This is a genomic window from Leptonema illini DSM 21528 (assembly GCF_000243335.1).
Lineage (GTDB): Bacteria > Spirochaetota > Leptospiria > Leptospirales > Leptonemataceae > Leptonema > Leptonema illini.
In genome coordinates, this window is the sequence record NZ_JH597773.1 from 1,509,527 (window position 1) to 1,624,869 (window position 115,343).

The 115,343-nt window shown below is 54.3% G+C and carries 104 protein-coding genes and 1 pseudogene (2 of these 105 running past the window's edge); 39 read left to right on the forward strand and 66 right to left on the reverse strand.

What is annotated here, in order from left to right:
* Positions 1-305 carry the 3' portion of a polyprenyl synthetase family protein gene (locus LEPIL_RS23765; RefSeq protein WP_002771255.1) on the forward strand. It extends 763 nt beyond the left edge of the window, so the window shows 305 of its 1,068 coding nt (coding positions 764-1,068); its start codon lies beyond the left edge, outside the window; its stop codon occupies positions 303-305.
* A gap of 3 nt (positions 306-308) precedes the next feature.
* The gene (locus LEPIL_RS06905; protein ID WP_002771257.1) at positions 309-1,088 is read left to right on the forward strand and encodes an SAM-dependent methyltransferase; all 780 of its coding nucleotides are present in this window, start codon (positions 309-311) and stop codon (positions 1,086-1,088) included.
* Here LEPIL_RS06905 and LEPIL_RS21770 read toward each other — a convergent pair.
* Positions 1,075-5,448 (reverse strand): NAD-glutamate dehydrogenase domain-containing protein, encoded by a 4,374-nt coding sequence (locus LEPIL_RS21770; RefSeq protein WP_002771259.1) that lies wholly within the window; start codon positions 5,446-5,448, stop codon positions 1,075-1,077. The genes LEPIL_RS06905 and LEPIL_RS21770 overlap by 14 nt on opposite strands.
* Positions 5,449-5,561: 113 nt before the next feature.
* Between LEPIL_RS21770 and LEPIL_RS06915 the strand changes: the two genes are divergently transcribed.
* Positions 5,562-5,888: an STAS domain-containing protein gene (locus LEPIL_RS06915; protein ID WP_002771261.1), complete on the forward strand. Its 327-nt coding sequence runs from the start codon at positions 5,562-5,564 to the stop codon at positions 5,886-5,888.
* Between the two features lie 117 nt (positions 5,889-6,005).
* Positions 6,006-6,923, forward strand: a complete 918-nt coding sequence (locus LEPIL_RS06920) for a hypothetical protein (RefSeq protein ID WP_002771263.1) — start codon at positions 6,006-6,008, stop codon at positions 6,921-6,923.
* On the opposite strand, the gene LEPIL_RS06925 is transcribed toward LEPIL_RS06920, so the two are convergent.
* From LEPIL_RS06925 to LEPIL_RS06945, 5 genes are read right to left on the reverse strand one after another with little or no spacing between them, the layout of a single operon-like run.
* Positions 6,920-7,576, reverse strand: a complete 657-nt coding sequence (locus LEPIL_RS06925) for a hypothetical protein (protein ID WP_002771265.1) — start codon at positions 7,574-7,576, stop codon at positions 6,920-6,922. The two genes, LEPIL_RS06920 and LEPIL_RS06925, sit on opposite strands and share 4 nt — an antisense overlap.
* Positions 7,573-8,568 (reverse strand): prolipoprotein diacylglyceryl transferase, encoded by a 996-nt coding sequence (locus LEPIL_RS06930; protein WP_002771267.1) that lies wholly within the window; start codon positions 8,566-8,568, stop codon positions 7,573-7,575. Before LEPIL_RS06930 ends, LEPIL_RS06925 begins: the two co-directional genes overlap by 4 nt.
* A complete protein-coding gene (locus tag LEPIL_RS06935) occupies positions 8,565-9,998 on the reverse strand; it encodes an aminopeptidase P N-terminal domain-containing protein (RefSeq protein ID WP_002771268.1) in 1,434 nt (477 codons plus the stop codon). The genes LEPIL_RS06930 and LEPIL_RS06935 overlap by 4 nt, the downstream gene beginning before the upstream one ends.
* Positions 9,995-11,344, reverse strand: coding sequence for a folylpolyglutamate synthase/dihydrofolate synthase family protein (locus tag LEPIL_RS21775; RefSeq protein ID WP_002771270.1), 1,350 nt, complete (start codon positions 11,342-11,344; stop codon positions 9,995-9,997). The genes LEPIL_RS06935 and LEPIL_RS21775 overlap by 4 nt, the downstream gene beginning before the upstream one ends.
* 4 nt (positions 11,345-11,348) lie before the next feature.
* Entirely contained in the window at positions 11,349-12,227 is an 879-nt protein-coding gene (locus LEPIL_RS06945; protein ID WP_002771272.1) for a shikimate dehydrogenase family protein, read from the reverse strand.
* Between the two features lie 156 nt (positions 12,228-12,383).
* Between LEPIL_RS06945 and LEPIL_RS06950 the strand changes: the two genes are divergently transcribed.
* The 4 genes from LEPIL_RS06950 (at position 12,384) to LEPIL_RS06965 (ending at position 13,974) form a co-directional block, all read left to right on the forward strand.
* On the forward strand, positions 12,384-12,716 hold the full coding sequence (locus tag LEPIL_RS06950; protein ID WP_002771274.1) for a hypothetical protein: 333 nt from the start codon (positions 12,384-12,386) through the stop codon (positions 12,714-12,716).
* A gap of 130 nt (positions 12,717-12,846) precedes the next feature.
* The gene (locus tag LEPIL_RS06955) at positions 12,847-13,095 is read left to right on the forward strand and encodes an addiction module protein (protein WP_002771276.1); all 249 of its coding nucleotides are present in this window, start codon (positions 12,847-12,849) and stop codon (positions 13,093-13,095) included.
* Complete coding sequence (locus LEPIL_RS06960; RefSeq protein WP_002771278.1) at positions 13,082-13,378, forward strand: type II toxin-antitoxin system RelE/ParE family toxin; 297 nt, start codon at positions 13,082-13,084, stop codon at positions 13,376-13,378. Before LEPIL_RS06955 ends, LEPIL_RS06960 begins: the two co-directional genes overlap by 14 nt.
* Positions 13,379-13,392: 14 nt before the next feature.
* The gene (locus tag LEPIL_RS06965; protein WP_040918405.1) at positions 13,393-13,974 is read left to right on the forward strand and encodes a hypothetical protein; all 582 of its coding nucleotides are present in this window, start codon (positions 13,393-13,395) and stop codon (positions 13,972-13,974) included.
* A gap of 4 nt (positions 13,975-13,978) precedes the next feature.
* Here the strand turns inward: LEPIL_RS06965 and LEPIL_RS22870 are convergent, their stop codons facing one another.
* Together LEPIL_RS22870 and LEPIL_RS06970 are read right to left on the reverse strand one after the other, a co-directional pair.
* The gene (locus LEPIL_RS22870) at positions 13,979-14,143 is read right to left on the reverse strand and encodes a type II toxin-antitoxin system HicB family antitoxin (RefSeq protein ID WP_002771282.1); all 165 of its coding nucleotides are present in this window, start codon (positions 14,141-14,143) and stop codon (positions 13,979-13,981) included.
* Positions 14,144-14,306: 163 nt separating this feature from the next.
* Positions 14,307-14,720, reverse strand: coding sequence for a hypothetical protein (locus tag LEPIL_RS06970; protein WP_143464842.1), 414 nt, complete (start codon positions 14,718-14,720; stop codon positions 14,307-14,309).
* Positions 14,721-14,786: 66 nt separating this feature from the next.
* Between LEPIL_RS06970 and LEPIL_RS06975 the strand changes: the two genes are divergently transcribed.
* Entirely contained in the window at positions 14,787-15,113 is a 327-nt protein-coding gene (locus tag LEPIL_RS06975) for a hypothetical protein (RefSeq protein ID WP_002771286.1), read from the forward strand.
* A 557-nt stretch (positions 15,114-15,670) separates the two neighbouring features.
* Here LEPIL_RS06975 and leuC read toward each other — a convergent pair.
* Complete coding sequence (gene leuC, locus LEPIL_RS06980) at positions 15,671-17,107, reverse strand: 3-isopropylmalate dehydratase large subunit (RefSeq protein WP_040918407.1); 1,437 nt, start codon at positions 17,105-17,107, stop codon at positions 15,671-15,673.
* Between the two features lie 76 nt (positions 17,108-17,183).
* Here leuC and LEPIL_RS06985 point away from each other — a divergent pair, with 76 nt between their 5' ends.
* Entirely contained in the window at positions 17,184-19,025 is a 1,842-nt protein-coding gene (locus LEPIL_RS06985; protein WP_002771289.1) for a hypothetical protein, read from the forward strand.
* A 64-nt stretch (positions 19,026-19,089) separates the two neighbouring features.
* Here the strand turns inward: LEPIL_RS06985 and LEPIL_RS06990 are convergent, their stop codons facing one another.
* Positions 19,090-19,506, reverse strand: coding sequence for a CBS domain-containing protein (locus LEPIL_RS06990; protein ID WP_002771290.1), 417 nt, complete (start codon positions 19,504-19,506; stop codon positions 19,090-19,092).
* A gap of 72 nt (positions 19,507-19,578) precedes the next feature.
* Here LEPIL_RS06990 and LEPIL_RS21780 point away from each other — a divergent pair, with 72 nt between their 5' ends.
* Positions 19,579-20,679 (forward strand): NUDIX domain-containing protein, encoded by a 1,101-nt coding sequence (locus LEPIL_RS21780; RefSeq protein WP_002771292.1) that lies wholly within the window; start codon positions 19,579-19,581, stop codon positions 20,677-20,679.
* On the opposite strand, the gene LEPIL_RS07000 is transcribed toward LEPIL_RS21780, so the two are convergent.
* Positions 20,640-21,689 (reverse strand): WG repeat-containing protein, encoded by a 1,050-nt coding sequence (locus LEPIL_RS07000; protein WP_040918410.1) that lies wholly within the window; start codon positions 21,687-21,689, stop codon positions 20,640-20,642. The two genes, LEPIL_RS21780 and LEPIL_RS07000, sit on opposite strands and share 40 nt — an antisense overlap.
* Between LEPIL_RS07000 and LEPIL_RS07005 the strand changes: the two genes are divergently transcribed.
* Complete coding sequence (locus LEPIL_RS07005; protein WP_002771295.1) at positions 21,688-22,089, forward strand: hypothetical protein; 402 nt, start codon at positions 21,688-21,690, stop codon at positions 22,087-22,089. The two genes, LEPIL_RS07000 and LEPIL_RS07005, sit on opposite strands and share 2 nt — an antisense overlap.
* Before the next feature lie 3 nt (positions 22,090-22,092).
* Here LEPIL_RS07005 and LEPIL_RS07010 read toward each other — a convergent pair whose 3' ends face one another.
* The 12 genes and pseudogenes from LEPIL_RS07010 to LEPIL_RS07065 all read right to left on the reverse strand — a co-directional run bounded on the left by LEPIL_RS07010 (position 22,093) and on the right by LEPIL_RS07065 (position 37,482).
* Entirely contained in the window at positions 22,093-23,574 is a 1,482-nt protein-coding gene (locus LEPIL_RS07010) for an ATP-binding response regulator (RefSeq protein WP_002771296.1), read from the reverse strand.
* The gene (locus LEPIL_RS07015) at positions 23,571-23,966 is read right to left on the reverse strand and encodes a DUF1987 domain-containing protein (RefSeq protein WP_211208627.1); all 396 of its coding nucleotides are present in this window, start codon (positions 23,964-23,966) and stop codon (positions 23,571-23,573) included. Before LEPIL_RS07015 ends, LEPIL_RS07010 begins: the two co-directional genes overlap by 4 nt.
* A 20-nt stretch (positions 23,967-23,986) precedes the next feature.
* A pseudogene (locus LEPIL_RS23770) lies at positions 23,987-24,268 on the reverse strand (SiaB family protein kinase); the annotation flags it as partial.
* An 80-nt stretch (positions 24,269-24,348) separates the two neighbouring features.
* Positions 24,349-25,584 (reverse strand): IS256-like element ISLil1 family transposase, encoded by a 1,236-nt coding sequence (locus LEPIL_RS07025; protein WP_002771298.1) that lies wholly within the window; start codon positions 25,582-25,584, stop codon positions 24,349-24,351.
* Positions 25,585-25,651: 67 nt separating this feature from the next.
* Positions 25,652-25,891: a hypothetical protein gene (locus tag LEPIL_RS07030; protein ID WP_052608228.1), complete on the reverse strand. Its 240-nt coding sequence runs from the start codon at positions 25,889-25,891 to the stop codon at positions 25,652-25,654.
* 64 nt (positions 25,892-25,955) lie between these two features.
* Positions 25,956-27,974, reverse strand: a complete 2,019-nt coding sequence (locus LEPIL_RS07035; RefSeq protein WP_002771299.1) for a SpoIIE family protein phosphatase — start codon at positions 27,972-27,974, stop codon at positions 25,956-25,958.
* 57 nt (positions 27,975-28,031) lie between these two features.
* Entirely contained in the window at positions 28,032-31,301 is a 3,270-nt protein-coding gene (locus LEPIL_RS07040; protein WP_002771300.1) for a type I restriction endonuclease subunit R, read from the reverse strand.
* A 56-nt stretch (positions 31,302-31,357) separates the two neighbouring features.
* Entirely contained in the window at positions 31,358-32,560 is a 1,203-nt protein-coding gene (locus LEPIL_RS22875; protein WP_002771302.1) for a restriction endonuclease subunit S, read from the reverse strand.
* Positions 32,561-32,674: 114 nt separating this feature from the next.
* A complete protein-coding gene (locus tag LEPIL_RS07050) occupies positions 32,675-33,145 on the reverse strand; it encodes a PIN domain-containing protein (RefSeq protein ID WP_002771304.1) in 471 nt (156 codons plus the stop codon).
* Positions 33,142-34,317 carry an ImmA/IrrE family metallo-endopeptidase gene (locus LEPIL_RS07055; RefSeq protein WP_002771306.1) on the reverse strand — a complete coding sequence of 392 codons (1,176 nt, stop codon included), beginning with the start codon at positions 34,315-34,317 and terminating at the stop codon, positions 33,142-33,144. The genes LEPIL_RS07050 and LEPIL_RS07055 overlap by 4 nt, the downstream gene beginning before the upstream one ends.
* A 107-nt stretch (positions 34,318-34,424) precedes the next feature.
* Entirely contained in the window at positions 34,425-36,449 is a 2,025-nt protein-coding gene (locus LEPIL_RS07060; RefSeq protein WP_002771308.1) for a type I restriction-modification system subunit M, read from the reverse strand.
* Between the two features lie 172 nt (positions 36,450-36,621).
* On the reverse strand, positions 36,622-37,482 hold the full coding sequence (locus LEPIL_RS07065) for a flagellar hook-basal body protein (protein WP_002771310.1): 861 nt from the start codon (positions 37,480-37,482) through the stop codon (positions 36,622-36,624).
* 73 nt (positions 37,483-37,555) lie between these two features.
* Between LEPIL_RS07065 and LEPIL_RS07070 the strand changes: the two genes are divergently transcribed.
* The 4 genes from LEPIL_RS07070 (at position 37,556) to LEPIL_RS07090 (ending at position 42,555) form a co-directional block, all read left to right on the forward strand.
* Positions 37,556-38,710 (forward strand): ATP-grasp domain-containing protein, encoded by a 1,155-nt coding sequence (locus tag LEPIL_RS07070; protein WP_002771312.1) that lies wholly within the window; start codon positions 37,556-37,558, stop codon positions 38,708-38,710.
* Positions 38,707-39,357: a class I SAM-dependent methyltransferase gene (locus LEPIL_RS07075; RefSeq protein WP_002771314.1), complete on the forward strand. Its 651-nt coding sequence runs from the start codon at positions 38,707-38,709 to the stop codon at positions 39,355-39,357. Before LEPIL_RS07070 ends, LEPIL_RS07075 begins: the two co-directional genes overlap by 4 nt.
* Positions 39,358-39,581: 224 nt before the next feature.
* Positions 39,582-41,651: an oxygen-binding di-iron domain-containing protein gene (locus tag LEPIL_RS23360; protein ID WP_002771316.1), complete on the forward strand. Its 2,070-nt coding sequence runs from the start codon at positions 39,582-39,584 to the stop codon at positions 41,649-41,651.
* A gap of 40 nt (positions 41,652-41,691) precedes the next feature.
* Complete coding sequence (locus tag LEPIL_RS07090) at positions 41,692-42,555, forward strand: class I SAM-dependent methyltransferase (RefSeq protein WP_002771317.1); 864 nt, start codon at positions 41,692-41,694, stop codon at positions 42,553-42,555.
* 95 nt (positions 42,556-42,650) lie between these two features.
* On the opposite strand, the gene LEPIL_RS07095 is transcribed toward LEPIL_RS07090, so the two are convergent.
* The 28 genes from LEPIL_RS07095 to LEPIL_RS07230 all read right to left on the reverse strand — a co-directional run bounded on the left by LEPIL_RS07095 (position 42,651) and on the right by LEPIL_RS07230 (position 70,879).
* Positions 42,651-43,553 (reverse strand): GerMN domain-containing protein, encoded by a 903-nt coding sequence (locus tag LEPIL_RS07095; RefSeq protein ID WP_002771319.1) that lies wholly within the window; start codon positions 43,551-43,553, stop codon positions 42,651-42,653.
* A gap of 233 nt (positions 43,554-43,786) precedes the next feature.
* Positions 43,787-45,028, reverse strand: a complete 1,242-nt coding sequence (locus LEPIL_RS07100) for a mannose-1-phosphate guanylyltransferase (RefSeq protein WP_002771320.1) — start codon at positions 45,026-45,028, stop codon at positions 43,787-43,789.
* Between the two features lie 53 nt (positions 45,029-45,081).
* Positions 45,082-46,026: an SPFH domain-containing protein gene (locus LEPIL_RS07105; RefSeq protein WP_002771321.1), complete on the reverse strand. Its 945-nt coding sequence runs from the start codon at positions 46,024-46,026 to the stop codon at positions 45,082-45,084.
* A gap of 5 nt (positions 46,027-46,031) precedes the next feature.
* Positions 46,032-46,271 (reverse strand): RNA chaperone Hfq, encoded by a 240-nt coding sequence (gene hfq, locus LEPIL_RS07110; protein ID WP_002771322.1) that lies wholly within the window; start codon positions 46,269-46,271, stop codon positions 46,032-46,034.
* A gap of 54 nt (positions 46,272-46,325) precedes the next feature.
* The gene (gene miaA, locus LEPIL_RS07115) at positions 46,326-47,258 is read right to left on the reverse strand and encodes a tRNA (adenosine(37)-N6)-dimethylallyltransferase MiaA (protein ID WP_002771323.1); all 933 of its coding nucleotides are present in this window, start codon (positions 47,256-47,258) and stop codon (positions 46,326-46,328) included.
* Entirely contained in the window at positions 47,255-47,827 is a 573-nt protein-coding gene (gmk, locus tag LEPIL_RS07120; protein WP_002771324.1) for a guanylate kinase, read from the reverse strand. Before gmk ends, miaA begins: the two co-directional genes overlap by 4 nt.
* Before the next feature lie 16 nt (positions 47,828-47,843).
* Positions 47,844-48,680 (reverse strand): CheR family methyltransferase, encoded by an 837-nt coding sequence (locus LEPIL_RS07125; RefSeq protein ID WP_002771325.1) that lies wholly within the window; start codon positions 48,678-48,680, stop codon positions 47,844-47,846.
* A 1-nt stretch (position 48,681) separates the two neighbouring features.
* A complete protein-coding gene (locus LEPIL_RS07130) occupies positions 48,682-49,761 on the reverse strand; it encodes a hypothetical protein (protein ID WP_002771326.1) in 1,080 nt (359 codons plus the stop codon).
* Between the two features lie 12 nt (positions 49,762-49,773).
* Positions 49,774-50,112, reverse strand: a complete 339-nt coding sequence (locus tag LEPIL_RS07135; protein ID WP_002771327.1) for a hypothetical protein — start codon at positions 50,110-50,112, stop codon at positions 49,774-49,776.
* The gene (locus tag LEPIL_RS07140) at positions 50,109-52,058 is read right to left on the reverse strand and encodes a flagellar assembly protein A (RefSeq protein ID WP_002771328.1); all 1,950 of its coding nucleotides are present in this window, start codon (positions 52,056-52,058) and stop codon (positions 50,109-50,111) included. Before LEPIL_RS07140 ends, LEPIL_RS07135 begins: the two co-directional genes overlap by 4 nt.
* Positions 52,059-52,125: 67 nt before the next feature.
* Positions 52,126-52,869, reverse strand: a complete 744-nt coding sequence (locus LEPIL_RS07145) for a hypothetical protein (RefSeq protein WP_002771329.1) — start codon at positions 52,867-52,869, stop codon at positions 52,126-52,128.
* A 15-nt stretch (positions 52,870-52,884) separates the two neighbouring features.
* A complete protein-coding gene (gene thrC, locus LEPIL_RS07150; RefSeq protein ID WP_040918414.1) occupies positions 52,885-54,231 on the reverse strand; it encodes a threonine synthase in 1,347 nt (448 codons plus the stop codon).
* 6 nt (positions 54,232-54,237) lie between these two features.
* Complete coding sequence (locus LEPIL_RS07155) at positions 54,238-54,888, reverse strand: hypothetical protein (protein ID WP_002771331.1); 651 nt, start codon at positions 54,886-54,888, stop codon at positions 54,238-54,240.
* Between the two features lie 9 nt (positions 54,889-54,897).
* Positions 54,898-55,527, reverse strand: coding sequence for a hypothetical protein (locus LEPIL_RS07160; RefSeq protein WP_002771332.1), 630 nt, complete (start codon positions 55,525-55,527; stop codon positions 54,898-54,900).
* Positions 55,528-55,568: 41 nt separating this feature from the next.
* The gene (locus LEPIL_RS07165) at positions 55,569-57,809 is read right to left on the reverse strand and encodes a GAF domain-containing protein (protein WP_002771334.1); all 2,241 of its coding nucleotides are present in this window, start codon (positions 57,807-57,809) and stop codon (positions 55,569-55,571) included.
* A 13-nt stretch (positions 57,810-57,822) separates the two neighbouring features.
* A complete protein-coding gene (locus LEPIL_RS07170; RefSeq protein ID WP_002771336.1) occupies positions 57,823-59,370 on the reverse strand; it encodes a hypothetical protein in 1,548 nt (515 codons plus the stop codon).
* Between the two features lie 183 nt (positions 59,371-59,553).
* Positions 59,554-59,946, reverse strand: coding sequence for an ATP synthase F1 subunit epsilon (gene atpC, locus LEPIL_RS07175; RefSeq protein WP_002771338.1), 393 nt, complete (start codon positions 59,944-59,946; stop codon positions 59,554-59,556).
* Positions 59,947-59,956: 10 nt separating this feature from the next.
* A complete protein-coding gene (gene atpD, locus LEPIL_RS07180) occupies positions 59,957-61,384 on the reverse strand; it encodes a F0F1 ATP synthase subunit beta (protein ID WP_002771341.1) in 1,428 nt (475 codons plus the stop codon).
* A 24-nt stretch (positions 61,385-61,408) separates the two neighbouring features.
* Positions 61,409-62,281 carry an ATP synthase F1 subunit gamma gene (gene atpG, locus LEPIL_RS07185; protein ID WP_002771343.1) on the reverse strand — a complete coding sequence of 291 codons (873 nt, stop codon included), beginning with the start codon at positions 62,279-62,281 and terminating at the stop codon, positions 61,409-61,411.
* A gap of 13 nt (positions 62,282-62,294) precedes the next feature.
* Positions 62,295-63,836 (reverse strand): F0F1 ATP synthase subunit alpha, encoded by a 1,542-nt coding sequence (gene atpA, locus LEPIL_RS07190; RefSeq protein ID WP_002771345.1) that lies wholly within the window; start codon positions 63,834-63,836, stop codon positions 62,295-62,297.
* The gene (gene atpH / locus LEPIL_RS07195; RefSeq protein WP_002771350.1) at positions 63,826-64,389 is read right to left on the reverse strand and encodes an ATP synthase F1 subunit delta; all 564 of its coding nucleotides are present in this window, start codon (positions 64,387-64,389) and stop codon (positions 63,826-63,828) included. The genes atpA and atpH overlap by 11 nt, the downstream gene beginning before the upstream one ends.
* A gap of 5 nt (positions 64,390-64,394) precedes the next feature.
* Positions 64,395-64,919: a F0F1 ATP synthase subunit B gene (gene atpF, locus LEPIL_RS07200; protein WP_002771351.1), complete on the reverse strand. Its 525-nt coding sequence runs from the start codon at positions 64,917-64,919 to the stop codon at positions 64,395-64,397.
* Positions 64,920-64,947: 28 nt separating this feature from the next.
* Positions 64,948-65,229 carry an ATP synthase F0 subunit C gene (locus LEPIL_RS07205; RefSeq protein WP_002771353.1) on the reverse strand — a complete coding sequence of 94 codons (282 nt, stop codon included), beginning with the start codon at positions 65,227-65,229 and terminating at the stop codon, positions 64,948-64,950.
* A gap of 63 nt (positions 65,230-65,292) precedes the next feature.
* Positions 65,293-66,336, reverse strand: a complete 1,044-nt coding sequence (gene atpB / locus LEPIL_RS07210) for a F0F1 ATP synthase subunit A (protein ID WP_002771355.1) — start codon at positions 66,334-66,336, stop codon at positions 65,293-65,295.
* Positions 66,333-66,752 (reverse strand): hypothetical protein, encoded by a 420-nt coding sequence (locus LEPIL_RS07215; protein WP_002771357.1) that lies wholly within the window; start codon positions 66,750-66,752, stop codon positions 66,333-66,335. Before LEPIL_RS07215 ends, atpB begins: the two co-directional genes overlap by 4 nt.
* Positions 66,749-67,096, reverse strand: coding sequence for an AtpZ/AtpI family protein (locus LEPIL_RS07220; protein WP_002771358.1), 348 nt, complete (start codon positions 67,094-67,096; stop codon positions 66,749-66,751). The genes LEPIL_RS07215 and LEPIL_RS07220 overlap by 4 nt, the downstream gene beginning before the upstream one ends.
* A 214-nt stretch (positions 67,097-67,310) precedes the next feature.
* The gene (gene lepB, locus LEPIL_RS07225; protein WP_002771359.1) at positions 67,311-68,471 is read right to left on the reverse strand and encodes a signal peptidase I; all 1,161 of its coding nucleotides are present in this window, start codon (positions 68,469-68,471) and stop codon (positions 67,311-67,313) included.
* Positions 68,472-68,551: 80 nt separating this feature from the next.
* The gene (locus tag LEPIL_RS07230; RefSeq protein ID WP_002771360.1) at positions 68,552-70,879 is read right to left on the reverse strand and encodes a hypothetical protein; all 2,328 of its coding nucleotides are present in this window, start codon (positions 70,877-70,879) and stop codon (positions 68,552-68,554) included.
* Between the two features lie 290 nt (positions 70,880-71,169).
* On the opposite strand from LEPIL_RS07230, the gene LEPIL_RS07235 reads away from it, so the two are divergent.
* From LEPIL_RS07235 to LEPIL_RS07245, 3 genes are all read left to right on the forward strand, one after another.
* Complete coding sequence (locus tag LEPIL_RS07235; protein ID WP_143464844.1) at positions 71,170-71,859, forward strand: hypothetical protein; 690 nt, start codon at positions 71,170-71,172, stop codon at positions 71,857-71,859.
* Between the two features lie 52 nt (positions 71,860-71,911).
* Positions 71,912-73,846 (forward strand): ankyrin repeat domain-containing protein, encoded by a 1,935-nt coding sequence (locus LEPIL_RS07240; RefSeq protein WP_002771362.1) that lies wholly within the window; start codon positions 71,912-71,914, stop codon positions 73,844-73,846.
* A gap of 105 nt (positions 73,847-73,951) precedes the next feature.
* Entirely contained in the window at positions 73,952-74,428 is a 477-nt protein-coding gene (locus LEPIL_RS07245) for a nuclear transport factor 2 family protein (protein WP_002771363.1), read from the forward strand.
* Positions 74,429-74,445: 17 nt separating this feature from the next.
* Here LEPIL_RS07245 and LEPIL_RS07250 read toward each other — a convergent pair whose 3' ends face one another.
* From LEPIL_RS07250 to LEPIL_RS07275, 6 genes are all read right to left on the reverse strand, one after another.
* On the reverse strand, positions 74,446-74,766 hold the full coding sequence (locus LEPIL_RS07250) for a type II toxin-antitoxin system RelE/ParE family toxin (RefSeq protein WP_002771364.1): 321 nt from the start codon (positions 74,764-74,766) through the stop codon (positions 74,446-74,448).
* Positions 74,747-74,980, reverse strand: coding sequence for a hypothetical protein (locus LEPIL_RS07255; protein WP_002771365.1), 234 nt, complete (start codon positions 74,978-74,980; stop codon positions 74,747-74,749). Before LEPIL_RS07255 ends, LEPIL_RS07250 begins: the two co-directional genes overlap by 20 nt.
* Before the next feature lie 174 nt (positions 74,981-75,154).
* Positions 75,155-75,862 carry a hypothetical protein gene (locus tag LEPIL_RS07260; protein ID WP_002771366.1) on the reverse strand — a complete coding sequence of 236 codons (708 nt, stop codon included), beginning with the start codon at positions 75,860-75,862 and terminating at the stop codon, positions 75,155-75,157.
* Positions 75,863-75,928: 66 nt separating this feature from the next.
* Positions 75,929-76,537 carry an MORN repeat-containing protein gene (locus LEPIL_RS21790; RefSeq protein ID WP_002771367.1) on the reverse strand — a complete coding sequence of 203 codons (609 nt, stop codon included), beginning with the start codon at positions 76,535-76,537 and terminating at the stop codon, positions 75,929-75,931.
* Between the two features lie 26 nt (positions 76,538-76,563).
* Positions 76,564-77,550, reverse strand: coding sequence for a signal peptide peptidase SppA (sppA, locus tag LEPIL_RS21795; protein WP_002771373.1), 987 nt, complete (start codon positions 77,548-77,550; stop codon positions 76,564-76,566).
* Positions 77,551-77,607: 57 nt separating this feature from the next.
* The gene (locus LEPIL_RS07275) at positions 77,608-78,555 is read right to left on the reverse strand and encodes a DUF1963 domain-containing protein (protein WP_002771375.1); all 948 of its coding nucleotides are present in this window, start codon (positions 78,553-78,555) and stop codon (positions 77,608-77,610) included.
* A 143-nt stretch (positions 78,556-78,698) separates the two neighbouring features.
* On the opposite strand from LEPIL_RS07275, the gene LEPIL_RS07280 reads away from it, so the two are divergent.
* From LEPIL_RS07280 to LEPIL_RS07300, 5 genes are all read left to right on the forward strand, one after another.
* Entirely contained in the window at positions 78,699-79,490 is a 792-nt protein-coding gene (locus LEPIL_RS07280; RefSeq protein WP_002771377.1) for an SCO family protein, read from the forward strand.
* Between the two features lie 300 nt (positions 79,491-79,790).
* The gene (locus tag LEPIL_RS07285) at positions 79,791-80,858 is read left to right on the forward strand and encodes a c-type cytochrome (protein ID WP_002771378.1); all 1,068 of its coding nucleotides are present in this window, start codon (positions 79,791-79,793) and stop codon (positions 80,856-80,858) included.
* 18 nt (positions 80,859-80,876) lie between these two features.
* Complete coding sequence (locus LEPIL_RS07290) at positions 80,877-82,517, forward strand: cytochrome c oxidase subunit I (RefSeq protein WP_002771380.1); 1,641 nt, start codon at positions 80,877-80,879, stop codon at positions 82,515-82,517.
* Positions 82,518-82,602: 85 nt separating this feature from the next.
* Positions 82,603-83,307, forward strand: a complete 705-nt coding sequence (locus LEPIL_RS07295; RefSeq protein ID WP_002771381.1) for a cytochrome c oxidase subunit 3 family protein — start codon at positions 82,603-82,605, stop codon at positions 83,305-83,307.
* Positions 83,308-83,321: 14 nt separating this feature from the next.
* The gene (locus LEPIL_RS07300) at positions 83,322-83,642 is read left to right on the forward strand and encodes a cytochrome C oxidase subunit IV family protein (protein ID WP_002771383.1); all 321 of its coding nucleotides are present in this window, start codon (positions 83,322-83,324) and stop codon (positions 83,640-83,642) included.
* On the opposite strand, the gene LEPIL_RS07305 is transcribed toward LEPIL_RS07300, so the two are convergent.
* Both LEPIL_RS07305 and LEPIL_RS07310 read right to left on the reverse strand, forming a co-directional pair.
* The gene (locus LEPIL_RS07305) at positions 83,617-84,063 is read right to left on the reverse strand and encodes a hypothetical protein (protein ID WP_143464621.1); all 447 of its coding nucleotides are present in this window, start codon (positions 84,061-84,063) and stop codon (positions 83,617-83,619) included. The two genes, LEPIL_RS07300 and LEPIL_RS07305, sit on opposite strands and share 26 nt — an antisense overlap.
* 140 nt (positions 84,064-84,203) lie before the next feature.
* Positions 84,204-85,874 (reverse strand): transglutaminase-like domain-containing protein, encoded by a 1,671-nt coding sequence (locus tag LEPIL_RS07310; RefSeq protein WP_157135035.1) that lies wholly within the window; start codon positions 85,872-85,874, stop codon positions 84,204-84,206.
* 182 nt (positions 85,875-86,056) lie between these two features.
* Between LEPIL_RS07310 and LEPIL_RS07315 the strand changes: the two genes are divergently transcribed.
* From LEPIL_RS07315 to LEPIL_RS23895, 9 genes are all read left to right on the forward strand, one after another.
* A complete protein-coding gene (locus tag LEPIL_RS07315) occupies positions 86,057-87,004 on the forward strand; it encodes an alpha/beta fold hydrolase (RefSeq protein WP_002771389.1) in 948 nt (315 codons plus the stop codon).
* Positions 87,005-87,070: 66 nt separating this feature from the next.
* Positions 87,071-89,128, forward strand: coding sequence for a thioredoxin domain-containing protein (locus LEPIL_RS07320; protein ID WP_002771391.1), 2,058 nt, complete (start codon positions 87,071-87,073; stop codon positions 89,126-89,128).
* A gap of 328 nt (positions 89,129-89,456) precedes the next feature.
* Positions 89,457-91,913 carry a nitrite reductase large subunit NirB gene (gene nirB, locus LEPIL_RS07325; protein ID WP_002771394.1) on the forward strand — a complete coding sequence of 819 codons (2,457 nt, stop codon included), beginning with the start codon at positions 89,457-89,459 and terminating at the stop codon, positions 91,911-91,913.
* A gap of 43 nt (positions 91,914-91,956) precedes the next feature.
* Positions 91,957-92,301 carry a nitrite reductase small subunit NirD gene (gene nirD, locus LEPIL_RS07330; protein ID WP_002771396.1) on the forward strand — a complete coding sequence of 115 codons (345 nt, stop codon included), beginning with the start codon at positions 91,957-91,959 and terminating at the stop codon, positions 92,299-92,301.
* A gap of 59 nt (positions 92,302-92,360) precedes the next feature.
* Entirely contained in the window at positions 92,361-93,173 is an 813-nt protein-coding gene (gene cobA, locus LEPIL_RS07335; RefSeq protein WP_002771398.1) for a uroporphyrinogen-III C-methyltransferase, read from the forward strand.
* Positions 93,166-93,792, forward strand: coding sequence for a DUF4202 domain-containing protein (locus tag LEPIL_RS07340; RefSeq protein WP_002771400.1), 627 nt, complete (start codon positions 93,166-93,168; stop codon positions 93,790-93,792). Before cobA ends, LEPIL_RS07340 begins: the two co-directional genes overlap by 8 nt.
* Before the next feature lie 36 nt (positions 93,793-93,828).
* Positions 93,829-95,160, forward strand: a complete 1,332-nt coding sequence (locus LEPIL_RS07345) for a NarK family nitrate/nitrite MFS transporter (RefSeq protein ID WP_002771401.1) — start codon at positions 93,829-93,831, stop codon at positions 95,158-95,160.
* 14 nt (positions 95,161-95,174) lie between these two features.
* Positions 95,175-98,726, forward strand: a complete 3,552-nt coding sequence (locus tag LEPIL_RS07350) for a nitrate reductase (protein WP_002771402.1) — start codon at positions 95,175-95,177, stop codon at positions 98,724-98,726.
* Positions 98,723-100,219: a rubredoxin gene (locus LEPIL_RS23895; protein ID WP_002771404.1), complete on the forward strand. Its 1,497-nt coding sequence runs from the start codon at positions 98,723-98,725 to the stop codon at positions 100,217-100,219. The genes LEPIL_RS07350 and LEPIL_RS23895 overlap by 4 nt, the downstream gene beginning before the upstream one ends.
* Here the strand turns inward: LEPIL_RS23895 and LEPIL_RS07360 are convergent.
* The 4 genes from LEPIL_RS07360 to LEPIL_RS07375 are packed head-to-tail and all read right to left on the reverse strand — an operon-like array spanning position 100,200 to position 104,633.
* A complete protein-coding gene (locus tag LEPIL_RS07360) occupies positions 100,200-101,285 on the reverse strand; it encodes a trypsin-like peptidase domain-containing protein (protein WP_002771414.1) in 1,086 nt (361 codons plus the stop codon). The two genes, LEPIL_RS23895 and LEPIL_RS07360, sit on opposite strands and share 20 nt — an antisense overlap.
* Positions 101,282-102,499 carry a type III secretion system chaperone family protein gene (locus tag LEPIL_RS07365; protein ID WP_002771416.1) on the reverse strand — a complete coding sequence of 406 codons (1,218 nt, stop codon included), beginning with the start codon at positions 102,497-102,499 and terminating at the stop codon, positions 101,282-101,284. The genes LEPIL_RS07360 and LEPIL_RS07365 overlap by 4 nt, the downstream gene beginning before the upstream one ends.
* Positions 102,496-103,626, reverse strand: coding sequence for a glycosyltransferase (locus tag LEPIL_RS07370; RefSeq protein WP_002771418.1), 1,131 nt, complete (start codon positions 103,624-103,626; stop codon positions 102,496-102,498). Before LEPIL_RS07370 ends, LEPIL_RS07365 begins: the two co-directional genes overlap by 4 nt.
* Before the next feature lie 2 nt (positions 103,627-103,628).
* Entirely contained in the window at positions 103,629-104,633 is a 1,005-nt protein-coding gene (locus tag LEPIL_RS07375) for an adenosine kinase (RefSeq protein ID WP_002771420.1), read from the reverse strand.
* A 79-nt stretch (positions 104,634-104,712) separates the two neighbouring features.
* Here LEPIL_RS07375 and LEPIL_RS07380 point away from each other — a divergent pair, with 79 nt between their 5' ends.
* From LEPIL_RS07380 to LEPIL_RS07400, 5 genes are all read left to right on the forward strand, one after another.
* Positions 104,713-106,806, forward strand: a complete 2,094-nt coding sequence (locus LEPIL_RS07380) for an LTA synthase family protein (RefSeq protein ID WP_002771422.1) — start codon at positions 104,713-104,715, stop codon at positions 106,804-106,806.
* 118 nt (positions 106,807-106,924) lie between these two features.
* Complete coding sequence (locus LEPIL_RS07385; RefSeq protein ID WP_143464620.1) at positions 106,925-108,145, forward strand: hypothetical protein; 1,221 nt, start codon at positions 106,925-106,927, stop codon at positions 108,143-108,145.
* Positions 108,145-108,582 (forward strand): NUDIX domain-containing protein, encoded by a 438-nt coding sequence (locus tag LEPIL_RS07390; protein ID WP_002771425.1) that lies wholly within the window; start codon positions 108,145-108,147, stop codon positions 108,580-108,582. The genes LEPIL_RS07385 and LEPIL_RS07390 overlap by 1 nt, the downstream gene beginning before the upstream one ends.
* A 4-nt stretch (positions 108,583-108,586) precedes the next feature.
* Positions 108,587-109,576: an alpha/beta hydrolase-fold protein gene (locus LEPIL_RS07395; RefSeq protein WP_002771426.1), complete on the forward strand. Its 990-nt coding sequence runs from the start codon at positions 108,587-108,589 to the stop codon at positions 109,574-109,576.
* Positions 109,577-109,603: 27 nt separating this feature from the next.
* Positions 109,604-110,251 carry a class I SAM-dependent methyltransferase gene (locus LEPIL_RS07400; protein WP_002771427.1) on the forward strand — a complete coding sequence of 216 codons (648 nt, stop codon included), beginning with the start codon at positions 109,604-109,606 and terminating at the stop codon, positions 110,249-110,251.
* Between the two features lie 4 nt (positions 110,252-110,255).
* Here LEPIL_RS07400 and LEPIL_RS07405 read toward each other — a convergent pair whose 3' ends face one another.
* Positions 110,256-111,593, reverse strand: a complete 1,338-nt coding sequence (locus LEPIL_RS07405) for an Lcl C-terminal domain-containing protein (protein WP_002771428.1) — start codon at positions 111,591-111,593, stop codon at positions 110,256-110,258.
* 199 nt (positions 111,594-111,792) lie between these two features.
* Between LEPIL_RS07405 and LEPIL_RS07410 the strand changes: the two genes are divergently transcribed.
* Complete coding sequence (locus LEPIL_RS07410) at positions 111,793-112,830, forward strand: helix-turn-helix domain-containing protein (protein ID WP_002771429.1); 1,038 nt, start codon at positions 111,793-111,795, stop codon at positions 112,828-112,830.
* Positions 112,831-112,845: 15 nt separating this feature from the next.
* Here the strand turns inward: LEPIL_RS07410 and LEPIL_RS07415 are convergent, their stop codons facing one another.
* Together LEPIL_RS07415 and LEPIL_RS24035 are read right to left on the reverse strand one after the other, a co-directional pair.
* The gene (locus tag LEPIL_RS07415; protein ID WP_002771430.1) at positions 112,846-114,201 is read right to left on the reverse strand and encodes a hypothetical protein; all 1,356 of its coding nucleotides are present in this window, start codon (positions 114,199-114,201) and stop codon (positions 112,846-112,848) included.
* Between the two features lie 4 nt (positions 114,202-114,205).
* A protein-coding gene (locus LEPIL_RS24035) for a cyclic nucleotide-binding domain-containing protein (RefSeq protein WP_002771432.1) crosses the window boundary here: on the reverse strand, positions 114,206-115,343 show its 3' portion. It continues 1,112 nt past the right edge of the window; only the last 1,138 of its 2,250 coding nucleotides appear in the window; its start codon lies beyond the right edge, outside the window; it ends in the stop codon at positions 114,206-114,208.

Here is a 115,343-nt window from a genome sequence, read left to right on the forward strand (position 1 = left end):
TATGCAACCAGAAAGAGTCCCATGCCTTCTCGGCATTCGGAGTCGGCATCGGCCTTCTCTTTCAGATTACCGACGACATCCTCGACGTTACCGGCGATACGGACCGACTCGGCAAGACGGCGGGCAAAGACGAGCGTACGGGAAAGTTAACCTTCCCGTCGCTCATCGGATTGGATCGCAGTCAGGCACTCGCCCATTCGCTCGCAGCACAGACCTCCGGCGAAGCCGCGAGCCTTCCCGTATCGCAAGCAGCGCGCGACGCTCTCGTTAACCTGGTAAGCTATATTCTTAACCGCGATCATTGACCGATGAAGTTCCGTCTTGACGAATACCTGTCGGAACGCGAACAGATCGATCTTCCGGCCGTCGTTACGCTTATCATGACGGGCAAGGTTCTCGTCGACGGTCGCCCAGAAACGAAGCCCGGCCGACAGATCAGCGACCGCAACGAAATCATCCTGAAAGAAAGGCCGCGAGAATTCCCCGCCCGATCGGCGGCGAAGCTACTCGGAGCAATTGAATCGTTTAAAGCGTTCGCCCTCGAAAAGCGCATCGCGGGCCACATTTGCGTCGATCTTGGCGCCGCACATGGCGGATTCACGCGCGTGCTTCTCGACCACGGAGCAAGGCGCGTCTATGCCGTCGATGTTGCGCGAGGGCTTCTTGATCATACGATACAGAGAGACGAACGGGTAACGGTGCTTGATCGACATAACGTGAAGTCCATCGACGCCTCGTGGTTTGATCCGGCCGATCTTGCCGAGCAGCCCTGGTTCTTCTCCTGCGACATCTCGTTTTTATCGCTGGGTAGCGTATTTGAGGCCGTCGCCCGATTCGCTGATCAGAGCGATATCTCTTTCAGCGGCATCTTTCTTTTGAAGCCGCAGTTTGAGGCCTCGGCGCAAACTGAGAAAGGGATTCTACGAGACGAAGCGCTACGCCTCCAGATTCGCGAGCAGATGATCGCTCGCGCCACGGAGCTCGGTTATACAGTCCGTGCCGCGGCCGATTCCACGCTTGCAGGACGCAAAGGCAACGTCGAGATCTGCCTGCTGCTTGAATACGGGCCTCTTTTCAAGAGTTCGTAAAGGCCTGCTGTTCCTCGAGGATTTCGCGAAAGAGCTCGTGCAGGGCAATGGGCGCCGGTCGTTCTTTAACGATACGGCGCGCCTCTTTCAGGCTTTTCATCAGCTTACGCAGCCGTCGGGCATCGACGCGCTCATGCACGGCGACGGATCGAATCTGCTCCAGCTGTAACAGTAGCCTTCCTTGAAAGCGCATCTCGGCGCGATCTAAAGCCGGAAGCAGGCGTATAGAATTCTCCAGTTCATCAAGATGCAGTTCCTGTAGCCGATGCAGCCCCTCTGGCGCCCAGTAAAGAAACAGACGGATGCGATCCAGCATCCTCTCGTAGTCTGCTGATTGTAGAATGTCGGCCGGCAGTGGCGATTGGTCGAAGGGAAGCTGTGAGGGCACAACGAAAAAGGCGCGCTCCATCATCGTCTCCAGTTCAAGCAGGCGATCGAATCCACGTTTTTGCGCATCGATGCGCAGGCGGTCGGCTTCGATCCAGCGTTCCAGACGAAGGCGGTGGGCGACGGCCGCTTCGTAAGAAAGGCCCAGTTGATGATGAAGACGAAAGAGAAAGGTCGGCCCCGCATGGTGCACGATATGATTGATGACCTCGGTTTTTGCTATGGCATCGCGCAGCGGATGACGCTGCACACAGTCACGCAAGGTCTCATCGCCGAGCGGCATGCCTTTAAAGCGACGCTCGACAAACTCCGGATAATCCTCGAAACGCAGGTCGATACGGGCACGGTAATAAAGCTTGCTCCATCCGACAAGATTGCCGACCAGAGGCGACGTGAGCCTCTGCATATCGGGCGGCAGCTCGTCGCTTTCACAGGCGTCATTCTCAAGCAGTTCCTGTATCAGAAGAGGAAGCATGGCGCCATTCTCTGAAAGCCGGCGCTCTTCCATGCGAATACACCGATTAATCGCTCTGTTATTTGCAATCACCTGATCGATCATAAGCGGCTCAAGCTCGCGAATCATCTCATTACGTCTTTCACGCGACGCTATGAGTTTGCGCGAAAGCATGTCTTCCAGCAGAATTTTCAGGTTAACTTCGTGATCTGACATGTCTACGCCGCCGGAATTATCGACCGCATCTGTGTTTAACAGAACTCCGGCAGCGGCGGCCTCATACCGGCCCTGCATGCTGAAACCGAGATTGCCGCCTTCACCGACGACGCGGGCACGTAAACTACTACCGTCGACGCGCACGGCATCGTTAGCCGGATCGCCGATCTCTTCGTTCCTTTCACTTCTTGCCTTCACATAGGTGCCGATTCCGCCGTTCCAGAGCAGATCGACGTCGGCACAGAGGATGGCCCGCACCAGTTCGTCTCCACTAACGGAATCGGGAACGTCTCGGGGTCCGCTCTTGCTGCCGTTGCTGATCGCGTTTCGGTTTTGCATTCCGAGCGCTTTGCGCGCCTCTGGCGAAAGCGTCAGATCGGCGCGGTCTCGTTCGTAGACCGCTCCGCCCGCAGAGATCAGCTCTTTTGCATACGCATCCCAGTCGAGGCCGGCCTCAAAGAGCCGCTTGCGTTCTTCAAAAGATCGGGCTGGATCGGGGTCGGGATCGATAAAGATAAACCGGTGATTGAAGGCGGCGATCAGCTTGATCGTGCGCGAAAGCAGCATGCCATTACCGAATACATCTCCACTCATGTCGCCGATGCCGACGCAGCGGATAACGTCCGATTCGGGATCGATATTCATCGAAGCGAAATGAGATTTCACGGACTGCCAGGCGCCTTTTGCGGTGATGCCCTGCTTTTTATGATCGTAGCCGTTACTGCCGCCCGAGGCGAAGGCGTCGCCGATCCAGAACCGGTGCTCCGCCGAAACCTCGTTTGCCGTATCGCTGAACCGTGCCGTGCCCCGGTCGGCGGCGACGACAAGATAGGGATCAAAGCCGTCGAGGCATACAAGCCCCTCCGGCCTGATCTGGCGACCGGGTTCCTCTTCGTTGTTGGATAGGTTATCCGTCATACGCAGCAGAGCGCCCATAAAACGGCGATAGGCCGCCTTACCCGCCGCCGGATTCATTCCCGTCTGCTTGAGTACAAACCCTCCTTTGCTGCCCTCGGGCACGATCATCGTATTCTTGACGCGCTGCGTATGCACAAGACCGAGAATCTCGACGCGAAAATCGTCGATCCGGTCCGACCAGCGGATTCCTCCCCTTGATACGGGTCCGAAGCGAAGATGCACGCCTTCGAAATCGACGGCATAGACGAATATCTCGAACAGTGGCTTCGGGTCCTGAACAAAGCTGAGCCGACGACTCTCTATCTTGAGGTTGATCTCGTTTTCATCGAGAAGGAAGTTCGTTCGAACGACGGCGAACAGAAGCTCCTTGAGTCGCAGGCCGGCCATGCGCTCGGGCAGGGTGCGTAGAAGGGCGATCTGCGCATCGAGCGATTCGGTATGAATATGCTGCGCTCGATTTCGCTGCTCGGCATCGTCATGAGCGAAGGTCGCCTCTGCATACTCTAATAGGGCAAGGGCGAAGCCTGCGTGTGCGAGCATCATCTGCATGAGAAAGAGGCGTGACACCGAACGATCCATCTGATACAGGCATGCAAGAAGCGCCTTCAACATACGCAGGCGGCGAAGAGTGAAATCCGATCTGCGCGAAAGGCGGTTCAACAGCTCCACCGACGTCCTGCCGTTCAGAATACCCGATAGAACTTCGCATAACGTTGCCGCCTCGGATTCAGGCAGAGCGTCGCTGATGAAGAAAAGATGGCGATAGTGAGTCTGCTCTTTGCAGAACATATCCAGCTTGATAGCATGTTCGACGGAAAGGCCGCAGCTATCAAAGGCCGGCGTCATCTCGCTTAACAGAGCGGCATGCTTGCTGAATACGTGAAATGCCGGGGCCGGGTGAGACTCATACTGCACCGAGAAGGCATCGCTCTGTTTCTCGATATGCAGAAGGCCATCAAGAAATTGCCCGGGCGTCAGATGCTGCCTGATGTCTTCGTTCAGCGCATGCAGCGCCATCGCCGATCGTTCACGAATCGCCTGCGCTCCCGTGATGCGATCTGCGATTAGAGATAATAATCGGGCTCGATACGATCGAAGCAAGGAGCCTTCGTTTTCTACGAGCAGATCTCTGATCGCGCCTGCGCCCGCCTCAGATTGGAGCCACAGGAACTCGTATTCGATGCCTTCATTATGTCGGTGCAGCTCCGTGCGAACGACGATATTGTGCCGGTGAAAAAATGCACGCAGAGCGAGGGCGATCTCTTCGCCGTCAAAAACGGTGCGCACAAGCCAGCATCCGCCGTATTCCTCGTCGACCAGAAAGAGATGAGCCCCTTCGTCAATATGCTGACGGTCGAGTAAGAAGCCGAACCAGGCCTGCCAGAAGGCGATAGATCTTGTAAAGAGAAAACCGAGCGGAACAAGCTGCGTTAACCTGTACAGTTCGCGCCAGCTGTGCGAACCGAGAGGAATATCGAGGGCCGCCGCTACGGCGTCGATCTTGCGATGAAGCGGCGGGATGGTGAACCGCGGGCTCAGTTCCCCTTTTGAAGCGAAGCTGCCGATCAGCAGCCTAATTTCAGAATCCGAAGTGAATAACGCAACGTGCAGAGGCTTGCGGCGCTTCACTTCGCTCGGTAGATCGGTTTCATAGATATGCAGGCCACGCAGCTGCCAATGGCCTCGGTGAGGTTGATCGACAAAAAAGCGGTTCATCCAGTCTGTCAGCCGATTTGCGAATTCTGTGTTACGCAGGATGCCGAGGCAGTGTGTAAGACCGACGCGACGGCCCTGAGTGGTTACCCTGGCCGTTCCCATCAGAACAAAGTGTTCGATCAGCCAATGTCGATCGGTCTGAAAAAAATCATCACCCTGCACCTCGGCCAGTGAAGCAAGTTGCTCGGGAAAATCCTCGACCATGCGTTCGAGGTCGTTTAGGTTATGTTCAAGGGAACGTAAAAATGAATCCCGGACAGACTCATCATAGCTTTCAAGAGAGAAGTATGTCCAGGATTCGAGGTGCAGACCCGCTTTCTCAGTCTTCTGAGTTTTATCAACGGAGAGCAGGTTGCCGGCCTCGTCTCTCTGCACAGAGAAGAGGGCCGTAATGCGAAATCGCGTTCGCATTTCATATGAGCCCAACAGGTTGAGGACCATGTCCACGAGAAACGGCAGATCGGGCAGGGCTATTTCGAGAAAATCTCCGTTCCACAGAACGGGATCTTTTTCGAGCCTGATATGCCTTCTTTTGAGCTGGCGGACGGCTTCGAAGCGCTCTGCAAGGAAGGCCTGACGGTCCGGCTCAGAAAATACGTCTCGCAAAAGCGGAGGAAAGAAAGGCTGGTAGAGTTCGGCAAAACGGCGGAATGTCTCAGATGACGTCACGCCCCGTTCTCGCGAACGCAAGCTATCGGGCAACCGAAAGATTTCACTTGTAAATCGAGGCAGGCCGTCGAATATGTGCATGCAGTCGCCGTTTCGATTCGGTGAGGAAAGGCATGACAGATCTCTTCTCTGTAGAAATTCAAAACATAGCGCAGCGTCCCGTTCTGCGCATGGCAGGCGAGCTGACGGCAGAGGGGGAAAGTCGGCTGACGGCGGCCTTCGAAAGCCTGATCCAGGCCTCTCCCGAGCAGGTCGTTTTTGATTTTTCTGAGGTGAAGTACATCAATTCCGGCGGCATTTCCATTCTGCTCAACCTGATTTCTCGCTCGCGCTTCGAGGGAAAAAAGATCCTGTTTGCCGGCCTGACGCGCCATCTGCGCAAGGTCGTCGAGATCGTCGGCATGGATGAATTCGTTCAGATCGTGGACCGTCTCGACTGATCGGTTTTCCCGAATCGGTTAAGGTCCCTATTTCCGCGCCGGATCGCAGTCCTGCCTGACAGCTCTGGCAGCGAATTTCGTTTTGCCTCACGGTTTTTCTGTCGATGATAAAGGGGGATGCGCCTCTCCGTTTCTACGCTTGCACTTCTGCTTCTCTGCACGCCCGTCCTGGCGACGTTTGCTGCGCCGGTCGCACGCCATCTGCCTGACCCCTATTATCCGCAGCAACCGAAGGGCGAGCTGCGACTGAACTATTATTACGACCGCACCGGACGCTGGGTAAAGTTCTCGGACTGGATTCCCTTCAAGCAGAAGAAGTATGTTCCCGTCTTCTTCGAGGATTTCTACTCGCTTTACGGCCTGCCGCCCGCTTACAGACCATCCGACGTTAAAGAGAGTATCTTCTTCCTTTACGCCTCGTTAGGCAGCAAATTCCGGCATCCGCGCGGATCGCTCTGCAAGATCGAAACCGAAGAGCAGTTTCATAAATATCGCCTGCTCATGTTTATGGAGACGAATCTTTTGATCATGCGCATGTATTTGCGCCTGGGATCGCTCTACGATAAACGTGTTCTCTATTTTCACGATCTCGACGTCGCCGATGATCTTGAGGTATCGTTCTTGATCGCCCGCACCTATTATACCGAGGCGCAGAAATACTGGCAAGAAGCGAAGAAATACGCCGGGCTTGCCCATGCATATCCGTTTGAGCTTGATCTGCCGACCATCGAAACGCATCGCTTCGAGATTGTGAACGGCAAGCTCGACTTTGAAAGGATCATCGATCGTCATCTGGCGCGCATTGAGGCGAAACTGGATACGACGGCGGCCTTCCTTGACGAACACGGACGGCCGAGACCCGTGAAAGAAAAGATGCTCGAAGACGTTTCCCGCATCTACGATGATAAGTTTCCCGCTGATCCGCTTGAGAAGCCTGTTCTCAACCCGCACTGGAACGAAAAACCGCTTTTCAACGACACCGACGACATGTTCGCTCCCCTTGATGAGCCGTTGCCGCCATATCAGGAGCGTTAGGCCGAGAAAACACGACGTTGCAAGGCCAGAGCGAAGCGCGCAAAGATCTCACGCTCGAAACGGCGCATCGAGTCAAGACGCTCTATCCATCGCCCATCATGCAGAGGCAGCATCTGTTGCATCTCGTCCAGATGTCCCTCTTCTTCGCGAATGATCCCGTCAAGCCGCAGCGGCAGCCCGGCGCGAATGAGAGCTTCGTTATAGGCGAGAAAAACCGACATAGCCCGTTCTTCGACAAGCGTCGTTACATAAAGATAACAGAGCAGATTGCGCGTCGATCGATCTTTGCCTTTTAGCTCCGGATCTCCATGCACACGTCGCTCGATACCCGAATCCAGCGATTGAAAATAGCGAAAGCCCGAATAACCGCAGAGCATACGACTGAAATCAAAATCCGTCGGCGCCGAAGGATCGATCTTGCGCACCATTTTCTTGTAAAAGAGGGCATGCCGCGCCTCTTCGGCCGCATGCGATAGGATGGTTTCATCGAGATGAGAGCCGAAGTCGGTGCGGTGGATCTTTCGCGCTCCGCAGTGTTCAAGAAAACTGAGCGTATTGATCCAGGCGGTATGAAGATTCGTATCGGCGACGATGCGATCGAGCATATCGTCCAGTCCGGTTAACTGTGTTTCGTTCAGCGTCTGCGTGTTCACGTGAGGTTCCTTGCTTCTTTATTTGTGGATTTATAAAGTCGTCCATAAAGCATCCATAACAGGCCCGACAGGAAGAGTACGAAACCGACGATCTGACTCTGTGTGAAGCCGTACCAGTGCCAGTTCTCAAAGTAATAGGCCTCGGGATTGGACGGCCAGTCATTATGATGCAGAAGGGCCGTGCCTGCTATCTGCGGATGCGGAAGCACGGGAATGGCCGCATCGTTGATGCGTAGAAACTCTACGGCAAATCGCGAAAGGCCGTCCCAGATAAGAAAGAGCGCCGCGAAAAACCCCGGCCTGTAATCCCTGAATCGACCGACAAGCATCATCCACGCGAAAAGCGCCCAGCTCAGAATAGCTTCGATCAGCGGAGTGTTCCATACGCGCACGCCGGCCGAAGGCATCGCCGATCCCGATCCATAGACCATCGTTAACAGAGGGATGTTCACCGAAGAGGCATATCCATAGCAACCGTCGCCGCTTACAAGGCAGCCCATGCGCCCGATGCCATAACCGAGGGCCAGACTCATAAAAAAGACGTCGGCGTAGCGCAGCACATCGAGACGGCGCATGCGCAGATAAACGTAAATGAAGATCACCGATGCAAGAAGGCCGCCATAAAAGACAAGACCTCCGCGAGAGAAGAGAGTCTCCCACAATCCGACAGCTCCTGGAACTTTCACGCCCATGCCCTCACGGTAAAGCCAGAGATGCATAATCGTATCAGAAACCGAATCTGTCACGACCCAGATGTCATCCCAGATCTCGAATACGTAGCCGATCTTTGCTCCGATAAAGGTGCCGAAAACGCCGAGCACGATCACCCACTCTGAAACCGCCGGATCAAGGCCTCGTCGCTGCAGCTCGCGCGGAGCGAGGATCGCCCCGGCGACGAAAGAGAGAAAGAGCAGCAGGGCAAAGCTCGATATGCTATGAACGGGACCGAACGGACCGGGAACTGAAAAGGGCAGAGGGATCTCGCTGATCACGCACGACTCCGCTTTATAAACTCTTCAATCTCATCGGCCGACCGGGGAATCCCTGTCGTGAGGATGCGCGGCTCCGTCGCCGTCACAAGGACGTCGTCTTCGGTTCGGATGCCGATGCCGCCGAAATGCCTGCTTTCCGAAAGGCCTGGAGAGAAGTATAACCCCGGTTCGACCGTGCAAACCATACCGGCGCGAAACCGCCGCGGTCCGGTCTCGGCCTCGATCCATTCCTGTCCGCCGTAGTAGGCGCCGACGTCGTGCACGTCATAGCCTATAAAGTGCCCCGTTCTGTGCATATAAAAAGGTTTATACAGCTCCTCTTCAAGACAGGCATCGCGGCTTTCGAGAAGTATCTTCTCGTCGATGAGAAAATCGACAAGCACTTCGATCGCAGCGCTGTTGCTCTCGTCCATGCTCGAACCGACGATCGTTTTTTTCAGAGCGGCGTCGTGGGCGCGCGAAACGGCGTCATGCACGGCGCGCTGTTCGGGCGTGAAGCGGCCCGATGCAGGAAAGGTGCGCGTCACGTCGCTGTTGATGTTGGCCTTTGCCGCCCCGGCATCGACAAGGATGAGGTCGCCCTCTTCGATACAGCGGCGATTCTCGACGTAATGCAGGATGCAGGCGTTAACCCCGGAGGCGACGATCGACGGATACGCCCAGGATGCATCATGGCGGCGAAAGGTTTGGAGAATGAGGGCCTCAAGCTCGTATTCAAACATGCCCGGCCGCACGGCCGCCTGGATGGCCCGGTGCGCCTCTGCCGTGATGGACGCCGTCTCAAGCATCTGTTCGATCTCGTAGGCCGATTTAATCATGCGCATCTCGTGCAGAAGCACCTGCGTATGAAAGACTCCGGTCGGTCCGCTCTGGCCGGCGCGCCCCCGGCGGATCATGAAGTCGAGTTTCGACAGTATCTCATGGTCCTGGGCGGCATTCTGCCCGAAGCTATAATAGAGACGCGAACGTCCACGCAGCAGAGCGGCCAGCTGTTCTTCGTAATCTGAAAGACTGTAGACGGCGTCGACGGGACAGAGCTCGCGCAGCTCCTCATGCGAAGGACGCAGCCCCTCCCAGATCTCTTTCTCGGGATCGGGCTGGTCGCTGAAAAGCACCATTTTCTCGCCCGTAATGACGAGCCGCGATGGGAAAATCTCAAGACCCGTAAGATAATAGAAATCGGAATCCTGCCGGAACGGAAACGAAACGCTGCCCGAGTGCGTTTTCTCGCCGGCTGAATACAGCACTAACACGCCGCGCTCAGACAGGCGCCGCTGCACCTCTTTGCGACGTTCGCGAAGAACGGCCAGCGGAATGCCCGGCTCAAAGTGTCGGGGCAGGTTCCACTGCATCGGGGGCTTAGAAGCCGGCTTCTCCGCGGTCGGAGTTCTGGCAATCCCGGGCTTCGCTTCCGTTCCTTTCGTATTCATCGTTGTTCATCACTTCTGAGGCGAGTTTCTCTGTCAAAAAGATCATAAAGCCGGTGCGAGCCCATAAAAAGAACGAATGGCTCAGAAATCCGATCTGCGAGCTGCGCGGATTCAAGAGGCATCGTCGAGACGCGATCGATTCCCGTCCATCGACGCACGTCTTCGATCTCGACATCCTGTAAGCCATGTCCTGTTACGACGATCAGATGGGCAAAGCGGTATCGGGCGATCAATCGTAGAATGGGGGCCGGGCGACGATCGGCAGAAAGCGCAAGAACGACGGCCGTCTGCGCGAAGGGCAGCCCCTCAAGTCCCTTTAACAGCATGAACATCGCCGGAGCGTTATGCGCGTTATCAAAGATCCACGTCTTCCCGAATGCCTGCCGTCTTTCTCTGCGCCCGGGCGGCGAAGGGATTTCAAAGGCGTTCAGATCGGGCAGGGCAAGCGATGCGCGCAGCGTACCATAGATGAAACGCGCATAGTCGGCGCCTGCGATCAGATAATCAGGATCGGCCAGGCGCGGATTCACGAGAATCTGGGGTCTCTCTTGTGTGTGAAGAGAACTCTGCGGGCGATGCTCTGCGCGCTGACTGTGCGATCTGAGTTTGAGCAGCAGTTCCTGTGCAAGCCAGCGCTCATAGCGAGGCTCGGGTAAAAACAGAAGCTGCGTATTCTCAGACAGGATGCCGACCTTCTCTTCGAAGATGCGCCTTCGCATATGACCGAGCAGGGCGGTGTGATCAAGGCCAATCGACGTAAGAACGACGACATCGGCCCGCGCGATACGCGTAGCATCGAGCCGTCCGCCCAAGCCGGCCTCATAGATCTGCACGGGCGTGCGCTTCGATTGGAAGAGAAGCAGGCCAAGCAGCGTTAACAGCTCAAAATAGGTCAGCGAATCAAAGATCTCTTTATAAAGACGATCCGAAGAAAGGCCATCAGAAAGACCGTCGGGCAGCGACGCAATCAGATCGTTCACTTCACGAAAGAGGCTGTCGAGCTCAAGTATCGACGCCGGCATGCCATCGATGCGGATGCGCTCGGTAAAATCGATCAGATGCGGCGATGTGTACAACCCAGTAACCGAAGCCCAGCCTCTCATGGCCTCGCGAAAGAGCGACTCCAGGGCGAAGGCGACGGTGCCTTTGCCGTTTGTTCCGACGACCGAGATACGCAGGGCGGGGCGGTATAGAAAAGGCGGCTGCGATACGAGAAAAGCGGTCAGGGATTCGAGGCGCTGTAATCCGACTTCGAACTGGGCGGCCGAGAAGCGTCGCGAACGTTCCGGGTTCGCCCGCCTGTCGAGCTCGGTGATCAGATCAGACGCACGGTCAGGGGAAGTCATTCGTTCAGGAACGCAGCGCCGTCAGCAGATTCAGGCGCATGAAGTTCTCGACATCGGGCCCTGCCTTCATACCTGTAAAGAGCTCGAACTGTAAAACGGCCTGATAGAGAAGCATCCAGTAGCCCGGAACGATCGTCGCACGGTTCTTCTTTGCCGCAATCAGAATGGGAGTCATCTCGGGTCTGTAGACGATGTCCATCACGGCTAACCCCGGACGCAAGAAGGACTCGGGCACGGGAAGGCTCAGGTCAAATCCCTTCATGCCAAGCGGCGTCGTATTGATGAGGATGTGCGCCTCATAATCGAGCAGCGCCTCTTCTTTTAGCGGGATGAGCTTTGCCGCCCAATCCGGACGCTTCTTCGTAAACGAACGAATGAAGGCCTTGATCTTCGGCATGTTGCGACCGGTGACGGCGACCTGTTTCACGCCCGATGCAAGCAGAAGCTGCCCGACGATGGCGCGGGCCGATCCGCCATAGCCGGCGATGACGACGCGTCGTCCCTTCAGATCGGGAACGGCCGTCTGCAGCGCTCGCATCGCCCCGGGGCCGTCTGTATTATGAGCTGAAAGAATGCGTCCGTTTCGCGTCTCGCGCACAAGCAGCGTATTGGCCGCTCCGGTGAGCTCACTGAGCGCATCCCGCTGGTCGGCAGCCTTCGCCGCCCAGAGCTTATGAGGGATCGTCACCGAAAGGCCGCTCAGGCCCATATGAAGCACGGCCTTTTTTAAGAAGGGACCCGTTTGATCGACGCAGAAGGGCACATACACGCCGTTGAAGCCCATCTTCTCAAAGGTGCGGTTGTGCAGGATCGGACTGATCGAATGCGATACAGGATTTCCAAAGATGCCAAAGACGGCGCTCTGCCCCGTGATGCCCTTCATGAAATCCTCTTTCTCACGGCGATGAACCAAAGCGAGCGAAAAAGACCGGGCGGCCGGATCTACGCGCAGTGCCCCGGCATGGCGCAGATCTTCAAGCCACGCGAATCTGTTGATAAACTGAGGGGCATGAAAAAAGGTGTACGTACAGAGAGATATATGGAGTCACTTGCAATCGTTCTTCGCCAGCTGGCGGATTTTGTCGTTTATGGCATTTCGGGCCTTGCTGCAGCCTATTACTACTACACCCATCAGAAAAAGGAGCTTCCCGGAGGATTCTGGGGAGCAGCCTTTGTCGCCATCATCGGCGCCGTCCTGGTCACCATGCTCGCCGGCCTTGAGGCCTGGTTCATCCGACTTGTGTCGTGGCTGATGCAGCCGAAGTTCGGCGACGTCCTGCTTGTGCGCGTCAACCTGATCACCGCCTTCATCGGCGCCTTCCTGTTTGTTTACATCCTGAACCGCATCAACCAGAACCGCACAAGAAGGTAGAAGTAGCTTCGGCAAGGCCTCTTGCGGGGGTCCGAAGTCACTGCGATCAGGCGGTAAAAAGCGGAAGTCGTCTCTCAAAAAGGCTTGCGGAACCCCGGATTGCCTGCTACCTTCGTTTGAGGCAGGGTATATGGCAAGGACACTGGCAGAGATTGAACTGGAAATCTCGTCGCTCACAGAAGAAGATAGGGTCAGCCTGATGGGTTACCTCTCTGAAACTCTGTGTAAACCTACGGATCCGCAGATTGAAGCAGCCATCCAGACGGAATTGAGGAAAAGGCTCAGCATGCTCGAAGTGGGTGAGGCCCGATGGGTAGACGGAGATCAAGCCCTCGCAGAGATTGAAGCCCGCCTCCATTCGAAGCATGCTAAACTATAAGCTACATACTTCGGCGATCTCTGACATCAATCATTCCATCGATTATTACGAAGAAGAACGGCAGGGGCTCGGTGCCGAATTCTATGATGAATTCCTGGCAACACTGAACTTTCTGCGGCGTTTTCCGTTCGCAGGAACGCAATATCTTAATGAAATTCGCCGCTTTTCCATCGCACGATTTCATTACACTGTGTTTTATGAATTGAAGACCGGTGAGATACACGTTCTGGGTGTGATTCATCAGAGGCGCCACCCGAATTCATGGAAAGGTCGCCAGGTTTGAGTAAGGTTAGTAGAATGATAACCGATCAGAATGCACGAGGGCAGTTCGAAAAGCTTCGAGACTTTACTGAATGGAACTTTCCTATCGATACTATGACTGCAAAGATGGTGATTCTGGTGTTTGCAGTCATAGTATCGATGCAGTGTCGGCTGGAAAAAGAGCGAGTCTCATCTGTTTCGGAGTTATCGACTGGGCTGGAGAATAGCCAGAATATCGACGCAACATCAGTATCGAGACATATAGATTTGGGTAATTTTACAGGGTTTCAGTACATAACGTTTTTCCCTGCACGGCAAATAGCAGTCGGTCCATTTCACCTTTCTCAAGATGGCACTATAAAAGGTGCACAGCTGGCGCAGTGCAGCTCTGACCTTACAGGTAGATGGATGCTACGGAAAGGCCGACTCTTACTGAAAATCACAGAATCATATGCATTTGAAACATGTATGGAAAGAGCAGCTCCTTACAAAAGCAGAGAATATGCCTACGTCGTAGCCGAATTGGTCTGTGAAGATGGAAACGATGGAAGTGGTGGAAGAGGAACCGCTGTAACCACAGACGGCGGTGAATTCGATGTTCTCTGCGAATTTGACTAAGAAATCAAACGGCCTTCTGGTTCTCAGCCCAGAGCCATGCAGTAATGGCCTCTTTGATGTTTTCGATGGCTTCTTTTTCGTCTTTCCCTTGCGAAACACATCCCGGTAGAGCAGGACATTCGGCAATAACCCATTCGCCTTCTTTTTCGAGAATAATGTTGAATAACATATCGCGCCTCGCATTCAAATATGCCTCTTTGCTGTAGTGAAGTCAAGTCAGAATCCGCAAAGGGGTTCACATGGTGGCAGGGAAACCGTCGAGCCCAGGCACCTGTTGACTGATCGAATCAGCAAGGACCGGAGCTTTCCGCTACGATAACTCTTCCGCGCTCTCAACGACCCGGAGCAGTCGGCCAGCCCGGGCCCGTATCTTCAGGAATCTTAACGCCGGGCTCGGTCATCTTCAGTTTCTCGCAGAAGATGCGATAGAAGATATCACCGTCTTTGCGGTCCTGCGTCGTCACTTTCACAAGCGAGCCTTTTGTCCTGTCGTCTGCGAGAAAGCTAATGTCGGCAAAACGCTCGCCTGGAAGCAGCGAGAGCACGAATCCGAGCTTGCCGTCCTTCGCTTCGTTGTAGTTGCGCTTCACGCGGAACTGGATCGACGCCGCACCGAGCTCGTCGATGAAAAGCGGGATGACCTCATGCACGGGCCTTGAGCTCTGGTAGACGCGGGTCTCGGCGAAGAGCGAGGCGGGCAGGGCCATCAGAATTAAAAGAAGGGCTATCAGTCTTGTTCGTTTCACATTCTCATCATCGGAGTCGTTCCAAAAGACTTGACCCCGTTTCGGGCATTCTGAAGCTTTCCGAGAATGATTCTAACTGATCTGCTTTCCTTCGACAATCTCGCTCTTTTCTATCTTCTGCGTGATACGCCGCCAAACGTGCTCGCCAGGGTCTTCGTCAGGGCAGACGCCCGCCTCAGCGGTGCGCTGCTCGGACTCATGACTCCGAAACAGCGTGAGGCCATCCACTATCTCATGGCAAAAGAGAACGACGGCGACGAGAAGCTCTTCGCCGAGGCCAACAGCGCTCTCTTAATCCTCGCCGACGACCTGATGCGCAAAGGCCTTGTGATTAAAGAAGGCCGCTACTACTACGGCAAACCCGTAGAAGAAAAGGCCCCCGCTGAGGCCTGAGAAGCGCCTTCTCTGAACAAGGCCGAGTTTACCGCGGAGGGCACAGGGAACTCAGAGAAAGCCCGCTGAGGTATGTTTCAGTCTTCTTTCGCGCTTTTCGTGTTTTTCGTGGAAAGGGTTTTAATCGCGAAAGGCGCAAAATACGTGAAAGCGATCCGGTCCAGTGCCTCTTGTATGCCAGTAAAACAGAGCCTGTTCCTATCAATAGTTATTGCGAATCCTATCCTTTTCCTCTGTTAATTGGTTACTCTCAGACGTTTATCTCTTCTCCTGTCTTCTCAGTGTCCTCGGTGCCCTCCGCGGTTAACAATACTCTTTTCCTTGTAATCTCTGCAGTTCATCTCTGCCTGTCTTCTCCGCGTCCTCGGAGCCCTCAGTGGTTTAAACTTTCCGAACCAGATACTCGTAACTTCCGATAATGTATCTTATGTCCCCTGAAATTGAGATTTCCTGGAGGGACCAGGTTACAGAATACCCATCTGAGAATTGGCTTATTTAACAGAAAGGCCCGGATTTCTCCAGGCCTTCCTCCAATATCGTTAGCAAATGTCGCAGCGTTAGACGCCCACCGATGCCTTCGCATACTCGCGAATATCGACGAAGTGGCCTTCGATGGCAGCGGCCGCGGCCATTTCGGGGCCGACCAGATGTGTGCGGCCTCCGCGGCCCTGACGGCCTTCGAAGTTACGGTTCGACGTCGACGCCGAACGATCGCCCGGATTCAGGAAGTCGTCGTTCATGGCCAGACACATCGAGCAGCCGGCGAAACGCCACTCAAAGCCGGCCTCGCTGAAGATCTTATCAAGCCCTTCGGTTACGGCCTGACGGAATACGCGGCCCGAACCAGGCACGACGATGGCACGCACGCCTGTTTTTACCTTGCGTCCTTTTGCGATGGCCGCCGCACGGCGCAGGTCTTCGATGCGCGAGTTAGTACACGAACCGATAAAGACGGTATTGACCGTGATGTCGCTGATCTTCTGTCCCGGTTTCAGTTCCATGTAGGCCAGAGCATGTCGGGCCGACTCGCGCTCAACCGGATCGCTGATCGATTCCGGATCGGGCACGACGCCGTTAACCGGAGCAACCTGCCCGGGGTTCGTTCCCCAGGTAACCATCGGAACGATGGAAGCGGCATCCATATCGATCACTGCATCAAACTTCGCTCCTTCGTCGGACGGCAGCGTCTTCCAGTATGCCACCGCCTTATCAAAGGCCTCTCCTTTTGGAGCAAAGTCCTTTCCGCGCAGATACTCGAACGTCGTCTCGTCGGGAGCGATGAGTCCGGCGCGAGCGCCCGCTTCTATCGACATGTTGCAGACGGTCATGCGTCCTTCCATGCTCAGGTTGCGGATGGCCTCGCCTGCATACTCAATGACGTAACCGGTGCCGCCCTGCGTGGTCAGTCGACCGATGATGGCAAGCACGATGTCTTTCGCCGTCACACCCGGACCGGTCTTTCCGTTCACGCGAATCAGCATCGTCTTCGACTTGCGCTGCTGCAGCGTTTGCGTGGCAAGCACGTGTTCGACCTCCGACGTGCCGATACCGAAAGCGAGCGCTCCGAAGGCACCATGCGTGGATGTGTGCGAATCGCCGCATACGATCGTCGTACCGGGCAACGTGATGCCCATCTCCGGACCGATGACGTGCACGATGCCCTGATCGGGATTATTCAGATCAAATAGCGTTACGCCGAACTCGTCGCAGTTTTTCTTAAGAGCTTCCATTTGAATGCGCGAGATTTCGCCGGCACCGTTCCAGTCCCTGCTTCGCGTAGAAACGTTATGATCCATGGTGGCGAAGGTGAGCTCCGGATGTCGGAGCTTGCGGCCGTTCATGCGCAGGCCGTCGAAGGCCTGAGGCGACGTTACCTCGTGAACGAGGTGGCGATCGATAAATAGCAGAGCTGCCGTTTGCGGATCATCGTGCACGAGATGCGCATCCCAGATCTTCTCATACATGGTGCGAGGGGCAGAATTGTGACTGGACATGGTACCAATTTACTGAAACAATGCTACAGAGCAAACAAAAGACGCTCGGGCCGGTCCCCGGTTGAACACGGAAGCCATGATCGATTTTTTAAAGAAATTGCTGCCTGTGGCGAATATGGACGAGGACGAACCTGTTCCCGCCGTTCGCTCCGAGGCAGTGGCCGCCTGGTCCATTCCCGACCGATATCGCATCAAAAAGGCCGACGACGGTTCCGTACTGACCTGTCTTGAATCTCCGAATCTTGTCGTGCGCGTGCAGAAAGGCCGCGTCGTCAGCGCCCCGAACGCCCGCAAATCCCCCGAGCGAACGATCTTCCTCGACGGAGCGGCCGGCGGCGAGCCTTTCATGGATCATGATCGGCAGATCTATAACCTCGACCACCATGAAGGCGTGGAGCGCTCGTTCACATTGTCTACATGCGAGCAGTCGCTTGTGATGGTCCGCAAAGGCCTGAATCTTAAAGACAAGAACTGGACGATCTACGCGAACGAGCCCGATCTCGACACCGTTCTTGCCATCTGGATATTGCTGAACCACCTTCATATAACTCCCGAGCGCTCGCACGTACTCGGCGAGATCGTTCCGCTGATTCGGCTCGAAGGCATCATCGACGCTCTCGGCCTCGAACACATCGATCTGCTTGCCTTCCCGCCCGAACTTCTCGAACGTACAAGAAGACGCCTTGAGAAGCTTCGCGAAGAAGAGCTGACTCTTAAAAAAGAAGGCAAATGGAACGATCTCGATTATACGAGTTATACATACGGCATGCTCAAGAAGATCGACAATGTCATCTTTCGCGTGCAGGACTTTCGCGATTTCAAAGGCGTCGTCGAGGTGGCCCGAGCCGACATCACCGAAACCGACGCCGCCGTCGTCTATCATTGCGACATGGGCATCTACGAGCTCGAGGAATACCTGACCAAGCTTTACGGAAAGAAGCCCACCTTCATCATCTTACAGAAAGATCGCCGTCACTATACGATTCGCAAAGGCGATATGTTCTCTCCTCTGAAGCTTGATCGCATCTACGAACGATTGAATCTCTTTGATCCGGCCGTTTCGGGTCAGGACGCTGAGAACCGCTGGGGAGGCTCAGGCGATATCGGTGGCTCTCCGCGCGGAACGGGCACGGGCCTTTCTGCAACGCGCATCGTGCGCCTGTGTCGTGAGGCCTTTGAAGAGATCGATTCGGTTACACGGCTGAAGCTTCTCGGTCGCGCCGCTATTTACGGCGTCATTCCGCAATTGCTCGGCTGGATGTCGATGGTGGCCGGACTGTTCTTCAGTCCATTCGAACGATTCCTGACCGAACCGATGCTCGGGTTATCCACCGGCTTCTTCACGTTTCTCGTGACGCTTACGGTCGTCGCCTTCTACTTCAGCGAGATTCGCCGATCGCCGACGTCGTACGGTCTTCGGCTTCCGGTCGGATGGGACTGGCTCCGTTTTCTGCCCGTCTCGGTTCTGGCCGGCGTCATCGGCGGAAGCTGGCTGACGCTGCAGTATAACCTGAACGGCGGCGGCCTGGAGTGGCTGTTCGGAGCTCTGATTCTTCCCGTGATGACGGCGCTTCTGTATTTCGGCGGTATTCACGGCAACCTTGTGCCACACTTTCTCATTCAGCGCTTTCGCGGGCCTTTTTTTATCTCTTCGCCGGCGATATTCGCCGCCGTCGCCTTTGCCTGTGGCAGCGCTTTTCTACCGGTGAGCACCGTTTCGCTTTTCGATTTTCTTCAACCGACGACGATTCCCGGCATTGATAGCGAGCACCTCGATCTCATCGGCAAGGTGATGCTTTTGCCCGTCTACTTCGTCTATGGACTTTCTCTGAGCGTTATTCGCGAAAGGACGGAAAGCATCCTGCCGGTAATCGGTATTCACACGACTCTGACGGCGATGCTCTTCTTCTTTCTTTAAGAAGCGGCGCAAGCCAGAGGACGATTGAGTGGAAGAACCGAAAGACGTGAGCCTTCGCTACCGCTTATTCCATGCGGTATTGCTTGCTTCGCGAAAGATACTTTAAAAGATCCGTCGATGTGAGGATGCCGACTACGGCATCATCGGACTTCGCTACCACAAGGATGGCGTGAATGTTGTTGTCGACCATGGCGCCGGCCGCCTGATCGATGCCGACGTCTTCGTAGTAAGAGAAGATAGGCGTCGTCATGATATCGCGCACTCGCAGATCGTAGTTTTCGGTCGTCAGCATGCGCGTGATGCTGATAAAATGGTCGAGGTCTTTGCGCGAAAGCATCCCGATAATCTCGCCCTTCTCTTTTACGGGAAGATGATGGATGCGATTCTTCTGGTAGATTTCAAGCTGGTCGATAGCCCTGGCCTCCGGATCGATGGTGATCGGATTCGGAGTCATCAGTTCAGATATCGTAATGGGCTTCATCGGTTCGACAGTCCTCGACAGTTTTTCTGTATACAGAATGAAGCGGCGATTCGAAATCAATTTATTTTTGTCATGACTGCGAAAAACGGGAAAGAAAAGGACGCACAGTTTGCCGGCATTGATATCGGCGGCGCTAAAAAGGGCTTTCATCTCTGTCTGATCAACGAACAGGGCGCCGTCACCGATCTTGTCAGGTTGAAAACGCCCGAATCCGTTTCGCGCTATCTACAAGAGCGAAAGCCCTCCTGCATTGCGATAGACGGGCCTGCGCGCTCCATGCGCACGACGGCGAGGACGCGAGAAGCCGAACGACAGATCCGCACGCTTGATTACCGCCTGCAATGGACGCCGCAAACGGGCGGGCGGGCTCAGGAGTGGATGCAACAGTCCGAGTATCTCTGGACGGTGCTGCGGCGGGACTTTCCACAGATCCCAATCTGTGAAACGTTTCCCACCGCCATTCAGGACAGGGTGCTGACAGAAGAGGTGCAGCTTCCGCTCGCAATGCTACAGAGCCGCCTGCTTCGCGAACATACGAAAGATTTCTTTGATGCCATACTGGCGGCTACGGCGGCCCGGCGCATCCACCGCAAAGAAGCCGAAGTCTTCGGCGTGAACGATGAAATCGGTTCCATCTATCTGCCCGCCGATCCTTTTCGGGATTATACGCTGACGCTGATCGTTGCCGGCGAGCAAATTCTGCTCGGGCGCAAGAAGCGCGGACTCGGTGAAGGCTACTGGAACGGATTCGGCGGCAAGGTGGAGGTCGATGAAACGATTGCGGCCGCCGCTGCACGCGAGATCCTCGAAGAGGTGGGCCTCAGAGTGAAGGCCCGCGATCTCATTCCAGCAGGGCTGCTTTTCTTTACGTTTGCCGATCCGAATGTCAGGCCGATTCGCGGCACGGTCTTTCGCGCCGAAAACTTTTCAGGTGAACCGGCGGAATCCGACGAGATGGCGCCGCAATGGTTCGATATAAGCGCGATCCCCTATGATCGCATGTGGGGCGACGACGTCTTCTGGTTTCCGTTGATGATTGAAAAGCGCCCGTTCGTCGCATCCTTTCATGTCGGTGTGGATAACGCCATCGAGCGCCGCACGCTTGTCGAGACCGAGGCCGCCTTTGCCGCCGTTCAACGCGGAAAAAGCCGTCGGCCTTTTGCGTCGATATAGTACCAGGCAAGCTTCCCGGGTGCGACGGGAGCCGGATTCTCTTTGATAGAATCGGCCGATGTATAACTCTCAGGACCCTGAACAAGCGCCAGTCCTCTGAAATGCGTGAAGGCCTCGAAGAAGACGGCCGGTACGACGAGGCGTCCGCTGCGGTCGATATATCCCCAGCGCAGATTCGCCGTTCTTCTGACCGGAGCAAGCTCGCCGCTGAAATCGCCGACCAGATCAAACTGCGGGATGTTAATATGCCTTTTTCCTTTACTGTCAATGAAGGCAAAACCCTCGTCTTTTAAGATATATGACAGGCCTCCGTCAAAGTTGCCGCCAAACTTGTAGGCGAAGTTAAGCACAGCCGTGCCGCGTCGGTCGATGTAGCCGTACAGATCCCACATGCGGGCACGGGCCAGGCCGTCGGCCGTAAAATTAAAGGCATCCTGATACTTGCATGGCAGCGCCTGCTTGCCCGTGCGATCGATATAGCCATAGTTATACACGCCCGTATCGCACTGGGCGAACGTCATTCCATTGACGAAGCGGCCGGAGCGCACAAAACGAGCCGGAATTACCATGCGACCGCTTCGGTCGATATAGCCGTATCTGCCATTTAAACGCACACGCGCAAGGCCTTCAGAGAAACGATCGGCGTCTTCATAACCTTCTCCCGATGCGGGCAGGATCGTCTTTCCCGATGCGTCAATATAGCGCCATCTGCCGTCAGGTAGGCGAACCGGTGCCAGGCCCTCGGCGAATTCGCCCATGGCCTCTCTGATGAAGTCCGGCAGGCTGGAATCTGAAAGGTTGCTCGCCACAAAACCGGCCGAGCACTTCAGTCGGATCTTCTCGTCGCCCTGGCGATTATAATAAATGCAATCCGACCCGTCGCGAAAAGGAAAGAGGTCGGATTCCGGAGCGGCAACGACCGCAACCGGTAGTATCAGACAGAGGAACAGGCTCGATAAAAAGCGAATCGGACTTGCATGCAGGAAGCGTCTGGCCAACATTTGATCCATGAGCTATCTTCGCTATCCGGGCGCAATGCTTTCTATACTTCTGATGCCGCTGTTTGTGACGGCAACGGCAGCCCAGAGCGGCGTAGAGAAAACCGAGAGGATGGAGCGATTCGAGAAGGACGGCATCGTCATCGAGCTGAAGCCGCTCGCCCTTGAGATGGACGGATACCGGAATTTCGAGCTGCGCATCATGAACCTGACCGAGGCGCCTCGCAGCGTGCACGGTCGCTTTCGCCTGCTCAGTCGATCGGGCCAGGAGGCGGGCAGCTGCACGCTTTTCGTCGAACTGTCGCCCGGCGAATCAAAGACGCGCACCAAGGCCTGCAAAGAAACGGCCCTGTCGCGATCCTATCGATTCGAGATCGTGCGCGTCTATTCGTTTGTGCTCGATCAGGAGTGAAAATCAGGCCCTGCAGTACCGCTGAATCACGTCGATCAGCGCTTCTTTCGTAAAAGGCTTCGTAATATGAGCGGCAAAGCCGGCGCTTGCCGTGCGCCGCCGGTCTTCGTCTGAGGTGCGCCCTGTTAACGCTATGACAGGCGGCAGCGGACCGGTGATTTGAGCCTGGAGCTCTGCGAACGTCGCAAATCCGTCCATGCCTGGAATCTGCAAATCCAGCAGGATCAGATCAAATGAGTCTTTCTGGCAGGCGGCGACGGCCTCGGCACCCGACTCCACAATCGTCAGGTCAAAAGGCTCGTCGGTAAGAAATCGCTCGATCAGCCATCGTTGTTCGGGGGTGTCTTCGACGATGAGGATGCGCCTTCGCCCTGTGGCTTCGGGCTTTTTATGTTCGGTGCCCTCAAACGAGACGGGTAGAACGACGGTAAACGTCGATCCTTTACCCTTTTCACTCTCCACCGATATGGTGCCACGGAACAATCGAACAAGCTCGCGTACGATATTCAAACCGAGCCCGCTGCCGCCGTATAGCCGTGCGATCGTGCCGTCTTCCTGAACGAATCGTTCAAAGAGGCGGTCTATGCGATCCTGCTCGATGCCGGTTCCCGTATCGATGACGTCGAACCGCAGAGCGTCGCTACCGAGTTTGCGAACATGCAGCGTTATACTTCCCTGCTCGGTGAATTTCAGCGCATTCGAAAGCAGGTTTGAAAGGATCTGACCTATGCGATAGGAATCCGAAGATATAACGGTCGGTACGTCGTCGTCGATGATCAGATTCAGTTCCACATCCCGTCTGAAACGATGATGGCGGAACTGCTCGATCAGTGCGACAAGATGATCGTGAAGCGGAAAGGGAATGCGCTCGACTTCCATGTGTCCCGATTCGACGCGCGAAAGGTCGAGCACCTCGTCGACGATACGCATGAGGTTATTCCCGGTCTGCGCAAGCACGTCGACAAGCTTCTGCTGATCGGCGTTAAGACTCGAATCTTGCAGAAGGTCGACGATGCCGAGCACCGTTCCAAGCGGATTGCGCAGTTCATGGCTGAGATTCGAAATAAAAGCATCTTTGTTTTTATTGGATTGATGCAGCAATCCCTGAAACCGATCGCTGATGGCGATGAGCTTGTTCAGACGGTTCTGTAGTTTGCGGTATCGGATCAGCTGACGCTCCGCCTGCGAAGCGAGATCGGCGTCGACCGTCTTCAGTCGCTCGACAAGCTGCTGCATGTCCTCCGTCGCCGCCTCGTTAACCGGAGCCCCCGCTTTTTCAGGAGGTTGCAGTCGTTCGGATTGATAGAGATCGCTGATAAAGAGCGTGCGGTAGAGCTTGCGGTTCAGTGTGCGGTAGGCCTCGGCCAGGGCTCTGTACTCGGCCAGTATATCAAAATCTTCCGGGCCGTTCAGCACCTCGTCGATGCGAAAACGGACGGCATCCTCCGTTTCCTGTTTAATGTAGGAGGAGCGCTGAGGCTTCATGACTCGCCCGGCACGATATCAAAGGGCATCGTAAACTCTTCTTTGAATTCTTCGGCCAGCTCTCGCGATCGTGGATTCTCGGAATCGAAACGCCAGACGACGCCCGTCTTCACACCGGCCTGATGTCCTTCGTCCAGTATATCAAGCATATCAAGCACGCATTTCGTCGAGCTGCTGTTCATGTAGCTGATGTTAATATCGATTCGGATGTCTTTTTTTTCGTCTACGAGAGCGCGCAGCCAGCGCACGACGGGCGTGTAGATCTCAAACGAATTCTCGGGATACGATTCTCCCTCGATAAAGACCGTTCCCTCTCTATAGAAGATGGAAGGTGTGGAGGCCGTTTTTGTCACTTCCGGAAAATCCATGCAGCAATCCTCTTCAGTTATCATAAATTCTCATATAAAAGCGGTCAGACTGAAAAAATCGTAGCGATCGTCGACCGGCCGGATGTTTTATATTCCATATTCGACGACGTTTTTCTCGCAATGTCTATCAGGCCGATGCCCGCTCCTCTTGCCCCTTCGGGTCGCTCGCTGCGCAGCTGTTTCTTATACAGGGCCTTCAAATCGTCGGCATTCATGGCGTTGATCTGTTCGATGCGCTCTTTCAGGGGCTGAACGTCATCTTTTAGAATGTAGTTGCCCGATGTGACGGCATGGGTCTCGTCTTTGCGAGCGACAACGACGATCGTGCTGCTTAACTCGCCGGGCGGAAGCTGCGACTATGTCCCAGTGATAGTTAGACTTTGAGGCAGGACCCACTGAATGCATCCTATGCCGAGATCCGCTCGTCAATCTTTTTATCCAGGAAGGTGTTTAAGAACTCATGGATATGAGTGTATGACCGCACCTTACGGAATTGTTCCTCCTGTGATAGCAGGAGACTACCGACCCATCGGAGCACCTGGTCTGTCTGAGGCCTTGACCGTTTAACCCGGTTAAGCTGAGATCTGGGATTCGAGAATGCCGAATCGATCAGATTGGTTGTGTAAAAGGATGTTCTCAATTTCGGCGGCATATTGATGCGATGCAGCGTTAACAGTGCCTCTAAACCCTCCTGAAGACTCTGAGAGGCACTGTAGCTGATGGATTCGAGCCATGATAGAACGGACCGCATCTCGCTTGCGACATCTTCGTAACTGTTAGCGCTGAATGCCTGCTTGTATCTCTTGCAGAATTCTGCATGATACTTCCGTGGGAGCTTGGCAAGAACATTTCTCTGTTTATGAAGGTAGCAGAGTTGGATCTCTGCCTTCTTTCCGAAGAACTCTCTGGCCGCTTTTTCAAGAGCCTTTGATCCATCCATGACGACAAGCACACGATCTGTGAAGCGGATATCACGGCTCTCGATTGATTGAAGGACACTGAGTGCGCTATCAGCATTCTCTGTAGACCCCTCAGAAATGCCCAGAAAATGCTTGTTTCCGGCCGTATCGACCCCGAGAGCAACGATTACGACAGAGCCGCCGAATACGATGCCATCAAGAACAATACACCAGAATGTCTGATCAGGAAACCTGCGTGAATTCAAATGATTGAGCGACTCACGGCTGGACTTCACAAACTCCCGCGAAACCGCACTCCGCGAAAGGCCGAGAGAGGCTTCTGTCTTTCTCAGCGTCTTTTCATAGTTCCGGGTGCTGATGCCTGCCAGCATCAGGCGCTCAACATGCTCGCGAAGATCAGAGCGATCCTGAAGGATCTCATATCGCTCCAGCTTCACTTCCTTGCCATTGCTTCGAGCTCTGGGCCTCTGGATGGCCACCCTTTCACCATCGAGCACAATGGAACCACGCTGGCTGCCGCCTCGATGGGCAAGACCACGGCCTCTCTTATGCTCCCCTGTCTTGCCGCATAACGTTTCGATTTCTTCGAGAATCAAAGCTCCTACGTAACCGAGTGCAAATTCGCGCACTCGAGCATCGAGGCTGGTTCGAATATAATCCCGAAAACCTTCGGCCGTAAGGCTTTGTGTTTGACTGGTTTCTGCCCGTTCGTTCTTCTTCATATGGAACCCTCCGTAAGGGAATGTGGTGTTCGGCCCATTTTGGGCCAGGGTTCCGCCTTTTCAAACTCTAACTAAATTCGGGACATAATCGAAGCTGCCTTTCGATGATGTAATTGCGCGCGTTCTGCGTCAGTTCGATATAAATCGAGAAAACATCAGAGATTGCCGCCTTCGTCACATTCTCATTATCGAGGTGATTGCGAATCGCTATGCCTATCTCTTCGAGGATGCTGTGCGAGAACGGGCCGTTAAAGCAGATCAGGATATTACTGTCGTTGAATTCTTTCTTTATCTGAAAAAGATCCATGCCATCCTCACTCTTCTTTTTTCAGCCATCTCTATTCTTTCGGGCAATCGCACTCGGCCTTTCATCACAGCCTGAAGCCGATCAGCGTCTGATCGTCCCGCTGCCTGTAGTCGCCTCTGTATTCACGCAGAGTCTGCTCAAAGGCCGACTGCTGCTCCGGCATGGGCCGGTGACCGTTCTCACGGATCATCTCCTGAAACCTCTGCGAGCCGAAGCCGAAGCCTTTGCTTCCTCCAGGCTCGTCGAGAATTCCGTCTGTCGTAATATAGAACGATGATCCCGAAGGATTCCCTATCGTCAACGCCTGATACGCAAAATCCGTCGATGAGCTGCGATAGCCAATTCTCTGAATGTCGCCTCTATGTTCCAGCACGTTACCGTCCCGGAACTCGAAAAGCGACAGGCCGGCCCCTGAATAGGAAAGCCCTTTCGACTGCCTGTCGATGACGCACAATCCGATGTCCAGCCCCGCGTCGATCTCTTTGAAGCGCAGGGTCTCTTTCATGATGCGATTCAGCTCAGAGAGCATCGTAGCCGGGTTCAGCTGCGGCGACGACTCTACGATATGATTGAGCGCCGAGGCCGCCGTCATCGTCATAAAGGCGCCGGGCACGCCATGCCCCGTGCAATCGACGACAGCAAGCACGATGCTGGAATCGGTAAGGCGAAGGTAATGGAAATCGCCGCCGACCACAAGCTTCGGGCGATTGAGAAGCAGATAATCCGAAAAGCAAGATTCAAAGAGCGCCGTATCGGGCAGGATCGACGACTGGATCATCGACGCATAACGAATGCTTTCGTCGATCTCCTTCTGCGATTGCCTGAGGGCCGTATTTGCGCTTTGCAGTTCGGTCGTACGCTGCTGCACCTTTGCCTCGAGGTCGGTCGTGTATTCCTGGATGGTGCCGGCCATCGAGTTAAACGAAGACGTTAGCCTTCCGATCTCGTCGCTGCGTTCGACGGGCAGCCGGATGCCGTAACGACCGGCGGCCACCTCAGCCGTCGCTTCGGTCATGCGCTCCAGCGGACGAAGTACCAGGCGATGCATGAGCAAGCCGATAAGCACGCTCAAGAAAAGAAGCGAAATAAAGAGGCCGATCAGAATCGGCAGAAACTCCCGAACGCTGATCACACGCCCCACATCAAGGATAACGACGTTATACCAGCCAAGATGCCGCATATACGAAACGGCGGCCACCTGGGTGCGTCCTTTCAGCGTAACGGGAAAGGTGATAACGTCATCCTGTTCGTTTTCGTTTTGCCCGATCTCGATCGTCTCGCTGCCGCTCTTTTTGTATTCGGCGGCATCGGCCCGCAGCCTTTCGATCGCCGCTTTCAGCTCTTCGCCGAAGCGCCCCTGCTCCATCACCGTAAAGATCGTGATCTTATCGGCATCAAGGGCCTGGGCGTTATGCAGAACGATCTCATGATCTTCTGAGGCCTGGATAACGCCTTTTTCGTCGACGAGATAGACCGAGATACCGGGCTCCTGATTACCGATGATCTCTTCGAGAATGACCGTGATGTTGACGCCTGATCCGACGACGGCGATCTTACGGCCTGCATGATCGCGCATGATCGTATTGATCCAGACCTTCGTGCGGTGAACGAGCAGATCTTTATCGGTATTCAGAGCGAACGTATCGACGTTCTTCATCGTCTGAAAGAACCAGCGATGCTCGGGAACTTCGGCCTTCAGAGTGGCGACGACGGGTCTGCTTCCTCCTGTGAACGTATAATAGTTCTGCGATGAGGCGATCGTTAAGAAGGACTCTTTATCGCGGGCCAGCTTGCGATAGCCTTCGATCTGAAGATAGGCCGTTTTTCGAGCCTCTTCGTTATTCTCGTCAAGCACCCATCGCCGGATCACATAATCGTCGGCCAGGCGGCCCGATAAGACGACCTCTCTGTCGATAAGCGTTAGCAGGCGGTTCTTCTGGATCTGCGCCTCTTTGGCGGCGAAGCGCTCGGCAAAGCCGGCGATCACGTCCCCCGTTACCGAATAGAAAAGATAGACGGTTCCCAGACCGACCAGGATATAGAGGACGCTGACGACAAGCAGGAAGCGCGTGCGCAGTTTCATGCATCCCCTTTTTCATCGGAGGCGGAAGGGGGTCGAGCGGTTTTTGTCAGGTCTATCTCAGGCCACCCACTTCTCGCCTTTTTCGGCATAGGTGCGGATGACTTCGAAGGTGCGCTCGCATTTTTTCGAAAACAGAACCCGATCATAGGAGTCTGGCAGAGTTTCTTCGAGTATGTCGGTAACGGCTTCTTTCACTCTGATGAGGGAGGTAGAATCGCGGAACCAGTCCTGGACGAGCACCTTCGGGCTCTCTTCTTTCAATCGATGCAGCAGGGCCTTCGCCGCCTTTTTCACAGAGATCTCTTCGTCCTTTGTCATCTTTTCTTTTTTCAGAAGATCAAAGAGTTCCAGCTCATCGGGCGAAAGGTTCTCGCGAATATGCCGCTCCTCCTCCACTTTCAGATCGGAAGCGAAGTTTACCAGTTCTTCATAAGTGCTTTCGTGAATCACGGTGCCTGAATTATAGTTTTCAATGATGGATTGCAATCGTTCTACGAACGGCGCTCGCTCTCCGTTCTCGCGCATCATGCGATCCAGTTTCTCGATGAGAAACTCTTTGAGCACAGTGATCTCGATATTCTTATGAGGCTTCGTTTTGAACTCATTCTTGAGCTGCTCAAAATCGAGTTTGCTGAGATCCCAGACCTTGCCCTTCTGCCTGATCTGATACTCCGGCGCCGGTTCTTTAACGAGAATGCCCTCTTCGGTCGTAACGACGCTTTCATCAAGAAGGGCCGATACGCGCTGCACGGCGCTATCGATGTCTTTCGTTTTGATAATAGCTTCGATCATCTCTCGCAGGTACGAGAATAGAGGAACGATGGGGCGCGCTTGCTCTTTCGTTACCTCGGGTCTACAGGCATCGTAAAGAGACGAGATGGCGTTCTCGTAAAGAAAGAATTCCTGCCTCGTAAGATCGTCGGCAAGCAGAGTATCGGAAAACTCTTTGAAAAGCGCCGTTTGCTTTAAGACGCTCTTCTTTGTGGGGATCTGCATCAGGTCGATATCGTGCTTACTCAGAAAGGTCACGCCTTCTTCGATGGCAGCATCAAGCAACTCAAATAGATTGCTCTTAGGCGGAATGACGTCCTCACCCGTCGCTTCAGTCTCTTTTTGCGTTTGCCCTTCACTACCCGTTGCATAATCGCTAAGAGCTTGCTGCATATTCCGAAATACGTTGTAATAGTCGATAACCTCGCCGTTCGTTTTCGAGCGTCCATAGATCAGATGCCCCGTCACTCGATTCGCACGTGCAAGGGTCTGCATGAGCGTATGCCCCTTCATCGGCTTGTCGAGATAGAGCGTCGATACGGAAGGGGCGTCAAAACCGGTCAGCCACATCGCACAGACAAAAACAAGGTTCAGCGGATCATCTTCTTTCTTGAAACGATCCTCTATGGTCTGCCCTTCTTCGTTGGGCGTGTTCAACAGCTTGCGATGTGACTCGATTTCAAGTCCCTTTGCGGCGAATTTCTCTTTTTCGCCGACCTCTTCGCTGAGAACGACGGCCATCTGCGTGTTACGCATAAACTCGAGAGATCGTTTCAGCGCCTGCCGCTCGACCTCAGAGGCCTGCGTCATGGCCTTCTGGATATTGCGCTTCTCAATCTCCCAGTGATGCTTGACCTTTTCATACATGCGCACGGCCGTGTACTTGTCGACTGAGATTACCATCCCCTTGCCGAGATATCCCCTTCTGGGAAAATGATAGGCAATATCCCTTGCAATGGTTTCAAGACGATCGTCACGCCTTATAACTTCCAGTTCTTTTGCGAACTTATTCTCAAGGCGCTCGCGCTGCTCGGTATTAAGCTGCTCGTCTTCGACGATCTCGGCAAAATCCTCGCTGAGATTCGGATTCTCAATCAGGACTTCAGGCACTCTTTTCTCGTAGTAGAGCGGCAGTGTAGCCTCATCTTCGATGGACTGCACATAGCTGTATTCACTTACATAACCGCCAAACCATTCCTGCGTCTTACCCTTTTCGCTGCCCGCAAGCAGAGGCGTGCCCGTGAAGGCAAAGTAATGCGCGCCGGGTAACCCGCGACGCATATTCTCAGCAAGTGAAAGATACTGTGTGCGATGCGCCTCATCGACAATGACGATAATCTCACGACTGGAATCTGTAGAGTCGTGCAGGATCGGGAATTCTTTTCCCCTCGTCGATTGGAACTTTTGAATCAAGGTAAAGATAAATGGCTTGTTCTTCACAAGGTCTTCGCGAAGGGCCATGCTGCTGGTTGGCCGTGCTGCATCGCTTTTTTTTACCGTATCGGTATCGACAAAGTTGCCATAGATCTGCCCGTCCAGATCGGTCCGGTCCGTAATAATCAAGAAAGTGAAGTTGCCGGTGAATTTACGATGGATCTTTCGCGATAAGAAGATCATCGAGTAGCTCTTACCCGATCCCTGCGTATGCCAGAACACGCCCAGCCTTCCCTCGCGCACCTTACGATCAGCAAAAGAGGCCACAGCCTTGTTCACGCCGTGAAACTGATGGTTCTTTGCGATAATCTTCGCTGTATCTTTATGATAGAGGATGAAGTTCTCGATATAGTCGAGAAGCCTCTCTTTGCCGAGAAGGCCGCCGATGACCCGCTCGATGCTCGTTCCCTCACGTTCGATGGCCTTGCGATCGACCTTCTCGGTTTCGTCATCGACGCGCAGCCATGAAAAGAAGAACTTCCAGTCGGCAAAGCTGCTGCCCACCCTCGTCTCAACGGCATTGGAAAGGATACAGAAGGCATTGAAATCAAACAACCGAGGAATGTCGTTACGGCAGTTCGTCAGGTTATCGGTATAGGCGTTTTCGATTTTAACGTTGGAGTTCTTCAGCTCGATATACACAAGCGGAAGGCCGTTGATATACAGAAGCACATCGGGAATACGGGTGTAGCGGTCGCCCTTGATGTTCAACTGGCGAACGGCCAGGAAGTCGTTCTTCTCGCCGTTCTGGAAGTCGATAAGCCGCAGCGTGCCGCTCTCCTTCTTGCCCTTCTCGCCTTCGTATTCGAGAGGGATGCCGTCCCGGATCATCTGATAGATCTCTTTGCTGGCCAGAAGCGGACTCATCGCCCGCCGCGATACAAGCAGCCGCTCTTCGACGGCGCGCTGCCGGTCTTTAGCGGGGATGCCCGGATTCAGCTCGGCCACTTTCTCAAGAAGAAGGCCCTTTAACACGACCTCGCTTCGACTCTGCCGTCCGCTACCGTCGTCGCTGCTCGTATCGCCGTAAGGAACGGCGGCATTGATCACCCGGTAGCCATGATCCTCTTTGAGGATCTGCACCAGTTCCCGCTCCAGGTCTTCCTCTGTGATTACGGCCATTGACGATTCCTGAACAGCGCCATCATATTTCAACAAGATTCCACAGATGCCTGTGGTCAGTTCTGCATGCCCGGTGGAAAGGCAATGTCAAGGTTTTCTACATCAAGCTTGCCGCTCATGAGCCGGGGGAGCAGGGCGTCACGGGTTTGTTTGAGGAGGGTATTCTGCTGAAGGAGGTTCTCTTTGACCTTCAGCAACTCGCCGATTTCGAGGTCGAATCTCTTTAAAAGGTTTGCGTCTGGTAAAAGCATAAAGTTTGAATAGGCCTGCGACCGATTTAATCCCGGCACGGCCGAATCATTGTTAACAAAATTCAACGAATGAAGAGCAAAAAATAAGTACCTGAAACTGATTTCCGCACGAACAAAGTATGCTGTATCAATGACGTAGTAGTCAGTAGCCGACCAGAATATACTACCAACATTACCCTTTCTACCAACGATGATGCCTGGACCTTCAGCGAGTTTGATCTTGTGATAGCCTACTATTCCACTCGAGCCGTATACGGGAAAACCACTACCCGATCGTTCCTCTTCTTTCAATGCCTTACCATAGCACAATTCCACCACCTCCGCCAGCTTCTTCACCTCCCATCCTTCGGGGATGCCTTTGTGGAACTTCGTCTTCTCGTGGCCCGGAAAGCGCATGCGCACAAACCATTCGCGGTAGATCTCTTCGGCCATCTTTTCGAGCAGGGCGATGCGGCGGTTGTTGTTCTCGATCAGCTCGTCGTAGGCGCTGAGGATGGCGGCGATCCTTTTCTGGATGGGAAGGGGTGGGAGGGGGAGCCAGATCTTTTCAATATCCTTCGGGCTAACATTAGCTTGATTTGCAGCACCATGGGCAAGCATGGCAATTTCCGTCATTACAGCTTTTGTCGATAGGAGATAAAACCAGAAACCAAGGTGGCTCTTTTCTTCATCTTTGACTATAATTTTCCCGGCTCTTTGATTGAGTACGCTAATGGAATCGTAATAATATCGCCCCACTCGCCCTACAACTGACCCGGGTTGAGTCAAATGTGATCCAGTAAGAGAAATAAGGACGTCACCTTTTCTTACAATAAACTTCCGACCAAGCTTATCTGCAATCGCACGCGGAATACACTCGGTATTCCCGTCATCAAGAGATACATGGCCCAACTTAATGTTACCGATTTTTATAACCGGTACGCCCACGGCCTGGAAATCTTCGCTCTTGAATGCGTAGCCAGACAAGACAGTAACATACTCCCCAATTTTGCAAAAGCCATACTTCATTTCACGCCCCACCCATATCCGGTTATGCTAAGATCACGTTCTTTGCTCCACGCGACCCTTATGCTATACGGCCACTTGCCGCCTCTGTGGTTTACCCTCTCTGACGGAAACCATTCAAAAGCTCCAGCCCTGTTCCAGCATAAATGTCTCCAGGTTCACCGAACGAATTTTGTAATGATCGCATACGTTAGGAATCTTAGCTGCCCCTTTCTTGAATCTCTCTTCTGTGACGACCGCAGCTTCTCGGACTTTGGCTAACGCGATAACGAAGGGGTCAGCTACCGGATCGCCGCGCAGCCTCTGTTTTTCGCCGATCAACCCCTGAAACAGACTGTTTGAAAGGATGTCTCTGACCATCTGAAGCTCTTCAATTGAGGGTGTTAGAAAGATGCGCTTATTCTTTTTCACCCAGGCCTTCAGATCATCGCTGATATTCTGCCTTTCCAGTTCGTTCCATGACTCTCGTACCGAGATGATCTGGCCCTCTTTCACAAGTTCATCCATCCCTTTCCACACCGAGCGAAAGATGCCGGGGTAGAAATGCTGCAACGAACGGATGGAACTCGTATCAAAGACGTAGATCAACGCGAAGCTCCGGATAGGATTTTCGCCTCCAGGCCATCAAGGTTTTTCGGATGGATCCCCAGAAGCTCGGCAGCCTTCGTATCGTTATAGATATGCCGGTCGTATTTGCGCAGCACCTCTCTTGTAAACGTTGAGCTGAGATACGATGCATGCGTCGAGAACCAGTTTCCTCCGCTGCCTTTCTTCATCTGTGCGGACCACTCCTCTGCCTTCTGCTTATAAAAGCGTAGCGAGACCTTGCTCTGGTTTAGAAGGCGCCTCAGAATGGCCTCTCGGCTAACGGAATAAACGCCGGCCAGCTGTGAAAAAAAGGAATCGGGGAACGATTCAAACGATCCCTTTTGAGATGAGATTCGCGCCTGAAAATCAGCTTCAGGAATTAATACTTCAGCCGCTATGGCATTACAGAACTGCTCCAGCTTTTTCTCTCTGGCTGGCAAGCGCTGAATATAGCTCTCGTCCTCTTTCGATATACCGTTCACATGACAGAGAAGATGCGCAAGCTCATGCAACAGACTGAATATCTGCCTTGAAAACGTGGTGCTGTTGTTCAGGTAAATAACAGGGAATTCATCATGAAAAAGGCAGAAACCCGAGATTTCTTTCTGCTTGAAGCTTTCTTTGAAAACGAAAACGCCTCTGGCCTCGATTCGCTCTCGCCATCCTTTCATGGCCTGATCGGTGGTCCGCCAGTCGGCCTGCTCTTGCAGGGTAACGCCAAGGAACTCGCGAATCGCTCGCGCCTGTGCAGGCACAGGCTTTGTAGGCGAAAGGGCTATTTGCTTCCAGATTTTTTCGTCTGATGGGTTTCTTTCGTCAAAGGTCTCGATGAGGGAGAGTTGATATGCATGAGCCTTACGGATATGCAGATGCGTGTCGGCTGACAGCTTCTTTAGATCTTCATCGGGCAGGGTGCGAAATTCCTTCCTGTGGATTTTTTCTGCAGGGGGTTCGGGAAAAAAGAATACGGCAATAGGTCTTTTGTAAATGTCGTAGGCCAGTTTTTCAAGCTGCGAATACGTCGGGAAGGATTCGCCTGCCTCCCAGGCTGTGATGAGGTCGGGCTGCTTCTTCAACCTCTTTGCTACGTCATGAACAGTGAGGCCAAGAGATTCCCTTGCCCATTTGAGAACGGCGGGTTGAACCACTGTAACCTGATCTTTCTTAGACACAGAAATCTTCTCTCTTTGTTGCATCTCTGGAAAAGTGCCTTTTCGAATGACGCCCAGCCTGAGTTTATCCCGACTCTGCCCTATCTGACCGCAAAGTCCAGGGATTTTTACGCTTCACCCAGGATTGCCGCCATATTTTTACCGATCACCTTTTCCAGTCTGGCCGCCTCTTTGCTTAAAGCCGAAAACTCATCGTGCATGGAGGACAGGTCTGACAGGAACTCTTCTTCGGTCTTGCCGTCTTCCTCGATGACGACGCCTACGTATCGCCCCGGATTAAGAGAGTAATCCTGCTCGGCAATCTCGGCCTGTGTTGCTGCCTTACAGAGCCCGGTCACGTCGGTGTAGGCGGCGTCCGGAAAGCGTTCCTGAAGCCACGCAATATGGGTAAAGAAATACTCAGTAGAACGAATCTCGCTATGAAGGAGTTCCAAGCTTGATTTCAGGGTCTTATGCGATTTAGCATCCTTGCCCTTCTTCTCAATACGTCGAACCCTTCCGTCAACATCTTTCAACAGAACATGCAAACTCTCAAAGAAGGGACGGTAACCACCTGCCAGCTTCCTCTGAGCATCGTTCGTCTTTTCAACGTCTTTCAGTTTTACGATTTTTTCGTAGTCGGAGTATTTCTTTAGAAGAGACTTTACTTCTTTGACAATGCCCGAAAAATCCGGTACATCCTTCTCTCCTTCAGCCTTTAAGAATTCTTGAACCCTTCTGGCGACTTCCTGAATGCCGGACTCATGCTGCAATAGCCCCGCATTCCCATCAGCGAAATACGCATGAATCAATTGAACGAACGACTCCCTGTTCCCGCGATAGAGTCGGCTAATGCAGGCAAGGTTCTGGATCTGCTCTTTGCTGAATTCGCGATGGGCACGGTCGATCTGCGTGAAGACATTCCGTGCATCGACGAAGAGGATGCGCTCGTCTTTCTTGGCTTTATCGAAAAACCAGAGCGTGGCCGGCAACGTTACCGTATAAAACATATTCGACGGTAGAGTGACCATTGCGTAGATCAGGTTCTTCTCAATCAGTGTTTTACGAATATCGGCTTCGCTATGCCGTGCATCCGAAGCGGAGTTAGCCATAACAAGCCCCGCTCTGCCTTTCGGGCTTTTCCCTTTTACGAGTGAAGTGGCAAACAGGTTAATCCACAGGTAGTTCGCATTGGGAACCGTTTTGTTCTCTTTTGATTTCGTCTTATTCTGTGGAACGCCGTATGTGTTGAAGCGCCTGTCGGCCTTGACGCGAGCCAGAGCGACATCGTCGACATTAAACGGCGGATTTGCCAGTACATAGTCAAACTTTTCAAAGCTTTGAAAGGGATCTTCGTAGTAGGAGTTCGCCTGTCGCACATCTCCGCGGATGCCGTTCACGGCAAGGTTCATTCGTGCAAGTTTAACCGTTTCAAGGGTCTTTTCCATTCCCGACACGAAAAGGTCGTCCTTGTTACCGGCGTGCCTTTCTATATAGCGACCTGACTGAACGAACATACCGCCGGACCCACAGGCCGGATCAAACACAGTACCGCCTACGGGCTCAAGGATCTCCACCATCAACTGAACAACGGAACGCGGAGTAAAGAACTCCCCGCCGCTCTGTCCTTCGGCAAGGGCAAACTTGCCCAGAAAGTATTCGTAGATCTGACCAAAGAGATCAGCGTCTGTATCGCGCGGAATATCGGCAAAGGTTTGTAATAGGCGTTTCGGAATCTCACGTTGTTCCGGGCGTCGAACAAGTCTAAAGTACTCCTCCTGGGGCAAAACACCTTCAAGCTCGGGCTTGAATTCCTCGATCGACTTCATAGCCTCTTTCAAAGCAGCGGCGATGTCTTCTTCATCGGGCAGATTTAAGAGGTAATCATATCGAGCGTTGTCGGGCAGATAAAAGCCACACTTGGCTATTGCAATTTCGTCAATCGGTTTCGACGCTCTTCGGCCAGATCCCTTCTCAAATTCAGATAGGATTGCCTTTTCATGACGTGTGTAGATATTATCAGCAAAACGTAAAAAAATAATTCCCAGAACCGGCGTGACGTACTCCGAAGACTTCAGGTCCGAATTCGCTCGCAAATCATCGGCGGCTTTCCAGAGGTCATCTTCCAGCTTTTTCAACTCAGCGGCGTTCATATCGTCTCAACTACCCTTACCGGACTGCTTCCAGTGCATTGGCCGCCCTGTCAGGGCAGCCTCTATCGAACGCAGGATTCTGAATCCCGCCTGTCCGTCAAGATAACACAGGGGTGGGACGACCGCGCAGGCAGCCGACTTTTCAAATCAAAGATGAGGGTGAAGAATTCGCCTATCGCGCCACTTCATTTATCAGCTTGCCGAGCAGCGCATCATGCGTCGTCACCGACTTCTGATTCGCCTCGTATTCACGCTGCACCTCGATCATCTTCGTCATCTCGCGCACGATATTGACGTTCGAGGCTTCGAGGAATCCCTGTAAAACAAGGGGCTCCTGATCGGGCTTGAATTCAAGCATCGGTCCCGATTCGGGCGTTACGGTAAAGAAGCTGTTGCCTTCTTTCTTGATCTCACGGGGAAACTCCACCGTGCGGATCTTGATCTTATCGAGCAAAACGGGATCTTCCCAGCGGTTCTGCGTTTCGTTTGTGCCGGCCTCGGCCTCGTTGCCGATGCGGCGGTTAATCCAGACCTCGCCGTTATCCTTCACGGTCCAGTTCCAGCGGGCGACCTGTATAGGTCCTTTTTCTCCCATCAGAGGGAATCCTTCCGGAGTGACAAGATAGCCTTCTTTATTCAAAACAAACGAGCCGTTGCGGCTGAGGCGTTCGCCGCGATCCGTTTGAACTACAAAGAAGGCGGGGCTTTCTTTGCCGCGGTCATCGAGCATCAGGTCAAAGGGATTGCCTGTCGTCTTCACCGCTCCCTGTTCGAAGCGCGTATAGCTTTCGTTGAACTCCACACCCGTTCCCAGCTTACCGACCATCGGAGCGAGATCAAAGCTGCCCATCGGCGTCCATCCCAGCCCGTCTTCGCGGGTGCGCTGAAGCAGCAGCTCGGGAAAGGACTTAAAGATGGCGTCGTCGGCCTTGAAGCCGGTGCGATCGACGTTGGCCAGGTTATTCGAGATCACGTCCATCTTATACTGGTTCATGATCATGCCGGTGGAGGATGTGTAGATGCCCCTTAACATAAGTACAGTATCGGACGATTTCACTTGAAGCGAGAAAAAATATGCCGATGATGGATGCAGGTTTCTCAGAGTGATGACGCAGTATTTCTTTTCCTGTGGAGCGGGCTCGCATCAGCTGCCGCTTCTTCTGGCCGCCCGCAGCCTGGGCCTCGGTGTGGCCGCCGCCGATCTGAACGAGGCGGCTCCGGGCTTTGAGCTAACCGACCGCTCTTTTGTCAGTTCGATTCTCGACCGTACCGCTCTCATCGATGCCATCGAAGGCGACGACGACCTTCGCCGCCATCTTGCCGGGGTCGGATGCCGTTCGTATGGCAAGGCCGTTGAGATCGCCGCATCGCTGGCGCGACATTTCTCGTTGCCGGCAAATCCGCATCGGTCGCTTCGCTTCTTTCGTAACAAAGCCCTATACAAAAAGACGATGCAGGACTGGCAGATCCCTGTGCCTGCCGACGTAAAGCATCCGGCAAAGTATATCGTGCGTCCGGCCGACGGACATGCGAAAGAAGGCCTGCAGATCGTCGAGCTGCCCGAGTCTCTTCTGGCCGAGACGTCTCCTGCGAAATCAATTACGAAGCCCTCAGCAAGGCCGTTCATCGAGCCGTTTATCGAAGGCAGCGAGTGTATTCTGCTTGGATTGATCGTGCAGGGAACGTTTTATCCGGTGCTTTTAAGCGATCGGTTCCGCAACGCCGACTTCTCGGATCGCATGCACGTCTTTCCGTCATCGCTTCCGGGCGGCGTGCGCTATGAGATGGTCGAACACTGTCGCCGCATCGTGCGTCGCAGTGGCCTTGAAAACGGCCCCTTTCTCGCCGAGTTCATCGTCGCCGGCAACACGCCCTACCTTGTCGAATGCGCCCCAGAAGTCGGAGGCGAGTTTCTTGCCGACGATATGATTCCTGCCGTTACAGGCCTGCCCTATTTCGAGATGCTGGTGCATATCTACTGCGGCACCGACAGCGAGCGCATGCGGCGTCTCTTAATCGAGCATCTGGAGCGAGAACGCTCGCAGGCGATGGTCATCGGCTTTCTACCGCCGACCTCTGCCGATGCAGGTCCGCTGCTCTTCTCGCCCTCGCTCTACCGACATCCGGGCTTTTACTCCGCACGCCCCCTGCCTGTTCTACCGGGTCAGAGGCCTAACGCAAGGCGCCCCGGCGTGATCGCCCTCACGGGTCATGTCTCGGAGCGCGACAGACTGATGCAAGACATGGAAGGCTTTTTGTGAATCTACGAACCCCCTGGAATCGACACTATCAGACCGAGAAATCGCGCCAGCTGTATCCCGATGAGAATCTCGTACGCCTGCTTGCAGCAGCTCGAAGCGAACTCAATCCAGAGAACGCATCGGCCCTGGACTACGGCTTCGGCTCGGGTCGTCATTTGTATCTTTTACAGGAGATGAGATTCGGCCGCATCGCCGGCTGCGAGATCAGCGAAGTCGCCTGTGAACAGGGCCGCCAGTCGTTTCCTGAAATGGATCTGCGGCTTGTAACCGAGGCCGAGATTACCGGGGCTGTCATTACCGAGGCCGAGAGCAAACTGCCCTTCGACGATGCAAGCTTTGATGTCATCGTCTGCTGGGGCGTGCTTCATTATCTCTCAGACTCCGGACGCATGCGTCTGCTTGAAGAGTTCTCGCGATTGTTAACGCCCCGCGGCCTTTTTGTCGGGACGCTTCGCTCAAATCGAGATACGCACTTCGCGCATTCCGACGTTTCCGATGCAAGTATGACGCTTTTCTCAGAAGAGGATGCGCGGACGCTGCTCGACCGCTTCTTTAAAGACGTGGAGCTCGGCCACATGGAACGAACTCCGATTGGAAAGCTTGACCAGCGCATCGCTCACTGGTTCTTTCGCGCACGGCGGAGTTGAGAATATTTCTCAGTTCGCCCATAGCACAGCTAACCCTATCTGAGATTCGATTTCAGAACATATCTCAAATCGATATGAGCTATGACTGTGCCTGATTTAGAGCCTTTCTAAGCGCGAGTCAGAAATCTATGATTGATTGATGAGGCAAACTATTCTGCTAACATAGAATTGTAAGCGATTTTTAATAGGCTTGAAAGCCTGCCCTTTGCGCCGAAAATGACTGTATGAGCCCGACTGACCTTGAAGCTTTTCGAAACGAGCGGGGGTCCATCGACTTCAGCCGTCCGGTTGAAATCGCTCCTGATATCTTCTGGGTGGGTAACGTTCTTGAAAACGACCCCTTTCAATGCCATCCCTACTTCATTCGCAACGGAAAGAACTCCGTGCTTATCGACCCGGGCTCGATGCTACAGCTCGAAAAGATCATCGAGAAGATCACGATGGCCTGTGATCTTTCTGACGTTCGCTACATTATTCTGCATCACCAGGACCCCGATCTCTGCGCCGCCGTGCCGCATCTCGAAAAGCTGATCAAGCGGCCCGATCTCGAGATCATCACACACAGCCGCATGTCGGTTCTGATCAAGCATTACGGCATCGACGCTCCTTATTATAATATCGATCAGCATAACTTCGTCATCGACGCCGGCGGGCGCACGCTTCGTTTTTATACGACGCCTTACTGTCATTCGCCCGGCGCCTTTGTCACCTATGATGAAACGTCGAAGGTGCTTTTTTCGTCTGACATTTTCGGCGGTCTTGAGGATTCCTGGCATTTCTATGCCGACGAGAACTATTTCAAGAGCATAGAAGGCTTTCACATGGCCTACATGCCCAGCCGCGATATTCTGAACTATGCTCTTCGCAAGATCGAGGCCCTTGATCTTGAGCTCATCGCTCCGCAGCATGGCTCGGTCATCCGCAAGCCCTATATCGCACCGCTCATCGAGCAGATGAAGCAGATGGAATGCGGCCTCTATATCGATCGCAAATACGGCAAGGATCTTCTTCGCACCATCGAAAAGCTGAACAATCTGCAGACGGAGTTCGAGGTTTCGCTCGACGAGATCAAGAATCTCAAACGGCGCCAGGACGGAGACTACTTCCTCACCTCGTTGCTCATGCGACCGCTGCTCAAGAACTTTAACAAAAGCGACGACGTAACGACGGATTTCGTCATCATACAGAAAAAGTCGTTTCTATTTAAGGATCGCCATTACCAGCTCGGCGGCGACCTCTGCGTCAGCGGCAACATGCTCTTCAACGGGCAGCGCTTTACCCTGTTCTTTAACGGCGATGCGATGGGCAAGTCCGTACAGGGAGCGGGCGGCGCCCTTGTGATGGGAACGGTGCTTAACTCTATCATCGCACGCTCGGCGGGTAACGATCGATCGCTTGACGTCGCTCCCGAACAATGGCTGCGCGAAACCTACGACGAGATACAGACGCTTTTTCTGTCGTTTGACGGGGCGATGATGGTTTCGGGCATCCTCGGCCTTCTCAATGAAGAATCGGGCGAGCTGCTCTTTGTAAACGCCGAGCATCCGTTCCTGATCCTCTATCGTAACGGACAGGCACAGTTCATCGACGAAGAGCTTACGCTGCGCAAGTTCGGTAGCCCATCGGAGCTCGACTTCTTTATTCACAGCTTTCAACTGCAACCGGGCGACGTTCTTATCTCGGGATCAGACGGCAAAGACGACCTAAATTTACGGCCGGGCGAAACAGTTCCACAGATGAATCAGGACTACCGGCTCATCCTCAAGATCATAGAAAAGTCAAAGGGCAACCTGCGACGTATGGTGAAATCGATCTTCGCCGTCGGCGAGATCACCGACGACCTTTCTCTTCTGCGTGTAGGCTTCAAAGAGCCGGCGCATAAAAGAGAGCCTCAGGATCTGACCGATGATCTGATCTATGAGCTTCAGATCTCTAACCACATCCGTAACCGAAGCTTCTCAAAGGCCCTTGACCTGATGGAAGGGCCGTCTGAAAAGCAGTCTCCCGAGATCCTCTTTTACAGGGGATTCTGCTTTATTCAGGAAAAACGTTACCTGAAGGCCCTGAAATATCTGACGAGAGCCATCCAGCTCAAGCCCGATTATTTCAGAGCCTTGAAGTATGCGGGCATCGCGCATTACCGGCTGGGTAATCTGCGCAAATGTGAGAGCTACTGGAATCAGGCCCGCGCCATCCGGCCCGATGATTCTTTAATCGAGAGCAAATACCCCGAGGTCATCAAGCGCCTCGAACGACAGAAGGTGCTTCTTGGCCGCAAGCAGATGAACGAATAAGCTTCGGGAACGGGCCTCACCGACCGATTCTGTTAATGATATGGAAGGTATGCCGTGCCCCGTCTGCCAGTCGCAGTTTGAGGCCCTCTACGAAATCGAGAGGTTCTCGCCGCCTCTTGAGATTATTCGCTGCCCTTCGTGCGGTCTGCAGAGGCAGGCAAGATTCCCGGCCGATCTCAGGGCGCTCTACGGCGAAGAATATTATACGGGACAGGCCGATTACAGCTACGAAGACGAGCGCCGGCAGGAGCCCTACTACGGCCACGTCTGGAGGGCGCGTCTTCGCACCATTCGCAGGCATGTTCGTCCGCCGGCCGCTTTGCTCGATGTAGGATGCAGCTTTGGCGGATTTGTTCAGGCGGCAACCAGGGCCGGCTTCACGGCAACAGGCGTCGATCTTTCGGACTATGCGGTGAGCGAAGGCCGGCGCCGGGGGCGTAACCTGATTCACGGCGATCTTACAGACGTTCGCGGACGATACGACGTGATCACGGCCATCGAAGTGCTCGAACATCTGCCCGACCCGGCCGAAACCGCATCGCGCCTTTTTGAGCTTTTACGCCCGGGAGGACTTGTCGTATTACAGACGGCTAACTTTCTCGGTCGGCAGGCGATAAATGCCGGCGCCGACTATCATTACTATCTTCCCGGTCATCTGTTTTATTATTCGACGTATAACCTGCGCCTGCTTCTCGAACGGCACGGCTTTCAGCGAGTGCAATTTTATAGAGGCGTCGATTTCGGCCTGCTACCGAAACTGCTGAAGATGCGCGGAAACTTCAAAACGCTCACAGATTACCGGCGCATGATTCCGACCGCTCTCTATCATCTGAAAAGCCGGATCGCCTTCGGCGACTTTGCGCTCACCTCGTCGATGGTCTGCTACGCCCGAAAGCCTCGCTGACAATCAATCGATATTTATCACCCGGTGATGACCGCGAGTGACGTCGATACAGGATTCCAGGGTCTTTCATGATTAATCATGGATAATCATGGATATTACAGAGATCTGTATTCTTCGATCGGACGATCAATATGACGCACAGGCTGCGCCACAGGAATGGCATCTTTGCCGGTCCCAAGCTGCCTGACGACACGCCCATCGACGATGATACGCACGCCTTTGATCTCACGGAATTGCAGAAGCGTCAGGCAGAGCTGATCCAGGCGATCCTGCCGGATCGGAGCGCTCATACGATGAACCGATTCGCTTACATAGACCTCGGCGATGCTGCCATCCATCGTAAGACGTTTCACCTGTAACGAAGCATCAAAGGCGTTTACAAGGCCCTTCTCTTTTGGTGTGGGCCCCTTCTGTAAAAGCGTAAGGGCCTTCATGGCATCGACGCTTTCAGGCAGGGTGCGGCGAACCTTCATCATCACCGTCTTTCTGCCCTGAAATCCCGGATAATAGAGCGTGAGATGCGTCTGCACATGGCCGTCTTTTTTGATCACGGGAAGGACAGGCAGCCTTTCGTCAGCCGCCTGCATGCCATTTTCATCAAGCGAGACCTCTTTGAGTTGCAGCTTCGCCTTATCAAGCGTCTGCGTCAGGCCTTTCTTAACGACGCGGGTAGCGTCCCGTGTCAGATCGTCGGCGACCTCTTCAGCCTGCAGACGCGCCGATTCCGATACGTCTTCGGCCCGCTCTTCGATCTCATCTCGGGCATCTTCCACACCGCGCGTGACGCTCTTTTTTACTTTGCGCTCAAGAGCAGGACGATGCAGACGATCAAGCCGTTCGGCTTCATCAAGGGCCGATTCGGTCAGCTCGTCGGCCGACAACCGCTCGACGCTGTCAACACCGGCAAGCTTCAACTGCCGGTCGGACTGATGGTCCAGAAAGACCAGCAGCACGACAACGCTGAACAGGATGAGGATGGTTCGGTTCTCGGTCTCCATAATTCCCGGTACAAGTAAAAAGGGGCCGTAGCCCCTTCTTTTATCGGCAGTCCGGCAGGAGAAATCCAATACCGGGAATGACTTAACCGATCAGCGCAGTTTCTTTTTGTGACGATTCAGTTTGCGCTTCTTTTTTCTTTTATGAGTGCGAATCTTTCTTCGTTTTCTTTTCTTTCCGGACGGCATCTGGTTCTCCTGTACGATCTTGCCAGGCAGGCAACTCGGTCATTTTCTTATTGTAAGAAGCTCTGTAAAGCAGGTTTTTCCTTGAGCTTTGCGATGAGCTTCTTGATGTCGTTCAGCCGCTCTTTTGTGGCGATGAGCACAGAGGTGTCGGTCTCCACGTATACGAGATCCTTCACGCCAAGCAGGGCGATCAGGCGCTTTGAGTTCGGCACGATGATGTTTCCCCGTGCATCAAAAGCGGCGGTCTGCGTCTTCTCGCCGGCAAAGATGTTTCCGTCGGCATCGGCCGATTCGCTGCGAATGCGTTCGAGGGCCAGCCAGGAACCGACGTCATCCCACTGAAACGAAGCGGGCACCACCGCCCTGCGCTGTGAACGCTCCATGATGGCTATATCTATGGGCTGCTCGGGCAGCGTCGGGAATACCTTTTTGAGAGCGGCTGCGCTCTTATACGTCTTTTCAAGCGGTTGCAGGATCTCGGGCGCATGCTTGCGGAATTCTTCAAGGATGACCGATCCCTTCCAGAGGAAGATGCCGGAATTCCAGAGGAAGCCGTCTTTTACATAGCCGGCCGCCTTCTCGATATCGGGCTTCTCGTGAAACTGCTCGATCATCCAGCCGGCCGGTTTAAGAACCTCGGATTTACGGGGCTGTATATATCCGTAGCCTGGATCAGGCCGTGTCGGAACAATCCCACACGTAACGAGATAATCCTGCTGCGCAAGGGTCATGCCTGCCTTCATGGATTCGGCAAAGCGGTCAAGAGGCTGAATAAAGTGATCTGCGGAGAGTATAACCTGAACACTTCCTGGAAAGCGAGACTCCAACTGCAATGCGGCAAGGGCGATGATCGGAGCGGTGTTGCGTCCTTCGGGCTCAAGCACAAACTGCGCATCGGGAATCTTATGGCCCTTCTGGATGGCCTTTTTCAGCGACGGATTGCATCCGATGAAGATGCGATCGGCCGAGGTGAAGGCCCTGGCTCTATCGATCGTTTCCTGTAAAAGGGTCTTGTTGGAGTAGATCTTCTGCAGCTGCTTCGGCGTCGATACGGTGGAGCGCGGCCAGAAGCGCTCTCCTTTCCCGCCTGCCATGATCAGTACGACGGGCTTCGATGCATTCGCCGATGTCGCCTTCTTTGCAGGGGCTTGCTTTGCAGGCGCTTTTTTCGCTGACGCAGTCTTCGCCAGACCGGCTGCCTTTTTTTTATTGCCGCTATTCGATGATTTCTTTGACTCTTTAAGATTCTTCAGGTTTTTCAGATTCTTAGCTTTCTTTGCCGTGGCCATAGTTATATCCGGTCTGACCGATTTTTGGAGGGGTGACGCCCCGGCAACCGTTATCAGGGCGGAGTCAGATCGCGAAAGCCGCCGTTCGACGGATCCGTTCCCTGATCGAAACGATGCAGGCCCGTATCGCCGCCCGGCAGTAATCCCGAACCGGAACGCTTATCGCCCGTAAACCGATCATAGGGCATGACGAATACTTGCACCCGGTCGTTGAGGCCGTCGATGGCGATATACTCGCGAAGATCAGGATAACGACCGAGCAGCTCCCCCAGCTCGGCGAGGTGCTTGCGTTTCCCTGAAAGCAGGATCTCATCGGCGGCGCGCTTAACGCGAGCCTCTTCGATCTGACTCAGCCGTCTCAGTCGATCGTCGACAAGCCGCTGTCCGTTTGCGAGAACGGCTCTGTAGCGCGCCGGATCGGGCACGGCGATATCTTCGATGAGTACCGATTCAATGACGATGCCATCGGCGCTGAGAGTCTTATTCAGGTCAGTCACGAGCTCACCGCGAATGTACTGCTCGGCGCTTCGCTCCAGTGTATCGAGCTGGTCATCGGCACCCAGACGATCCCGGAAGGCCGTGAACCAGAAGTCGTCAAGACGAAGCTTGATCAATGCTCCGATACCCTCGACGTCGGGCGTTTCAGCCTGCGCAAGCAGAGCAGAAAGCGCAGGCGCGTCAATGCGGTAGCGATAGTTCAGCGTCAGCTGAACGGCAAAGCTCTGATCCAGGCCGAGGATCTCATGCTGAGAAAGAAAATAGAGCTGCTTGCTTCGCAGATATCTGCTGTGAAGCGACACCCGATTCAGCGTCGGCCCTGCGGGCAGCCATCGTTGCGGAAGAAAGGCAGTCTCGCCCGGCAGAACGATACGCTGCGCACCGCCCCCCGCATCGCCGAGGATCAGTACTTCGTTCTCATCAGCTCTGACGAAAGAAAGAAGAAGGATCGCAGCAAGAAACAGGAAGGGCAGCGCCCGGATTATCCAGCGTCGCAGCATTCCTTTCAGGATTCAGGATCGGCAGGTCGTTCCAGCGATACCGGCTTCGGAATAATTATCGTCGAAATCGCATGTTTGTAAATCAGACTCTGCTTCCCGTCATTTTCGATCACGATGGTGAAATTGTCGAAGCTCTGGACTTTGCCTTTTAAAGGCACGCCGTTCATTAAATAGAAAGTGAGCTCGATTTTCTCTTTGCGTGCGGAATTCAGGACAAAATCCTGGATGTTATTTTTTTCGTTCATCTGTTTGTGTGGTCCGCTTTTTTTGCCACAGAATCGCAGACGATTCAGAGTGCGTCAACTCCGAATTCCGGCAGCCATCAGTTTTTCAAGGTTCTGCAACGCCTCGTCTCTTCCCAGAGCGGGAAGAAGCTCGGCCTCACGTCGAAACCAGACCCTCTGTCGACGGCCATATTGAAGATGCGAGCGAATCAGGGGCTCTTCAAGGTCCTTTCGGCTCAGGTCGCCGGCGGCAAACTGGAGCGCCTCTGCGTAGCCTGGAGTTCGCAATCCCGGACAATCACCAAATTCTCGCTGCACGGCTACCGCTTCGTCCACAAGCCCATCTTCGAGCATCTGCAACGCTCGTTCGCGTACCTTCTGCTTCCAGGCCTCGGCTTCAAGGTCAAGCCAGACTCCGGCAAAGGAAAGGTCGCCGCGCTTCTTGAATCCGGATTCATAAAACGATCGAAGAGGACGGTCGGTGAGTAGCAGAATATAAAGGGATCGCTCTACGCGATAGACGTCGTTACGATGTACGCGCCCCGCGGCAGGCACGGCCCCGGCCTCGCTGAGCGAGAGCGGGTCCTTGGCTTCGAGCAGGGCAAGACGCTCGTCGTGACTCATCGCATGCACGGAGGCACGCAGCGCCTCGTCGTCGACAAGCTCGATCATTTCGGTGGTCAGCGCACGATAATAAAAGCCTGTGCCGCCGCTGATAACGGGGATTCGCCCTCTTTTTAGAATCTCGGGAATGAGTTCGTTGCAGGCCTTGCGAAACTGCCCGGCGCTGTAGCTCAAAGCAGGGCTCAGGAATCCGACCAGATGATGCGGAATTTGTTCGAGGGTTTGACGATCGGGCTGCGCCGTTCCAACGGGCATGCCCTGATAGATCTGTCGCGAATCGCATGACAGGACTTCGAGATTATAACGCTCGGCCAGTTTCGCAAGAAGGGCGGTCTTACCCGTCGCCGTCGGGCCGAGCAGAACCGGTATAACGATCTCGCTCAAATGGCTCCTTCGCTTCGCAGGATGTCTTCGACCTGGTTCACACAATGATCAAGGTTATCGTTAATGATGCGATGATCGAATTCGTCGGCCCGGGCAAGCTCGTCGCGACCGATGCGCAGGCGCAGCTGCACCTCTTCTTCGGATTCCGTTCCCCTGTAGCGCAGGCGGGATTCCCAGGTCTTTTCGTCGGGCGGAAGAAGAAAGATAGTGACGATTCGCGAGCCGTAGCGCTCTTTCAGCGTCGTCATGCCCTGCACGTCGATGTTGAGAATGAGCGTTTTGCCAAGGCTGTGCGCTCGATCGACCTCGCTCACCGGAACGCCGTAGAGATTACCGTGCACCTCTGCATGTTCGATGAAGCCGCCCTGCTCCACACGCCTGCGAAATTCTTCAGGCGGTAAGAAATGATAATGGACGCCGTCCTGCTCGCCTGCCCGCGGACGACGGCTTGTCGCCGTGACGGCCGCATACAGGCGATCGTTTCGTTCGAGCAATCGGTGCAAAACGGTGTTTTTGCCGCCTCCGGAAACGGAGGACAGTACTACGATGCGGGCGCTCTCAGAGTCCATGCCCTTCCAGTATTTTTCACCCTTCCTTTCTGTAAAGAATTCCGAGCGGAGTGCTGATCGTCCTGAAATCCGTATTCAGCATCTGAAGGCTTTCTGCATGACCGATGAAAAGATACCCGCCTGGAAGAAGCGCTCTGTGGAAACGATCGACGAGCACCTTCTGCTCTTCGCGCTTGAAATAGATCATTACGTTGCGGCAGAAGATGACATGCATGCCTGACGGCGTCGACTGAAAGAGGTTCTCGACGCGAAACTCGATCTTTTTCTTTATATCGTCCCGCACCTCGAAGACCTCGGGATCGTCGGTCAGAGGCTTGAAATAGCGCTTGAGAATCTCGGGAGGAATCTTCTCGATCTTGCGGCCCGTATAACGACCTTCCTGGGCGAACTGCACCACGCGAGTCGAGATATCGGTGGCGACGATACGAAAATTGAAGAATCCCACCTTGCGCATCGATTCGATCAGCTCGATGGCAAGGTTATACGGTTCCTCTCCCGTCGAGCAGCCGGCCGACCAGAGCTTCAACTCCTGACCCCGGTACTGTTTGAGAACTTCGGGCAGCACGTGCGTTTTAAGAGCGTCATAGTTCTGCGTCGTGCGCCAGAAATAGGACTCGTTCGTCGTCACCACTTCAAGGAAATGAACCATCTCATTTCCTTTATCGTTCTGCAAGAACTGATAATACTCGTCGTAATCCTTCATGTTCAGCGTGCGCAGACGCTTGCGGATGCGATTAGAAAGCAGCGTTATCTTGTGTTCTTTAAGATGGATTCCGGCTCGTTCATGGATCAGTTTCGCGAAACGATCGAATTGAACGGTCGTCATGTCGGGAATATCAGAAAAGGGGATCATATCACCTGCCTCTTCCACGGTTTATACGACTGCCCTGGTTTTCCATCACTTTCCTGATAAATTCGATCTCACCGACGGGAATTCCCGTAAAGGCGGCGATCTCTTCGACAGGAACGTTCCTCTGTAGCAGGGTGCGGACGAATGTGGCCCTTTCTTTCACGTTAGAAAGATCGGGTACGTTAAGGTCTGACAGCCACGTAGCTCGGGTCTCTTCGCTCTCCGGTGTCGCCGGGTTTTGAACTGCACGAGGCGGTGGAGTAGATTCTGCGCGAAAGTCCTCGGGCAACGGTGGCGGGATGGGGGCAGCACGCTCCGGATACGGCGTTTTCGGAGAGTATCCCATCAATTCCTCTTCGAAGCTGAGCCGCTGTTCAGGAGTCGGCTCTTGAGCTTCCGCAGTCCGCTGTCGCTCTGTCGAAGTGTTATCCTGTACGTAAGGCTCATCGACGGGCAGTGACGGCAATTCAGGCAGGCCAAGTATTCGTCGTGCAAATCGACCGACGCCCGAGAAAACCGTCTCTGCGCCCGGTCCCCCTTTCGGCTGCGGATTCTTCCCTGATGAATTCGAACGATCCTTTTTTGCTCCGATCAGATCGGCCAGATCACCAGGGTTAGACGCACCGGACCATTCGATGCGATCCTCACCGGCATCACGTAACAATCGCTCCACGGTCCGATCCGCTCTTACATCATCAGTCTGCCTCATCGGTGCAGCAGGCTTTTGAGGCCCCCTGGGTTCGGGCCCTGTCAGTTCAGGCGGGGTCTGCGACTCCTGTATCTCTGAAGAGGGTCGCTTTTTGCGGCGCTTTGACGACTTCTCGTATTCCACAAGAAGCGCTTCGAGCTCTTTTTTCAGCTCATCGGCTCGACTTACGACGCGATAAAACGCTTCATTCTTTTGCGTTATACTCTCGAGCGTCGTATCAAGATAACGTACGACCATCTCGACGTTTTCATAGAATTCGCGCGGAATCCCCTGTTTCTTCGTTTTTTCAAGGGCCTTTCCAAGGCGGATCGAAAAAAGGAAATAGAAGAATCCCAGAAAGATCAGGTTGAGAAAGATGAGTATGCCGTAATCCACGCGTATACCTGCTCAGGCCGAGAAATCGATATGCTGCGGTGAAGGCGAGCTTTTCGTCTTCCACATCATGCCGCCATAAACGCCGGGCTCAGATCGCCGCTCCGGCTCTTTCTCTTCGCGCTTCACGCGATTCGTGTAAGAGCGAACGCGCAACGGAGCCTGATCTGAAAGTGCGGCAGAGGCAGCCGTAGCTACCGCCGGTTGCGTCGATTCCTGACGCTGCAGATTCGTCTTTCGAGCCTGATCGACGTCATGCAGGAATCGATACGTATAAAGGGCCTGCGCCTGAGCGGTCTGCTGACCTCCAGGAGCGGTGCCGTTTACGGATACCTGCATGTCGATCAGTCTCATCGCCGCCTGCCCGCTCCCGGACGATCGGGTTTGCCGATCTTGATATGGCCTTCATGATAGGAGAAGACGACTCCGGTTAACCTTTCAGTCACTTCATAGCTGGCGTTTCGTATGTTGATGATGACGCCGGGGAAAATCTCTTTCTCGACGACGACCTTCCCCTCAGAGGCCATCTCTTCCATATACGTTTCGAGTTTTTCCTTCTCGGCCTTCAGTTCCTTCGATTTCTCGGTCAGAGTTCCGATTGCCTCGGCCGCCTCTTTCAGGCGGCGCACCTGTTCGGCGCCAAACGTCTCGGGGTCGTTCTTCTGGCGCGTTTCAAGCGTCGACTTCTCCCTCTGCTTTTCTTTCAGTTCGGTGTCGGTCTCGGTCACCATGCGCGTCAGATCCTCGTATTGATGCAGGATGCGCGGATCGGTGCCGACGGTGATCTGAGTCGCCGTGTAGGCCTGCGAGCCGATAATGCGAGCGCGCACCTCTTTCGTCGCCCGAATCACGCCGCCGACGATCTGTGCGCGACGGCCCGAACAGACGATCTCGTTCCCGGCTTCTACGTGGCTGTGCAGAATCGACTCTTGAACGGTGATATCCTGGGCGGCAAGTATCTTCGCCGACTGAATAAACTTCGCGATCACCGACCCTCCGGTCGACTCGACGACGGCTTCGTCGCGGCCCATAATACCGGACTGAATAATGATATCGCCCTCACCTTCGATTTTCGCCTTCTGTACCGATCCACGAACTTCGACGTTGCCGGCCGCTTTGACCTCGTAGTTATCGAGGACGCTGCCGCCTACATGCACCGAGCCGAGGAACATGACGTTACCGCTTTTCGGACCGACGTCGCCGGCCACCCTGTAGATGGGCTCGACCGAAAGGCGGGTGCCTGAAAGCACGACCTGTCCGTTGATTTCAGCCGACAGCTTCATGCCATCCTGAGAGAGAATGGTGTTTTTGCCCGGCTTGAGATCCACGTCTTTGCCGTCACGGGCCGGCAGTATCCGGTTAAACAGCGATTTTCCGGCCGTTCCTTTTTCGGCGGGCATCTTTTCGGCGAGAATCTGGCCGACGACGACGTTCTCCACAAGATGCAGCTCTTTGAAGTCCACCTTGCCCTGTTCGTCCTCGCGCAGCTCCATCTCGCGCTTCACCTTCACCTTGAAGTCGATGTAGGCATCGCGGCCATGTTTCGCCGGAACGCCCTCGGCGGCGAGTATGTCCTGCATATAGCGGTCTTCATTGAGAGCGGCGGCAATCTCGTCTTCTTTGAATCCGATCACGACGCCATGCGCCTTGAGAGCGCTGACGATATCGCCGACCTGTAAGTCTCGACCGCCTTTCTTCGGCGCCGTAATCGTTACGTAGGCCTTCATCTCGTCGGGAGTGATTTCCACACGACAGTTCGAGTCATGCTCGGGCCGTGGCTGGAATTCGGCGACCTTGATCATCTCGCCGCTCTGATCCTTTATGGCCTGCTCGATATGCCGCATGTTGTAGCTCTGGATGCCGCGCTGCTCCAGTCGACGCGTGCAATCCTCGACCGTCGCCGGTCGCCCGTTGCCAACTGCCGGCTGTACGACAATAAAAACCCCTGAAAGATAGATACGCACGGCGACAGACCCGTCTCTGTGTTTCGGCTCCACAAAGCGCTCCAGCTCGTCGCTGAGCAGGCGATCGCCCGCGCCGATCTTCATCGAAAATTCTTCAAGATCGGCGTAGGCGCTTGAGGCCGGCAGCAGGCTGACCATGATCCGATAGGGCGATTTCGAAAAAAGAGAGCGCTTGCCTCGTTCGAGAATCTCATAGTCAAGCATCGTCAGGTCACGGTTGAAATACTCCGCCGCTCTGTTCAAACAGGTGGCGATGGAAAGACCGACGACGACGACCTTATCGTCGACCTGGGGGCTTTCTTCGGCATCAAGCAGCGTTTTTTTCAGTCGGTCCATTTTGAGTTCAAGAGTAACGCACTCTTCTCATGCAGGCAAGCCCTTTCACTGCCTGTTTGCATTCTGTTCATTCATCGAGGAAGGGCATGCCTGCAATGCGAAGATGTTCCCGCAGAACCTGAGGATCGGACTGGCGCTCTTTGACGAGGTTCTCGAAGCGCTGTCGCGGCGACCGGTAGTCCGAACTGCGTGGAATGATCAACCTGGAGACGGTGAGATCAAGTCGTTCTTCGGTAAAAATCGACAGAAGGCGCGGATCAAGGCCAAGCTGTTTCAGTAGAATATGAGCGAGGGCAATGCCCATTCCCGAGCCCTCCGCCATATCGCTATAATTGAGATAAAACTGATACAACCCCTGAACCTTTTCCGAGGCCAGGAATTTACGCCGGATGCGTTCATCCTCCTGCCTGAAAAGCCGCCCCGGATTGCTGATATGCAGCACGCTAACCCGGCGATGAATGGAAAAGATCATCTCAAACCTGATGTTCTCGCGATTGAATTCCGAGGCGAAGTAATAGCGATCGTAGTCTGCAAGGCTGCGATGGAACTGTTCCATACCGCGTCCGTAGTCGCCCGGACGCAGGGGATTGATGTCGTTTCGAAAAAAGACCAGGCGTTTCAGATTGGCCTTGATGGAATTCTGCACGAGCTCGCGCACCACCGTCTGCAGCGGACCGGCCACAGAGCCGTCGACGGACGAAAACAGAAAGCTCTCGATACGTTCTTCAAGCTCATCGGTTAACGAAGCGCCCGTTATGCACTCGGTTTCGAATCTCTGTTGAAGCTCGGGCAGGGAATCGATCAGACTCATCGCTGCCCTCTACTCTCAGACAGAACCGTGAATGCCGTCAAGGATTCTCTTCACCGCATCGACGTCGGGCTCGCATGAGATCGGCTGATTCGCGTAATCCGAGCGAACCCCGTCAAGCGATCGATTATGATAGCCTGTTTTGAATTCCGAGAACTTCAGCCCGTGCGCCGTTGAGATGACGACGACCTTCTGACCCTTTTCGATCGTTCCGGCGGCGATGAGTTTCTCGGTGCAGGCAAGGGCGACACCCGTATGCGGATCATTGAAAAGCCCCGCCCTGTCGCCTCGCGCCGCGGCGTTTGCCAGCTCTTCTTCGCTGGCCTGCTCGACCACGCCTCCGAAACGCTCCAGAGCCCGGACAGCCCGGCGATAACTCACAGGCGCTCCGATTTGAATGGCTGAGGCAAGCGTCTTCTGCGCCTTTACGGGTCGGTATTCTCTGTAAGACGTTTGAAAGCTCTGATAGAGCGGATTCGCATGAGCGGCCTGGGCAACACAGATGCGCGGAGCCTTTGAAATAAGCCCCATCTCAAGAAGAAGCTCAAAGCCTGCTCCCAGCGCCGATACGTTACCGAGGTTTCCTCCGGGGATGACGATCCAGTCGGGCACCTGCCATGCCAGCTGCTGGATCACCTCGATGCCGACGGTCTTCTGGCCTTCGATGCGCAGCGGATTCATCGAATTCGCCAGATAGATGCCCGCCGATGGATCGGCCGTTACGTCGCGCACAACCTCCATACAGCCGTCAAAGTCCGTATTCAGCTGAATCACGGTTGCACCGCTTGCAAGCGGCTGCACAAGCTGTGCCGTCGAGATCTTGCCCTCGGGCAGAAAGATGATCACGGGAATGCCGGCCCAGGCTCCATAGGCGGCCAGAGCGGCGCTTGTATCGCCGGTCGAGGCGCAGGCGACGGCGCGGATGGGTTTGCCGGCCTTGATCAGATCATTCACATGACTGACAAGTACCGTCATACCGAGATCTTTGAACGATCCCGTATGTGAGATGCCACATTGTTTGATCCAGAGCTCGGCCAGTCCAAGCGGACCGGCAAGGCCGGGAACGGGAACAAGCGGGGTGGCGCCTTCGCCAAGGGAAACGATGTTCTCGTCTTTGATGCCCGGTAGCACCCATTCCTTCTTGCCCCACACGCCGGAGTTATACGGATGCTGTCCGGTACGGAATCGCTGTTCAAAGCGCTGCTTCCATTCCGTGGCCGGAATTGCCTTGAGCGGATTGACGTCATGATGGACGTCGAGTAGTCCGTCGCAAGAAGGGCAGCGAAATAAGACGGCATCAATCGGATAAACGGAGCTGCAATCCATGCAGCGAAGTTCGGTGTGAAACGGTTGTGACTGAGACATAGAGGATTATTCTTCGTGTGGTGCGGCGTCGCCGGGACCGCGACCGAAATTGTACACTCCGCGCTTGCTCCGGCTTTTGAGATCAATTCCCGGATGGATGCGCTTGAGTTCAACGATAAATTTCATGCGCTCATCGCCGGCATTGTCGATGAAAAACCGCGTCGAAAGCTCGAATTCGATATAATGAACGGGCCGCTCGCCTTGCATGGCGGCCACAAGTCTGAAAAGCGCCGGATGGCCGATCAGCTCCCGGCTTTCGATGCGATCCCTGCCCTTCATGCGCTGCAGGTGCTGTTCATGCGGAGGCCTGTAGAGCACCGGACCGGAGGGAATGAGCTCGATCTCGTATTCTTCGAGCGTCCGGTCTTTTCTGAAATCAAAGACAAGATGATCTTCAACGATTCCCTTCATGCGCAGCTTCCAGTCCGAATCGACAAGGCCAAGACGGTAGCGCAGATGCCGCCCATTTTTCAGAATAAGTTCTTTGCTCTCGCCAAGAGCAGGCGGAGGAGAGCTTGTATCGGCCATGACCTTGAAGGCGGGATACAGTATAAAATGATAGAAGAAGCCCAGAAGCACCATCACGCCCACCGCTCCGAGCACGACGAGCGTGATGTCGAGAGCAAGCGGCGTGATGAGCAGGGAGAAAGCGAACATTCCTGAGTTTTACTGCTTCTGCGATTTCAGATACTGAATGGCCTTGAGTTTCGCCTCTTCATCGCTCAGGCCAGGACGGCGTTTAATCACCCAGCGAAAACGAACGTTGAAGCGGATGGGCTGGATCACCCCTTGCGGGAACTTGAAGCGGAATCGGGTCAGGTCTTCTTGAAAGAGTTTGGCCGCCTGATAGGTGCGCGGGTTATGCCCTGGAACGTACTGCAGCTGTTCGATCTGCCCCGTATGCGGGTTGAGACGAACATCAAGAACTCCTTCGATTTCCCAGTCGCGAAAATCGATCTCATCGTGGATTTCCTGATACGACTTCAACTGCTCTTTATCGCCTCGAGAATCTGAGGGCCTTTGAATCGACGACGTCTGACCGTACTGGCGCACGCTATAATTTGTTCCCGTTATGAGAACACGATACAGTTCACCGGATACGGCCGGCTTCTGGAAAAAGAGATCATCGTCAGAGGCAGGTTCGGCCGGCTGATCTTCAACAAAGCCCTGAACCTCGGGTTTTGCCTTATCATCGCCTGTCGTTTCCTCGGTTTTTGTTCCTGAAACGCAGGCAAAGAGGGACTGGAATAAAAAAAGGACAATTGTGTATTTGAAAAGACGCGACAGAGAACTCATGCAAATCTCCGATTATAAAGAGGGATAAGGCAACTCTTCGATCAGCGGTCCAGAAGGGCAATCAGTTTCTGCAGCGAATCGCCATCGTCAGGAAAATTGATCACTTCGAAGGAATATGCCGGAGCGACGGCCGAACTGCGAAGCAGGCTGGCCTGTTTCAGTTCCATCTGCAAACGATCGGCGAAAATGCCCGCCTCCGTCTTTCCCCGTCCTGGAAGAAGCAGCACGTAGCGTCCGGCCCCCATCCGGCTTAAATAATCGCTCTGATGAAGGCTTCTCGAAAGGGTGCGGGAAAGCGACTGAAAATAGTCGGTCATGGCCGACATGGAGTTGGCGCCGAGTATCTTCTTCAGATTCCGCACGCGGAAATCGACGATAGAAAGAAAAGAATGGAATTCAAGCGCCTTCTGCACCTCACGTTCCAGACGCTTCTCCAGAGGACTGAACGGATCTCGAAAAAGCGTCTCTCGCTCCTGTAAAATCAGACAGTTGGCGAGAACGGGCGCCAGCTGCGCACAGGCGATCAGCGCGATCTCGCGTTCTTCATCGCTCCAGGCTCGCTCCGTGTGATGGACGGTGATAAAACCGACAAGCCAGTTCAGGTTGATCAGCGGTAAAATCCAGTAGTGCTGCATCAGAGCGAGATCGTCTCCCGAATACGCCGCGACGATCTCGGGGTGTGTGCGGAAGTCGACAAGGTTATACACACCCGAGAGATTGGAGATCGTGCCCACAAGCTCCGAGCCCGAGACGGGTAACGAGAATCGTTTGAGGCTTTCCGGGCTGATACGACTGCCGGCAAATATTCGGTATGCCTGCTCCGTCGGATCGAGCAACACAAGCGAAAGAGAGTCGACGGCCAGTACCTTCTTGAAATAGTCAAGAATCAGATCGTAGATTTCATCGACCGCTTTCTTCGTTTGAAGAGACGCCGTAAGATCGGCAAGGGCGCGATGCATGAGATTCTGACGCGTCAGGTTCTCGGTTTCCTCTTTATGCTTTCTGATGTTCTTAATGCGTTCGAGAGGGCCTATAAGGCTGCTGCCCAGCAAGCGCAGATACTCAAGATCGTCGATGATGTAGTCGGCGCGATCAAGCGGAGGACCGATCACGACAATTCCCTGTAGCTCCTTTCCCTGACGAAGCGGCATCAAAACAGAGGCCTTCGTTTTCTCGAGCATATCGCGCTCCAGATCACCGATGCCCGTCGTTTCTTTTAAGAACTCACCCGCATAACGAATCTCATCTGAGGCGGCAAGAGCGTCGTAGATCTCGTCGCCGCCCTTGAGATTCCAGTCGTCGGCAGGAATCACGCCGCTGTGAGCGACGGGATAAAGTATGCCCTCCCGATCGTGCATACCGGCAAAGATGACGACCGTGCGCGCTCCGATCTGACCGAGAATGGAATAAAGCGCCGTATCCCAGAACTCCTCGGCATCGTCGATGGAATGCAGCTCACGGTTCAATTCAAAGAGAGAGAGATAGTTATCAATGCGTTTCTGAGATCCGATATGCGTCTCGACGGGCGTCGTCATGATCTCTTCGTCTTCGAAAAGACGCCGTTCCTGTTCGCCTGTCAGTTCCCGGCTTTTCGATTCAGCCTCTCGAGCCGCCTCCTGCTCCCATTGTTCAAATGGGTCCGCCTCGTGGGTATCATCCAGAAGCGCCGGATCATTTTCCTCAGAGCTCCGATCATCAAAAGTGAAGTCCGGAAAATCCGGAAGCTCATCGCTTAACTGTTCACCATGCTCTAACTGATCTTCCTCTATCGTCGAATCAGCTGAAGAGAGAGGACCCTGAAGGTCGGCCAGCTCTTCGGCGGTCAGAGTGATACTTTCGTCTTCGAGATCTTCGTCTTGAACGCTTTCATCCTCGAACAGGTCTGCGTCCGGACTTTCGGCCGTGCCCTGGTCTTCATCAAAGAGCAGCGCCTCGGCCGTTCCTGCATCGATTTCAGGGGCCGGCTCGGGAAGGGCGCCGAATTCAGGGGATTCGGGAAGATCCTGGAAATCATCGACCGATGAAATTTCGTCGCTATCCAGAGAAAACGAGGGTCCTTCGGAGTCGCGCAGTTTCTGTGCACGCTGAAAAAGCCCGCGCCCGATGGACTCTTCGCGCAGTCGTCGAGCCCGTTCAAAGAGACCGCCCTTCTGCGCTGCTTCTCTCAGCCGCTCGGCACGCTGAAGCAGGCCGGTACGGGGTGGTGGCGATACGGACGCGGCTTGCGAACTCGATGTCGGCGCAGCGCTCTGGACCTTTGTTGCTTTATCCAGGAGACCCATCTTCGCTCCTGTATTACTTGAATACGCCCAGCTCTTCGATCACTTTTTTATAAAGATTGAAATATTCGGAGCGGCTGAACTCGCGCACCGTCTCTTCGGGCAACTGGCCGAGCAGATCATCGAGGTATCCGATGACCTTTTTCAGTTCTTCGCGCTTCACGCCCGTTTCAAGCGATAACTCGTCGGCCATTCGTTCGGAACGAGGCTCTTCGTGCAGGGCGACTTCGGGCTCCCCTTCAAGCGCACCTTGATCGATTGCCGTTTCTTCGATTGCAGTGCCTTCAAGAATATCGGCAAGCTCGTCATCGGTCAGAGCGACCGGACCCTCTTCCTCTTCCTGAAAAAAGGAAGGTTGAGCGGCCTCTTCAAGGTCAGAACCGAAAGAGGGCTCTGTGAGTTCTTCGCTTTCAGAGCCCGATTCGTCAAAGCCTTCAAACTCCTGAACGGCCTCCATCTCATCGATATCGTCGGTCAGGACCTCTTCATCGGAGCCAAAAGGAGAAGGGCTGATGGCCAGGTCGTCCGAGACGATATTGGAAAGCTCGTCGGCGGTAAGCGTAATGCTTTCGTCATCATCAGAATCCAGAATGGAAAGCTGCGGCATCTGCACTTCGTCGCCCAGCACCTCGCGTTGCAGCTCTTCGTCCGAGAATTCAAGCGGATCGACGTCTTCCATATCGTGCGCCATCTCGTCGCGCATCGCATGTTCCTCGTCCGCAGGCTCCGCAAGGCCCTGATCTACGTCGCCAAGGATGTTATCGAGCTCGTCTTCAGAAAGAGCCACATCTTCATCGTCAGATTCAGAAAGGTTAACAGAGAGGTCTTCGGCGAGATCGGCAGGCGGTTCAAAATCAAAAGATCCGTCGATTTCGGGAAGTCCACTTTCAATCTCAGCGGTGTCGGCGGCAAAGCCCTGCTCCGAAATGTCGGCAAGATCCATATCAAGGTCATCGGGCAGGACAAGGTCGTCGGATTGTATCGAATCCTCGGGCATCTCAAGATCGAGTTCTTCGAGATCGCCGTAAGAGGCATTATCCGATTCAGGCATGGCGCCGAGTTCAAGATCGTCATCGGTCGATGAGCCGAGATTCATCTCGGTGCCGCCAAAATCCGAAAGCTCCGTCTCCATTTCAAGATCGGCGCCGACGATATCGCTCAATTCATCGGCAGTCAGCGTGACCGGCTCTTCCTCTTCATCAGAGGCAAAGTCACCGGAGGAAAGCCCTTCAGAGGAAAGGTCATCAGAGGAAAGGTCATTTGAGGCCAGCTCAGATCCGAACTCGTTGCTCGATTCGGACATCGGAAAACCGCCCGCATCAAAGGCGTCTTCTACGCTGTACGATGGTTCGCCCGATTGCGACTCGCCCTCTTGCATATCGAGCGTGGACAGATCGCCAAAATCGCTATCGAGAGAAGGAAAATCCGAGGGGAAATCCGACCCCGACTCCAGGCCGACGAGATCAGAGTCCTCGATTGGCGGCAGCTCAAAATCAAGATTGAGCGGCTCAAGGTCGAGATCATCGGCGATATCAGATGATGACGTTTTCTCTTTGGAGTCCATAAATACCCGGATTCATACTTATTTTCGGACGGCAGAAGCCGTGAATCCATCGCTTCTTTTTCAAAAAGGGGAAAAAGAATCATTCGGGTAGAGGCAGATCGTTGCTGGCGGGCGTGATGTACGGGCTTGAAAAAGAGAAAAGGACGGTCTCCCGTCCTTTTCTCGTAACGGCTTCCACCGTTCTTATTTCACAAGAGATAGCTTCGCTCTAACCGACCGCAGCTTTTCAAGCCGCTCCTCGATCTCTTCGTCGCCGGCCGTCTTGCGAGCAAGCAGCGCATCGCGCTCTTTTTCGGCGTCGGAGGCCTTGATCTCCTCGGGCGCCAGAGCGTTATGCGCAAGAACCGTAACCCTGTTACCGGCGACTTCGAGGAAGCCGCCATCCACAAACAGGATCTTTCTCTCGCTTCCCTGATGCACGGTAAGCTTACCGGGTCCAAGGCGGGCAAACATCGTCGCGTGTCCGGGCTGGATTCCGGCCAGTCCGTCAAACAACGGAATCTGTACGGAATCGGCTACGCCCTCAAACATCGATCGGTACGGCGTTACCACGCTGATTTCGAGTTGCTTCGACATCTAAGCCTCCTCAGACGTTGGCGCCCAGAGCTCTTGCGTTCTCGATGACGTTTTCAATCGTTCCCGTCATGTAGAAGGCCTGCTCGGGCAGGTGGTCATAGTTACCCGACAGGATCTCTTTGAACGAACGAATCGTATCGGAAAGTTTCACATAGATACCGGGACGACCGGTAAACTGCTCGGCAACGTGGAACGGCTGAGACAGGAACTTCTCGATCTTACGGGCACGTCCGACAAGGATCTTATCGTCTTCAGAAAGCTCGTCCATACCGAGAATGGCGATAATATCCTGTAAATCCTTGTAACGCTGCAGAACACGCTGAACTTCACGGGCGACGTTGTAATGATCTTCGCCGATGATGCCGGGCTGCAGTGCGCGAGAGGACGAATCAAGCGGGTCAACGGCCGGATAAATGCCCTTCTCAGAGATGGCTCGAGAAAGAACCGTCGTCGCATCAAGGTGAATAAACGCCGTCGCCGGAGCCGGGTCGGTAAGGTCGTCAGCAGGAACGTAAATGGCCTGAACCGACGTAACCGATCCTTTCTTCGTTGAGGTAATACGCTCCTGAAGCTCGCCCATCTCGGTTGCCAGTGTAGGCTGATAACCTACGGCAGAAGGCATACGGCCAAGAAGAGCCGATACTTCAGATCCAGCCTGCGAGAAACGGAAGATGTTATCGACGAAGAGCAGACAGTCGACGCCCATGTTATCACGCAGATACTCGGCCATCGTAAGAGCCGACAGAGCGATACGCAGACGGGCTCCCGGCGGCTCGTTCATCTGGCCGTAGCAAAGAACGGTTTTTGCGATAACGCCCGACTCTTTCATTTCGAGCCAGAGGTCGTTCCCTTCACGGGTACGCTCGCCCACACCGGCGAATACCGAATAACCACCGTGCTCTTTCGCAAGGTTGTTAATCAGCTCCATAATAACGACGGTTTTACCGACGCCCGCACCACCAAAAAGACCGGTTTTACCGCCTTTCGTATAGGGAGCGATAAGGTCGATGACCTTGATGCCCGTTTCGAAGATCTCAGTCTTCGGTTCGAGGTCCACCATGGCCGGAGCTTCACGGTGAATGGGCATACGCTCTTTTACCGTTACGGCAGGACCTTCGTCGACGACTTCGCCAAGAACGTTAAAGATACGTCCCAGTGTGGCTTCACCGACAGGTACGGAGATCGGAGATCCGAGTGCGACGACCTCCTGGCCGCGCACAAGACCATCAGCAGAGGAAAGGGCTACGGCGCGTACACGCTGTCCGCCCAGGTGCTGCTGTACTTCGGCGATCAGCTTCTCTTTTTTACCGAAGCGATCCACGTCCATTTCCAGCGCCTCGAAGATTTCGGGCATACGATCTGTCTCGAAAGAAATGTCGAGAACCGATCCGATCACCTGCGTGATCTTACCTTTAGATGTTGTTTTTTTATCTGACATCGAATGTTCCTCTCTGTGGAATCCTTATTTAATGGCGTCTGCGCCGGCGACGATCTCGGCAAGTTCTTGCGTAATCGCAGCCTGACGTTTCCGGTTGTAGATCCGGGTCAGCGACTTGTTCATATCTCCGGCTGCATCAGATGCGGCCTTCATGGCGATACGGCGGGCGATCTGCTCTGACGTAACGGCCTCAAGCAGCGTCTTATAAAAGACATACTCGGCCATATGTGGAAGCAGCGTTTTCAGGATCTCCTCAGCGGAAGGCTGGAAGAGAACGTTAGCCGTTTTCTTCTCGGTCTCGGCCGACTCATCGGATTTCGTCATCGGGAAGAGCGTGAAATTTTCAGCGCGCTGTACGACGGCCGAGATGTAGCGAGTGGCGATCAACTCGAGACGATCGTATTCTTCGTGAACGAAACCGTGCATGTATTCGTCGGCAAGCGCCCGGGCGTCATGGTACTGAAAGTTATCGTCAAAGTTGGTCCAGCTTTTCGCAACGGGAACCTTAACGAACTTGAAGTAAGCAAGGCCCTTCTTACCGATCACATGCAGATCAAAGGCCGTTCCAGAATCCTGCAACTCTTTGATGCGAGTGCGTGCCAGCTTCAGCAGCTGAGCGTTATACCCGCCGCAGAGCCCGCGGTTCGCCGTCACGATAAGAAGGATCACCTTCTTCGGATTCTCGACCTTCCTCAAAAGAGGAAGGTCCAGTTCGCCCGTGACGCCAGAAAGTGTGTCAAGCAGCTCGATCATCTTGTTGCCGTAAGGCTGCGAGTCGTGCACCTTCACCATCATCTTCCGGGATTTCGCCGCGGAGACCAGTTCCATGGTCTTGGTGATCTTGCGGATGTTCTTTACAGAACCAATCCGCTTTTTAATGATTTTAAGACCGGCCATTCATTTCCTCCGATCAGGCGGATTTCTGCGCCCGTACGTCGGCGGAGCGGTTGTTCAGGAAGGCATCAACGAATTCTTTGATGACGGCTTCCAGTTCCTTTTCGTTCTCGATAACCTTCTTCTCACGAATACCTTTACCGAACTCGGCATGGCTTTCGCTCATATATTTCAGGAGCTCTTTCTCGAAACGACGGCACTGGTCGACAGGCACCTTATCCATCAGACCGCGAGTTACGGCGAAGATGGCGATTACCTGATCTTCCGTGGAATACGGCTGCGATTCATCCTGCTTCAGCATCTCCATCGTTCTATAGCCACGATCCAGCTGAGCCTGGGTGATCGGATCAAGTTCCGTTCCGAGCATGGCGAAGGCTTCAAGGGCCTTGAACTGCGACTGATCGGTGCGAAGACGGCCGGCAACGGATTTCATCGCCTTGGTCTGAGCGTTACCACCCACACGAGATACCGAGATACCGACGTCAATAGCCGGACGCTGTCCCGAAGCGAAGAGGTTCGGCTGCAGGTAGATCTGGCCGTCCGTAATCGAGATCACGTTCGTCGGAATGTAGGCCGAAACCTCGCCTTCCTGCGTTTCAATAATCGGAAGAGCCGTCAGCGATCCGCCTTTATACTTTTCGCTGAGCTTCGCTGCTCGCTCAAGCAGACGGGAGTGCAGATAGAAAACGTCGCCCGGATACGCTTCACGACCCGGCGGACGACGCAGAAGAAGCGACATCTGACGGTAGGCGTTCGCCTGTTTCGTGAGGTCATCATAGATAACGAGCGTATGACGGCCATGCTCATACATGTAGTACTCGGCCATGGCACAGCCCGAATAAGGAGCGATATACTGAAGCGGCGCCGGGTCTGAAGCGGAGGCCGATACGATGATGGTGTAGTCCATACATCCGGCTTCTTTCAGCTTCTCATAAACGGCTGCCACTTTAGAGGCCTTCTGACCGACGGCAACGTAAACACAGATCACGTCTCCGCCTTTCTGGTTCATGATAGCGTCGATGGCGATGGCGGTTTTACCCGTGCCACGGTCGCCAATGATCAGCTCGCGCTGTCCGCGTCCGACGGGAATCATACCGTCGATGGCCTTGATGCCTGTTTGAAGAGGAATCTTCACCGGCTCACGAGCGGCAATACCGGGAGCGATACGCTCAACGGGATAGGTTTTATTCGTATTGATGGGGCCTTTTCCGTCGATGGGCTGACCGAGCGGGTTCACGATGCGACCGAGCATCTCGTCGCCGACCGGAACTTCAAGAATACGTCCGGTGCGCTTAACCTTGAATCCTTCTTGCAGATGCTGATAGTCGCCAAGAACGACCACACCGACCGAGGATTCTTCAAGGTTGAAGGCCAGACCGATCGTACCGTCTTCGAACTCGACCATCTCGTTCGCCATAACGTTATCGAGGCCGTAAACACGGGCGATACCGTCACCTACGGAGAGAAGCTCGCCGACCTCGGCCAGATCAAGCTTCGATTCGAAGCTCTGAATCTCTTTTTTCAGAACGCTTACGATTTCGTCCGTATTAATTTTCATAGTAGTTCTCTCCAAAGATTTTTTTCGTCGTCATCTGCATGCGGATGCTGCGGATCTTTTTCAGAATGCTCACATCAATCTCACGTCCCTCAGAGCGGACTACGATGCCGCCGATGAGAGAGGCATCCACTTCGTAATACACGTGCAGCTTCGACGCAAAGTACTTCTCAAGCGATTTCTCGATAATGCCTCTTGTGGCGTCATCGAGTGCAAAGGCGGTAACGACGGTAACCGATCGTTTGCCCAGTTTGTTATCAACAAGGTATCGATACACCTCGTAGACCTTGTTCAGTTCGGCCAGTCGATTTCGCTGTGCCATCACGCAGAGAAAGTTTACCAGCGTCGTTGACGCTTTCCCGCGCAGGCTTTTTTCAAGCACCTGCACCTTGTTCTCGGCTTTGATGAGCGGACTGTCGAAAAAACTCTGCAGTCTTCCTTCAGCCTGCATCATGGTCACAAGCTCGCCGAACTCGGCGGCCACCGCTTCAAAATCCTTTTCGGTTAAATCAAGCAGGGCCTGTGCGTATATTCCAGGTAATGTTTCAAATATCATGGCTGTCAGTTCCTTGAAATGGATTCAAGGGCTTCCTGCAGTTGCTTCTTATGATCCTCGGCGGTGAGATTGCGTGTGATCACACGTTTGGTAATCTCAACCGAAAGATCAACTGCCTGACGATGGATCTCTTCAAGAGCCGAATCCATAGCCAGCTGGATTTCCTTACGACTTCTCGCCCGGATTTCCTCAGCCTCTTTTCGGGCCTTTTCCAGAATGTCGTTCTTCAAACCTTCGGCGTCTTTACGAGCCTCGTTGATGATCTCCTGAGCTTCCCCTTTCAGGTCGTTCAGTTTATTCTGGTATTGTTGGAACAGGGTGTCGGCTTCGTTACGAAGCTGATTCGCCCGCTCGATATCGTTGTGAATCCTGTCAGCACGATCATCAAGCGCCTTGATGATCGGCTTCCAGGCGAATTTGTTGAGAAGGAGGAGAACCAGCAGGAATGTTACTGTGGTCCAGACTACAAGTCCGGGGTTAACATCCAGAAGTGCGATTCCTCCTTCTGACGCTGCGAGAAACTCAATCATGCTGATCCTCCTTCGCTTCCTCTAAACCTTATTGCGCCTGCTCGACGGCCGGAGCGCTCTTTGCAAACTCGGAGAGCGTTTCTTTGTTGAGCTGACCGCCCATCTGGAACGCAATCACAAGAGCGAAGAGAGCCACACCTTCGATCAGAGCGGCAGAAATAATCATGGCAAGCTGGATGGCTCCAGAAGCCTCGGGTTGACGGCTGATGCCCTGAGCAGCAGAGTCGCCGATTCGTGCGATGCCAAGACCTGCTCCGAGTACCACGAGCCCGATTCCAAGTCCAACGCCAATAAATGCCAGGCTGATCATAGTCGTTGTTTCCTCCTAACCTTATAACCTTTACTTTTTTACTTCTACGTTAAGTGAGTCACATCAGTGACGGTGCATGCTCAGACCGATAAAGATCGAAGAGAGTAGCGTGAAAATGAATGCCTGAAGAAAGGCAACCATCAGTTCGAGCAGATAGATCGCACCCGCACCGAGCATCGACACAGGAACGAGGCCCCATGATCTATACTGGAAGATGAAACCGAGCAGAACCAGGATGATAACGTGTCCGGCCGTCATGTTCGCAAGAAGACGGATCATCAGAGCGAAGCCTTTAGCCAGCGGCCCGATGATGAATTCTATGGGCCACATGATCGGGAAGAGCCACCACGGAACTCCGCCCGGAACGGCATGCCATACGTACTGCACGCCCTGATATTTGAAACCGGCGGCGTAGATCATGACAACGGTCATCGCAGCCATCGTGAACGTGACGGCGATATCGCCCGTTACGGTAATGCCTGGCCAGATCGCAAGAAGAGGCGAAGGCAGCTCGCCAGGAGCGGCATGATGAGCGATAGAATGGCCCGTTACGAGGTTCTTCGTAATGTCGATGATCTCGCCGATAGGCGGGAACAGACCGAGAATGTTCGAAAAGAGAATGAAGAAGAAGGCCGTGATTACATAAGCAAGGAAGCCCTGCGACGGATGATGCATGTTCGCCTCGGCGATATCATGCCGCACATAGTTCACGAGCACCTCGACCACGCCGGCGAAGCGACCCTGAATCTTCGAATAATCACGAGCGATCTTGCGTGCGCCTGCGATAAAGACGACAAGCATGAGGATCGAAACCACCCACATCATAGCGACGCGCTTCGTGATGTGCAGCGGCAGACCGCCCTGCCACTTATAGAGGCCCTGCTCGTCCTTAAAGACGTAGCGACGGTAGGGGTCGTTCTCGAAGGCCGGATCGCCCGGACGAACCTTCTCGCCACCGATGTTCAGCTCGAAAATCGGCGAATCCATCAGGTGGTGAACAAGGACTTCTTCAAGATTGAATTCCGAAGATGCATGCTCGGCATGGTCTTCGGCGGCCAGATGACCGGAAAGGAAAAACAGTAAAAGAACTAAACTAATTTTTCTCATGGCTCTGATGCTGATTTTTTGCAACTGATCAGGGTGGCAAGCTGAAAAACGAAAAAGGATGCCATGTGCATCAAAAAAACATAAACAGGTTTATAAAGTTTCTCATCTTTCCAGTAGAAGAGCACCGCTGCCGTCGCTGCAAATCGCAGAAGCACGCCGGCATGCACGGCATTCAACGCTCTGAGTCCGACCTTCACACGTTCGTCATGCGTGCGATCGCGCCTCTGTTCTTCAATATGCTGCATCCATAAAAAGGCCCAGAGCGGAATATAACAGGCAACATACGACGGCCATTGATAGAGCAGCCAGTCCTGCCAGTCGCATATATTCAGAAAACGGCAGCTGATCCAACAGGAAAGCGGGACGGCCAGAAGCGGCAACAGAGAGCGAACCAGAAGATACGCAATCGGATTCATCGCTTCTTCCGTTTGATCTCATCAAGCCGGTCGTTCATCTGTCGCAGCTCGTCGAGCGCCTTATGGGAATCGTCCACGGTCGGACTTCTTTTCACGGGTTCCTTATCTCGATTCTTACTTCGCCTCTCAAGATCTTTCACCCGTTGCATGATGTGATAGATGCCGATGGCAAGGCCGGCCATCATGGCAAATAGAAACGCCAGGGCCCCCTGCTCGGGCCAGACCCAGCGCTGCAGGGCATAGCCGACCAATCCTGAGAAACCCAGCATACCGATGAACTCGAAGACGATGCCAAGATAGACGCCCATCTCTGCCACCTGACCGGATCTGTTTCGATCTGACATCGTCGTTCTCCTTTTTGTCTTTCCTGCCGATTATATAAGCGTGTGGCAGATTGAGACCATCCGCTCTTTTCAGTATTTCGTCGCCTTCTCAAAGGTGGTCGCCTGTCGCGCCGGCTCACGCAAAGAGGCCGTCGCCGGATTACAGCTCTACCTCAAGGACGGACGTCGTAGACCGGGATGTCTGGTCTTTGCGATCCAGGAACCCGGGTATTATTCATTCGAGAAAGGTGCCTATCCTCTTCCAGCGCACGCTCATCCGCGGGATGCGATAGAAAAGCGTGCGGATCACATATCCTGAGATCGTCTCGCTGCCCATCGCCGCCCTGGAATCAAGGTCCGTACAGTATTTCTGCTGCTCTTCCGGAGGAAAGTCTTCGAGCGCAAAACCGCGGGGCGCTCCGGGATCCTGAAAGCTACCGAAGTTACGCATATATGCATAGCAGATCTGATCGCGCCAGTCGATCGAAAAGTATATAACGAGAGGCTTCCCGAGAATACGCTCCCGGCCGATATAACTGACCGGCGCAAAGCGAGAATCCTTGGAGTCGTCCCTGTTATCGCCCATGACAAAATAATGATCTTCGGGGATCACACATCCTGTCGTCTCCCACGTATCGCAAAGACCGTCGGGTCGCGGCGGATCGGACCATTCCACGAAATAGTGCTCATTCTTTCCCGTCTGCGCGCGAAAGAGAACGGGCAGCTCGGCGGCTGATGGGTTTTCGTAGAGATCAGGATGAAATACCTCAGCATCGTCCGAATCGGTAAGCACCTGACGCGCCTTCACGCCATCCATCTCTGTCAGCGCAAAGGTCTGCCAGGGAGCGGCATCTCGTTCCTCTGACGTCTCAGCTGCCGGCTTGTATTCAATGATGGCGATAACGGGGATTTTCGTATACGGCGACAGATTACAATCATAGTCGGCTTGCAAGGCCCTCTTCAGTTTCAGGTCTGAACTGCATACTGAGAGGTTACGAATGCGGATGCGATCGCCGGGCACGCCGATGACGCGCTTCACGTACTGTTTGCCCTCTTCATGAGGAGGATTGAACGTAATGATCTCCCCACGCTGCGGGTTATCGATGCGCATGACTTCGACGTTTGTAAAGGGGATGCGCAGAGAATAGCGCATGCGATTGACAAAAAGATAATCACCGACCTTGAGCGTCGGAATCATCGAACCGCTGGGAATATTATTCGCATCAAGCACGGAATGCTTGAAAGCGAAAACGAGAAAAAAGAGGATGGCGAGAGAGATAAGGGAGCCGACCGTACTGCCCGAAGATTCTTCGTCTTCGACGATAGGAGCGGATTCGTGTTCGTTCCGCTCCTCAGGTTTCTGAGATCCCGACGATCTCGAACGTTTTTCGGTCATAGTTCGAGGTTTTTAGCCGAATGCCTGTTCGCAAGCCATATTTAAACACAGTCGATGTAGCGAGTGCACCGACCGCTTTTTCACTCAGCGAACGAGGCCTTGATAACACGATAGCGACCATCGGGTCTTTCTCCGTCGATCAGCTCTTCGAGCAGATCGTCGTCGGCCTCTTTCTCGTCGTACTGGATCCATTCCGCTCCGGACCGTGTGAGCAGCCGGGCCAGCTCCGCCTCGCCGGCCGACGTCAGAGGGCTGATCCAGCGTGATTGCGCGGGGATGCTCACGAAACGATCGAGATCCCAGAGGCGCGGCTCAGAGTTACAGCGAATCTGGCTCAGGTAGACCGGACTGGTCGCACTGCGTCGCTGAAAGGCTCCCAATAGAAGCACAGAACCCTTCCATTCACGAATGCCCGAAATGGTCTTTGCCTTGCGCTGTGAAAGTTCGGCCGAAGAACAGAGTCGATAGGCTCCTCCGTCAGATGCTGCGTTCACAGCGATCAGGTCGGGCGCATGCACGACGCGCCAGTCGAGCTTCTGCGGACTGGAGAGAATGCTGAACGCAGGCATGTTGCCAGCCTGAAAATAGGCCGTTTTCGACGTAGCAAGCGCATCGAGAAGCGGCTTCATTGCTTCCGGACAGGTGCCACCCTGTTCGCCGGCAAGGCAGGCAAGCGGGATGAATCCGCTTTTCATAACCACAGGCTCGCCGCTCAGATGCACAAAGAGCGCCTCTTTCTTTGAATAGATAAGAAAGACTGCTCCCTCAGTAAGTGAGGCCAGCATCTGCGCCTTGCTCTTCTCTCGCAGAGCCGTGTTCTTCTGTAAAGGAAACGATTGAGGCGAGATGCCCGACGGCTGTAGATTCCAGAGCCTCACATCGGCAAGACCTGTGAGTCCGCCCGGGTTGGCCGATGCGCCATGAACGGAGGGGCGTTCAAGAAACGCCTGCAATGCTTCGACGACGTCGTTCTTCAGCCTGCGCGCCGACAGGTTCTCAAGCAACGCCTTCTTCCAGAGAAGCGGACGATGCCTGGCCGGCATGCCGAAACGCAATAGCTGCATGGCCTCATGCTCTGCCGTTGCATCCTCCGCAGCAAGGATCTCGGCCATATAGGCCTTAAACGATCCGCCGGGGGTCAACTTCAGACCGGCAAGCATCTGCCCGAGCGCAAGGGCGCCTGTCGGCGGATGCTTGAGATGGCTTGCCGCTATGCCGCGCGCCTTCACGAAGTTGATCCAGGCCATATAGTCCTTTCCCTGGCGTTGCAGAGCAAGGCCTTCAAGAACGGTGGCATGGTATTCAAGCAGATAAAGCGAGCTTTCCTGCGCCCTGTAGGTCAGGTCTTCGGCAATCTGTCGCGACAGATCCATGTTCTCTTCGAAAAGCAGCTGTGCCTGTAAAAGCCGCGCATAGCCGACATCGATATCAAACTTCTTGCTCTTCGTCTGCGCATCGAGAGAGAGTAACGCCTCTTTGGAATCGCCAAGCAGATAAAGCAGCACCGCCGAGCGCGTGCGCAGCAGGCTGCGACTCAGCTCAAAGCCGCTGAAGGCATCGTCGCCGATCGGACGCGCCTCGGCCAGATACTTTGAATGGATCTCAAGTGCCTTGCGGTAATCCGAGGCAAGGATCATCCAGTCCATGGCCTGAATGGCCCGACGCATATTGCGATAGATCATCGGATCAAGGGATTCCGACGTTTTCAGGGCGCCGTGAAAATCGCCGGCTCGCAGCAGATAGGCCGGCACCTTCTTTTCAAGCTCCTTGATCGGTCGCTGTCGCTGAATGGCGCGCGCCATGATGGCCGCCTCAAGCGACAGTCCGGCCGCATCAAGGCGATCGGGCAGATCGACAAGCAGGCGATCGGCAAAGGGAATATCGCCGGCATCGGAAAGCGCCAGTTCAAGAAGAATCAGGATTCGCTGTATATCGGCGGCCGTCTTCGGGCTCTCATCAAGCATACGCCTGGCCGCATAGGCAGATTCCAGCGCCGGACCAAAGCCAGACAGACTATCGGCGGCCGGCGGAGCACTCGGCTTCTCAAGGAGCAGCAGCTGAGCCGCCGGCGACGATGCTCCCTGGCGGGCAGCAAGGGCGGCAAGGCGTGCGGCACGGGAGGCGGCATTGCCATCAAAATATAGAGCGGCCGCCTCTCGCCAGGCATCTTTATCGGGAAGGGCATTCAGAGCATCAAGAACCACAGAACGACGCGACAGATTTCCTTCGTTGCGTGAGATCATCGCAAAGGCAACGACCGATCTTTCATTGGCCGAAAGTCCGCTAAAGGCCGACGCCGACGCCGGCTCAATACGAACGTTGCGCATCCCTGTATTGACGTAGGCCTCGGCCTGCGCCGCAAGCGTGGCAGGCAGCCAGAAGGCTGGAATAAAGACGAGCGTTGCCACCAGATGGCTCAGCCGGCGTTTTCCTATTGAGCGCGAGAATAAGCGCAAAAAAGACCGGAGGAGCGCTGGCGAAAAGCCACGGCGTAATTTTGAGGTGTTTTTCAAAAGAAAAGTTGATTTACAAGAAGAGGACCCGCTATCACAATTCACTGCAAATGATCCCGCATACATTCTCTGCATTTTTCCGCTCTTTCACCCTGCGGTCCAATCCTTTTCTCGCGCATCGGGCCAGCCTGACATTTCGCGCAATGCTTGCCCTCTGCTTTTCTCTCGCCTTAGCTCCGACGGCCATGTTTGCTCAGACGGGCCGGCAATCCGATCGCAGCGACCCGGTCGATGAACCGGCACCCTCTGACTATCTCGAACGACATCATGCGTCTCGCAACATCGAGCAGCTGAAGAAGAGCGTCGAAATCGACATCCGACGACTGGGCGTGCTGGTACGCAATATGGGCAAGGATGTTGCCGGGTCAGATAAAGAATACGCCGACGTGGCCGCCATCTATCGCAAGGCCATAGAGAGCTATTATGGCGGTGATCCGCTTGACGCCTACCGGCATCTCGTCGCATCGCGCGCCAGGGCCCTTGATCTCTATAAGAAGTTCAGTGAGATGTATCGCACAAAGACCGTGCAGATGGCCGCCGATATCACACAGCAGATAGCGGGCATGGAAACGGACCCCGATCAGAAGGTATCGTATTTTGCGATCGCCGAGGCCCACCATCGCCTGAGCGTTGCGCGAAGCCAGATTAGACTTGGCGACGACATGATTCGCTTTCGTCGCCCCGACCGTGCCATCGATCAGTATCGCAACGCCCGACTCATGACCATTCTCACCGCCTATCATCTTGAAGAGGATGCGGCGAAGCGCAAAGAGATCCTCAAGAAATACGAGGCCGATCTGAAAGATATCGGCTATCATACCGAGAACCTTGTCGAAGAGATCGTGCCCGATCAGCAGGTTAAGCCCGGTCAGTGATCGGATGCCCATTCATAATCTACCAATGGTTGAAGTGAACGGCGGAGGTCGCATGACTGAACGAAGGTTGCAGCAGGCCAGTCAATTCCTCAAAGCTTCTGGCAAGCTCACCACCCACTTACTTTTCGCTTTTCTTTTAAGCTGCAACACATTGCAATATGCGGTAGAAAGCAAAGACACCGCAGAGGTTCAACGATTAATCAAGAATGGCACCAATGTCAACACCACGGATGATTCGGGATGGACACCGTTGATGTATGCCGCTTCCAGTGGAACTCCCGAAATGGTCCAGTTACTATTAAATGCAGGTGCAGACAGATACGCAAAGAACAGTGACGGCAAAACCGCCATCGAATTAGCCAGCGATCCACATATCATAGCCTTGCTCTGCCCACCGCTGATAGACGCAGTTCGTTCACAAAATATCGCATTGACCAAACAACTGCTGACTGATGGATCGAATGTCAATGCTGTGGATAACTTACGGCAGACGCCAATCATGTTTGCGAGTCAGAGCGATCAATTCGCCCTAGTTCAAATGTTAATTTCTCATGGTGCAGATGTCAATACTGCATCAATAGATGGTCGGACTGCTCTGATGTTCGCTGCGGAAAGAGGGCATATCGAGAACATCAAAATACTGATTAAATCCGGTGCTAATGTTAATGCTGTATCAGAAGACGGGCACAGCGCTCTCATGTTTGCCGCGGCGGCTGGCCACGCCAAAATTGTACAAATACTATCAGCCGCCGGGGCCAGCATCAATATGGTTGACAAAAGTGGCAAGACGACTCTCTTTATGGCAGTGGAGAACGGCCATAAAGACGTTGTCACAATTCTGGTTTCTGCCGGAGCCAATGTAAATGCACCATCCATGAAAAAACTGCCCTATGGTTTCTATGGTATAGAAGAAGGCCCGACCCCTCTCATGATAGCGGCGGAAAATGGGCATTCGGAAATTGTAAAGATTCTAGTATCTGCCGGTGCCAATGTAAATAAAGCATCTGAGGATACGAAATGGACTCCACTCATGCTAGCTACGTTGAATGGACATATGGAAATTATTAAAACGCTCATAGCCGCTGGTGCAGATACAAATGCCATTAGCAGTAAAGGCGAAACTCCCCTGATGATCGCTTCAGCCAATGGTCAAGGTGAGATAGTGAAGGTTTTGCTATCGGCTGGTGCTGAAATTAATCTGTCAACTGAGTATGGAAATTCTCTCGTGAAAGCCGCTGCGTATGGTCGAACGGACATTGTGATAGAATTACTTTCCCGAGGAGCAATAGTCGATTCAATATCTTTTTTTGGATATACTCCCTTATTGGCTGCAGTCGACGATGATCACTACGATGTTACAATCATCTTGCTCTCAGCAGGCGCTGATGTCAATACTGCTCTCAATAACGGAGATACTTCGCTCATGCAAGCAGCCTCGAATGGTAATATTCATATTGTTTATGCGCTCATTAAAGCCGGTGCGAAAGTGAATGTTGCCAACGAGGACGGAGAAACTGCTCTCATGAAAGCAACCGCAAAGGGGCACACCGAAGTTGTAAAGACTTTAATTGCGGCCGGTGCGAAGGTGAATGTTGCCAAAGAGGACGGAGAAACTGCTCTCATGATCGCGACCGCAGAGGGGCACGCTGAAGTCGTAAAGACTTTAATTGCGGCCGGTGCAAACGTTAACGCAACAAAAAACAGTGGTTGGACGTCCCTCATGATAGCAACCGCAGAGGGGCACACCGAAGTTGTAAAGACTTTAATTGCGGCCGGTGCAAACGTTAACGCAACAAATAACGATGGTTGGACGTCCCTCATGATAGCAGCAAAATACAGTAACCCAGGTGTTCTAAAGACGTTGATTCATGCTGGCGCGAATGTTAATGTGACAACGAGAGCCGGTTTAACGCCTCTAGAAGTCGCGGCAGCAAACCATCACGAAGAAATCATTCAGATATTGAGGGCTGCAGGTGCAAAGCAATGAGGATAAAATACTGTCTGCACTATCGAGTTTCAATTGAACAGCAAAGTGCGACAAAGAGATAATCGATGCTGTCTTTCGAAAAACAAATGTGGCCATTAATTACCGATGTCAGCTGAGCTAATCAATCGTTTCTACGAGGCCTTCTCCCGTCGCGACGGAGCGGCCATGGCACAATGCTATCATGAGAAGGCCGTCTTTTCAGATCCTGTTTTCGGCGAGCTGCGCGGACCGCGTATCGGAGCCATGTGGCAGATGCTCTGCGAACGGGCCTCCTCTGACTTTCGCATCGAGTTTTCAGATATTGCATCGGACGGCGTCACCGGGCAGGCAAAGTGGCAGGCCTGGTATTCGTTCGCAAAGACCGGACGTCCGATTCACAACCGCATCTCGGCAAGCTTCCGTTTTGAAGACGGGCTGATCGTCGAGCACAGAGATCGTTTCTCGCTGTGGCGATGGGCCGGCATGGCCCTTGGAATCTCGGGCCGCCTGCTTGGCTGGACGCCCTCCGTTCAGAAGAAGATCGGCGATGAGGCCCGCTCCGGCCTGGAACTGTACATCAAACGCAAGCGCATCAAGGTGTAGGGGAATAGCAAGCGGGATTACTCAGCATTATCTTCAAGACGACCTCTCCAGTAGTCCTGATGGCGGCTCTGGTGAGCGACAGAGACGATATAGAGGGTGTCATCCTTCTCGTTTAAGAGATAGAGAATGCTGTATGGAAATCGCCCGAGAATCATCTGCCGAACTGGCAGGTCAACCGGTGCGCCCGCATGTGGAAAAGCTCGGGCAAGTTTCAGCGCCCGAGCGTAAGCGGACACAAAGTCTCTGGATGCCCTGTTTGATTCATGACGATAGTAGAGAATGGCCGAATAAAGCTCTTCTTCGGCTTCCGCCAGTAACCTATACTTCTTCAGTCGCAAGCGCTATTGCCTTTTGCAAGACCTTGTCGCCATCCACTGTCTTTGCTGTTCCTTTGATTACCGAATCAGCCCTTTTTCTGGCCTCTGCAACAACGGTTGCAGACAGGTAAACCTCGCGATCATACTCAACGAGGAAAGATGCAAGCTCCTGCTTTTCCTGGATCGTCAGGGTCGTCGAAGCCTCTTTCAATTCTGTCAACGTCATCTTTGACATACTTCTTCACCTGTTTGCTCTTTCAACATACCTGAGCTAACCACGCCCGAAATGAATTCGCCGGCACTATTCCAGGTCTTTTACAAATTCCAGTCCGTCATCACAGTCTTTACCTGAATAAGGTCATTGCTTCTCGCCCTTCCGTCCACCCTTTTTCGCAAGAAGGCAACAGGTTCACTGTACTAAGTCGGCAAAAGGATCCTTCTGCCCGGCCGGCGGAAATGCGCCGTAAAACTTCACACCCGAAAGCACGATGTCTTTGACCGCGGTTTTGCGGCGCAGGGCAACAGGAACGCCGGTTTCAGTTATGGTGTATTCCGTGAACTCAGCGACGGCCCCTTTTACGGGAAGGATCTTCACCCACATCTGCATCTTCTGCAGTCGACGGTCGGCGGCCGGCGTGAAGATATACGAATCTCCTGGAGTGACGCCGCCTTCAAAGAAGGTGACTCGCAAGCTGTCTGGCTCGATCAGATAACGGCGGGCCCCGGGCGAGCTGATATGAAAGAGCGGCTGCAGCCAGAAGGTATCGTTGATAAAGGCGCTGTTTGCCTCTTCGATCAGACTCCACACACGCTTGCCGTCTTCGATGCGCTTGCCCTTTTCGTAGGCGACGCCGCGAAAGCTATCCTTGCTGAAGCGGACGACAATATCGCCCTTGCGATACTGTACAAGGCCGCGGGCTTTATCCCACAGATGGGAGCGCATACCCGCAAACGTGAACTCAACGGCGGCCGTTTTCTGCCACTGAGGCAGTCCGGCTGCCTGAAGCATGTCGGCGGCAAGCTTTTCGGCCGCCTCGCCTTCTTTGCCAGAGGGGATGCTGCTGCACGTCAGGGCCAGCGCAGGCAACAGGATAAGGGGGATCAGTCGTCGTATCATCGCTTTCCTCGCAGGTCGCCCGGCCATTCGGGCCTTCGCTCGCCCCTGTCAGACGTCAGCCCCGGATTACTGTCGCAGCTTACCGGGATCCTTCACAGGGGTCGTAGTGCAGAACAACTTGCTATCGGTAATCTTGCACAGATAGTAGTTATCGCCTCGCTTAATAAAACCGTTCGCCTTCTGTCCGTCCTCTGCAAATTCGCCTTCAAAGACCTCGCCCGTCTCGGCAAAGGTATAAGCGCCTTTGCCTTCGCGGCCTCCGGCGTTAAAGCGACCGGCGTAGACGTCTTTATTGCGAAAGATATAGGTGCCGTTTCCCTGTCGGATGTCGGCGTGGTATTCTCCCTCGTATCGGTCGCCGTTTGCGTATTCCATCACGCCGGTGCCTTCACGCTGGCCTTTTTCAAAAGGTCCGGTGTAGCGATCGCCCGACTCATAAATAAAGGTTCCCGTTCCCGTATCGCAATTGCCGCCAATGCAACCCTGCCCTTGAATCTTGCGCGTCTGTGGCTCTTGTTGCGTTTTTTCAATACCGGGCTCGCCGGATTGATCCGTCGATCGTTCTGTGGACGTCTCAGAGCTGCCGTTTCCGTCCTGTGTCTGCGAACTCTGGCAACCAATCAAAAGCGCCGCGCTGAAAAGCGGCGCTACAAGCACATAACCTGTAATTCTCATGTATATCTCCCGCGAGATAGGACGGATCAGAGCCCGCCTTCCCAAACATAATACACGCCGCTTCGGACCAGTCGCATCAAGCGTGCTTCGGGAGAGATACCCGTCGGCAATGCGGTGTTGTAGATGTTATAATCCTTTCTGCCTTCAGGCAGAAAGGAAAACACACGCACTCCCGAGGCGCCGATCTGTCGCGCAATGTAGTTGAGATAATCTTCGACAGGAGAGACCGTATCAATCAGTCCAAAGTCCTTCGCCTGCTCGGCATTGTAGATATTTCCATCGGCGATGCGGCGCAAAACGGCATCGGGCAGCTTTTGTCCGCGGCCGGTACGGATAACGGAAAGGAAGGTCTCGTAGTTCTGATCGATCTGCTTCTGCAAAGAGGCCTTCTGCTCTTCGGTCATCTCGCTGAACGGAGAAAGAATATCCTTGTTTTTTCCCGATTTGATCGAGCGGTATTCCACTCCGACCTTTTCCATCAGCCCCTGCACGCCAAACGTGCGGATGATCACGCCAATCGAACCGACCAGAGAGACAGGCGCCGCATTCAGATGCCCGCCCGACATGGCGATGTAATAGCCGCCCGATGCTCCCATTCCTTCGATATGCACAAAAACTGGAACGTTACGAGCCTGAGCGTAACGCCGGATCATGCGATAGATCGTATCGGATGCAGAGGCCGAACCGCCGGGGGAGCTCACTTTAACAAGAATGGCGTCAAAACGTGTGGCAGAGGCCGCTTCAAAAAGCCGCTGGATACGACCGGGATACACCGCTCCGCCGCCAGGATCCATCTCACCGAGGATCTCTCCTTCAATGGGGATCAGCAGTACGTTTTTTTGCGCGGTTCCCGGAACAGGCAGGCGGTTTGACTGCGTCTCATAAAGAGTCGTCTCGTGCAGGGTGACCATGGACTCGTTCTGCGGACCGAGGCTCAGGTTTACCCTGTTGAAACAGGAAAGCGAAAGAAGCAGGGCCGGAATACTCAGAAAGCGAAGCGATGTAAGCGACATGCTCTCAGGAGACGGCCCCGGATCTTCGCGTCAAGCGGGATTCAAGTTCAGTCGGTCTCAGGTGCCCGAGTAGCTCACATACGCCTCTGACAGTTTGCCCTGTCGCAGGTCTTTCGCTCCAATGAAGATGTGAATGTTCCCTTCGCCGTATTCATCATGAAACATGAGGATGGAGCGATCTTCGGCCATACCGTCGCTTTCGTCGTCCTCTTCGTCCACTTCGGTATCGCTCTCGCACTGACTGTCGCCGTCATCGTCTCCCTCGTCCTCATCATCGAAATCTTCGTCGTCGCCATCCCCGAAACCTTCTTCGTCCTCTCCCTGCCAGAAAAGCGGACGTCCGAAAATGCGCAGGCTCGGATTCCAGTCGCTGATCTTCGCCGACAGGATGTTCTCGAGTTCTTTTACAAGATCTGCAGGCAGAGCGGCCGTCACGGCCCTGTAATCATAGGCATCGCCGGCGACGTAGAAGATGAATCGCGGCGAAAAGCTGAGTAACGACGTGCTGTCGCGATACTCTTCGAGAAAATACTCGGGCTCGGGCAGGCTCTTTGCCGGCGGATACGGTACCGGCCGAAGCACGTCCATCGGACCGTCATAATAGAGAACGGTGAAGTCATCCGAGGCGTTATCAAAGATATAGATCATGCCGCTATCGGGAAAGACGTTCTCAATATCGTACTTCTTGAAATCAGCAATGTTCAGCTGTGCATAGAAATAATGCTTCTTCGGCCATTCCAGCGAAGGAGGAAGATGCGGCAGGCCTTTCATTTTTGAGCGGCCGAGCGGTATCTTCTCTTCGGGAAGCTCTTGTTCGTCGATGTCTATATAATAAGAAAGGCATTCGGCCAGGAGTGTCGGCGTTACCTTTTCATCGTCACCAAAATACACCGAGGCCTTTCCGTTATAGTAGGTGCCTTCGGCCTCAAGGTTTTCGAGTTTGTTTGCAAGGTCGGGAAAAGAGCGAACAAGCTTTCGCGCCTTCTCGATCGGTGAAGAATTCATGAATCAGAAAACAGACATCGTTCGCGGGAATTTCATTTTTCAGGCGGAATACGGTTCACGGCTTATAAAGGGGGATTTTCCAACCAAAAGCTCCCATAGCGTTTTCGCTCGACGACTCAAAGCAGCGGGCCTTTATTGGCGACATGTTCCGCCTCGCCCCGCTCGTGCTTCTCTTTGTATCTATGTTGCCGCTTACAGCCGAGACCTCTCGCGAGCCCGAAGGCGTGGGGGTCGATCAGAAGCCAGGCGAAACGCTTCCGCTTGATCTCATGTTCAAGAACGAGGCCGGAGAGTCTGTGCCGCTGCGTTCTTTCTTTGCAAATGGCAAACCGGTTCTCATCGCTCCTTCGTATTTCGAATGCGTTCGCCTCTGTACTTATATCTATAACGGTATCGGTAAGGCCGTCAAGGCCACGCCGAATCTGCTGCCGGGTCGCGATTACACCATCATCTCGCTGAGCATCAATCCGGCAGATAATCCGATGATGGCGAAGATGAAGGGCGAAAACTACCGCGAAGCCTTGAAAGAAGGGGGCGGACCCGATCTCAAGTCCGATGCCTGGACTTTTCTTACGGGAAGCGAAGAGAACATCAAGGCGATCACCGACGCCGTCGGATTTCGGTATAAAAAGGACGGGAAGGACTTTTCGCATCCGGCGGCGCTTGTGCTTGTAACGCCCGATGGCAAGATCTCGCGGTATCTTTTCGGCATTGAGTTCGAGCCGCGCGACTACCGCCTGGCCCTGGTCGAGGCCTCGGACGGCGAGATCGGCGGCATCGTCGACGCCGTCATGCTATCGTGTTTTCGGTATGACCCCATCGAAGGCAAGTACTCGCCTTTCGCCTGGGGATTCATGCGCATCGGAGGCGTGGCCACGCTTGCCCTGATACTCGGTACTTTCTTCATTTTAAAAAGACGCGAAAAGCGCGCCTGATTGCGCCTTTCATTCTCGGGTTCGATTCGCTATCATCGACTGAAGATCGGATAGGCGCTTCTCGCGCAAAGGGCCCGTGCCGATGCGTTGATTTGTGGCGGAGCAGGCTACGAGCATGGCCGGTATTTGAGCCCTCATTCAGTTTACTGCTTCCCGTTCCGTAAGGCGCGTTTCAGATCTGCGGAAACTCCAATCTTAGAATCATCTTTTTCTTAGACCGGTTCTCGATTTGTTCTTGAACTGATTCTGAGAACAGAATTCATGGGGTCGGGCTCTGCCCGAATCAGTAAAGAGGAAACTATGTTAGAGTGGTTCATAGACACCGCCTCCGAATTTGCGCCGAAGGTCAATTATATGATGAACCTGGTGAATCTCGTCACCGGTCTCGCCTTCGTGCTCACAAACGGAGCACTTGTGTATTTCATCATCCGGTATAGAAGGCGTTCTGAAAACGACGAGACGTCACGAGTGAACAACAGCCATACGGTCGAGGCCGTCTGGACGATCGTTCCCTCCATCGTCTTTGTTTTCTTCTATATAATTGGACTTAAAGACTTCCGTGAACTGCGAGCCGCTCAGGACGAGGCAACAAAGATTCGCGTAACGGCAAAACAGTGGGCGTGGGAGTTCGCTTACCCGGCATCTCTGCGCACAGACGGCAAAGACAGGGCTCTGAAATCCTACAACGTCCTGTACGTCGAAGAGAACAAACCGGTGACGCTGATAATGAAGTCATCTGACGTCATTCATAGCTTTTTCGTACCGGCCTTTCGCGTGAAAGAAGATGTCGTGGGCAATATTTATACCTACGTGCAATTCACGCCGCTGATCTCTGAGACGCAGACCAATATGAAAGAGGCCGAAAGAAAGGCCTTTTATGCGCTGACCGGCGAGCAGGAGGGTAAGATCCCTCAGGTGAAAGATCAATGCGTCGGCTATGCGCCCGGCACCTGCGCCACCTATACGATCTATTGCACCGAATACTGCGGTAAGGATCACTCCTACATGCTTGGTAGTGTCGTTGTGCTCAAGGCTGAGCTCTATCGCAAGAAGCTGGCCGAGCTGGAAGAGGCCTCGGGAGCGATCAGTCCGGCCGAAGGCGAGAAGATCTACGGCGCATCGGGCTGTAAATCCTGTCACTCTCTCGACGGCTCGAAGCTGGTCGGTCCCTCCTGGAAAGGACTCTACGGCGTTAAGCGCAAGCTGACGACAGGTCAGGAAGTTCTCGTAGATGAAAACTACATCACCGAGGCCATCTTGAATCCGAATTCGCAGGTCCCCGAAGGCTATGCGCCGATCATGCCTCCGCAAGATCTGAGCGAAGAGCAAATCCTGTCCGTCATTGAGTATATCAAGACGTTGAAATAATCAGAGGTAATCGATTCTATGTCTGCCCATTCACATGCACATGACGATAACCGGCCCTACCTCGAAGTAGGCCGGTCCGTCTGGGGCTGGCTCAGCACCACAGACCATAAGAAGATCGGTGTGATGTTCACATTCGTCATCTTCTTCTATTTTGCTATTGCCGGCATCTCCGCCCTTCTCGTTCGCCTTGAGCTGCTTGCTCCTGGCTCCACCTTCTTCACGCCCGATACCTACAACGTGCTTTTCACCGTGCACGGCGCCGTGATGACCTTCCTGTTTATCGTACCGGGCATTCCGTCCACGCTGGGGAACTTCCTTGTTCCGCTTCTGATCGGCGCCAAAGACGTTGCCTTTCCGCGCATGAACCTGGCGAGCTTCTACGTGTACTTGATCGGTTCGCTGATCGCTCTTGTGAGCCTGCTCAGCCCCGCCGATACGGGATGGACGTTCTATGCTCCTTACTCGATGAAGACAAACGGCCTCGTCGTATGGCTGACGTTTGGCGCCTTTGTGATGGGATTCTCTTCCATCATGACAGGCTTTAACTTCATCGTGACGATTCACCGTATGCGAGCGCCGGGGTTGCGCTGGGGCAACCTGCCGCTATTCATCTGGGCCATCTATGCGACGGCCGTGATCCAGCTCCTGGCGACTCCCGTCGTCGGTATGAACCTGGTGCTTTTAATCCTCGAACGGGTTCTCGATATCGGTATCTTTAATCCGGCGAAAGGCGGCGATCCGATCCTTTTCGAGCAGTTCTTCTGGTTCTACTCGCATCCGGTCGTTTACATCATGATTCTGCCGGCTTTCGGCGTCGTGGCCGAGATCCTGCCTGTTTTCTCGAAACGGCCGATGTTCGGTTACAAGGCCGTCGCCTACTCCTCGATGGCCATCGCCCTTGTCAGCTTCATCGTCTGGGGGCACCACCTCTTCGTCTCTGGCATGTCGGATTGGGCCCGCTACGTGTTCAGCTTCCTGACCTTCTTTGTCGCCGTTCCGACGGCCATCAAGGTCTTTAACTGGATTGCGACGCTCTGGAAAGGTTCGATCGATCTGAAGGCAGCTCCGATGTATTATACGCTGGGCTTCATCTTCATGTTCACGATCGCCGGCCTGACGGGCATCCACCTCGCCGTTCTTACGACGGACGTCTATCTGCACGATACCTACTTCGTTGTGGCTCACTTCCACTACACGATGCAGGGCGGAACGGTCTTCGCTCTTGTGGCCGGCCTTCATTACTGGTTCCCGAAACTGACAGGCCGCATGTATAACAAGCCGCTTGCCTTCTGGGCCTGGCTGATCCTTTTCCTCGGGTTTAACGCCACCTTCCTGCCGCAGTTCATTCTCGGCTTCGAGGGCATGCCGCGCCGCTACTTCGACTACCTGCCGCATTTTCAGATCTGGCACCAGATGTCGACGGTCGGCTCATGGTTCAACGGCCTCGGTTATATCCTGGCGTTGACGAACCTGCTTGTATCGGCGTTCCGCGGTCCTAAGGCAGAGGCCAATCCGTGGGGATCTCTGTCGCTCGAGTGGCAGACATCTTCGCCGCCGCCGACATATAACTTCGTCGAGATCCCTCACTTTCCCGAAGATATCTATGACTACGGAACAGAAGGAAAAACGCAGACGAAGAAAGAGTCTGCTGCCGGTTAATGCATTCAGCGGTAGCTACCCTGGAGTCCTGTCAGGATTCCAGGGTATTGAATAAGGCCATCGAGCCATTGTTATAAGAGGTAGTATGTCAGCACAGTCATTCAAAGATTTTGAAGAGGTGAAACACCCTGTTCACGAAGAGCTGGCCGGATACGAAGGAGCGAAGCTCGGCATGTGGCTGTTTCTTGCCACCGAACTTCTGCTTTTCGGCGTTTTATTCGCCGGATTCGGTCTGTTTCATGCAAAATTCCCGAACGAGTTCAAGCTCGCTCATATGTCGCTCGATCGCATCATGGGATCGATCAACACGGTCATTCTGATTCTCAGCTCGCTCACCGTCGCCCTTGCCATCGACGCCATCCAGCGCGGACGCAAGAAGCTGAGCATGTGGATGCTTGCCACGACGATCATCCTGGCCAGCGGCTTCCTTATCGTGAAGTACTTCGAGTATTCGGGTAAGTTCGCCCACGGTATCTTCCCGGGTAACGTCGCGCAGATCGTACTGGACCATGCAACACATGCCTACGGACCTGTTCCGGCGCAGTGGGAAGGCCAACCGATCGACAAGAACGGAATCAACCTGTTCTTCTCGTTCTATTTCATCATGACAGGCGTGCACGGCTTACACGTCATTATCGGTATGTCCGTCCTGACATGGGTTCTCATCAAGATGAAGAACGGCGAGTTCAGCCACTGGTATTATACTCCAGTGGAGAACGGCGGCCTTTACTGGCACCTGGTGGACCTTATCTGGATCTACCTCTTCCCGCTCTTCTATCTGATTCAATAATTCAGGAGTAAACTATGCATATTCCAAGACAGGTAAGCCGGGGGCACATCTCTCCCACCAGAACCTACTTCATCGTGGGCACTGCGCTTCTGATTCTGACGGCTATCACCGTCGGCGCTTCGTATATCGACCTCGGCAGCATCTTTATCAACGTCGTCGTCGCCATGGTCATCGCCTCGGTAAAGGCGATGCTTGTTCTTCTCTATTTTATGCACATGAAATACGAGAGCAAGCTCATCTGGATGTTCGGTATCCTTTATCCGATTCTGCTTTTTGCGTTGATGACGGGAATGATCGTACTCGACATGTTCAATCGAGTAATACCGAATCCCTGAGCGAACCCGAAGGCTTCGGCCTTTTTTCCCCTTCTTTTCTTCGACCGGTGCCGAGATTACTTCGCACCGGTCTTTCTGTATCGGCATCGTCAATCGTTCCGTAGCAGCAGAGGATTCGATCGCCTGGGTCGGCAACGCCAGAAAGCAGCCGCAGGCGCATCATGCTTTTATCGATGCCGACGATAACGGCTCTTCCCCGTTCGACCTGCGCCCAGCGACCGTGTCGTGGATTTCCGGTCAGCTGTGTTCGAACGATCCTGGCCTCCTGATGCAGGGCCTCTTTCTCGGTGAGCGTTTCGGGCAGCTTTGCGAACAATTCCGGACCGTTTCGGCCTGTAACGTTCGATTCGTGCGTGCCGCTTCTTTCGGTTAGCGTAGAGCAACCTGAAACCATTGCGCAGGCCCCCAGGGTGAGAGTCACAACCAAAACTCTCGTGACCGAACCACGAAGGACAGTCACCGGAGCATCTTTAAGAGATCGCAAAAAGGACGGCATGGGCCGACCGTCTTACGAACGTCTCTGCCGTCAATTCGATCCGTCAATTCGGGAAGCCAGTTCCATCACTCGACCATATCGCCGCGTGCCGGATTTCCTATGCCTCTTTCGAGCGGCTCTGACGGTTCGATCGGTTGGGCCATTTCTACCATGGAGCGGCTTTTCGCTCCGGCGACCGGGACAAGTTTTAGAGAAAGCTCGGGCTGCCTGTCGCCTTCTGCAATCTTCCCGTTATGAGCAATCAGACGATCCCCTCTATTGATGAATTCATGTCGCGGTCCGGCAAGCCTGGCGAAGACGATGTGATAGCCGTAAACGGTGCCAGCGTTCTTGCGTGGCGAGGAAAGCGGCTCTGAGATGATCCAGCCATACTCCGGCGTCCAGATCTCGGCCACCTTATGATTAAAAGACGGCGTATCGGATGTAGGCAACCAGTTCCAGGCAAGGCGGGCCGGAATACCGGCGCTGCGCAGTAAGGCGATCTGAAGATAACTGTGCTCCGTGCAGGAGCCATGTCCGTTTTTCAGAACGACAGGGGCCGCGTCAAAACGGCCATCCTGTTTGTAGACAAGGCTGCGTCGCACAAGGTTATACTGTGCATTGATATAGGATTCAACCGATGCATGGTCTTGCAGCAGTCGATCGCGCGATTCGGTAATAACTGGGTCGGTAATACGATACTGGGGGCCGTCCGCGAGATAAGCGGCCAGCGTATCGGGAATACTCTGATCTGTAAAAGCGGTCGAACGCGCTTCAAGGTTAAATTCCACCCTGTAACGGCTGATACGCGCCCTGTATACCGGACGATCCGTGATGCGTGTGTTCAACGACAGGGCAGCATTGCCCTCGCTGTCGCGTTTGATAACTCCGCCGTATGGCATCTCTTCTTCTTCGATTTTTTGAGAGATCGTCTTGGACGCGGGCAGAAGTACGACGCCGTTAAACTCCCGGTTAGCCGGTGAAACGTAGTATTCAAGCCAATCCTCACGCTTTGAATGCCGGCAGGCTGCCCCGTCACTCAGGCATTCCATATCGTCGGTAACAGGCAGCCAGCTCTGCCCGAGCTGGAGATATCGGTGCAACGTCGAGACGCTCTGATCCACGTCGGCCGTCACGAGCGTCTTGCCGTCACAGGCCATCTTCCAGAACCACCGGTAATCACCGCCTGTGCGTCGCTCCGTCGCTTTGCCGATATCGGCGATGGCCGACACTCTGGATTCATTGATCGGCTTCTCTATTGATACGATCTTTGCTCCGCCATAAGACGACCAGAGATGCAGGGCATCCCCACAGACGACGGCTCGCTGCACCTTTTCCATGGGCAGAGGCTTTGACTCACCCGCCGGAACAAGCTCGGTGCCCGATTCCGGCCAGTTATAATAGAGCAATCGATTCTGATCGACCAGGGCGAGCTTGCCCTGCCAGAATGCGATCGGCTGGCGATTCACCATCTTCGGAAGGGCGTAGCTTTTTATAGTCTCTCCCGAAGAAGGATCGATCTGCACAAGGCTGTCGCGAAGACGCAGAACGAGAGTCTCGCCCCAGGCGGCCATACCCTGGACCCGGCCAGAAGTGGCGATAAACTGCGACTTCTGATCGCCGCGCCCGACGATGCCATACTGTGTTTTGCCGTCTTCTTTGCGCTGTGCCGACCAGTAGAAGGCACCCGCATGATAGAGAACGAGGTCGCCGCGCTCCACGGTCTCGTTTTCAAGGAGCGGTTGCAGCGAAGGCATTGTGGTGTCGACCTTCTGCCAGCGAAACGGGCTTTTTGCATGAGATTGCCTCGATGAACCGAATGCCAGGAATAGAACGAAAAGAGTCACTGCGCCTGAAAGAAGTTGCCGTTTACCCATGCCGTATAGGACGTAAGAGACGGCCCTGTGTTTTCCTTGAACACATACGAAATGCAAAAAAAATGTCGTTTCTTCTTATGCGAAAAGTGCAACAGGGTACCGTTCAAATCGACGATTTCTCATTGAACTACGCCGTCTCTGAATCCTCATCCGATATGACACTGCTTGTGATCGGTAGTGCTCTTTACTATGGGCGGCTTTTCTCAGAGAACTTGCAGCGTCGCTACCGGATGGTATTCGTCGACCATCGCGGATTTGCCCGCTGTGATCGGTCTGACGTTACGGCAGAGGATGGCTCCCTTGATCGCATCGTCGAAGACATAGAGCACATCAGGCGTGAACTGCAAATCGAGCGAATTATCGCCGTCGGTCATTCCGGTCATGCCTTCATGGCGACGGCCTATGCAGAGGCATATCCCGAGCACGTGCAGGCCCTTGCGCTTCTGAATACGGCGCCCGATAACAGCAAGGCAAGACAGCACGGAAGCTTCGCCTTTTTCCTGGAACATGCCGGGCCAGAGCGGAAGGGTCGATTTGAGAAGGACATGGCCGACCTCGAAGCGGCCATAGCAAATGAGCCTGGCCGTCGCTTTGCTCATCTAATGACGCGTATGCGCACGCATAGCTACTACGATTTCAATGTCGATGCGGCCGCTCATTGGGAAGGCCTGCCGACACAGATGCCCATCATCGATCATCTGTGGGGAGATGCCTTTGCTCGCATCGACTTAAAAGAAAAGATCGTCGCCCTATCACAGAAGAAGCCCGTCTTTCTCGGGTTGGGCCGGTACGACTACCTCGTCGCCCCCGTCTCTCTCTGGGATGATCTCGCTACATCGGGTAGCGTCGAATCAGGAGACCGCTTCGGAATAACGAAGCTCATCTTCGAGAAGAGCGGCCACAATCCCATGTTTGAAGAGCCTGACCTGTTTGACGACGTTTTCGGTCGCTGGATCGATGCGTGCGCGTATCCTGCATCGCAAGAGACAACCCGTCCCGACAACAGCTAAGGCGAAAAACGTCTGCCAGTTGCCCCGCCCCCTTATATATTGAAACCAGAAGCGAACCGCGAACCTATGCAAAAGACCAATCGACTGATCCACGAGAAAAGCCCCTATCTGTTGCAACATGCCCATAATCCTGTGGACTGGTATGCCTGGGGCGAAGAGGCCTTTACAAAGGCCCGCAACGAAGATAAGCTCATCCTCATCTCCATCGGCTATGCAACCTGTCACTGGTGCCATGTGATGGAACGCGAATCCTTCGAAGATCAGAGCACGGCCGATCTCTTGAACGAGCACTATGTGGCCATCAAGGTCGATCGCGAAGAGCTGCCCGACGTCGATTCTATCTACATGAAGGCGCTGCATGCGATGGGGCAGCCGGGCGGATGGCCTCTGAATCTTTTCCTGACACCAGACCGTCGACCGATCACCGGCGGAACCTACTTTCCTCCTCAGCCGGCTCACGGTCGCCCTTCTTTCAAGCAGATGCTCGGTACGCTGGCACAGATGTGGAAGAACGATCGCCCCCGACTGCTTGAGGCCGCTTCTTCGATTACCGAATTCTTAAACGAACAGAATGCTCTCGCTTCAGATTTGCCGGACCCATCGATCTTCGCTCGCTTCATCGGCGAGATGGAGCAGGCCTTTGACGTGCAGCGGGGCGGCTTTTACGGCAACGGCCCGAATAAATTCCCGCCGTCGATGGCCTTGATGCTGCTTCTCAGATTGCATGAACGCGACCGACAGGGATCGTCGTCCGTTCTTGTAATGGTCGAAAAGACGCTTGAGGCTATGAGTCGCGGCGGCATCTACGATCAACTCGGCGGCGGACTCTGTCGCTATTCGACGGATCCGGCCTGGCTGGTTCCGCATTTTGAAAAGATGCTCTATGATAATGCGCTTTTTCTCCAGGCTTTAACCGAAGCCTATCGCATCACGGGTAACGATTTCTATCGCCGGATGGCCTATGACGTCATCGCCTATCTGCGCCGCGATCTCATGTCGCCGGAGGGCGCCTTTTACTGCGCCGAAGATGCCGATTCAGAAGGAGTCGAAGGCAAGTTTTACGTCTGGTCGGCGGCGGAGTTTCGCGAGACGCTTCGTTCGTCGGGATTATCAGACGACGAGATCCGTCTGCTTTCTCTGTACTGGAACGTAACCGAAGCCGGTAATTTTGAGGGAAAGAATATTCTGCACCTGACCGGCTCTGATGAAGACTTCGCCTCACAGCATTCGCTTACGCTCACGTCCTTGAACGAGATGACACAGAAGGCCAGGCAGGCCCTTTTTGCCGTTCGCGAGAGGCGCATCAGGCCGCTGCGAGACGACAAGATCCTCACTTCCTGGAACGCCCTTATGATCTCGGCATTGAGTCGAGCCTCCATCGTTTTCGGCGATGCCTCTCTCGCCGATATGGCCGTGGCCTGCGCCGACTTTGTTGAAAGCCATCTCATGCAGGACGGGCAGCTGATGCGACGCTACCGCGACGGCGAGGCGAGATTCAAGGCAACGTTAACCGATCACGCCCTTCTCGGATGCGCCCTAATCGATCTCTTTCGCGTCACAGGAAAGTCTGTGTATATGCGCAGAGCTCTGGAGCGAGCGGAGGCCATCATGTCATCGTTCTTTGCGGACGGTCGCCTCTATGAAACGGCAGAAGATGATTCTGATGATCTTTTCCTGCGTCCGATCGACTCCTATGACGGAGTGATGCCGTCGGGGCCTTCAGCGGCGCTTCGTCTCTTTGTGACGCTCTCCCGTTACGGAGAGTCCGCCCGTATCTACGAAGAGACGGCAAAGGTTATACTGAGACAGTTCTCGCCCGAATGGGCACAGGCGGCAAGGGCGTATCCGGCTATGGTTTCGGCCTTCCTGACCTTCAGCGACGAAGCTCGCGAGATCGCCATCACTGGCGAGGCGGATTTTATCGGCCAGGCTCTCAAGCTGATCGGGAGTCGGCTTGATGGCGACGCCGTCTATGCCTTCAGTGTAGATTCCGATTCGCCTGTTTCGTTGATCGCCGGCAAAGACAGGAGTCGATCAGCCATTTATCTCTGTCAGGACTTCGCCTGCCAGACTCCTTTTTCTTCGGTACAACAGCTCGATCAGGCGCTTCAGTCAGGCCTGTGAGGACGCTTCGAGGGAGACATAAAGCTGCCTGCACAAGCATCTCGGTCTCACGGGTATTAAAATAAAGCGGATTGTCTAATCTTTTTGCATAGCGGAAATCCGACCTGCCTACAAATTAAGCAATGCACAACGGTAGTATTTCCATCTTCTATTGCAAAATAAACATATATTGAGATTCAGAGGCAGAATCAGGGCGCTAATTGAGACTACCTTCAAGTTTTTCAGCGAATTCTCTATTAATTCCATAGGAATGATCGTTAAAAGGCTCTGAATTGCCTCTGTCGCAGGTTGGCACACACATTGCAAATGCTCCACAGAGGAGCATTTCATGGCACAGAACATTGTAATCATCGGGAACGGCATGATTGCCCACCGTCTGCTGGAGCGATTGAGCGAGGCCGGATCAGATCTGCGTCTGACCGTTATCGGCGAAGAAGGGCGCAGCTATGATCGCGTGCATCTGACCGACTACTTCGAGAACCGCTCTGCGGAAAGCCTCTACCTCTGCGCCCCGGAGTGGTATCACGCTAACAATATCACGCTGATTCCGGGTCGCGCCGTCGCCATCGATAGAGATGCGAAGACTGTAGCATTGCAGAACGGAGAGACCGTCTGCTATGATCGTCTTGTTCTGGCGACGGGTTCTTCTGCCTTTATTCCGCCTTTTCAGGGCAACGATCGCCCTGACGTCTTTGTCTATCGCACCATCGAAGACGTCGAACGCATCTATGAGCGATGCAGCTCCGCTCGCACCGCAGCCGTTATAGGCGGAGGCCTGCTTGGCCTTGAGGCGGCAAAGGCGGTGCACGGGCTCAAAGTCGAAACGCATGTCATTGAATTCGCCGAGCGCCTGATGCCGCGTCAGCTTGATGCGGACGGAGCCGCTCTTCTTAAAGAGAAAATCGAAGAGCTGGGAATCAAGATCCATCTCGGAAAGCAGACCACGCACGTTACGGGTGACGTCGGCCATCTCATGCATTTTTCGGACGGAACGCAGTTAGCCGTCGACATGATCGTCATCTCGGCCGGCATCCGTCCGCGCGACGAACTGGCAAGAGCCTGCGGCCTTGACGTTGCTTCGCGCGGAGGCGTCGTCGTGAACGAATTCATGCAGACAAGCGACGCCGCTATTTACGCTATCGGAGAGGCAGCCTCGTATAACGGAATGGTCTACGGGCTTGTCGCTCCGGGTTATGATATGGCTGAGGTCGCCGCCTCGCGTATTCTTGAGTCGGGCTCCGCCGCTTTCGCAGGGGCCGATATGTCGACAAAGCTGAAGCTTATAGGCGTCGATGTGGCCTCATTCGGCGACGCTCTCGGCGAACAGCCGCATGTGCCCATCGTCTTTCGAAATCCGCGAAAGGGTACGTACAAAAAGCTCTTAATATCAAAGGACGGACGGCTTCTGCTTGGCGGCGTTCTTGTCGGCGATACATCGGCCTACGGAACTCTTCTTGCCCTGTATCAGAACGCTATCGAGCTTCCGGAAGACCCGGAAAGTCTCATCGCAACTTCAAGCGGGGCAAGCGAGATCGCCCTGCCCGACACCGCTAAGATCTGTTCGTGTAACAACGTTTCGCGCGGCCAGATCAAGCAGGCGATCAACGAAGGTTGCACGACGATCGAAGGCCTGAAGAAGTCATGCAACGCAGGAACCGGATGTGGAGGATGCCTGCCTCAGGTAAACATGCTCCTGAAAGAAGAGCTGAAGCGCAACGGAACGACCGTGCGCGACGTTCTCTGCGAGCACTTCCCTCATTCCCGTCAGGAGCTCTTTCAGATCATCAAGGTGCGCGGGCTGAAATCGTTTTCAGAGACGATCGCATCGGTCGGACAGGGACACGGCTGTGAGATCTGCAAGCCTGCCATCGCCTCCATATTCGCCTCGCTGTATAACGAACCGATTCTCAGACACAGAGAGATCCAGGACACGAACGATCGCTACCTGGCGACTATCCAGAAAGGCGGAAGCTATTCGGTTATTCCACGCATCCCCGGCGGCGAGATCACTCCGCGCAATCTCATCATTCTCGGTCAGATCGCCGAGAAGTACGGCCTCTATTGCAAGATCACCGGAGGCCAGCGTATCGACATGCTCGGCGCCCGCCTGGACGACCTGCCCCTTATCTGGCAGGAACTGGTCGAGGCCGGCTTTGAAAGCGGACATGCATACGGTAAGGCCCTGCGCACGGTAAAAAGCTGCGTCGGCTCGACGTGGTGCCGCTACGGTGTGCAGGATAGCACCTCATTCGCCATCCGCATCGAAGAGAGATATAAAGGCCTGCGATCACCGCATAAACTCAAGTCGGCCGTATCAGGATGCATCCGCGAATGCGCCGAGGCTCGCAGCAAGGACTTCGGCATCATCGCCACGGAGAAAGGCTGGAACCTCTATGTCGGCGGGAACGGTGGCGTCAATCCGGCGCATGCCGTGCTTCTTGCCGAGGATCTCGACGAAGAGACCGTTATCCGCTACATCGACCGCTTCCTGATGCTTTATATTCGCACGGCCGATAAGCTGACGCGAACATCCACCTGGCTTGCCGGGCTTGAAGGCGGCATCGAATACCTCAAAAAAGTTATCATTCATGATAGCCTCGGTATCAACGCCGAGCTTGAGGCTGAGATGCAATCGCTCATCAATCTTTATCATTGCGAATGGAAAGAGGTTGTGACGAATGCAGAGCGTCGGCAGGCCTTCCGCAGCTTCGTTAATGAAAGCACTGGCGATGATTCGCTCCGCTTTCATACGGTGCGCAACCAGAAACAGCCGGCACTCGTATAACGCCTGCAATTAAAGATTCTAAGAAAACGAAAAGGGTAGAGACATGGAAATGACAGTAACGCTCACAAAACACAGAGTTGGAACAGTAGAGGATTTTCCCGTCGAAGGCGGTGCCTGCGTTCGCGTAGACGGGCGTCAGATCGCCGTCTTTCATTTCACGTCGCGTCAGGAATGGTACGCCTGCGAGAACGCCTGTCCTCATTCGGGCAGCATGCTACTGGCTCGCGGCCTGATCGGCGACCAGAAGGGAGAGCCCAAAGTAACATGCCCCATGCATAAGAAATCGTTCTCGCTACAGAGCGGTCAATGCCTGAACGACGACGAATACTCCGTTCGCACGTATCCGGTGATCGTCGAAAACGGGAACGTTTATATAGAGCTCGCGTAATGAGCAGACGCTCTTGAAGAGAACAGAGACGAACAGAAAGTATGAAAAGGGTGCGAACAATGCCGAAGGTTTACATAGTGGGTGCCGGCCCGGGCGATCCCGAGCTTCTGACGCTAAAGGCCGTGCGAGTGCTTGAAGCGGCCGATGCCGTGCTCTATGACGATCTTGTCTCGCCTGCCGTGCTTGGCTTTGCCGTTCGCGCCGAGCGCATCCACGTCGGCAAGCGCGGATTCAGTCACAGTGAATCGCAGGAGAATATTCACACCCTCCTCAAACACACGGCATCAATCTATGAAACCGTCGTGCGTTTGAAGGGCGGCGATCCGGCGATTTTCAGTCGAATCGGCGAAGAGATTCGATTTCTGAGAAACGAAGCAATCCCCTTTGAGGTGATTCCCGGCATTACGGCCGCCTCGGCGATGTCGGCCAGTATGCAGCTGCCGTTAACCTGCCGGGGGATTTCGCGAAGCATCCTCTATCTGACAGGGCATAGTAAAGACGGAGTCCATCTTGAACCGCTGAAGACGATTTCATTGAGAGAGAAAACCGTTATCATCTATATGGGCCTGAATGCTTTGCCCGACATCGTGCAAACCCTTATAAACGCGGGCAATCCGCCGTCGACGCCCATCGCCGTTATTGAACAGATATCGTTACCAGGAGAGCGCAGACTCCAGGCCGATCTTACGTCGATCGAGGAACTCTGCCATCGAGAAAGAGCGACCTCGCCTGCTCTGCTCGTTATCGGCGATGTACTGCGCGAATTTCCCGAAGAGGCAGTCTCGAACTTCCAGCATTCCATTGAATATAAGACCGACAGTGAACGCCAGGCATCGGGTTTATTCTCACTGAAGGCAGCCCATCATGCATGAATCAAACCTCCATAAATCGGACTCCGATGCGATTGCAGAGGCCCTGCGCAGATTCGATGAGATCAACGCCGCCGATACAAATCGCATCATCATAGACGGCACAGAACATCCGACGGCGCTCTTTCACGCGAATCGATTGAGTTACTGGATCGGCAGGCTGAACCTGACTCCGTCGACGGCGTTAACACTCGCCGCCAGATGCCAGCATCTCAAGCGATATGAACATCCGCGAAGCGCTTACCCCGAAGGGCGTGAGGGTTATCTGAAGTGGCGCAAAGATCTGAGCAAGCTGCACGCCGCTCTGTCGGCTGAGATACTCACCGAATGCGGCGTAGACCCGCAGATCATCGACGAGGTAAAACGCATCAACCTCAAAGACGGCATGCGGTTTCATCCGGACGTGCAGACGATGGAAGACGCTCTCTGTCTGCTTACGCTCGAATATCAGATGGACGGGCTTATCGCCTCATCAAGCGAAGAGCAATTACTCGGTATCATCGAAAAGGTCTGGAAGAAAATGAGCGAGAGCGGGCGAACCCTCGCCGGCGAGATCAAACATAGCGCTGAAGTCAGACAGGCGCTGACGCTTCTGCTCGATAAAGACACGCAATCAAACTAAAGATAGTGCTCGAATAATACAGACAGGAGAAAACTCATGACCATCAAGCCAGGCTCAAAAGCCACACGCATCGATCTGTTCAGTATCAGCTCGCCTCAGATGCGGACCTTTCACTTCACATGGTTCGCTTTCTTTCTTTGTTTTTTCGGATGGTTCGGCATAGCGCCTCTTATGGTCTATGTCCGCGAAGAGCTGCATCTTACGAAAGAGCAGATCGGGAATATCATCATCGCCTCGGTAGCCATTACCGTTCTCGCTCGCCTCGTTATCGGCTGGCTCTGCGATAAGATCGGACCGCGTATCAGCTATTCCGCTCTACTGATTATCGGATCGTTACCCGTCATGGGCATCGGACTTGCGGATAGCTATATCTCGTTTCTGATTGCACGTCTTGCCATCGGCATCATCGGCGCCTCTTTCGTCATCACCCAGTATCATACCTCGGTGATGTTCGCTCCGAACGTCGTCGGCACGGCGAACGCTACGACCGCAGGCTGGGGTAATCTCGGCGGCGGCGTGACGCAGATGGTCATGCCCATACTTTTCGGTTTTTTTGCCGCCTTTGGGTTTACGACGGCGCTCTCCTGGAGATTCGCCATGATTGTGCCCGGCGCTGCCCTCTTTCTTATGGGCATCGCTTACTACTTCGGCACGCAGGATACTCCCGGCGGGAATTTCAGCGACATCAAAGAATCTCATCCGAAGTTCCACGGCGGAAAAAAGAACTCGCTGGCTAACTTCGCCTCGGCCATCGCCGATCCCCGCGTATGGATTCTCTTTGTCGCCTATGCTGCCTGCTTCGGTATCGAGCTTACGATTAACAACATCGCCGCCCTGTACTACGTGGATCGCTTTGAGCTGAGTCCGGCAACGGCTGGTCTTATTGCAGGACTTTTCGGCCTGATGAATATCTTCGCCCGCACTCTGGGCGGTGTTTTCGGTGATCGCTTCGGATCACGTATGGGCCTCCAGGGACGAGTCACATGGCTGGCTATCACGCTTGCGGGCCAGGGCCTGTTCCTTGTGCTCTTCTCGCAGATGAATGTGCTTATTCTCGCCATCGCCACGATGATCCTTTTCAGCCTCTTTGTTCAGATGGCCGAGGGAGCGACCTTTTCCGTGGTGCCGTTTGTTAACCGCCGGGCTGTCGGAGCTGTTTCGGGTGTAGTCGGTGCCGGAGGAAATGCCGGTGCTGTAGCCGCCGGTTTCCTCTTTCGCGGAGGCTACAGCTATCAGGAGGCTCTTTTGATGATCGGCATCGCCGTTGTCGCATCGGCGGCCGTAGCCCTGCTCGTTCGCTTTACTGTCGAAGAGAACTCCGCCGTTGAAGAAGAGCTCAATCTGCTGCTTCGAAACGAATCGGTTTGAGTTGAATGTCCGATATGACGCAAACGAAGCAAGTTCGCACTACATGCTCCTACTGTGGCGTAGGCTGCGGTATCGTCGTTGAGAAAAACGATACCGGGCTGACGCTCGAAGGGGACACGAACCATCCTGTGAATCAGGGACGACTCTGTTCGAAAGGCCGCAACCTGCATCATGTGGCGATGGATCACAGCGATCGTCTGCTTTATCCTGAGATGCGTCTTTCAAGACAGAGTCCGAGGATGCGGGTCGACTGGAACACGGCCATGCGGCGCGCTGCCGCCGTGTTTCATTCGGTCATCAGGCGCTACGGCCCCGACAGCGTCGGATTCTACGTTTCAGGACAGCTGTTAACCGAGGAATATTACATCGTTAACAAGCTTGTGAAAGGATTTCTTGGCACTTCAAACATCGATACAAACTCACGCCTCTGTATGTCGACGGCTGTGGTTGCCTACAAGAAAAGCCTTGGAGAGGATTCGGTTCCCGTATCATATGAAGATATCGATCTATGCGAGGTGTTCTTTATCGCCGGGGCGAATCCGGCATGGTGCCATCCCATCCTTTTTCAGAGGATTGAGGATCGCAAGGCAAGGCACCCTGAGACCCGCGTTATCGTCGTCGACCCACGCCGCACCGAAAGCTGCGAGCTCGCCGATCTGCATCTGCAGATCAGGCCGGGAACCGACGTGACGCTGTACAACGCCATAGCGCGCAGGCTCATCGAAACCGGGCAGATCGACATGCGCTTTATCGAGGCGCATACGGAGGGCTTTGACGCTCTTAAAGAAAAGGTGTTCGAGCGCACCGTCGATGAGGCCGCAGCGATATGCGGCGTGCGGTCCGAACACATTGAACTGGCCGCGGGCTGGATCGGCGAGACGCGATCGTTTCTGACGCTCTGGGCGATGGGACTCAATCAGAGCTCGATTGGAGTTAACAAGAATCTCGCCCTTATCAATCTGAATCTGATCACGGGGCATATCGGCCGACCGGGCTCAGGGCCGTTCTCGCTTACAGGACAGCCTAACGCAATGGGAGGCCGGGAGGTGGGCGGCCTGGCCACGATGCTTGCCGCGCACAGAGATCTCAGTCGTCCCGATCATCGCGCAGAGGTGGCCGCTCACTGGGGCGTGCCCGCCGAGCTTATACCGTCGAAGCCCGGACTCACCGCAGTCGAGATGTTTGAGGCCCTGCGCTCCGATAAGCTGAAGGCCATCTGGATCGTCTGCACGAACCCCTCCGTCAGCCTGCCCGATGCGACGATGGTCGACGAGGCGCTGGAGCGTGCACGGTTCGTCGTCGTACAGGATATCTCAAGTAAATCCGACACGTTGCAATATGCCGATCTGATTCTGCCCGCCGCCGGCTGGCTTGAAAAAGAGGGCACGATGACGAATTCCGATCGCCGCATCAGTTACCTGCCGCGCCTTCTCGATCCTCCTGGAGAGGCGTTACCCGACGCCGAGATCTTCGCACGCTTCGCTGAAGCGATGGGATACGGCGATCACTTCCCTTATTTTAGATCCGGACCATCGGCAGCATCAGAAGCAGGATCATCGGGAATACGATCAACAAATGCCGGTGCGGCTGACATCTATGACGAACACGCGATGCTCACCCGCGGCACCAATCTCGACATCTCGGGGCTGGATTATGATCGACTGAAGCACTCGACGATGCAGTGGCCCGTTCCCGATCGCGATCATCCCGGCACCAAACGCCTCTTCGCTGATGGACGTTTTTATACCGATTCCGGGCGGGCGAAGATCTTTCCCTGCGACGACGGGAATACAAGCGAAGCGACCGATCCCGACTATCCTCTGATACTGACGACAGGTCGGATTCGCGATCAATGGCATACGATGACGCGAACGGGTAAGGTGCGCAGGCTCAGCCAGCATATCGGTCGACCGATGATCGAGATCAACGAGGTCGACGCCATGCGCTCCGATATACGGGAGAACGATCTCGTACAGATAGACGGCAGGCGCGGATCGCTTCGCCTGAGAGCAAAGATCTCGGATTCCGTTCCGCCCGGCGTAATTTTCGCGCCCATGCACTGGGGAAAGATCGGACGCAGCGAAAAGGCCAGAGCGAATAACGTAACGAATCCTCTCTTTGACCCGGCGTCAAAAGAGCCCGATTTTAAATTCACGGCCGTGAACATTCGCAGGCATCGGCCGCTGCCGCGCAGAATCGTTATCGTTGGAGCAGGCACGGCGGCGCACGCCTTTTTAGAAGCTCACAGCGGAGAGAGTAACGATGATACGATCACCGTGCTTTCGCGAGAGCCCGATCCGTTCTACAATCGTATTCTTCTGCCCGACTTTATTCACGGGAATAAAAGTTTTGAGGAGCTGCGTTATGCGACCGATTCTTTCGCCCGTGTGAACGTTCTGTCGGGCGTTTCGGCTCAATCGATCGACAGGGCGAGCCGGATCGTAAGGACGGATGCCGGCGAAATCGCCTATGACGTGCTTGTTCTTGCCACCGGTAGCAGGCCCAGGCGACATCGCCTGATGGAGCCAGATGCGAAGCGCAGCGTCTTCACGCTACGAAACCGCATCGACGCCGAAAACATAAAAAGCCAGGCCGGCAATAATGTGCTCATTATCGGTGGCGGGCTTCTCGGTATCGAGCTTGCCGACGCCCTGATGCAGTCCGGAAGTTCGGTGACGATCGTACATCGCTCGGCGCGTCTGATGAGCCGTCAACTCGATGCGACGGCGGCCGACATGCTCTGCTCGGGACTGCTGCGGCGCGGCATGCAGATCATGCTTAACGATGAAGTGATCGGACTTTTCAAGCGGGACGAGATCTTCACCGCATATCTCGCAAGCGGTCGTCGGCTGGATTGCAGCTCGGTCGTGTATGCCCTCGGTACTCAGCCCGATATCGAACTTGCCCGGAGCGCCGGGTTACGCACAAACTTCGGTGTCGTCGTCGACGAGTACATGCAGACGAGCGATCCGAATGTCTATGCGATCGGCGAGGCGATGGAGTTTAACCGTAACACATACGGAACGGCGCTGGCAGCCGCCGACCACGCAAAAGTACTTGCCGGCGTGCTGGCCGGCGATCCGACCGTTCGGTATGGCGGATCGATCGATCTCAACATTCTCAAAGTGAAGGGACTGCCCTGCGTCAGCATGGGTCGGATTCATCCCGGTAAAGAAGACGAGGTTATCCTGCTTAACGATGAGGCGCAGGGCCTCTACAAGAAGTTCCTGATTAACAGGGACCGACTCGTCGGCTGTCTTCTATTCGGTGATACGTCCGATCTGTCGCGTATGAGAGACCTTTATGAAAGCCAGATCGAACTGGGAGAGGAACGCAAAACACTTATCGGCAACGCCGGACCGGCCCGTGAGGTGCGCGGCGCACTGGTCTGCTCCTGCAATCGAGTTGGCGCTGAGAATCTGCGCGAGGCGATCATCGAAGGCTCGATAACCGACCTCCAGGAGCTGTGCCGGATAACGGGAGCGGGAACGGGCTGCGGCAGCTGTAGATCCGAGGTGCAGCGATTGCTCAATAAGGAGATCAAAGAACCGGCGGTGGTGTCATGACGATCGAGATTCGCTTCAAAAGGCACGGTAAGTGGATTCAGATGCAGCCGCCCGGAGGCATGCTTACGCCCGATACGCTGGGTGAGATCGCCATGATAGGCAACAGGTTTGCAGCGCGATCCGTTCATCCGGGAGCCTTTCAGGATCTATGGCTGTCCTTCGCGAAACATTCACGGGCAAAAGAAGCGGCAGCGCATCTTGAGCAAAACGAACGCTTTCGAAAATCGAACGGCGACGACCTCTTTATCTGTTCTGCATCATCGGTCGAGTACGAGAAGACGACGCCGTGGGCCACGGAAAGCGTCTATCTTGATCTGATTGACGCATGCATACCGGTCGAACGTCGCATCTCGCTTTCCATCGGCGATCCACTTCAATCTCTGACTCCGCTCTACTCCTGCGATGTTAACCTGCTTGCCTCGCCCATACAGCATCACTGGCATCTCATTATGCTGAATCAGGAAAAACGAACCATTCAGGCGCCGTTCTTGATTCCTACGTTTCAGATTCCGGCCATCTTAAAGCGACTGAGCGATCACGGAACGTTCAGCGTCGACGTCTTTGAGGCCTTACAGAGAAGTTATCCGGATTCTCTTCTGTATGGAACCGAATCCAGCATTGCGGCGTCACCCGAGCGAATCGCCCCGTACGAAGGCTTCTGTGCCTCTGAAAATCCCGAAAGGCAATGCCTCGGTATATTGCGAATCGAGTCAGGCTTTCGACCGATCTTCCTCGATGAGCTCGCCTACTTTTCACGTAAACATCATGTGGGCCGCATCTTTCTCACCTCGCTTCATTCTCTCTTTGTGAAGAATATCACGACTGAGGCCGTCGACGACTGGAAGAATCTGCTCGGTCGTCATGGGTTAAACCTGCGCCATGACGACGTCAGCCTGAACTGGCAGGTGGAGCACGGATATGAAAGGATACGTTCGCGCATCATAAAAATGCTGCGAGCGTCTGAGGCGGCCGGAGGTCTGAGCATTGCCGTCGGCCAGACGGCGTTGTCGCAGGATCGAGCGATTGCCATAGTTCCTGCCCGTTCGTTTCTCTTTCAGAAGGCCTACAGGGTGTATCATCGTCACGACTTCCAGAGGCATCGCACCGCATGGCATGGGACCGGCGAACGTATGACGGCGACACAGGTCGGCCACTATATCAAAGATCTCTATCAGATCTACTGCAACCTGTTTACGAGGCCTTCACTCAGCACAGCGGCCATTCCAAGTGCAAGACAGGAGCCCATCATTCTCTCTTCTGTCTCAATCGACCTCAGAGAGGCATACGCCTGCGTCGAATGCATGACCATCTACGAACCGGAGCGTGGCGATCCGCGGCAAGATATTCCGCCTCATACGGCCTTCGAACGATTACCCGAAGACTATGAATGCTCTGTGTGCGGGTCGACTCGCTTTGAGAAGATGGAAGCAGGCAATAGCGTCACTGGCCAGGCAACACCGGAATCGCCCGCCCTCACTGCCGGCTTCGGCTGAGCGAGAAGGCCGACGGAAGAGCTCCGAACTGCTCTTCAAGACGCAGACGCATATTTTCTGAGGCAAGCGGAAAGTCGGCCAGGTTCTGCAACACCTCTTTCGCACGAGAAGATGTTAACGCAGTGACGTGCATCCGATAGGACATATAGATGTGATTCTGGAAAATGCCGCAATGCCACGGCGACTTTTCTGAAAGCAGATGCTCGTACAGAGGTTCGAGATTCTCACGCGGCAGCTCGCAGATCGGCGCCGTCGCCGTCAGGTAATAAGTTTCGGTTACGAAGATGCGGATCAGCGTCTCGCCGCGATAGTATTCCCAGAATTCGAAGCCGCCTCGCGTCAGGACGGGATCAACGCCCGACTCCTGAAGCGATTGTTCCACGGACGAAGCAAGAAAGGTTAACGGTACCTCTTCAAACCACGTCTTATCGAGCGCATTGCCGCAATGCGGACAGTACTCCGTCTTCTCGAATATCAGCTTACCGCAGCCTGTGCATTTGATGGCAAAACGTCGATCGGGGTTGTGCTTGAGATCCTCAAGCGTATCACGGAGCGTCTGAACGGGAATCGCGAATCCTACGTTATCGGCCTCGGTGAATTTCGCCACCGTAACGCCGACGACCTCGCCCAGCTCGTTTACGAGCGGTCCGCCGCTATTACCGGGGTTAACGGCGGCGTCCGTCTGTATCAAAAACTGCCCGTCAAGAAACTGGCGAGCCGACGAGACGATGCCTTCGGTGACCGTAAACGGCATGCCGAATGGATAACCCAGCACATAGACGACGTCATGCGCCTGCACCGCTTTGCCGTTGCTCAGTTTGGCCGACGCTCCACGCCAGCCGTTCTCGGGCGACAGAAAGGCCAGATCGGCCTGCGGATCGGTTAATATGACCTGAGCCGGGTGTCGATTGCGGTCCCTGCCCTCAAGGCAGACACGACGGCTTCCGGCCACGACATGGTGATTCGTAACGATCACGTCATGCTCAGAAAGATAAAAGCCCGATCCCGTTCCCTGCGACGTATAGATCTTGAAGACGGAATCCTCGATGGAACGCTGCAACATCATTCGTTTCGAGCCTCCTGCACGGTAAGCGTTCCCGGAGGCTCGGAGCCCGAGCCGATCTCTTCAAGCTCAAGGATCTTCTGCAATTGCAGACGCAACACGGTCGCCGCCTCTTTCCAGGAAAGGCCCGACGCCTTCTCAAGGCCTTCTTCCAGAAGAGGGATGGCCGGCGCCGGAGGATCGCTTTCATAAAGCAGATGATAAAAGACTCCGCCCTGGGCCAGAGCGGCGCCTATAAAATCGGCGTTACCCAGCGACGTTCGCGCCATCTTCTGGGTCTCTTCGAGTCGCTGCTGCAGATTGTTCAGGGTTAACAGATTTCTGTACGGAATAAAGATACCGGGCTGATAGACGCATTCGGTGAACTCTTCGACCGATAGTCCGCTTAACTGATCAAAGACGTCGCGCACGAGCCCGAGGGCGACCGACGGCAGAAGGTCTTCGTTCATACGCTCGATGGCATCTTCTATTTCGGCGCGGATGCGACCCTGCGGCGCCACGGCATAATCGATCTTTTTCAGGAATAAGCCGGCGAACTGCATGGCGTAGCCGAACATACGCTTGCGTTCGTAAAAACGCACGTATTGCAACGCCTCTTCGACGATGCCGTTGAAGACCTGTCGCACGCGACCGAGCTCGTCGGCCTGGGGAAAACGAGCACGCACGGGCATGATGCGCTCCGATCCGAGCCGGCGTATAAACTCGTCGTCGTAACCGTCGCCGTTAATACAGATCTCTTTCAAAACGGCATAGATCTTCGAAGGCTCACATTCTTCAAGAGAGCAGGAATAGGTGAACTCCAGCTCCTCTCCCGTCAACTGAAGCCTGGCAAGCATAAGAGTCGAGAAGTTAAGCTCAAGCGTCTGGCGCAGAGACGGAGCGCGGGCGGTTTTCGGCAGACGCACGAAAGGCGCCCTCACCTCAAAACCTTGTTCATCCCACTGGACGAAGACGGTAAGCGAGCCGTGCGGCACGATCATGCCTTCAGGGCCTTTAAATTTTTTCAGAAGATCGGTATCGATATAATCGAAAAGAGCTTCAAGAGTTTCCGTATAACGTGCGCTATCGTATAACGCCTCGACCTGATCCCACTGCTCGGGCGGTTTAAAGCGATTGCGCACGGCCGGATAAAACGGTCGATGATACGAAGGAAAGCGATGCGGCGAGAATTCGGCGGCATCCGACCCGTCCGTGGCTGAACGAATATCAGAGGTCAAGATTGCAGAACCTCGTTATAGATCTCAAGGTTGCGACGTCCCGTTTCGCGATAATCGAATCTTTTCACGGCCTCTCTGTTATAGGCTCCCCATTGCTTCCATTCCTCGGGATGCCTGAGCGCCCTCTCGATGTTATCGGCAAGAGCAGATGCGTTCTGCGCCGGCGAAAGAAGGCCGCCTTTTTCTGGAACGATCATTTCGGGCAGGCCTCCGCCGTCGGTTGTGATGACGGGAAGCCCTGCCGACATGGCATCAAGCACGATCGTGCCCAGGCCCTCTTCTTTTGAAGACATCACAAAGATATTAAAGAGCGACAGGAATACGGGAACATCGTTTCGAAAACCGGTAAAGATCACCTTTTCCCGAAGACCGAGGCGATCACGCAGTGCAGTTAACTCTTCGCGCAGCTCGCCTTCACCGACGATAAACAGCAGAAAAGACGGCACGTCTCTTTCGAGAAGAAGGGATAGAGCCTGAAGCAGCGTGCGCTGATCCTTATGATCGACAAGGGCGGCGACGTTCCCCAGGATAACGGTGCCGGCGGGAATCTTGAATTCTTCGCGCAGCGGCGAGGCGTCGGGCAGATTTTTCAGGCGTTCGGTATCGATACCCGAATAGGCGACGCGAATACGGTCTTCGGCGATGCCGTCTTCGACAAGGATGCGGCGCACGTTTTCAGATATGGCGACGTAGCGGTGCACAAGAGGCGATTCGTATTTCATGCGCGACAGCATGCCCGGCCTCGCGCGAAAATCCACCCGGCGGCTGACGATGAAACGCACGCCTTCGCGCTCCAGGCCGCCCAGCTTCATCGCAAGCAGTCCGATGCTGTGCGCCTTCGCCGTATGAGCATGAACCACGCGAATACGCTCTTTACGCACCAGTGTGATAATACGAAAAACCGAGAGAAGATCGAGCTCCGAGGTCATGCCCGCACCGACGAAGGCAATGCCTTCGGCCTTGCATCGCTTCTGCATCTCGGAGTTGCGACGGCCGGCGACGATCTGACGAACGCCGGCGTCTCGAAGAAAGCGGGCGAGATACAGTACCTGCTGCTCTCCGCCTCTCCAGGTCTTCGCCGTATTGAGATGCAGTACGGATAGGTCGCTTTGAAAAGAGGCGGTCAATGTCAGCCTCTCAGAATCTCCATCGCTTTGCCGTTCAGGTCTTTCTCCATGCGCGCTCCTTTGACCTGCACGATCTCAGAGGCGACATAGTTGCCGAGGCGCGCAGCGGCCTGCGACGAATAACCATGCGAAAGCCCGTAGAGGACTCCGGCGGCGAAGTTATCACCGGCGCCGTTTGTATCGATGGCCTCGACCGGATAACCCGGAACGGAATAGACGTTACCGTCTTCTACGACGTAGGCGCCGTGCTTACCGGCCGTTACAAAGAACTTCGGCTTCAGGTTTTTTAAGTAGTCCAGAGTGCGTTGCAGATCGGGAATCTCAGTGAAGGATTTCGCCTCTTCTTCGTTCATAAAGACGACGTCGCAGAGATCGCGCACCATGCCGTGCAGATCGGCTCTATACCTGTTTACAAGAAAGGGATCGCTGAAAGTAAACGAGGCCTTTGTTCCAAGGCGGCGGGCCTCCTGCAGAGTCTTGATGCAGGCCCTGCGCGGATCTTCGGCATCCCACAGATAGCCTTCGACATAGACGAAGCGGCTGGAGGCGATGCGCTCGACGTCGATATCTCTTTCGGTCAGCTGCACCGAAACGCCAAGGTGCGTGTACATGGTGCGCTCAGCATCGGGCGTCGTCATAACGACGCAGGTTCCCGTAGCGCCGGCCGTTTCAGGCTCCGGATGAATGTCAAAGCGGATGCCTGCCTTCAGAAGATCCATGCGATAGAATTCGCCGTTTGGGTCGCTTGCGACCTTACCCGTATAGAATCCCGTTCCACCACAGCGGGCGACACCGATCATCGTATTGGCCGCCGATCCGCCTGATTTCAGCTCCAGGCTGTGTTTGCCAAGGGCCTGAAGAATCGTCGCCTGTTTTTCGGAATCGGCCAGCGTCATCGCCGCCTTGTTGAGATTGTGCTCTCTGATAAAATCGTCCTCTACAAAGACGACGGTATCAACGAGGGCGTTTCCTACTCCGAAAACGTCATGGCTTCGACTCTGACTCATAGGGGCAGCTTCTTGAGGCAAAGGGAGAGGGCAAGAAAATTGAATTGGACCGGTCAGAGCCTCTGTCAAAATTGTTTCTGTGGAGCTTCTGCCCCGGCGTCCGGATCGCCTCTTTCCCGTTCTGTTGCGATGGATGGCTATCGGAATGCTGTCTCTGCTTGCCCATCGCCTGGTCTTCCTGTTTATGTACGTATTTCAGGCGGTCCGACTTGAGCCAGAGCTCCAGGACGGTGCCGTTGCGTCCGTGCTTAAAGCCCTTTTTGTAGGCCTGCGCTTCGACCTGGCGACGCTGACGATCTGGATCGGGCCTTTTGCTCTGCTTCTCTCGCTTACGGCGGCGCTGTATGCCCTTCCCGCCGCCAGGCTGCGATACAGGCTGCTGAACAGCCTTTTCTTTCACGCACAGTGGATCTGGCTGCTCTGGCTGCACCTTGTCTCTGTGGCAAGCACCTATAATTTCAGTGTGAACGGCAAGCATCTCGGATGGGAGTTTGCCGCCTACTTTCGGGATCTTCCTGTGCTGCTTGCAGGCAGCTTTGTGAAAGATCCTGTTCCGACGACCATGCTGGCCCTCTTTATTCCCGTATGGGTGGGCGCCGGTTTTTTCGTCGACCGACGGCTGAGTGTACATGCGGGCGCAGCGGACGGCCATCCCAATCCGGGCAGAAAGGCCTTGCTAACCGCTCTTCTCAGTCCGCTGGTCGTGCTGATTGCCGCCGTCGTGCTTTTTCGGGGGGGATTACAGCAGAATCCGCTTCGCCCTGGCGATGCGATGAGCGAATCATCGCCCTTTCTCAACAATCTGAAGATCACCGGCACCTACCTGATCGTGCACGATCTGTCGGATCGCGGCGACTTCAAGACCTTTTATCCGCCCGAAGAAAACACCGCCTTTGTGCAGCGTATGCTAAATGACGGGCGACCATTTGTTGATCCCCAGTATCCGCTCTTGCGGCGCATGGAGGCGCGACGACGCATGCCGGGTCGCTTTGCTACGATAGCAGGGCCAGGCCTGCCCGGAAGGCCGGACCGGCAGCCGAACTTTGTCGTGCTTCTCATGGAATCGTGGTCGGCAAAGTTCCTCGAATCACACGGCTATTCGGCTGAGGTTGCTCCGAATTTTAACAGACTCGCCCATCAGGGTGTGCTTTTCGAGAACTTTTACGCCTCGGGCGGACGCAGCGCCAACGGCCTCTTTTCTATTCTGACAGGCATCCCCGATCGTGCCGGGCGCACCATCCTGCGATCGTCGCGCATCTTCAACCGCTTCGGTTCTCTGCCGCTTCTTCTAAAAAAGAAGGGCTATCAGACGCTTTTTGTGCATGGCGGCGATCTGCATTTCGATAACCTCGATACGGGATTGCCGCATCTGGGCTTCGATCACCTGGCCGGCATGAAAGAGATGGAGGATTCAGGCCTGTATTCCCGTCGCTGGACGATGGGCTTTCACGACGAAGACATGTATGATATGCTTCTTCGCAAAACCGATGAGCTCTATGCCGGCGCCCCCGAGCGCCCCTTCTTCGCCATGGCCTTTACGTCGAACAATCATCATCCGTTTGGCCTGCCCGACCCGTCTTTTGCCATCTTTCCGGAATCTGATCCTGAAGCGGCGTTCAAGAACTCATACCATTACTCGGATTATGCTCTCGGGAAATTGATTGACATAATAAGAACGAAGCCCTATTTTCAGAACACCATCATCTTGATAGTCGCCGATCACAGCCATCACGCCAATCTGGACTACTTGCAGGACAGGGAGATACCGCTTCTCGTCTATGCGCCGTCCTTTTTCCAGCCCGAGCGCCGCACCGACATCGCCGGGCAGCTCGACCTGCTGCCGACACTGCTCTCGCTTTCCGGAGGCGACTCGCCCTACGCGGCGATGGGCCGCGATCTCACCGTGCCCGCAGAGAGGCCGTTTGCGTTTTTTGCAGGCGGCTCGAATACCGACATCATCGGCATGATGCGCGACGGCTTCATCTACTATCATTATCTGCGCTCTTCACAGTCCATACTGCTGAAGGGAACGCATCCCGTCGACATGCGAGATATGCAAGCCGAGCAGCCACAGCTCGCCGTGGAGCTCGATGCGATGACAAAGCACTACTATCAGTTTGCCCGAAGCCTCGAAAAGGAGAACCGTATCTGGCCTGAATCGATCTCAGAATAAGGCCCTTTGCGGGCTTTTATCTGCATGATGCCTTAGCTCATGCAGATTCGAGGTTTTCGGGCAGATGGAGAGAGACCGAACGGAGAACCGAGCGGATTTTGAAAAGGAAGGCAAAACGATGAACGGAAAAGGCATTGCAGAGGCGTATCGCGAATTTCAGCAGGATCGCAGCCAGGAAACCGAAGAGTTCCTGACCCACGAGATCTATCGCAGTGTGATGGCCTGGCTTCAGAACGGCCATCCCGAAGAGCGCTTCCTGAACGAATTGATGGAGATCTCGGCATCGTACGAGGAACCGTCGTTTCGCGGAGGCAATCTTCTCGAATTAAGCCTGTGGGAGCTCATGGAAGTCGTGCATGCCTTCAACGGCATTCCCGAAGATCGTGAGCACATTCAGTATTTTCTCACACAGGCCCGTCTTCCCTTGCTGGCGCGCATCGATGAAGATACCTACAGGGTGCTCAGCCAGCTTGAATTCCACGAAGTCGATTTCTTCATCTACGAGACGATCGGCGGCGAATTTCCGCATGATTCGGCGCAGGCCTTCTTGAAAAACGGAGAGAATCCCGACATCTGGCTGTCCATACGCTATCTGGATGATCTTGAAGACGATTCCGTCGTCATCGAGATTATCGAGTCGATGATCGATCATCTGCGTATCGTTCCCGAGAAGTACATGATTCTCGCCTATCTCATCTATCGCTTTCCCGAGCGCATCGAGGCGATGATTCGCGGCGAGGATGACGGCCTGCGACTGTCCGATGATACGCCGATCGAGCTGGCTCAATCCATCTACGATACGTCGCGCGATTTCGTCGCCACAGGCATCCTCACGCTTGATTATCGCGAGAAGATGATTCCCGGGCGTCAGGCCGAGACGATGTTCGCCCTGCTCTCGCTGTTCGAGATCACGCAATGCGAGCTCAACCCGGCCTGGATGGACGTCATGGAACAGTCGATGGCAAACCTGTGGACGTATCGTCTTCAGGGAATGCGCCGCATTCAACGCCATCAGCCCCTGCCGGAGTTTGTGGCCAGCATCCTTTCCGTTCTCACGCCCGAAGAAGAGGAGCGCCTGCTTGTTTATTCGCGCGTGCTCGCCCTTTTCTTCGAGAATCTGCATCGTTATACGAGAAACACGTTCGAAGAGCTGCTCGACGTCCTTTCACACAGACAGGATCTCTTCTTTGACGAACTCGAGCTGCAGCTTTCGCTTGAGAATGAAGGCGATTCCATGCCGCTTCGCTCCCGTCGACTCGCCCTCTGCGCACGCAGTCTGGGCAAGCAGATCGTCGAGCGAGACGGACGCTACTATCTCGTCGAGGGACAGAATCTCTGATGGAGCCGGGCTGGTTTCAGGTAACGCTGAAGCTCTTTCTGTGGCATGAGGGCCGATATCTGGCCCTTCGTGATTCGCACAGCGGCTTCGGCGACCTGCCCGGCGGCCGTATCGGCCGTGACGAATCGGTTAACCTTCCTGCTGCACTCGAACGTGAAGTCGTCGAAGAGCTCGGCGGAGCGGTGCAGGTTGAGTTTCACCCCGAGCCGATCACGCTCTTTTCGCACTATGTTCTGAAAGATAGCGCTCCGGCCTTTGCCTTCGTTTTCGAGGGCAGATTGAAATCGGGCCAGCTGCAGCTGTCAGACGAACACACCGATCTCTTCTGGATGAAGGCAAGTGATGACCCTTCGACGCTTTTCGTCGGCACGATGCTGGACGGAGTGCAGAAGTATCTGGCCACCAATCCTCTGTCACGAATCAATGAAAACAGGTGAAAAGATGAGCGAACGACTTATAGCGCTTTCTCGATTTTTCGTGAACTACAGGCCCGCTTCTTTCTCTATTCGCAAGCTTTTCATCGCCGGATTGATGCTCGCCCTGTTCACGACCTGTCGCACGTCTGAAGAGGCGCAGGCCGCACCCGATGCCTGCTACCGACTCACGCCCGGCTGGCAGAAAGATCTGAAAATCGACGACGTCGCCGTCGATCTTTTCGTGCCGCAGGCGACCGAACAGAGCTGTCAGCGTATGCTGCTTGTGCTGCCTGGCTGGAAGTTCCCCCGACAGGACTGGATTCGCAAGTCACCGCTTGAGGCGATCGCTCAAAAAGAACAGATGATCCTTGTCCTGCCCGAGATGCATACGACGATCTATGAAACGAGTTATTATCCTGAAACCGTCATGAAATGGAACGCCGTTCCGGGCGGAGCCTTTCTCAGAGATCGCCTGATTCCCGAGATGCAGCGGCGCTTCGGATTATTCAAGAAAGGCCATGGCAACTACCTGCTTGGCCTGTCGACGGGCGGCCGCGGCGTCGTCATGCTGCATCTGCAGAATCCAGGACTTTTTACGGCAGGAGCCGCCCTTTCAGGCGATTTCGACCAGACCTTACAGCCCAACGATAACCTGATGCGCAACGTTTACGGACCGTACGAACGATTTCGCGATCGCTGGCAGGGCGAGAATAACCCTGTAAGCGTCATCGACAGATCGCCCGAACGCTGGACGATGCCGCTCTATCTCTCGCATGGTCAGGCCGACCGCGTCGTTCCGATAGCGCATTCAGAATGGCTGCATAAGATGATCATCAAAAAAAAGGGAAAGGACTTTCCCGTCGTATATAAGGCCGTTCCAGGCGCCGCGCACGATTATCGTTTCTGGGGCGGTGAGCTTCCCGCCGTCTTCGCCTTTTTTAAAGATCCGACGGCAAAGAACAATCCGACTTCGGCCAGGGAGCCGTTTGCGGATAACCAGCCGGCGGCTAACTGAGAGCCCGCGCATCATTCCTGTAGTTCGATGAACTGTCCACTCTGTAACGGTGACGGTATTCCGGTGAACGGCCCGGATAGTCGCCGTTTTTACAGATGCCGGCGCTGTGCTCTGATCTACGTCGATTCCGCCGATTATCTTACCGAAGCTAAAGAGCGCGAGTTCTACGGAACACATCAAAACGACATCAACGATGAAGGCTACCGACGATTTCTGTCACAGATCGTCGCTGCCTTGAGGCCGTATCTGCGTTCGGGTATGAGAGGCCTTGATTACGGCTGTGGACCGGTGAAGATGATCGAGACCCTGCTTGCAGAAGAGGGTTATGCATGCACGTCCTTTGATCCCTTTTTTCATCCGACCGAATTGCAGGGGCCTTACGACTTCGTAATCGCAACCGAAGTCGTGGAGCATTTCAGGAATACGGCCCTTGAATGGCAGACGATGATCGAGCTGGTCCGCCCAGGTGGACTGCTTGCCGTAATGACGGAATTACAACCCGAAGATCGAGCATTCAGCGGATGGCGGTATGCGCGGGATCCAACGCATACTTCGTTCTATTGCAATGAGACTATTGAATTTCTTGCTGCATCCTTCGATCTCGTCATCCTTTTTAGCGACGGAAAAAGGCGCCTTGTCTTTCAAAGGCGCCTCGGATCCGTTCAACAAGTTTAGTCGATCAGTTTCCCGCTCTTACACAGCGGACTCTGTTATTCAGGCGCAGGATATCGCCCTGTGGGCCATGATAGTAAAAGAGTCCCTGCCCGAGATTCGCCGACGAGGCCCCTTCTTCGGTGGCTATGTTCGTTTTATCGTTGCTGCGCTGTGCTCCCGCTCCATGAACATCAAGCATGGAACCGGTCATATAGCCGAGTGCCCGACCGAAAGATAAATAAGTGGCATTGGTAGCGCTCTGTGCATCATTATCGTTATCCACATGCGTGGTTGATGCCCAGTAATAGCCCCAATCGGTGCAACCATTCTCATTTGTGAACGAGGTCGCCGAAAATTTTGCATCCAGTGCAGCGCCTGACGTCGTATCGGGTGAGCGCGAATAGTCGACGATACTCTGCAGCTCCTTCACATTCGGCAATCGCCAGTCAGTCTCCCCGGCAAGCGACAGATTCTCACAATAATCGACCGCATCCTGCCAGTTCGTCGACGAGGCGTCTGCCTGCTGCCACACAAGTCCCGTCGCGTCATCCGTTACAGTGGCGCCACTATCCGTTACGGAAAAATTGTTTTTGCCGTAGTCGGATTCGCCGCGTACACAGCGTACATAGTATTTGCTCTTCGTAGCCGGATATCCCTTAATACGCCCATCGACGAAGTTCACGCCAAACATCGTCTTATCGCCATTCATCGTCGTCGATACATAGATCGTGGACGTTGCATATTGGGCATCGATGATGCGGTCACCGGCATCTTGATCTCCGAACACGCGATCGAAGGCCGTCGTATCGATAAATGGCGTCAGGCCTGATGTGTCGGTGCCGAGGTAGGTGCTCGCATCCTTTCCGCTGAACTGAATCAGCGAATAGAGCGTCTTGATATCGGGCAGGCGCCAGTCGCTATGACCGCCCAGGGTCAGATTTTCGCAGTATGTGACCGCATCGCTCTGAAATCTTTTGTCAGAGGAGTTAACGAATGTATCATTATTGATGTCCGTACTCCTGGTCCACATAAGCCCTGTTACATTGTCTGTAACCGTTCCGTTTCCGTTATTCGTATAAGACGGCTGGTTGCCGCTGTAAGAACCGTCATAACCGAGACCGCTACAGCTTACCGTAGCGCTTGTGGTGGAATCGTAGCAGAGCGTCTGTTTAGTATCGACAACCTTATATTTACCTGTTGCGGTCGTCGTCGGTACATCCGTCGCCGAATTCGCTACGCCTGTAGAGCAGCCGGCTGAACCGCCCGTTGCAAGCAGAGCCAGAGCGGCTGAATTATCGTCGCTGCTCTTGCCGCACCCATGTAGCAGAGCCGCCAGAAGCAGGAATGAAATCGCTTTCATCATGGTTTCGTTTCTCCTGGCATCAGAATAGCCCCTGTCCTATTGCGAATCGACCGGGCCAAGCGGTTCGCACCCTTTTTTCGGGGAAAAAGTGCGAGTCTCAGATTGGAATGGATGTTAAAAAGCTTGCTGCATTCTGCTCGATCTCTGATGGTCACTTATGCTGATCCCGGCAATCTCAATTGGAGTAGGATTTTTCTCAATGCTGTTCGTTCTGACCGCTGGCAGAGGCACGCTTGCCGGTCGTCTGCTTGTGGCCCTCATCCTCGTGCTCACGCTGCCCCATCTCGTCCATATCATCGAACCCGTACCTCAAAGCTGGCCTCGTCTGCTGCATAGCTTTATGGGAAGCCATGCCTTTCTGCTCGGTCCGATGCTCTATCTTTTTGTGATGGAGAAGGTCGATCCGACGCGAAAGCTGCGAACCATCGACGGGGTGCATTTCCTGCCCTTTCTGCTTTCTGTCCTTTCTTTCTTCGTCTTCAAGCCAGCTCCGGGAAGTCCGCCCATCGCACTTGCTGGCATCCTCTTTCTCAGCGTCGCCGGATACACGGTTGCATCGATTTACCGTATTTCGGATTCTCTGCCCGATCCGCTTTATAACTACGGCATAAGGGTTCCCGTGCGGGGACATATACTCCAATGGACGGTGGGGATGACAGGGTTCCTCTGGACGGCCCAGGTTATCATTCATAAGTGGCTTCCCCACAGAGAAGGGGCGTTCTTCAGAGGGCTGATCATTATTGCGTATACCGTGTGCATCTGCTACATCGCTATACTGTTTCTGCTTTCTGTACAGCGACCCGATTCGGAGCCGTCTGGCGAGTCGAGGCCGAAGGGCAGGTACGAGAGATCGGGCCTGAAAGAGGATCAGAGCGCCGACCTGATGCGAAAGATCGAACGTCTGATGCGGGAAGAAAAGCCTTTTCTTGATCCGAATTTCTCACCGGCCGACCTATCTGTGTCGTTACAGATCCCGATCTATCAGATCAGTCAGGTCATCAATCAGGAGACGGGAGCGAACTTCTATACCTTCGCAAACAGATACAGGATCGAGCATGTCGTTGAGAGGCTGAGACAGACCGAAGAATCGGTTAACCTTCTTCACCTTGCCCTGAATGCGGGATTCAATTCAAAGTCGACGTTCAACAGCGCGTTCAAAAAGGCGACGGGTATGACGCCCTCGGAATACTATCGATCTATGAAAGACGAGAAATCGCTGATGCCTGAAGGCGCCTGAAAATTCCTGAACGAATCAGATCCTCTGCCTTATATATTCTACGATGGCTCTGTTATGTTCTTTCACGGAATCCGGAACGTCCCAGGTCCACTCGAATCCGTCCTGCACCCAGGAGCGAACGTTCATCTCTCGTTTTGAGAAGGGCGGAAACCGTTCGTTCTGGAATCCCGGAACATCGACCCAGTATCCGCTGAACATCAGGGCCGCCGTTGCAGGATCATAAAGCGGCGTCGCCTCGGGATGCGGATCGCTCTGCAAGAGGTCAAGTCGGAGCGGACGCAGATCATACGAGGCGAATTGCCCGGACTTCATACCCGGCGGCAAGATGACCTGATGTTCGTTCATATCAGATTCGCCAAGATCGGGAAAGAGCAGATTACGAAATATGTGGCCTGCGATCTCGGTGAGCACGGAGATGTGAAAGGTTCCGGCCGACGGGTAGAGCGCATGCGATCCCTCGGCCACGGCCACAACGGGATGACCGTTCACGAGAGGCGTATGCTCATGATCAAATCGTACAGTCGTTCGTCCCTGCGTCCAGCCGAGCAGCTTTTCAAGATAGAAGATGGGCTGGTTCTCAAGATGCGCTCCGAGAGTCAGCTTTACCGGCACGTCGCCTTCAAACATGACCGTAAGGCTTTCGCGATCAAAGATATGCGGACCGACATTCAGAAGCTTCGCAATGCCCGTCTTTGGATCAAAGGCATAGAACGTATGATAGTTAATGTACGACCGCTCAGCTTCGTCCTCCATATACGAATAATAGACGACACAATCTCGATAGCTTCCCTTCTGTCTGTAAAACGAGGAGTCGGCCAGGCCAAAACCTGACTGATCGAGCAGGTAATCGGCGTGGCCGTTTGTGCGCAGAAATAGATCAAGCTGATCAAAGGGAATGCTTCTTTTGCCAAGCACCGTTTCTACGTCGATGCCCGTGCCCTCGCCATCGGGCGGTGTGATCACAAGATCACGCAGCGAAACAGGAAAGAATTCTTCTTCAGGCGAGAACAGCAGAACGGGAGCGTATTTTTTCGCAAGTCGATCCACCTCTTCGGGACTGCGTCGCAAAGAGTGCTGTATGCAGACCAGCTGCGTCCAGAATGACGAGGCCTGTCCGTCACGCTCAGCGAACAACGTCAGCGTGTACACGCCGCCTCTCAGTCCGGCCAGATCGAAGCTCGCCCGAAAACCAACGATGGGCTGTATCAGCTCTATTCCATTACCCGCACTGTTGCCGTCGAGTCGGGCTGTTAACACCGATGAATCGAGCGACAGCTGTCTCAGAAATTCATCCGGGAATTCGCTCGCCCACTTTAAAAAGATGGATAACGATTTTTCGTCATGATTCACGATCAGGAATTGTTCGATCATACCTTTACTCCAGAAGAAGCCGCTTCCACTCGTCCATATTGTCCATCGCATGCCTGTAACCGATCTCGATAAGATCCGGAGCGGCCTTCCAGTTCAGAAGACTGAACTCGTGTACGGGAAGCGTCGTCCAGACCGTCGCCGAGGCACGGGCTACCTGATCATGGCTCTCGCCTCCGAGCATGGCAGACCGCAACAGGATCTGTGCCAGTCCAGGGAAATAGGTGCGGCGGCTTCGCGGAAGCATGCGATTCCAGAGCATTCGAAGAACGGGCGGCGCCTCGCCCGGGCTACGCTGAAGAGCGGCCAGGACGGCATCATTCACGGTGACGTCATTCTCGCCGACATGCACGGCAAGTACACGGCCGGCGCCTCGCTCTTTCATCACATCGGCGGGCACGTTGTTCATAATGCCGCCATCGACAAGCAGATGCCCGCTGTGCAATAGAGGAGGAGCGATGCCCGGCAGTGACGAGCTTGCTCGCGTCGCCTTCCACAGACGGCCTCTATCGATTGCAAGAGCCTTTCGATCGGTGAGATCGGCGGCCATAGCAAAAAAAGGAACGGGCAACTCTTCGATAAACTGCTCGCCAAACGCCTCACGTAACGCATTCGAATACTGTCGTCCGCGTATCATGCTCACAAAGGGAAACGTATAATCGCGCAGAGGATTTCGTTCGACGATCAATAATCCGATCATACGCACCACTTCATCGGGCGGCAGTTGCATGGCCATCAGGCCTCCGATAATCGAGCCCATGCTCGTCCCGCCGATGCTATCAAGCGGAATGCCCGCTTCAAGCAGAGCTCGATAGACGCCGGCGTGCGCAAGGCCGCGAGCGCCTCCGCCGCCTAACACTACGCCGACGGAACGGCCGGTCAGATGACGTCCAAGTCTCGCAAAATCCGGTACATGATGTCGTCGAACATGATGATGCCGCACGGAGCGCATAGAGAGAAAATTTGATGCCGGCGTCCGCGCCCCCGCTCCGTCGTGAAGAATTACAAGCTCCTGATGATCGGCAAGAGGGTCATCCGAAACGTCGGCCCGATGCAGCCTCTTGATTTCGACCGGACTTAATGACGGACCACCCGAGGCCGAGGCCAGTAAAATGATAGAATCGGCATGGCGCAGGCAGCGACGG

What these genes read in the sequence shown, in the direction of transcription:
- LEPIL_RS06905 (WP_002771257.1), top strand. Translation starts at nt 309, where the DNA reads ATGAAGTTCCGTCTTGACGAATACCTGTCGGAACGCGAACAGATCGAT.
- LEPIL_RS06915 (WP_002771261.1), top strand. Translation starts at nt 5,562, where the DNA reads ATGACAGATCTCTTCTCTGTAGAAATTCAAAACATAGCGCAGCGTCCC.
- LEPIL_RS06920 (WP_002771263.1), top strand. Translation starts at nt 6,006, where the DNA reads ATGCGCCTCTCCGTTTCTACGCTTGCACTTCTGCTTCTCTGCACGCCC.
- LEPIL_RS06935 (WP_002771268.1), bottom strand. Translation starts at nt 9,998, where the DNA reads ATGAATACGAAAGGAACGGAAGCGAAGCCCGGGATTGCCAGAACTCCG.
- LEPIL_RS21775 (WP_002771270.1), bottom strand. Translation starts at nt 11,344, where the DNA reads ATGACTTCCCCTGACCGTGCGTCTGATCTGATCACCGAGCTCGACAGG.
- LEPIL_RS06945 (WP_002771272.1), bottom strand. Translation starts at nt 12,227, where the DNA reads ATGAAGGGCATCACGGGGCAGAGCGCCGTCTTTGGCATCTTTGGAAAT.
- LEPIL_RS06950 (WP_002771274.1), top strand. Translation starts at nt 12,384, where the DNA reads ATGGAGTCACTTGCAATCGTTCTTCGCCAGCTGGCGGATTTTGTCGTT.
- LEPIL_RS06955 (WP_002771276.1), top strand. Translation starts at nt 12,847, where the DNA reads ATGGCAAGGACACTGGCAGAGATTGAACTGGAAATCTCGTCGCTCACA.
- LEPIL_RS06960 (WP_002771278.1), top strand. Translation starts at nt 13,082, where the DNA reads ATGCTAAACTATAAGCTACATACTTCGGCGATCTCTGACATCAATCAT.
- LEPIL_RS06965 (WP_040918405.1), top strand. Translation starts at nt 13,393, where the DNA reads ATGATAACCGATCAGAATGCACGAGGGCAGTTCGAAAAGCTTCGAGAC.
- LEPIL_RS22870 (WP_002771282.1), bottom strand. Translation starts at nt 14,143, where the DNA reads ATGTTATTCAACATTATTCTCGAAAAAGAAGGCGAATGGGTTATTGCC.
- LEPIL_RS06975 (WP_002771286.1), top strand. Translation starts at nt 14,787, where the DNA reads ATGATTCTAACTGATCTGCTTTCCTTCGACAATCTCGCTCTTTTCTAT.
- leuC (WP_040918407.1), bottom strand. Translation starts at nt 17,107, where the DNA reads ATGTCCAGTCACAATTCTGCCCCTCGCACCATGTATGAGAAGATCTGG.
- LEPIL_RS06985 (WP_002771289.1), top strand. Translation starts at nt 17,184, where the DNA reads ATGATCGATTTTTTAAAGAAATTGCTGCCTGTGGCGAATATGGACGAG.
- LEPIL_RS06990 (WP_002771290.1), bottom strand. Translation starts at nt 19,506, where the DNA reads ATGAAGCCCATTACGATATCTGAACTGATGACTCCGAATCCGATCACC.
- LEPIL_RS21780 (WP_002771292.1), top strand. Translation starts at nt 19,579, where the DNA reads ATGACTGCGAAAAACGGGAAAGAAAAGGACGCACAGTTTGCCGGCATT.
- LEPIL_RS07005 (WP_002771295.1), top strand. Translation starts at nt 21,688, where the DNA reads ATGAGCTATCTTCGCTATCCGGGCGCAATGCTTTCTATACTTCTGATG.
- LEPIL_RS07000 (WP_040918410.1), bottom strand. Translation starts at nt 21,689, where the DNA reads ATGGATCAAATGTTGGCCAGACGCTTCCTGCATGCAAGTCCGATTCGC.
- LEPIL_RS07010 (WP_002771296.1), bottom strand. Translation starts at nt 23,574, where the DNA reads ATGAAGCCTCAGCGCTCCTCCTACATTAAACAGGAAACGGAGGATGCC.
- LEPIL_RS07015 (WP_211208627.1), bottom strand. Translation starts at nt 23,966, where the DNA reads ATGATAACTGAAGAGGATTGCTGCATGGATTTTCCGGAAGTGACAAAA.
- LEPIL_RS07025 (WP_002771298.1), bottom strand. Translation starts at nt 25,584, where the DNA reads ATGAAGAAGAACGAACGGGCAGAAACCAGTCAAACACAAAGCCTTACG.
- LEPIL_RS07030 (WP_052608228.1), bottom strand. Translation starts at nt 25,891, where the DNA reads ATGGATCTTTTTCAGATAAAGAAAGAATTCAACGACAGTAATATCCTG.
- LEPIL_RS07035 (WP_002771299.1), bottom strand. Translation starts at nt 27,974, where the DNA reads ATGAAACTGCGCACGCGCTTCCTGCTTGTCGTCAGCGTCCTCTATATC.
- LEPIL_RS07040 (WP_002771300.1), bottom strand. Translation starts at nt 31,301, where the DNA reads ATGGCCGTAATCACAGAGGAAGACCTGGAGCGGGAACTGGTGCAGATC.
- LEPIL_RS22875 (WP_002771302.1), bottom strand. Translation starts at nt 32,560, where the DNA reads ATGAAGTATGGCTTTTGCAAAATTGGGGAGTATGTTACTGTCTTGTCT.
- LEPIL_RS07060 (WP_002771308.1), bottom strand. Translation starts at nt 36,449, where the DNA reads ATGAACGCCGCTGAGTTGAAAAAGCTGGAAGATGACCTCTGGAAAGCC.
- LEPIL_RS07065 (WP_002771310.1), bottom strand. Translation starts at nt 37,482, where the DNA reads ATGTTAAGGGGCATCTACACATCCTCCACCGGCATGATCATGAACCAG.
- LEPIL_RS07070 (WP_002771312.1), top strand. Translation starts at nt 37,556, where the DNA reads ATGACGCAGTATTTCTTTTCCTGTGGAGCGGGCTCGCATCAGCTGCCG.
- LEPIL_RS23360 (WP_002771316.1), top strand. Translation starts at nt 39,582, where the DNA reads ATGAGCCCGACTGACCTTGAAGCTTTTCGAAACGAGCGGGGGTCCATC.
- LEPIL_RS07090 (WP_002771317.1), top strand. Translation starts at nt 41,692, where the DNA reads ATGGAAGGTATGCCGTGCCCCGTCTGCCAGTCGCAGTTTGAGGCCCTC.
- LEPIL_RS07095 (WP_002771319.1), bottom strand. Translation starts at nt 43,553, where the DNA reads ATGGAGACCGAGAACCGAACCATCCTCATCCTGTTCAGCGTTGTCGTG.
- LEPIL_RS07100 (WP_002771320.1), bottom strand. Translation starts at nt 45,028, where the DNA reads ATGGCCACGGCAAAGAAAGCTAAGAATCTGAAAAACCTGAAGAATCTT.
- LEPIL_RS07105 (WP_002771321.1), bottom strand. Translation starts at nt 46,026, where the DNA reads ATGCTGCGACGCTGGATAATCCGGGCGCTGCCCTTCCTGTTTCTTGCT.
- hfq (WP_002771322.1), bottom strand. Translation starts at nt 46,271, where the DNA reads ATGAACGAAAAAAATAACATCCAGGATTTTGTCCTGAATTCCGCACGC.
- gmk (WP_002771324.1), bottom strand. Translation starts at nt 47,827, where the DNA reads ATGGACTCTGAGAGCGCCCGCATCGTAGTACTGTCCTCCGTTTCCGGA.
- LEPIL_RS07125 (WP_002771325.1), bottom strand. Translation starts at nt 48,680, where the DNA reads ATGATCCCCTTTTCTGATATTCCCGACATGACGACCGTTCAATTCGAT.
- LEPIL_RS07135 (WP_002771327.1), bottom strand. Translation starts at nt 50,112, where the DNA reads ATGAGACTGATCGACATGCAGGTATCCGTAAACGGCACCGCTCCTGGA.
- LEPIL_RS07140 (WP_002771328.1), bottom strand. Translation starts at nt 52,058, where the DNA reads ATGGACCGACTGAAAAAAACGCTGCTTGATGCCGAAGAAAGCCCCCAG.
- LEPIL_RS07145 (WP_002771329.1), bottom strand. Translation starts at nt 52,869, where the DNA reads ATGAGTCTGATCGATTCCCTGCCCGAGCTTCAACAGAGATTCGAAACC.
- thrC (WP_040918414.1), bottom strand. Translation starts at nt 54,231, where the DNA reads ATGTCTCAGTCACAACCGTTTCACACCGAACTTCGCTGCATGGATTGC.
- LEPIL_RS07155 (WP_002771331.1), bottom strand. Translation starts at nt 54,888, where the DNA reads ATGTTCGCTTTCTCCCTGCTCATCACGCCGCTTGCTCTCGACATCACG.
- LEPIL_RS07160 (WP_002771332.1), bottom strand. Translation starts at nt 55,527, where the DNA reads ATGAGTTCTCTGTCGCGTCTTTTCAAATACACAATTGTCCTTTTTTTA.
- LEPIL_RS07165 (WP_002771334.1), bottom strand. Translation starts at nt 57,809, where the DNA reads ATGGGTCTCCTGGATAAAGCAACAAAGGTCCAGAGCGCTGCGCCGACA.
- LEPIL_RS07170 (WP_002771336.1), bottom strand. Translation starts at nt 59,370, where the DNA reads ATGGACTCCAAAGAGAAAACGTCATCATCTGATATCGCCGATGATCTC.
- atpC (WP_002771338.1), bottom strand. Translation starts at nt 59,946, where the DNA reads ATGTCGAAGCAACTCGAAATCAGCGTGGTAACGCCGTACCGATCGATG.
- atpD (WP_002771341.1), bottom strand. Translation starts at nt 61,384, where the DNA reads ATGTCAGATAAAAAAACAACATCTAAAGGTAAGATCACGCAGGTGATC.
- atpG (WP_002771343.1), bottom strand. Translation starts at nt 62,281, where the DNA reads ATGGCCGGTCTTAAAATCATTAAAAAGCGGATTGGTTCTGTAAAGAAC.
- atpA (WP_002771345.1), bottom strand. Translation starts at nt 63,836, where the DNA reads ATGAAAATTAATACGGACGAAATCGTAAGCGTTCTGAAAAAAGAGATT.
- atpH (WP_002771350.1), bottom strand. Translation starts at nt 64,389, where the DNA reads ATGATATTTGAAACATTACCTGGAATATACGCACAGGCCCTGCTTGAT.
- atpF (WP_002771351.1), bottom strand. Translation starts at nt 64,919, where the DNA reads ATGATTGAGTTTCTCGCAGCGTCAGAAGGAGGAATCGCACTTCTGGAT.
- LEPIL_RS07205 (WP_002771353.1), bottom strand. Translation starts at nt 65,229, where the DNA reads ATGATCAGCCTGGCATTTATTGGCGTTGGACTTGGAATCGGGCTCGTG.
- atpB (WP_002771355.1), bottom strand. Translation starts at nt 66,336, where the DNA reads ATGAGAAAAATTAGTTTAGTTCTTTTACTGTTTTTCCTTTCCGGTCAT.
- LEPIL_RS07215 (WP_002771357.1), bottom strand. Translation starts at nt 66,752, where the DNA reads ATGAATCCGATTGCGTATCTTCTGGTTCGCTCTCTGTTGCCGCTTCTG.
- LEPIL_RS07220 (WP_002771358.1), bottom strand. Translation starts at nt 67,096, where the DNA reads ATGTCAGATCGAAACAGATCCGGTCAGGTGGCAGAGATGGGCGTCTAT.
- lepB (WP_002771359.1), bottom strand. Translation starts at nt 68,471, where the DNA reads ATGACCGAAAAACGTTCGAGATCGTCGGGATCTCAGAAACCTGAGGAG.
- LEPIL_RS07235 (WP_143464844.1), top strand. Translation starts at nt 71,170, where the DNA reads ATGTTTGCTCAGACGGGCCGGCAATCCGATCGCAGCGACCCGGTCGAT.
- LEPIL_RS07240 (WP_002771362.1), top strand. Translation starts at nt 71,912, where the DNA reads ATGACTGAACGAAGGTTGCAGCAGGCCAGTCAATTCCTCAAAGCTTCT.
- LEPIL_RS07245 (WP_002771363.1), top strand. Translation starts at nt 73,952, where the DNA reads ATGTCAGCTGAGCTAATCAATCGTTTCTACGAGGCCTTCTCCCGTCGC.
- LEPIL_RS07255 (WP_002771365.1), bottom strand. Translation starts at nt 74,980, where the DNA reads ATGTCAAAGATGACGTTGACAGAATTGAAAGAGGCTTCGACGACCCTG.
- LEPIL_RS07260 (WP_002771366.1), bottom strand. Translation starts at nt 75,862, where the DNA reads ATGATACGACGACTGATCCCCCTTATCCTGTTGCCTGCGCTGGCCCTG.
- LEPIL_RS21790 (WP_002771367.1), bottom strand. Translation starts at nt 76,537, where the DNA reads ATGAGAATTACAGGTTATGTGCTTGTAGCGCCGCTTTTCAGCGCGGCG.
- sppA (WP_002771373.1), bottom strand. Translation starts at nt 77,550, where the DNA reads ATGTCGCTTACATCGCTTCGCTTTCTGAGTATTCCGGCCCTGCTTCTT.
- LEPIL_RS07275 (WP_002771375.1), bottom strand. Translation starts at nt 78,555, where the DNA reads ATGAATTCTTCACCGATCGAGAAGGCGCGAAAGCTTGTTCGCTCTTTT.
- LEPIL_RS07280 (WP_002771377.1), top strand. Translation starts at nt 78,699, where the DNA reads ATGTTCCGCCTCGCCCCGCTCGTGCTTCTCTTTGTATCTATGTTGCCG.
- LEPIL_RS07285 (WP_002771378.1), top strand. Translation starts at nt 79,791, where the DNA reads ATGTTAGAGTGGTTCATAGACACCGCCTCCGAATTTGCGCCGAAGGTC.
- LEPIL_RS07290 (WP_002771380.1), top strand. Translation starts at nt 80,877, where the DNA reads ATGTCTGCCCATTCACATGCACATGACGATAACCGGCCCTACCTCGAA.
- LEPIL_RS07295 (WP_002771381.1), top strand. Translation starts at nt 82,603, where the DNA reads ATGTCAGCACAGTCATTCAAAGATTTTGAAGAGGTGAAACACCCTGTT.
- LEPIL_RS07300 (WP_002771383.1), top strand. Translation starts at nt 83,322, where the DNA reads ATGCATATTCCAAGACAGGTAAGCCGGGGGCACATCTCTCCCACCAGA.
- LEPIL_RS07310 (WP_157135035.1), bottom strand. Translation starts at nt 85,874, where the DNA reads ATGCCTTCGCTGCAACCGCTCCTTGAAAACGAGACCGTGGAGCGCGGC.
- LEPIL_RS07315 (WP_002771389.1), top strand. Translation starts at nt 86,057, where the DNA reads ATGTCGTTTCTTCTTATGCGAAAAGTGCAACAGGGTACCGTTCAAATC.
- LEPIL_RS07320 (WP_002771391.1), top strand. Translation starts at nt 87,071, where the DNA reads ATGCAAAAGACCAATCGACTGATCCACGAGAAAAGCCCCTATCTGTTG.
- nirB (WP_002771394.1), top strand. Translation starts at nt 89,457, where the DNA reads ATGGCACAGAACATTGTAATCATCGGGAACGGCATGATTGCCCACCGT.
- nirD (WP_002771396.1), top strand. Translation starts at nt 91,957, where the DNA reads ATGGAAATGACAGTAACGCTCACAAAACACAGAGTTGGAACAGTAGAG.
- cobA (WP_002771398.1), top strand. Translation starts at nt 92,361, where the DNA reads ATGCCGAAGGTTTACATAGTGGGTGCCGGCCCGGGCGATCCCGAGCTT.
- LEPIL_RS07340 (WP_002771400.1), top strand. Translation starts at nt 93,166, where the DNA reads ATGCATGAATCAAACCTCCATAAATCGGACTCCGATGCGATTGCAGAG.
- LEPIL_RS07345 (WP_002771401.1), top strand. Translation starts at nt 93,829, where the DNA reads ATGACCATCAAGCCAGGCTCAAAAGCCACACGCATCGATCTGTTCAGT.
- LEPIL_RS07350 (WP_002771402.1), top strand. Translation starts at nt 95,175, where the DNA reads ATGACGCAAACGAAGCAAGTTCGCACTACATGCTCCTACTGTGGCGTA.
- LEPIL_RS23895 (WP_002771404.1), top strand. Translation starts at nt 98,723, where the DNA reads ATGACGATCGAGATTCGCTTCAAAAGGCACGGTAAGTGGATTCAGATG.
- LEPIL_RS07360 (WP_002771414.1), bottom strand. Translation starts at nt 101,285, where the DNA reads ATGATGTTGCAGCGTTCCATCGAGGATTCCGTCTTCAAGATCTATACG.
- LEPIL_RS07375 (WP_002771420.1), bottom strand. Translation starts at nt 104,633, where the DNA reads ATGAGTCAGAGTCGAAGCCATGACGTTTTCGGAGTAGGAAACGCCCTC.
- LEPIL_RS07385 (WP_143464620.1), top strand. Translation starts at nt 106,925, where the DNA reads ATGAACGGAAAAGGCATTGCAGAGGCGTATCGCGAATTTCAGCAGGAT.
- LEPIL_RS07390 (WP_002771425.1), top strand. Translation starts at nt 108,145, where the DNA reads ATGGAGCCGGGCTGGTTTCAGGTAACGCTGAAGCTCTTTCTGTGGCAT.
- LEPIL_RS07395 (WP_002771426.1), top strand. Translation starts at nt 108,587, where the DNA reads ATGAGCGAACGACTTATAGCGCTTTCTCGATTTTTCGTGAACTACAGG.
- LEPIL_RS07400 (WP_002771427.1), top strand. Translation starts at nt 109,604, where the DNA reads ATGAACTGTCCACTCTGTAACGGTGACGGTATTCCGGTGAACGGCCCG.
- LEPIL_RS07405 (WP_002771428.1), bottom strand. Translation starts at nt 111,593, where the DNA reads ATGATGAAAGCGATTTCATTCCTGCTTCTGGCGGCTCTGCTACATGGG.
- LEPIL_RS07410 (WP_002771429.1), top strand. Translation starts at nt 111,793, where the DNA reads ATGCTGTTCGTTCTGACCGCTGGCAGAGGCACGCTTGCCGGTCGTCTG.
- LEPIL_RS07415 (WP_002771430.1), bottom strand. Translation starts at nt 114,201, where the DNA reads ATGATCGAACAATTCCTGATCGTGAATCATGACGAAAAATCGTTATCC.